The organism is Methylobacterium sp. A49B, from assembly GCF_053346215.1.
Genome location: NZ_JBKFBO010000043.1, coordinates 1 through 101875, shown reverse-complemented (window position 1 = coordinate 101875; position 101875 = coordinate 1). Strand labels below are relative to the sequence as shown.

Here is a 101875-nt window from a genome sequence, read left to right as displayed (position 1 = left end):
CTCTCCCGCTACCGGCGAGCTACACCACCTCCAGGGACACGACCCGCACTGACGTCGGCGCCGTCGGCCGGTAAGCTCCCGCGCCATGCACAAGCTCGCGCCGGCCAGCCTCTACCGGCTCCGCACGCTCGCCCAGACCGGCCCGCGCTTCTACCAAGTGAGCGCCTACATGCGCCGCATGGAAGTGCTGGGATTGATCGCGGCCACGGGTCGAACGGATCCCGCGACGGACAGCGCTGAGTACAGGATCACCGACGCAGGCACGGCCGAGCTGGCAACGCGCTACGGCTCATCCTCGACGAAGCCTCGCGACGACGTCTGACCGCTGCCATTTCGCCCCGGGCCGATTGCGGCCCGTTCGGGCAGCCGGCGACCATCTTGTAATCAGTCTTCGGAGCCCTAACCTTTCCTGTAATCAGCTTGCAGGAGCCCTTCAGATGCTAAGGCTGCTGGACAACCGGGATGGAACCTACGCCATCTATTTCGGCGAACAGGAACTGATTGCGGGCCTGAATTATCGCCAAGCCGTTCGCTTCACCCTCAGGTCGCACCTCCTGCCGCAACGGTAGTGTGCGGTCGCGGCGGCGCGCGCGAAGAGGGCCCGTCGCGGCCAGCCGGGCGGGCGCTCTGTTGATAGTTCAGCGCAAGTCTCGACCCATGTCGTGATCGCTGCGATCGGCATTCAATGATCGAAATACCCCCGCACAGCTGTGCTTGCTGGGTGAGACGGTCGATCGTTCCGGTGTCGAGGGACGTTCCACACGCAGGCAGGCGTGCCGGTACCGATCGACTGGCTCTCCGCCGGTCGGACCGGGGCGTCGCTTGGCCTCAAGGCGTCAGGTGCCACCATCGCCCGTCGTCCTTCCGCCTCAACTGCACACGCTCTCGCCTGCCAGGTTGCGGCCGACTGAGTTCAGGCCCGTCGTCTCGCTTCGAGGTGTTATCAGCATTCAGAGGAGATGAACCCAGGACGATTTAGGCGATTGAGCTTTCATGGAGGTAGCCATGACGCCATTCCGCACGCAAATCGCCGCATCGATTTTGATTTCGTTGTCGACGGGCGCCGTGTTCGCTCAGGCAGACCGCACGAAGACGGGCGTTGATCCGCTCTCGACTGAAAAGGCGCCGAACACCACGGTGGTCGGGCAGACCAAACCGCCGAGCCGGGATGCAAGCCCAACATCCACCACGTCGATCGAGCGCAAGACGCCGCGTCAAACCGTGGACGACGCTATCAGCACGAGGGTCTGCGTCGGATGCGGCGGAGAACCCGCCACGACAGGTGCCCTTCCAGTGGCACCCGCGCCCGCCGCGCCGTCACCCGTCCTGCCCCCTCAAACGCGCGATGTTCGACTTGACGAGTTGCGCACACCGTCCGAACCCAAGAAGCAACCCGATCTCGACACCTTCGCTCTGGCCTCGGCGCATCGCGAGCGGGCGGAGTCGGCGCAGGAGAAGACCAACGGCCTGTGGCAATCCTGGCTGGTGTCGGTTTGTGACGGTTGCGGCGACCAGAAGCCGGCCAAGGCCCTGAAACTGGAAGACTGGCCGAACCGCACCGCGCCCCTGACGACCGGCTCAGTGGATCAGAAGACTCCAGCCGCGAAGATAAACCACGCCGAGGCCAAGCGGATCGCGGTTCCTCATCAGCGGAGTCTGGAAGCGGATCTCTCGCCGGACATCGTCGACTCGATCCGGCGGATGCCGCAATGACGATGAGGCAGAGCGAGTCCGTCGGGAGTCCCGGCCGGCGCCCTCGTCCGCCCTCTCCGAAGCACCACGTCCGGAGCGAGCCTGTCGATGATCGAGACGCGATCCTCCGCTGCCTCGGTGCGCCGGCGGCGATGCGGCGGGTACGGTCAGATCAGATAGACCGTACCGTGCTCCTTGAACGCCTTCGGGCAGTTGCTCTCATCGACCAGGCGCTGGGCTTCCGCGAGTGTCAGGTGCCGATCTGCCGCCACTTCGGCGAGGGTCATCCATCTGGTCTGCATGTCCGTCCTGCTCCTGATTTGGCAGTCAACGGCGCTGGATGCGAATGGTTCGGGCGCACGGAAAGGCCCTGAACGGCCCTGTGCCGGGCGGCACCGTCCGCGAAGTCGGCCGCCGACGCCGCGGTCCTGATCGGCGCCCCGCCGGGGCCGCGCATCCGACGGGTGAGAGATCCACGAAGAGCACCCTATCCGGCGGCAGATGGCGGCCGGAGCGGTGGATCGAACCGGCTCCAGGGCGGACGTGAGCGCTCCCTCCGTCTTGTCGCAGCACGAAAGCTGCTTCTGTGGATCGGGGACTTCTGCACAGGCGCCTTGATCGATCGATTACAGTTCAATCGCCTAACGCGACGGTAATTCACCTCCCGCAGGATGCCTCGCCTGCGAGGAGTGAGTCATGCGGACGTGGATGGTGGCGGGGGCGGCGATCCTGGCCTTGACGGTCGGCAGCGACGCCGCGCAGGCGCGGGGTGGCCGAGGGTTCGCGCGCCTGTTCTCCGGGCATTCCCACACGTCTTACCGGTCGGCCGCCCTGAACCAGCCGAGTCGAGTCCATGCAGAGCCGAGAGCGGGCATTCTCGGCTACCGGCCCGCGCTCGTCCTCGCACCGAAACCGGTGGCTCCGGTCGTCGCCGCGAGCGCTGCGCTTCCCGCATCCTCAGCCGAGACGCTCGTGCCGGACGTCCCGGCCGCGCCGCCGACCCACGTCGAGACCTCGCCGCCCGCTCCGATTCGAGAAGCGCGTGCGCTCCGTCCGTCCTGCGCACCGGGGAGAATGGTCGGCGGATCAGGGAGCGAAGGGACCGGTTTCTGCCTGATCAACTAGAGCGCCCGCCGCCGAAATGGACGCCTGTCAGCGCCGGAAAGCGCGTCACACCACAGGCTCGGAGCCGTGCCTGATCGCGACGCGCACGGTACACAGGGCCGGGAATCCCTGGACCGGCTCTCCAACCCTCGACCTCATTCTGAGGTGCCGGCGCTCGGCGCAGGCCGCGAAGGAGCCCTCCAGCCAGCCGCGGGATCCCTGCAGGCCTCCTTCGCGGCCCGCTGACGCGGGCACCTCAGGATGAGGGATCTGAGTGGGATCACCCCACACGACGTGCTGTCGCGTACGGTGTGCACCGCGATCAGGCGCGCCTCTGTCGGCGTGCGACGGCTCGTCGGCTGATGCGGCGCGAGGCTCAGGCGCGTGAAGCGCCGGGCACGACGGCCGTTTCCGTGCGCGCCCCGGCCGCGCCTCCTGCGGCGATCCGGGGCGGCCGCGCTCACCTCCCGCGCCCGCTCTTGAGAAGGACGAGCCGGGTGAGCTCTGCCTGCCGGGACACGCCCGTCTTGCGGAAGACTGCGCGCAGCTGGGTGCGCGCCGTGTCGACCGTGATGCCGAAGCGGTCGGCGGCTTCCTTCAGGCTCACGGTACCGTCGAGGTTCGACGCGAGCCGCGCCTCGGCGGCCGTGAGCCTGTAGTCCGTCATCAGAATTTGCTGAAGGTCGGCGGATCTGCGGGGCTTCGGGCACCGGCGCAGGACGAGGAGCGCGAGCTTGGGCGGCAGCACAAGCAGACCCAAGCGTCCGGCGCTCAGGAACTTCGGATCGACGGTCATCGTGCAGGCGGCGAAGGTTCCGGCTGCCGTCGTGATAGCCGGAGCTGCCGAGAACGGCCCCAGCGCAGCGTCTGGAGCGCACGTGGTGGCCACTGCGCCGCGGATGCTCGCGAGAAGGTTGCGATCACGCACGTCCAGGATGTTGAGACTCCCGCACCTCAGGATCTTGCCATCCCGCAGCAAAGCTTCCGCCGCTTCGTTCGCGCCGTAGATCCGCATGTCCTGCGCGACCAGGAGCGCTGGCTCGACAAGAGCATCGAGGAGGGAGCTTCTCAGCCGCCTCGGTCCCGCATGGCGACTGGCGTCGAGCGTCCGCCGGATGCGTGGACCGAGGATCTTCAGGAGAGGCTCGTAGATCCCGTTGGCGGACTCAGCGCGTCGAAGGTCGTAGTGCAACGAAATGAAGCCGAGGCGGCCATCGCTTTCGGCGATCCTCATGCCGCTCGACGCGTCGGCGCCTCCGGCTCGAGACAGCCAATCCGTGTAGAACTCCGTGTGCGCAAACTCGGAAGCCGGCAGGAGTCGTTCGCTGAAGATCGGCTGCATTGCCGGAGCAGCCAGCATCACCGGCATCCAGGGATTGATGGCGTTGTAATACGCGGCATACCGGGCAACCACGCCGTCTGGCCAGCCGGAGGAGGTCAGCGGCACGGCGCTTTCGCCGAGGATATCCACCACCTGGATGCCGGTTTTGCCCCCGGGCACGGCGGTCGCGAAGGCCGCCATCACGTCCTCCCACGCGTCGGGATCGAACGCCGCGCGATCAATCAGCGCTCCAATATCTTCAGCAAGGGCGACGACCCTGGGATTGTGATCGTACAGCGGTCGCATCCCGGAATACCCCGCAGGCCGAGTGCTGAGGCCTATTCAGCCATGATGCCGTTGCCGAGATCTGTTTTCAAGACAGCCTTCAGTGTTGGATCAGAAGCACCGGCCCGACGGCGAACATCATCGTTCACCTGTGAAATTGGCCCGACCGACCGCCCGGGACACGCAGAAGTGTTCGCACCCTCGACCTGTCCGAGGGCGACCTTGCGGGGGCGGCCTGGACGCGACCGGCCAGACCCCGGCCGGCCAAACCCCGGCCGGCCATGTCCGCGGCCCCACATGTCCGCGGCTCCACATGTCCGCGGCTCCACATGTCCGCGGCCCCATGAGGAAGCCCATGTCCGTCGTATTCGACCTGGACGGAACGCTCGCGCTGACCGAGCCTCGCGCGCACGTCCGCGCCGGTCCCGGGCGCAGGGATTGACGCGGCTTCCACGCGACCTGCGACCAGGATGAGCCCTGCCATCCGATCATCCGGACGCTTCTCGCCCTCGACGCCGCCGGCAACGCGGTCGAGATCTGGTCCGGCCGCTCGGACGCGGTGAACGACACGACCACCGCGTGGCTAAGCGCGCATGGACTGGGGCACATTCCGGCCCTCCGGGTGTCGCGCGCAGTCGTCGGGCCGCGTGCCTGCGCGATGCACGGCCTATAGCCCTACCGGTCCGGTCGCGGTGCCCCGGCCACGCCGCGCATCGGAATGCGTCCGGACCGCGTCTCCGGGAAACCGCATCAACGGGTGCGCACCGCCCGCAGATGCTGGCCGTGCGCGCGAGGGCTCGGGACCGGCGAACCCGTCGGAATCCCCTGACGACGGGAGCCGGATCGGAGCCGCGGCGGTGCGGCGTTGCGCCATGGAACGTCGCACCACCGCGCCGCCTTTCCCGCCCATGCGCTCGGCCAACGCCACCGCGCCTCGACCTGGAAAGGCCTTCAATGCTGAAGTTCGCGCGTGGATCAACGGCGCTGGCGCTGCTCGTCATCGCGGGGCCGGCCTTCGCCCAGGGCAAACCCCTGGCGCCGCCCGCCAGCGATGCGATGCCGCCGGTTGAGCTGACGATCAGCCTGAAGGACGGCAAGCCGGTTTGCGACCCGGCCGAACTCCGCCTTCCGGCCGACACGAACGTCGCGCTGAACGTCGTCAGCAGCGCCGACGTGCCCGTCACGATCACAGCGCCCGGCCAATTCGAGAACGGCCTGGTCCTCCACGCGGACGGCGACCTCGTCCATGTGGCGAGCGAGAAGGGTTACACCGTCAAGCAGAACGGCAAGGGTACGCTGCGGCTGCGGACGATGAAGGCCGGGCAGGAGACGTATGCCTGCACCAGCACCCGCAACATCGATGCGCCGTTCAAAGGCAAGCTGGTCCTGAGCGCGCCCGCCCAGTGAGACCGCGACCTTCGGTGCAGCCATGAGCGACGCTACGGCCGACCAGCATCTGAGCGCCTACTACGATGGCGGTTGTCCGCTCTGCCGCGCCGAGATCGACCATTACCGGCGCTGCGCGGGGGCGGATCGGGTCGCCTTCATCGATGTGGGGCGCGTCGTCCCGGCGCCGGCCCTCGGGCCTGGCCTCACCCGCGACGCAGCCTTGCGGCGCTTCCACGTGCGCGGCGCGGATGGAGGCTTGGTCTCCGGCGCCGCCGCCTTCGCCCGCCTCTGGCAGACCCTACCCGGCTGGCGCTGGCTCGGCCGCCTGATCGAGCTGCGCCTGCTCGGCTTTCAACCCGTGCTGGCCGTCGCCGAGTGGGCCTACCGGCTGTCGCTGCCCCTGCGTCCGCGGCTGGCGCGACGGCTTGCCCGAAGGCGGTCCGGCGGACCGTAGACCTGCCGCGACCATCGCGACGCATCGCGACAGATCACGGCCCATGGCGCCACGGGGCGACGCCGGGCATCCGGTCGGTCCCACGACCGCCCGTGTGGATCACGTGCGGACGGTCGCGCGGGAGCGATCCCGAACGGGCCTGGGTCCCGTGCGCAGCCGCTGCCACGCCGGTCGGTCAACCAGCGCCGCAAGACTGGACCGAGGCCGAACGTGTCCTCGATTGATCGACATGCAGGAATAGCCGCGGGCGATGGGGTGGCGGCCTCATGCGCGCGCCGTCCGCGCTCGCCCAGCGGATCGAATGGACGCGAAGACCGATTCCACGACGGGCCGATTGGGCGTATCTGTATACGAATCACGATCCTGGCGACGACGGTTGTCTGCAACGGAGGAAGCTATGGGCCTGCTCGCATTCATCCTCATCGGGGGTCCATGGGTCGCGGCAACGGCGTGGCTTTGGCACCGCGAGGGCGGCCTCGAAGCGTCCCGGCGCGCCCTGCAGGGTGAGACTGCGCACAATCGCTGACGGCTTCGGTCGGCGCGCGCCCAGGCTGGCCCCGCCCCGGGCGGGACCTTGGCCGCCCGTCCCCATGCTGTTCAGGCAGGACGAAGGCGCGACGGAAGGCGAGGGGCCGAATTTCGCGCCGCGGGGAACAGGCCGCCCGGGCTCTGTCAGAGCGGCGCGGGCGGCCCGCAGCCGTCCGATCCGGCGGTCGCAGCGCGGCTGATCCGGCCCGTCAGGTCTCGGTGAAGACCACGCCGAACCGGGCTCCGGTGCGCCGGACGACCATGCAGCGCCGCGACGTCTGGTCGATCGCGGTCAGCAGCGTGAAGGCTTCCGGCACGGCATCGTCATCGCCGGCCTCGAGCAGCGCGCCCGTATCCGACATGTTCCAGACGAGGCACCGCAGCCGCCGACCGGACTCGTGATCGAGGATGTGCCCCGCGCTGAAGCAGTCCGTCCTGCCGGACAGGCGTTTCTCGGTCGTCATGGGCGCTCCTGCAGATTCTGCCACCATTCAAATATTGGCTCCTATTGATGCAAAGCTTCCCGCCAATGAAAGGCATCGAAATCCTTCACGTCGTGCTTACTATCGAATGAATGAAGTCGCGCGATATGTATTGATCGTCCGGAAACGGTCACGGTGCCGCAAGGCGGTGAAAGGCGCCGGTTTCGATCCAGGATGATCCGGCGCCCCGCCGAAGGGGGAGGGCGTTTGGAGAGCGATGATCCGACCGCCGAAACCGCGGGCGGCGGGTCGTCCGCGCTGCCGTCGCCCTGGTCACGCGGAACAGGATACCGGGTTCACGGCTGAGCCTCGGCTTCGTCATCCCCGCCGGTGGCTCCGGTCGCGGGCCCGGGGCGGTAAGCATCGAGCGTCGCGTAGGCGTCCGTATGGGTCAGACCCAGGCGCTCCATGTCGGTCAGCAGGGCCAGGATGTCCGCGTCGACCGGTTCACCATTCTCCTTGCGCTCGATCAGCGTGTTCACCAGTTCCAGGTCGTTGATCGCGGTCGCGTCGGGTTCGTTCGGATCGGGGAAAGCCATGGCGGGTCTCACACTGCGTGGCCCCTGGAGTTAGGTCGCGGCCCGAGCCCCGGCCACACGCCGCCCGCGCCGCTCCCGGAGGAGCCGCGCGGGCGGTCCCGGCGGGCGGGCGTGGAGGCGCGATACCGCCCCGGCGGGGAGGCGGTGTCAGGCGGCCAGGCGCAGCTTCTCCCTCTGCCGCAGCCGGATCGGGACCGCGTCCGCGGGACGCGCCATCAACTGGTCGAGTTGCGAGCAGTGCAGGGCAGTCACACCCCTGGCATGGGCCATCGCGAGCGCTGCGCCACTGAAGCGACCGTTCGTGATCACGTAGGCGGCCGCGCAACCGCTGCGCTCGGCGGCGGACGCGACCGCGTTGACCGGCAGGCATTCGAGCTCGCGGGTCGTCCACGCGAAGCGCGCGACGAAGCGGTGCCGGTCGCGGATCAGGACGAAATCGTCGTCCTCCTGATAATCCAGCCGCCAACCCAGGGACTTGAGGCAGCGCAGCATCAGCACCTCGAAGCTCTCGGGCGAGACGCTGACGCGATCAACGAAGGTCCAGGATTCGATCTCCCTCTCCAGGATCGAGGCAAATTCCGCGTACAGCGCCCGTCGAAAGCTCCCGATCCAGAAGAAGGCTCGGACCGGCCCCGGCACGTATGCCCGGTGAAGCCGCCCCAGCTCCGCATCTTGAAGAAACTCGAACTCGGCCCGGCTCTTGGCGTGGCGCTCCCTCCAACGGCTCTCGATGAGCAGTCGCTCGGCATCGCGCCTCAGGGTCTCGCGACATCGGGCGGAGGCCCGGGCGTGCAGATGCAGATAGGCGATCAGCAGCAGGGCCGCCGTCACCCAGAGGCCGAGACACGTCGCAAACATGGCGGCGAGGCTTTACGAATTGGGCAGGTTGGACACTTATCGGCCGCAGACCTTAATCAGACATTGCTGAGCAAATTTGGTTTCCCTTTGCTTTCGCAAGTCTTTGGAGATGGTGAACGCATCCTTCGCGGCGGCAGCGCGAACGGCGGATCGGCGGCGGAAAGCGATGGTCATACGCTGACCGTAGCGGGACCGGCATGGTCCGGGCGTATGCGGTCAAGTGCGCCCGCGGTCGGGACTCGGCGCTCCGGCAGCAGCCCCGATCGACATGGCCCGACGACCCTGCCCCGGAACAGCCCCGGCCTTGAGCCGCGATACGCCGTGCCGCTGCGGCGTGTGGATCACTCTGCCGAACGAGCGGCTCGAGGGCCGCATGGTGCAGCGGGCATTTCCGCCTCCCCTCGCGCGGCTGTTCGCTCCGGGTTCTGGGATTGTGGTCCGGGGCAGCCCTCATCGTCGGCGGAGGCGAAGCCGAGAAAGGCAGGATCCAGCTCGTGCATGAAGCACGGGGGCGAGCTGTACGTGCCGAACTCCGATGCTGTCGCGTCGGATGGAGCGCCCGACGTCGTCGCCCGTGCGGTCATCGAAGATTTCGTCCTCGGTATCGAGCCAGCCAAGTCACAGATCCGCCGGCTCTGATTGCTCCGCGAAGGTGAACATGACGTCCCCGGTCCGCTCGCAGGATACGCTGACCGAGGTGGCCCCGTTCTGCCCGCGCTGGATGGGAAGCTGAGCCTTAGCATGGGCGACGGCGGCCTCGAGGTCGCAGGGCCAAAGCTTGGTGGAGCTCACCCGTTTGCCTTTTCGAAACGTAATCTTGTACGCCATCGTCTCCTCCTTTTTTGCGGAGGATACACCTTTTAACCGGGTGGGCACGTCCGTTGATGACATAGCAAGGATGCGTATTGGACGGCGAGCACCGCTGAACTCACATCTCAAGACGCTTGCGATCTTCGGCAGCGAGTCTGACTGCACCGCGGTCGGCGCCCCGGTCCCGCCCAAAGCGCCACCGCGTCCCCCGGCCACCGGTGCCACCGGACGATCCGGCGGCACCGGTTCCGAACATCCACACCCCTCACTCGGCCGAGACGGCCGTGGCGACGATGCGCGGGGAAGCGGGAGCGGTCGGCACGAGACGCGGCGTCGTGGCCAGCTCGGAAGCCGGGCGGACGGTCGCCGTGGCGCGGGCCTGCTCGCGGTAGAGCGGCGGGGTCAGGTGAATGGCCTCATCCGCCCGTGCGGAACCGACCACGGATCCGGCGGCGATGGCGATGAGGGCGACGGTACGAAGGGTCATGATCCTGATACCTCTCGATGGTCCGGGCTCGTGCCCGGGGTCGAGCGATATCTACGCTGCACAGCAACATGATCCAAACAGATTGGATCGATATCTAAAATTGATGGTATCAATATCTAAGTGAGGTCGCTGCGTCTCGGCGGTATTGCGAACGCGCCCTTGGCGTCCAAGCGGCGCAGGCGATCGCGCCGCGGGCAGCGGCCTTCCCGTCCGGATGCCTGAATCCAAGAGATCCGGCCCGGTGCCCATCCGCTGATCGGCTTCCGGCGCAGAGGACGCTGTGCACGGGACCGGTTGCCGTCGTGGTCGCGCTGTGTTGACCCGTCAGCGGCACCGGCGGACCGCCGGATCATCCCGGCCGCCATCCACACCGCCATCCGCGCTGACCAGCACGGCGCGATCCGCTCACGCCGGCACCGGACGCTCAGCGGCCGAGTTCGACCGGGATGCTGAGATCGGCCACGCCCGACAGGCCCAGCAGGGCGGAGGGCGGCGCGGGAAGGGGACCGACACCCTGAACGGCACGGAGCGCGCGCTGATCGAGGTCCGGCGAGCCGGAGCTGTCCTCGATCTCCACCCGCTGCACGGATCCGTCCGCGGCGATCTGCACGCGAACCACCGCGCTGCCGGCGGCCCGGCGCGACCCTGGCTGCCGCGCGGCCTGATCCGCGGCGTCGATCCGCGTGACGAGACGGGACAGCCAGTTCCGCACAGCGCGGTCGGAACGTTCCCGCGCCGGAGCGGGGTCGGCCCCGGCGATCAGGAGCAGGCCGAGCACGACGATCCCGGGGATGAGCACGCGTGACGTCATGCGGGGACAGGGGCTCCGTGCGCGCGGGAGGAACGACCGACCCAACCGCACGGGCCTGCCTCACGCGACTCCGGATAGCCGGATGCCGTCAGGAAACGGTTACGGATTTCCGGCCCTTCGGACCCGCGGCGGCCAGCATGACATCGTCGCTGCCGACTTCGAGCCCGGTATAGCCGAGCATCTCCGCGAGCTGCGTCCGGGCGCGCCAGACGCGACTCTTCACCGTGCCGATGCGGCACTTCATGACCGCCGCGGTCTCCTCGTAGGTAAGGTTCTCGATCGCCACGAGGACCAGCGCCTGCCGCATGGACGGCGCCAGACGATCGAGGGCGGCGCGCACGTCGCTCAGGTCCAGATGTCCGCCCTGCTCAGGCAGCGAGACCATCCGTTCCGCCTGGGTGCCGTCCTCGTCCTGCACCTCGCGGCCCCGCTTGCGGTGCTCGTTGTAGAACTGGTTGCGCATGATCGTGAACAGCCACGCCTCCAGATTGGTGCCCGGCGCGAAGCTGGCGCGCGAGCGCCACGCCCGCAGCAGCGTGTTCTGCAGGAGGTCGTCGGCGCCGACATGGTTGCGCAACAGCGAGCGCGCGAAGCGCTGGAGGTTGGGCACCATCCCCAGGAGGGAGGCCTGGAACGCCGTCTCGCGGCCGTCCTGCGCCCGGCCGAACGCGGCGTCCAGCAGCGTCAGGAGTTCGGCGAAGCGGTCCGCGATGGGCGGCTCGGCCGCGTCCGGCGCATAGGTCGCTGCGAGCAGATGGCCGAGATGATACTGGACGCTGTCGGGGAGCCGAGGCGCCTGCGTGTCGATTGTATCATCGTCGAGCGTGAGTGCGAGCATGACAGCCGATCACCTGAGAGGGACGAGAGCATGGGCTCAGCTATAAGTCTCAGAATATGCAGCCCCTGCCGCAACATAGATCAGCGTAAATATCGATCTTCAGACTGATCTATGATACCATGCTTGGCAGTTTCAGCGGATCTGAAATCCGAGAAAACAGTCTAAGTTTGGAAGCATCGGACGAACATCTATTTCCCGGCCCGCCGTAGGCGGCGCACCGCACGCAACAGTCTCAGCCGCGGCGCCATCGAGACTGCGACGGCGAGGCCGGGACCAACCCGGAAGACAGGACGACGCGTATGAGCCGACTCACGGAGCTTGAAGACGACCCCGCCTTCCGGGAGGCGGTGCTTGCGGTGCGGGGCGCGGCCAGCACGTTGAGCGGCCGGGCCGTCACGGTGGAGGAGGCCCGCTTCCTGGTGGGAATCGCCCTGACGACCTTCGCCCATGCCGGCGGCCTGAACGAACCGAGCCGCAGCCGACTGGCCCGTTTCTCGGAGACGCTGGAACAGGGCACGGTCGTCGAGTCATTGACGAAGCACTGAGCCCTGCGTCACGGCCCGAAGCGTCCCGGGATGTAACGCTCGGGACGACCGTGCCGCGTCCGGCCCCGCCACCTACCCGGCTTCCGTCATGGCGGCGCGCAGCACGCTCTGGAGATCCTTCAACACGGCTTCGCGATCCTGCTCGCGCAGCGCCAGGTTCAGGCCTGCGGTCACGTGCTGGCCGATGATGAGCAGCCCGACCTCGCGCAAAGCGGCTGTCGCCGCGCGGATCTGCTGGATCTCGTCGAGACAATGCCGGTCCGTCTCGATCATGGCCCGGAGGCCGCGCACCTGCCCCTCGATCCGCCCGAGCCGCCGGATCAGCGGCATGCGCTCCTCCTCGGTCCGGGCGAGGCAGACACGACCTTCGACGACTGTGCCGCTTGTCACCGCTCGACCCCCTCTCTGTTCGGCGCCGCCGCCTCGGGCCGTCGATGGCGCCGGCAGGAAGGTCCGGAAGAGGTGGTGCTCCGGCCGAGCCGGAGCACCGGTCCGTCAGCCGATCTGCTGGGACTGGGCGCCGCTGTCGGGCCGCGCCGGGCCGAGCACCGGCTCCTCGCCCATCGGCTGGTTCTGGACGACGTTGTACTCGCCCTTCCCGTCGAGGGACGGACCCTGCGTCCAGCGCCCGGCCGGGGGCGGCGAGCCGTCCGCCGACGTCGAGAAGAAGTTGTAGTTGAACTTCTGGTTCTCTTCGCTCTGCGGGAAGGAATTCGGGATCGGCAGCGTGCCGGCGTGACCCCCGAATTCCTCGATCACCGCCAGCCATTGCTGCTGGTGCATCGTGTCGCGGGCGATGAGGAAGCTCCACATGTCGCGCATGCCGGGATCGTTCGTGGCGTTATACAGGCGCACCGCCAGGACGCGGCCGGTGCTCTCCGCGGCGACGTTGCAGTACATGTCGGCAGCGATGTTGCCGCTGGCGTAGATGTGGCTCATGTCGAAGGGCAGGCCGTCGGAATTGCCCGGGAAGGCCGCCATGCCGGTGGACAGCAACGTCTTGTGCAGCATGCCCTCGGCGATGTGGCGCGGGTTCTCGCCGCCCATCACGGCCCCGACGATCGCGTCGGCGGCCCCGGCCTCCTGCACCTTGGTCGGCGCGGTCTCGAGGTTCATCGCCACGGCGGTGGCCAGCATCTCGATATGGCCGATCTCCTCGGTGGCCGTATTGAGCAGCATGTCGCGGTACTTGGTGGTGGGCGCACGGTTGCCCCACGCCTGGAAGAAATACTGGAACGCGACCCGGATCTCGCCCTCAATACCGCCGATCGCCTGCTGGAGCATGCGGGCATAGATCGGGTCCGGACTGTCGACCTTGACGGGATACTGCAGTCGCTTGTCGTGATAGTACATGATGTCGGTCCCTCGCGAGAGGCACGGCGCGCTCAAGCCCACCGCACGATCGGCCGCTGAGCCCGTACTCCATGGGAGCATCAGGCCTTGCTCCCTGTTCAACCCCGCCTCACGATGACGGTTCGGTCGATCAGCCTATTTAGAACGATCTGGACGCGGTGGGTTGGATTTTTACCCGATAAATCAATGCTCTTGCGCGTTGAATTTTGATTTTTCCGTGTCCTCGCCGCACGCTCAAATCGATATCACAGGTTGATGCACACAGATATATGTTAGGATTTTACCGCACGGCGCCTTCTCGACCGACTTTAACTTAGATTGCCACGACACAGCGTCCCGTCGTTCATGCGCCACGGCGGAACCGACGAGCACTTGGGAGCCGATGCGCGGAACGGCCAGCGCAGCCACGATCCGGACACACGCGGTCTCGGTCAAGCTTTCAAAGTATTTTGCGAAACAATCGTGCATCAAGCCCTGCATGGAACGCATGTACGGTGGCGTACACATTGATTAATACCGGAGTTGCACGGCGCATAACACGTCCAAAGGAATTGTACCTGGAGATGCGCCGATTTTCATTGGGCTCATGCCCCGGATTGGTGGCTCGCCAACGGCTTGGAGTCCATCGATGCTCACCGTCCAGACCGCCGACTTGGCAGACTTCCTGACGGCCCGCCCGATCGAGCCGGAGAGTTTCGCAAAACTTCACGGCCTCCCGACGCGGGAACGCACGATCCCGAAGCAGCACGACGTGCTGCCGCCCGACACCGACCCGGCGAGCGCCCAGCTCCTGCTGGCCGGCTACGCGGGCCGCTACCGCATGCTGCGGGACGGCCGCCGGCAGATCACCGCCATCCTGGTACCGGGCGACCTCTGCGATCCGGGGGCGGTCCTCGCGCGTCGCTCCGATTACGCCGTCACCGCGCTGACCCGCTGCACGGTGGGAGAGATTCCCCTGTCGCGGATCGCGGTCCTTGATCGCCGCGATCTCGCCGTGGCCCTGGGACACCGCCTGCGCCGCGACGAGGCCATCGCCCGCGAATGGATCGTCTGCCTGGGCCGGCGTTCCGGGATCGAACGGATGGCGCACCTCCTGTGCGAGTTGCGCTGGCGGCTCGCGGTCATGGGGCTCGCCACGGAGAACGGCTTCGAGATGCGCATCACGCAGAACGATCTCGCCGACGCCCTCGGCCTCACCCCGGTGCACGTCAACAGGGTTCTCAAATGCCTGCGCGACGGCCAGCTCATCCAGCTGAAGGGGGGGCGCCTGACCCTGCTCGACCGCCCCCGCCTGGAACGCCTGGCGCAGTTCGATCCGGCCTATCTGGAGATCGGAGCGGAGCTCGTCTGACCAAGCCTGCCCGCCGGGCAGGGCCGCGACCACGCGGCCGCGCATCCTCCGGATCGACCGTCGATCGACCCCGCGCCGATCCGGACACCATCCTGCAGGAGCGGGTCCTGAGGGCCGCTCTCGTCGGAGCCGGAGGTTCCGCCCGGCCGTTACAGGAGTCCGGTTCGCCGGGCCAGCATCACGCCGAAGGCGAGGCAGGCGGCGAGGCTGACCGCCAGCATGGCGACGTTCGTCCAGAACCGGACCGGCCGGCTGGAGCCGTCGATCCCGCTGGCGCGCAACCGCACCCACGGCACGTAGAGGTAGAGCGCGATCACGGTCAGGATCAGGAACGCGAAGGTGGCGACCCGCCCTGTGCCGAGGGCGGCCAGAGCCAGCGCGGCCCATCCGAGGACGAGGCCCAGCATTGTGAACAGGGCTGTCGAGTTCACGGTCGTACGATTCCTTCGGCGGCAGGACGGTGTGCGACAGGTCCCGTCACGATGTCCCCGGCCTCGGCCGCGGCTACGATCAGATCGGAGACGATCCGGCTGCGGCGCGGGAGGCTGGAACGCTCGACCTTCTTCTTGCCCATCACGGATATTCGGAATCCTGCCTGTTCCCGGCCTTCCCCGACCTCGTCCATCCGATTGTTCGACCCCGCTTCTTCTATACGCGGGGTGGCGACTCGACCAGAACCGGCATGCGATGAGGCCGGCCGGGGCGACGGCACGCAGCTTCGCCTCCGTCGGCTCGCGATCGTCAGGCTTGGCCGGGAAACACGCGCGAGACAGTGAGGCCGGATCATCGTTGCATGACGCTACCAGCAGCACAAATTCTCGGAGTCACGGCGTGCGCCGCGGCCGCATCGATCATCTACCTGATGAGCCTCATGCACGCCGTCCGCTCGGAGGGCGGCTGTCGGCGCGGCGAATGAAGCCGCCGACCCGACCGTGACGAGCGTCTGACCGGATCGACGGACACGACGACGCGGGCCCAACACGCCTCATGGGGCGCGACGGGGCGCGATGGGTCGCGGGCGAGACACGGTCGCCTCGCCGCAGTCTGGTCATCCGGCGTTCGGCCTCGCCCGCGTCGGCTGTTCCGGACTCTCCGTCCCGACGCCATCGGCGGGCCAGCCGCGTTCAGGCGTGCACCGGCGCGCCGGGCCGCCTTGTTGAAGCGCGCGGGCGACGCTTCCGCGCTGCCGGCGCAGGCTCCTCATCCGGAAGCAGATCCGTGAACGGTACGGTGAAGAGCAGGCGGTGGTCGGCATCCGCCACGGCGAACCGGTAGCTTTTGAGCTGCGGGTTGCGCTCACAGTCGCCGGCCGAGGTAAAACCCGCGCCGTGGCGTGCGAGCGCCAGGGCGGCGGTGTCATCGGAGCAGTCCAGACCCTGATAATCCAGACAAACCACCCCACGCGGCGATTGCACGTCGAAGAAGTAGTGCGGCACGGGTTTCCTCCGCGCCCCCTGGTCGATCGGCGTTGCCGGCATCTGTTCTTGTTGGGGGAAGTGTCGCACCGTTCGGTGCGCGTGTCATCAGCAGCGCGCAGATCCGGGATCGTCCTGCCGCGATGGCGTGTGTGGACGACCGGGACGCCCGTCGCGATTTCAGCCGACCGGCAGCCCGGTCCCTCTGCAGGGCGGCCCTGGCCGCCGTCGGACCATCGCCGCGTCAGCTGACACCGCGCGATCAAGAGGAGCGTCAGAACACGGCGTGGTCGCCACGCTCGGCGACCGCCTCGCCGCGGATCACGCGCGCGTAGTAGTCGAACAGCGTTTCCGATCCCGTCGCCGGGGTGGCGTGCGCGTCGTACTGCCCGGTCGCCGGGTTCAGCACGAGCATGGACTCGGTCGCGTAGTAGCGGCCGATCCGCGCGAGTTCGGCCTTGGCCGCCAGGACCGGCACCCACCGTCCGATCGCCGCCAGAACGATGACGATCACATCGAGCAGCCTCACCGGGACGTGCGTGAAGCGCGGTTCGCGCCCGAGCAGGGCGAAGAGCCGCTCGCCCTGCGCCTTCGGGGTGATCGCCTCCCCCGGTCCGCCGATCGGCAGCACGCGGTTGCGCCGCTCCTCGTCGTCGAGGCACGCCGCGAGGTAGCGGCCCAAATCGTCGTCACTGATCGGCTTGCAGGCTGTCAGGGTGCCATCGCCGAAGACCAGGAACGGCTTGCCGCGCTTCAGGCGCTCGATCTGCCCCGAGAGCGATTTGAAGAAGGCCGTCGGCCGAACGATCGTGTAGTCGAGCCCGGACTCGGTCAGCACCGCCTCGAAGGCAAGCTTGGCCCGCTGGAAGGCCAGCATCGGCTTCTGGACGCAGATCGCCGAGAGGAGCACGACGTGCGTCACACCGGCTGCCCGGCCCACGTGCAGGGCGTTGACCTGCGCAGCGTAATCGATCGCCCAGGCGTCGTCGGGCAATCCGGTGCGCGACGCGAGGCACGACACCAGGACGTCGAACGCCTCGCCGCAGACGCCGTCGCGCGCCAGGGACAGCGGGTCGGTCAGATCCACGATCCGTTCGGTCGCGCCGGCCGGGAGAGCGGTGTCGGCGGAGCGTCTGACGAGGCAGACGACCGCATGACCGCGTGACACCAGCGCCCGCACGGTCGCCCGGCCGATTGTGCCGGTCGCCCCCAGAACGAGGACGCGGCGCGGTCCTGCGCCGGCCTGCCGGCCCTTGGCCATGGTCACCTCATCCCAACCCGTCGCCATCCTAGCGCGACGGCAACGCTTGCGCTGCCCGGGCGTCCGGCAGACGCTGCAGAGTCCCGAGTGCCCGAGGATTGCACGAGCGGGCGGACCGACGCTGTGCGGACGGTCTCATCAGACATGCGCATCGCAGCCGGACATGAGGCGCGCCGTGCCCGACGCGACCGACGACAGGCGTGACCGCTCCTGGACCAAGGGCCTCGAACCGTCGTCTCCTGCATCCCGGCCCCTGCATCCGGGGCCATGACGGCCGGGTCTGCGCCACCGTTGCGGCGCTGGGTTGACCGAAGATCCTCGATTGAGGGCTCAGGACAACAAGCCGTCCGCTAGATCATGGATTGAGGTGAGGAAAACTGGTGCTGCGAGAGAGGATTGAACTCTCGACCTCTTCATTACCAATGAAGTGCTCTACCACTGAGCTACCGCAGCAGGTGACCAGGGCGCCCCGAGAGGGGCGTGTCCGTCCGGCCGAGTGGGGCCATAACGGATCGTCGCCGCGTTGGCAACGCCGCGATGCGCATCCACACGCGCTTTACGTGCGGCAGGCCGCGCGGATGATGGCGGCGAGGCCCGGCTCCGAGACCGCCTCGGCGGCCTCGGCGGGCGTGAACCAGCGCAGCTCGCGCTGGTGCTCCTCCGGGAAGTGCTTGAGCTGCTTGCGCACCTTGAGCGGGAAGACCTTCACCTGGCACAGGACGGCGTCGAGGTTCTTCAGGCGCTTCTGGTAGAGGTAGTGGCCGATCGGTCGCTTGCCGACCGCGCCGCGCAGGCCCGCCTCCTCGAAGGCCTCGCGGGCGGCCGCCTGGAACGGCTTGCGGCCCTTCATCGGCCAGCCCTTGGGGATGACCCAGCGGCGGCTCTCCCGCGACGTCACCAGCAGGACCTTCAGCGTCCCGTCCCGGCCGAGCCGGAACGGCAGCGCGCCGACCTGCCGCCGCGGCTCGCCGTCGTCGTCGGGGATCATCACGGCCGCACCGCGCGGCGGCTGATCCAGGCCGGACCCGATCGGGCCCGGCGCCTTTCCGGAGCATGAGCAGGGAGGCGGATGATCAAGTCCTCGGTCGGCGTCGTCTGGCGCAAGCTACACGGTGAAGCCGAACCAACAACTATCGATAACCGAACACTGTGACACGAACAGGAGTTTTCCGGTCCCGAAGGTGCCGGAAACGCGCGCATCACCGCAGGACCGGCCGGCGTCGGGCGGCGGTCACCCGGTCCTGCGCACGGCCTGCCCGCCGCCGGAGGGCGGCAGGGCCGCCGCCGCCATCCCGGCCGAGATGGGATCGGTCCCGGCGGCAGCCTTGTCGCCCGGCTTAACCTCTGCAGCGGACGGGGCGATGACCGGAAGCGGCGCGGCCGGGCTCCCACCCTTCGGCGGCGCGGTCTCGACCGGGCCGGCCGGGACCAGAACAGCGTCGGCCGCGTCGGGCTCCGGCTCGACGGCGGTCTCGGGGGCCGCCAGGGTGCTCGGCGGCGCGCGCCACTCGAAGGCGTCGAGACGCCCGGTGACCGGCGAGACCGGGGCCCAGGTCTCGGAGGCGACGTTGTCGGCGATCCAGAGGGCATCGCGCGGCGCGCGCGCGGCGCGGGCGAGCCATTCGCGGGCCTGCCCGGACGCGGCGCCGTGCTCGGCCTCCTCGATCGCCGCCATCAGCAGGCAGGCGCGGGCGGTCGGCCGATCGGCGAGCAGAGGCTTCACGGCCTCCCGAGCCCGCTTGTAATCCCGCGCGTCGAGGGCGGCCTGCCCCAGGGCGAGGCGGGATTCCGGATGCCAGACCGACAGCTTGGCCAGCACCTCGGCCCGGGCGAGGCGGTCGCGGACCGAATCGCCGGTGCGCAGGCCGAGATAGGTCTTGGCGAGATCGGGATGCGGATTGGCCTTCCAGGCTGCCTCCACGATCCGGGCCGCCTTCTTGACGTCGCCGCGGCGGGCGAGGAGGCGGCCGGCGATGCAGGCGGCCGGCACGAGGTCCGGGGCCAGCTTGACCGCCTGCAGCGCGCGCTCCGTGGCGAGTTCGGGCTCTCCGGCCTCGCGCTCGCCGGCGATCGCCGTCAGCAGCACGGCCCTCTGACGCCGGGCGCTGGCCTTGTCGATCAGGCCGAGCGAGGAGCGCCGCTCGATGGTCTCAAGGGCTGCGCCCCAGTCGCCGTCGGCACTCTGCGCTTCCAGGAGCGCCTCGTTGGCCCAGGTGACGCTCGGGGCGAGGCGGGCGGCCTCGCTGGCGTAGGCGCGGGCGGCGGTCTCGTCCTCGCGCCGCCGGGCCTCCACGAACAGGCCGCGCAGGCCCAGCACCCGCGTCTCCGGGTCGTCGACCATGCGCTGGAAGGCGCTCTCGGCGGCATCCCGGTCACCCGAGATCTGCGCCGCCTGCGCCTTGAGCAACAGGGTCAGGGGCTCGGTGCCGAGGAGCCGCTCGGCATCGCCCGCGAAGCGGCGGGCCGCCAGGGGATCGCCCGAGCCCACCGCCACCATGCCGCGGGACAGGGCCGAGAGGCCCTTGGCGCGGCGGCGCTCGGCGGAGCCCCGGACCAGCACCTCGGGCAGACCGATGACGCCGCGCACGATCGCCCACAGCACGCCAAGGACGATCGCTGCGGCGATCACGCCGACGAGGGCGACCGCCAGACTGGTGCCGATCTGATAGCCGTTCCAGACGACGGTGACGGTGCCGGGCCTGTCGGCGATCCAGACCGCCCCGAAGGCGGCGAGTGCGAGCAGGGCCAGGAAGGCGAGGGCGCGCCACATGGGGTCAGTATCTCCTGTCGGCGGCCGGCGGGCGACCGCCGCTGGGTGCGGGAGGGGCGGAGCGCCGATGCGTCCGCCCGGAGAGATCGCGGCCGCGCAGCGCGCGGATCGGGGCCGTCACCGTCTCAGCGGCCGGCGGCCGCGGCCGGGGTCGGCAGCGCCTTGAAGGCGCCGTCGAGCAGCGTCCGCGCCGCGGTCTCGGCGTCGGCCCGCGCCTTGAGCTTGGCGCCGAAATCGCCGGCCTGCTCCCGCGCCTCGGCCGGCAGCGCCGCGAAGGCGGTTGCGGCCGCCGGGAGGTCGCCGCGGTCGAGGGCCGCCTGGACCTTGGCGGCCGGATCGTCCGACGCCTCCGGCGCCGCCGGGGCATCGACCTTGCGCACCTGAACGAGCCCGTCGGCCATGCTGAGGAGCTTGGTGCGGAAGTCACCGGTCTCGGCCGCGGTCTTGGCGCGCTGCGCCTGTCTCTGGGCGGCGATGCGCTCGGCGATCGGCCGGAAATCCTCGGCCAGCCGGGACGCCGTGGGGGCGCCGGTCTCGGCGAAGGGGGCGAGCGCCTGGGCCTGCGCGTCGGTATCCGGATCGAGCTTGCGCAGGGTCGCCAGCGGCTCCGCGAAGGGCATCCCGGATGCCAGGGCCGCCGCCACGCGGTCGGTCACGACGACCCGGAGGGCGGCCTGGACCGTACCGGCCTCGGCGCGCTGCGCCACGCTCTTGTCGAGCGCCGCGATCTTGTCGGCCTGCTCCTGGAGGCGCCGGTCGACGGCCTTCGCAGCCTCGGCGGCCTGGGTCTGACCGGCCTCGGCGGCGGTGCGGCTGGCCTGGGTCGCGGCCTGCACCGCCTCGGTGGCGGCCTTCACCCGTTCGTCGAGGGCCTGCTGCAGCGAATCGAGGCGCTGGCCCAGGGCCGCGTCGGCCTCGGCACTGGCCTTGGTCTTCTGATCCACCGTGCTCTGCAGCGCGGCGAGCTTCTGCGAGGCGTCGTCGGAGGCGTCCTTGTTGGCGCCGCTCGCCTCGACGGCCTTCAGGCGCGCCTCAAGATCGGCGAGCTGCTTGCCGCTCTCCTGGACCGCGTTGAGCTTGGAACCGGCGGCCTGGTCGCGGCCGGGTTCCTGGCCCGGCTCCTCCTGCAGGGCGGCCACGCGCTGGTCGAGGCTGTCGAGGCGCGCGATCAAGTCCGCCGGAACGGCGGGCGCCTGACCCGAGGCGGACCCGTCCGGCGCGGTCGCAGCCGGAGCGGGGGCGCCGGCGGCCTTGTCCAGCGCCTGCTTGGCGCTCGACTCGGCGGCGGCGACCCGCTTGTCGAGGGCGGTCAGCGCATCGCGCGAGGGGAGCCCGTCGAAGCGTTTGTCGAGGGCCGCGATCTGGCCCGAGAGCTTCTGGTCGAGGGCGTCGAGGCGCGGATCCGGTCCGATGCCGGCCTTCTCGGCGCCGAACAGCAGGCCCGCGCCGATCACTCCGCCGAGCAAGCCGGCGGCCGCGAGGGAGCCGAAGCCGGCCCGGGCCCGGCCGGGGGCGGCCGCCCCGCGCGTCGCGCTGTCGGCCGCGGCCGGGATTGGCCCCCTCGGCGGCTCCTTCCTGTCCGCCGCAGAGTCCTTGGCCGTGTCCTTGGCCGGGTCCTTCCCGGAGGTCGGGGAATCCGGGATGCGCTTGGCCTTCATGTCGATGATCGGCCCCGCCGTCACCGCGCCGGCCGCCACCGTGCCGGCGGCGCCCGAGGCCGGTCCGCCTGGACGGGCCCCGGTTTGGGGCCCTGGGCCAGTCTGGCCCGCCTTCGGAGGCTCGGCCTTCGGATCCGACGTGCCGGGCCCCGCCTTTGCGCCGAAAGCCGACGATGCGGCGGAGGCCGTCGGGGATGCGGTCGTCGAGGATGAGGCGGTCGTCGAGGATGAGGCCGTCGCGTCCGTCCTGGCCGTCGGCCCCGACGAGCCCGTGAGACCGGTCTTCGGCGGCTCCGTCTTCGTTTCGGTCTTGGCGGGCTCGGCTTTGATGCCGTCCGGCTTGATGGCGGCCGGCTGGGCAGCCGGCGCGGCCGACGGCCTCGGGCCGCTGGCGTTGGCACCCGGCCTTCCGGCGTCCGGCCGCGCGTCAGACGTGCCGGGCTTGGCGGCGACCACCGGATCGGTCGCCGGCCGGGGCGGCGTCCCGGATCCTTGCCCAGATCCTTGCCCGGCGCCTTGCCCGGATCCCTGCGGCGCATTCGCGGCCGGACCGGGTGTGCCAGGCTTCCCGCCGCCGGTCGCGGCCGACGACGTGGACGCCGACGACGTGGACGCCGTGGCGCCGGCCGGTCGGGCCATGGTCCCGGACGGGTTGGGTTGGCCCGGCTTCCCGGGCGCGGAATCGGGCTTCCGGCCGCCGGATCCGGGCTTGTCGACGTCGCTGGGCGGTGGCGTCACGGGCAAGTCCTCCAACTTTTCGGCGTCGCCGCGTCCCCCTAGCATCGCGGCGGCGCCGAGCGCGAGGGCGAGATACGGCGGCTCGCGCTCCCTGTCACCGCACCCTTAGAGGGGGTGCGGCCCGAGAGCGTCGAGCAGTTCCGCTTCGCGCGGGCGGGCCGCGACGAAATGGACCGGGACGCCGGCCGCTTCCAGGGCCGCGGCGACATCCACCGATAGGCAGTAATGCCTCAACCCGCGGAAAGCTCCGCCGTGACCTGCGGCTTCCGCCAACGCCAGGGCGACGGCGGCGCTGCGCCGGGAGTAGTGGAGGGCGGCCTCGAGGCGTCCGCCGGCCAGGGCGCCGTCGACGGCGGCCGGCAACCGGGACAGTGCCTCCGCCGCGTAGGCCACGAGGGTCGCGACCCGGAAGCCGGCCGCCGTCAGCGTCGCGGTCGGCTCGTCCTTGCGCTCGGCTCCGGCGGCGTGGAGCAGGCGCGCCCCGGGCGGAAGCGTATCGGCCACCAGGGCGGCAAGCCCGGAGCCCTCCCCCGGACCCTCCCGCACGGGGCCAAGCCCGGCCCGGGCCGCCAGGGCGGCCGTCCGGGCGCCGACGGCGAAGACCGGCAGGCCGCGCAGCGCCGGTTCGTCCTGCAGGACCGGCACCGCGTTGGCACTGGTGAGGAGCAACGCGTCGAAGGGGCCGGCGGGCGGGGCGGCACCGGTGGGCCGCACCACCAGGACCGGGGCGATCAGGGGCGCGTGGCCCCGCGCCGCGAGAGCGGCGCCGGAGCGCGTCGCACCGGGCTCGGGCCGCGCGACCCAGACGCGCAAGACCTCAGCCTTCCAGCGTCAGGCGCACGCCGTGGCGCGCCTCGGCACCCGGGGCGAGCAGGCGCTGCGAATCGCGCTCGGTGAGCGGGCCGGCGAAATCCGCCCAGTCGGCGTAGCCGGTCCAGCATTCGAGCGACAGGAACGGCGCCGTCGGCTTGGTCCAGACGGCGAGGTGCGGGAAATCCGCCATCTCCATGCGGATCGCCTTTCCGGGCCCGGTAAAGCGCATCCGGCGGCTGCGGGCGTTCCGGAACACGAAGGCCTCGGTGAAGAGCGCCGGATCGAGGGGCAGGGTGTCGCCGGCGAGCGGGATCGGCTGCTCGTCGCGCAGCAGCAGGCCGCCGGGGCCGACCTGCGGGGCGAACGGGCGCTCCGCGTGCTCGAACGCCACCGCGTAGCCGCCGTCCCGGGCGCGCGTGCCGCCCGCGAACGGCCAGGGGAAGGCCGGATGGAACCCGAGCGCGTAGGGCAGGGGGCCATCCCCGGTATTGGCCACGGTCACGTCGAGATCGAGGCCGGCCGGGCGGACCCGGGCGGCGACGTCGAGGCGGAAGGCGAAGGGATAATGCGCCCGGGTCTCCGGCCCGTCGGTGAGGCGCAGCGTCACCGCGTCGGCGCTCTGCGCGACCACCCGGAACGGCAGGTCGCGAGCGAAGCCGTGCTGGCCCATCGGGTAGCTGTCGGACCCGACCCGCACCTGCCCGCCCGCCGAGGCGCCGACCACCGGGAAGAGCCAGGGAGCGTGGCGGTTCCAGTGCGCCGGGTCGCCGCTCCAGAGGTACTCGGCCCCGCCGACCCGCCAGGAGACCGGCTCGGCCCCGTGCGTGGCGAGCGCGGCCGTGGTGCCGTCCGGGGCGGTCAGGTCGATGCGCGCGCTCACAGGTTCCTCCCGGTCCTCTCGATGAGCCGAGGTAACGGAGGCGGGGCGGGGGGCAAGGGGCCACGCATCAGGTCGCTCATCGCGCCGATTCACGCCGCCGTGCCGAGCCCCGGCAGAACCACCGCGGGCGGCCCGGAGGCCACGAGCCGCCCCGCCTCCAGCACGTGGACCGCGTCGGCGGCCTCCAGGGTCGAGAGGCGGTGGGCGATCAGGATCAGGGTCCGCCGGCCCGCCAGCGCCTGGAGCGCCCGCATCACGGCCCCTTGCGTCTCCTCGTCGAGGGCCGAGGTCGCCTCGTCGAACACGATCACGTCCGGATCGTGGTAGAGCGCCCGGGCGATGCCGAGGCGCTGGCGCTGTCCGCCCGAGAGGCGCGCCCCGCGCTCGCCGACCCGCGCGCCGTAGCCGTGCGGCAGCGCCGTGACGAAGTCGTGGGCGCCCGCGAGCCGCGCCGCGCGCTCGACGGCGGCGCGATCCGGCGCGTCGATCCCGAGGGCGATGTTCTCCGCCACCGTGCCGTCCACCAGGAACACGTCCTGCGGCACGTAGCCGATGCGGTTCTGCCACGCCGGCAGGGTCCCGGCCTCGAGGGCGCGCCCGTCCACGGTGATCCGCCCCGCGCCCGGGCTCAGGACCCCGAGGATCAGGCCGGCGAGCGTCGACTTGCCCGAGCCCGTCCGGCCGGCGAGCCCGACCGTGGTGTGGACGGGGATCGTCAGATCGATGCCGGAGAGGGCCGGCCGGCCGGTGCCGTAGTCGAAGCCGATCCCTTCGAGCCGGATCTCCCGCGCGAAGGGCAGGCGCTCCGCGGTGCGGGGCAGGGGGGTGCGCTCGTCGGCGAGTTCGTCGACGATCACCCGCACCGCCGGCAGGGTGAAGCGCATCAGCGCCACCGAGGTGAAGATGTTCTGGAAGGCCGGCAGCATGCGGTAGCCCGCGAAGGCGAACAGGCCGAGCAGCGGCAGGATCCCGGCGACGTCCAGCCCCTGGGCCAGCGCGAACAACACCACCACAATCACGCCGCCGAAGGCGAGGGCCTCGATCACGAAGCGCGGCATCTGGCCGGTGAGCAGGCTCGCCGCCGTGGCGACCGCGTAGGCGCGGGCCGGGGCGTCGAACCGGCCCGCGAAGGCCTCGGCCCGGCCGTAGAGCTTGAGTTCGGTGAGCGCCCCGAAGGTCTCCTGGACGATCCGGAAGCGGGCCTCGTTGTCGGCGACCGTGCGCGCCCCCAGCCGCGCGAGCCGCGCCCGCATCACGAGGTAGATCCCGACATAGAGCCCGCCGAAGCCGCCGCCGAGGATCAGCGCGAGCTGCGGCGCGTAGGCCAGCAGGAACGCGATCACCGCCAGCGCCGAGCTCGCCCGCGAGGCCAGCACGGTGGCCGGGGTGAGGGCGCCCACCACCAGCCGGTCGGTCTCGGAGAGCACGTTCTTGGCGAGCTCGGCGCTGTTGGCCCGCGTGAAGAACAGCCGCTCGCGGTCGAGGTACCGGAACAGCAGGCGCCGGCTGAAGCCGTAGCCCGCCAGATGCGTGAACCGGAGCTGCGCGTAGGTCAGCCCGGCATTGACCAGCGCGGTGACGAGGATCGCCACCAGGGCGGCGGCGCCGGTCGCCAGCAGGAAGCCGCGCTCGTCGGTCAGCCCGAGGAGCGCCCGCGCCTGGACCAGGTAGGGGATGCGGGTCGCCGCCGACGGGTCGCCCACCAGCGTCAGGAACGGGATCACCGAGGCGACGCCGACCACCTCCAGCAGCGCCGCCACCGCCAGCCCGAGGGCGATGAGCGCCAGCCGTCGCCGGTCGGGCGCCCGCATGGCGCGGACGAGGTCGATCAGCGCACGCATCGGATCGAGGGGTGAGGCGGGACGGGTCGCATGGCCGGGCCGGGCTTAAGGGTGCCGTCCCGGCCTGTCCACGCCGGGCTCAGTCGAGCTTCCTGAGGGAGGCGAGATCCACGTCGCCGGTCTGGCTTGTGAAGGTCAACGTCTTCGCGCGCCCATCCGCCTGCGCCACTCCGCCGATCCGGTGATCGCCGCTGTCGTAGGTCGAGACCTGACCGTCGCGCTCGATCAGCAGCCGGTTCTTGTCCGGGAAGACGGCGTATTTCATGCCGTTCTGGGCGCCGCTGGTGGAGGGTTCCCCAAGATTCTTCGGCCACCAGGGCTCCGCGCCCTTCATCGGTTCCATGGGCTTCATCGGTTCCATGGGCTTCATCGGCTCCATAGGCTTCATGGGTTTCATCGGCTCCACGGCACGCACTCCCGCCTCGCGAAAGACAGGAGGACGCGGCAGGGCGGGAAGGGTTGCATAGCGTCGAACCCGTCCCGGCCCGGATCACAGCATCGGCCGCTCGCGCACCTGACCGTCGAAGCCCACATGGAGCTGGCGTTCGCGCCCGTCCCGGTCCTTGGCGGCGACCTCCAGATGGCGCGGCCCGCGGCCGGTGATGCGCACATCGCTGTAGCCGGCCGCCTGGACCGAGGCTGTCAGGCCCGCCAGATCGGGCTTCGGCCCGAGGCCGATCCGATCCTTCGCCCAGTCCAGGCTGCCCATCGGCGGGCCGCCGGCCGGCCCGAGCAGGTTGGTGCGCCCGTCCCCGTGGGTCAGGACCCGGGCATGCAGGAAGCCGGTCTCGAACCGCCCCTGGACGGTCACGGTCTCGTCCTTGGCGACGAGACCGCCGCCCTCGCCTTCGCGGCCGGTCTCCACCAGGGCCCGGCCGGTCCCGTCCTGGACCACGAACTTGTTGCCGAAGATCTCGGCGACCTCGCCCTTGACGGCGGTCGCCCCGGAGGGGGCCAGGGCCTGGATCGCCACGGGCGCCACGGGCGTCGGCTGGAACGCCGTGCCCTGGGCCAGGGACAGGCCCACGGCGCCGAGCAGCAGTGGGGCCGCCACCGCGCCCACCACCCAGGTCCGGCGGGGGATCGGGGGCCGCCGCGGACCGGCCGCATCACGACCCGGCTCGGGGATCTCCCGGGCCGTGCCGTCGATGGTCTTGTCGTTCGTCGTCTTGTCGTCCGTCATGGTGTGTCGCCTCTGAAGGGTCCGGATCCGCTCGATCCGTGGCCCCTTGGTACGGCGGCGTCGCCAATCCGGTCTGAACCGCCCGGTTCAGGCCCGGTTAAACCCGGCCCCGTAGACCGCGTCCGGCGGAACCCGTGCCGCCTCAACGATTTGGCGGCAGGCGCTGAGGCAGGCCGGCAGATCGGCGCCCACGTGCCATCGGCTTAACAGGCGACGTGAAGACACGGCTATAAATTTCTTTTTAAATTGGATTTTCCACGGTTTTTGTTGGGCACGGTGCGCTCCGGCGGGGTTCGATTCCCGGCTTCGAAGGCCGGGCGGGGGAGACGGGACGGGTGAAGATCCTGCTGGTGGAGGACGATGCGGCGCTGGCCGCCGAAGTGGCCAAGGTCCTGCGCGCGGAGAACTTCGTGCTCGACCAGGCCGCCACCGGCGAGGACGCCCAGCATCTCGGCGAGACGGAGGGCTACGACGCCGTCGTGCTCGACCTCGGCCTGCCGAAGGGCGACGGCGTCTCGGTGTTGCAGGCCTGGCGGGCGGCCGGTCGGACGCACCCGGTGCTGGTTCTCACCGCCCGGGACGGCTGGAGCGACAAGGTCGCGGCCTTCAAGGCCGGCGCGGACGATTACCTCGTCAAGCCGTTCCGCGTGGAGGAGCTGGTGATCCGCCTGCGCGCCCTGGTGCGCCGGTCCCAGGGGGGCGGGGCGAGCCGGCTCGCCTGCGGTCCGCTGAGCTTCGATCCCGGGCTCGGAGCCTTCGAGCACGAGGGCCTGCCGCTCAGGCTCACCGGCCTCGAATGGCGGGTCCTGTCCTGCCTGATGCTCAACCGCGAGACGGTGGTGCCGCGCCTCCACCTGATCGAGCGGGTCTACGAGGGCGACGCCGACGTCGATTCGAACTCGGTGGAGGTGATCATCACGCGGCTGCGCCGGAAGATCGCCCCGGCCCGGATCGAGAGCGTGCGCGGCCACGGCTACCGCCTCCACGCGGACCCCGCCTGATGCCGGAGACGCCGCGCCGCTCGCTCCGCACCCGCCTGCTCGCCGCCGCCCTGGTGCTGGTGCTGGCGGCCCTGGTGGTGGCGGGCCTCGCCATCGGGGTGATCCTGCACCGGTTCGTGCGCGGGCAGCTCGACGGGCGGCTCGACGCCCAGATCGTCGCCCTGCGGGCCGGGCTGGAGGCCGGGATCCTGCCGGGAAGTCTCGACGCGCCGCCCTACGACCGGCCGGGGCCCGGCTGGGCCTGGGAGGTGCGCCGGGGGGCCGAGACGATCCGCTCCGGCTCCCTGCGCGGCGGCGACCTCCGCCTGGCCGATCCGGGGCCGGAGGACGATCCGGGCCGCCCGCATCCGGTCTCGGCCACCGGGCCGCGGGGCGAGCCCCTCGTGGCCCGGGTGCTCACGCTGCCCGGGCCTCAGCCGGCCACGATCGTGGCCGCGGCCCCCGAGGGCGAGTTGCGGGGGCCTTTGCGCGAGGCCCTGACCAGCCTCGCCCTGGCGCTCGGGATCCTCGGCCTCTGCCTCCTCGCCGGGCTGGCGTTCCAGGTGCGCCTCGGCCTCGCGCCGCTGAGACGCCTGCGCCTCGACCTCGCAGAGGTGCGGGCCGGCCGGCGCGAGCGGGTGCCGGCGGAGCAGCCGGCCGAGATCGCGCCGGTGGTGTCGGAACTCAACGCGCTGCTGGATCAGAACGCCCAGAACCTGGAGCGCGCCCGCGGCCACGTCGCCAACCTCGCCCACGCCCTGAAGACGCCGCTCGCCACCCTGTCGATGGCGCTGGCCGAGCCCGCCCGCGATCCGGACGGGGCGCTCCGCCGGCAGGTGGACGACATGGATCGGCGGGTGCGCCACCACCTGCGCCGGGCGCGGGCCGCCGCGCTGGCGGGCTCGGCGCGGAGCCGCACGCCGCTGGCGCCGCGGCTCTCCGACCTGCGCGCGGCGCTGGCGCGGCTCTACGCCGACAAGGGCGTGGCGATCGACCTCGCCGTGCCGGCGGATCTGTCCGTTTCCTGCGAGGGCCAGGATCTCGACGAGATGCTCGGCAACCTCGTGGACAATGCCTGCCGCTGGTGCCGCAGCCGCGTCCGGATCGCGGCCTCCGCCCGGGACGGCCGCGTGCAGGTGGACGTGGAGGACGACGGGCCGGGCCTCGACGCGCAGGCGGCCGCCGCCGTGATGGCGCGGGGCCGGCGCCTGGACGAGGGCGTGCCGGGCCACGGCTTCGGCCTGCCGATCACCCTGGAACTGGCCGAACTCTATGGCGGCGGGCTGAGCCTCGGGCGGTCGGATCTCGGCGGATTGCGGGCGGCGCTGGTCTTGCCGGCGTGATCCGGGACAACCGGAATTACCCGTTTCGCATCGCATCGCATCGCACCGCGCCGTGCGGCGGTCGAGGAGACGGGAGAGGTCGCGAGATGGGACCGGGCAGGCGTACCTCCCGGATCCTGCATATCCGCGGACGGTTGAGCCTCCACCCCGTCGTCCCGGGGCGCCGGAGGCGAGCCCGGGACCCAGCCCCGCCGACGGCGCACATCCCTGGCTCCACGAGGGTTCTGGATCCCGGGCTCCGCCGCGCGGCCCCGGGATGACGGACGTGTCCCCGAAGCGGCCCGGGCAACGGCCGGGTCCGAGCTTCCGCTCAGGAAGCCCCGTTTGTCAGCCCAGCGCTTCCCGCAGGATCGGGCGGATGCGCGGGTCGACGCAGTGGGCGACGTTGAAGCGCATGTAGCCGTTCCAGGCGTCGGACAGGCTGAACGAGGTCCCCGGCGCCAGCACCATGCCCCGGGCGAGCGCCCGGCGGGCGACGTCGGCCCCGTCGCGCCCGTCCGGCAGGCGCATCCACAGGAAGAACCCGCCCCGGGGCTGCGACCAGGGCTCCAGGCCGCAGGCGCGCAGCTCCGCATGGGCCTGGACCATCGCGCCGGCGAGGCGGCGGCGGGTCTCGGCAAGGTGGCGCCGGTAGGCGCCTTCGCTGATCAGCGTGTGCACCAGGGCCGCCGTGACGTGGCCGTTGCCGAGGCTGAGCGCCAGCTTGAGATCCACCAGCGGCTCGACCCAGTCGGACCTGAGCGCGATCCAGCCGCAGCGCGCGGCGGCCGACAGGGTCTTGGAGAAGCTGCCGATCTGGATCACCCGTTCCAACCCGTCGAAGCCCGCGAGCCGCGGAGCCGCCTCGGGTTCGAGGTCGCCGAAGATCTCATCCTCGACGATGAGCGTGTCGTGCGCCTCGCACAGCTTCAGGAGACGATGCGCCACGGTGGGCGCGAGGCTCGCGCCCGTCGGGTTCTGGAGCGCCGCGTTGGTCAGATAGAAGCGCGGACGGTGCTGCTCCAGAAGGGTGGCGAGCGCCCGCAGGTCCGGCCCCTCCGGCGTGATCGGCACGCCGACCACCGCCACGCGCTGGGCGCGCAGCAGCGCCAGGAAGTTGAAGTAGCAGGGATCGTCCACCAGCACGGTGTCGCCGGGCTGGAGCAGGAAGCGGCAGACGAGGTCCAGCGCCTGCGTGGCCGATTCGACCAGCACGATCTGGCCGGGTTCGGCGCCGACGCCCTTCTCGCCGACCTTGCGGGCGATCTGGTTGCGCAGGGGCTCGTAGCCGAGCGGCCGGTCGTAGTTGGTCATCTCGGCGAGGTCGGCCCGGGCCACCCGGCGCAGGCCCCGCCGGATCGCCTCGTGGGGCATCCACGAATCGGGCAGCCACCCGGCCCCGGGCTTGAGCTGGTCGGAGCCGGCCTGCTGCGCCTGCCGGGTGATCCAGAGCGGGTCGACGATCCGGTCGAGCCGCGGCCCCATCGCCTGGAGCGAGAGCGGCCGCGTCTTGCCGGCGACGTAGAAACCCGAACCCGGACGGGCCACCACCGCCCCCTCGGCGGCGAGGCGCTCGTAGGCTTCCACGACGGTGGATTTCGAGACGCCCATCGTGTCCGCGAAGGCCCGGACCGACGGGATCCGGACGCCGGGAACGAGGCGCCGCGCCGCGATCCGCTCGCGGATCTCGCCGACCACGGCCTCGACGCGGGTCCCGGGGCTCCTGATTGCGACCGCCATCCGTACTGCTCGCTAGACCGGACAATTCTTCGGAACCGTACCGAAGTGTTCCTGTCGCCGCCAGCCCCGCGGGATCAAGGTCCGCTGGCCCCGGAGAAACGGAGGAGGGGATCATGGACCAGTGCCTATCCGAGACCGCCGGAACGCGGCCGCCGTGGATCGCCCGGTTGGCCGCGCACGCCGCCGCGTTCGGCGCCGCGGTGCGGGCCTGCCTGTCGCGCGCCGCCATGAACCGGCGCGTGCTGCAGCGGCTCTCGACGCTGTCGGAGCGCGAGTTGAAGGATATCGGGCTGACGCCGCAGGACGTGGCGGATGCCTGCGCGCCCGGCACTGGCGATGCGATTGACCTGCTTGTCGGCCGCCGCGACGAGCGCCGGCATGCGCGGGCGGCATGGCGCTGGTGACGGCACGGGCGGGATCGTAGGATCCGCCCATGACGCTGCGCGACGTGCTGGCCGCCCTCCTGGTGGTCACGATCCTCGGTTTGGCCTTCGTGGCCATCAAGGCCGGCCTGGAGACGGTCCCGCCGCTGATGCTGTGCGCCCTGCGCTTCGCCTTCGCGGCGGTGCCGGCGGCGCTGGTGATCCGCCCGCCCCGCGCGCCCGGCGTGCTGGTGGCGGCGTTCGGGCTCGCCCTCGGCATCGGCCAGTTCGGGCTGCTGATGACCGGCATCCGCCTCGGGATGCCGGCCGGGCTGTCGTCGCTGCTGATCCAGATCCAGGCGCCGTTCACCGTGGCCCTCGCCTGGGCAGTGCTGGGGGAACGCCCTCGGGCGCTTCAGGTGCTGGGCGGCGCGGTCGCGCTCCTCGGCGTCGTCGCGGTCGCGCTCGGGCGCGGCGGGGCCGCACCGCTGGGGCCCCTGCTGTTGGTCGTCGGCGCAGCCCTGGGCTGGGCGAGCGCGAACATCATCGTGAAGCGGATCGGCCGGGTCGACATGCTGGCGCTGATGGTCTGGGGCAGCCTCGCCACCACGCCGCCGCTCATCCTCCTGTCGCTGATCGTGGAGGGCCCCGCCGCCCTCGCGGCGCTGACGCACCCGAGCTGGGCGGCGATCGGATCGGTCGCCTTCCAGGCCTATCCGACGACGCTCCTGGCCTTCGGTCTCTGGAACCGCCTCCTGACCCGCTATCCCGCGGCGACCGTCACGCCCTTCGCGCTGCTGGTACCGGTGGCGGGGATCCTGAGCACGCACATCGTGCTCGGCGAGCCGCTGAGCGCCGACATCCTGACCGGCGGCGGCCTGATCCTGACGGGGATTGCGCTGAGCCTCCGGGGCGGGCGGCGGTCGGGCTCCGTCGGCGCTTCGCCGGCCGAGACGGTGCCGCCGGCGACGGCAGCATGATCGCGAACCCGCGGGCTCGGCCGATCCGCACCGGTTTCCGCGGTACCCCGGAGCCAGATGCAGCGATGCCGCCTCTCACGCGAGACGGGCAGGCCTGATCGTGAAGGAAGGACGTGGCGCGGGCGACGGGGCTCGAACCCGCGACCTCCGGCGTGACAGGCCGGCACTCTAACCAACTGAGCTACGCCCGCACGGCGTGGTCGCCTCGAAGGGGCGTTTCGCCCGGCGACGGGGCGGGGTTTATGGGCGGCTTCGGGACCTGTCAAGCGCATCCGGCAGGGATTCGGCCGGAGCACGGCCGGCGGGCCTGCGCGCTTCCGTCGTGTTGCAGGCATGCCGCCCATTCCCATTTCAGGGGAGCACTGACAGCGCGCTTTGTGCGACGCGACAAGCCATTGTCACGGGCCGGCGGCTCGACTAAGCCTCCGGCCGCGCGCATCCTGGCATAAGAACAATTCCACGGGCGAGACCGGGTCGGCGTCGCACCGCGGTTTCTCACGCCCTGCGAGGCCCTGGCATGACCGGATTGTTGGCGGATTACCTGCCGCTCATCGTGTTCATCGGCGTGGCGCTGTTCATCGCCACGGCTCTGCTGGTCGTGCCCTTCATCGTGGCCTTCAAGAGCCCCGATCCGGAGAAGCTCTCGGCCTACGAATGCGGGTTCAACGCGTTCGACGACGCCCGCATGAAGTTCGACGTGCGGTTCTACCTCGTCGCCATCCTGTTCATCATCTTCGACCTCGAGGTCGCGTTCCTGTTCCCCTGGGCGATCACCTTCGGGGATCTGGGCTGGTTCGGCTTCTGGTCGATGATCGTCTTCCTGGGCGTGCTGACCGTCGGCTTCGTCTACGAGTGGCGCAAGGGCGCCCTCGAGTGGGATTGAGCCCCGTCAGCCCCCGCCCGCACCGGATTTTCTGAGTCGCCGATGGCCCTGATCACCGACACCAACCGCGCCCCCGCGATCGCGCCCCAGCCGAAGGGGATCATCGATCCCAACACCGGCCGCCCGATCGGCGCGGACGACCCGACCTTCCTGTCGATCAGCGACGAGCTGGCCGACCGGGGCTTCCTGCTCACCACCACGGACGAGCTGATCAACTGGGCCCGCACCGGCTCGCTGATGTGGATGACCTTCGGCCTCGCCTGCTGCGCGGTCGAGATGATGCAGATGTCGATGCCGCGCTACGATTGCGAGCGATTCGGCTTCGCCCCCCGCGGCTCGCCCCGCCAGTCCGACGTGATGATCGTCGCCGGCACGCTGACCAACAAGATGGCCCCGGCGCTCCGCAAGGTCTACGACCAGATGCCGGAGCCACGCTACGTCATCTCCATGGGCTCCTGCGCCAACGGCGGCGGCTACTACCACTATTCCTACTCGGTGGTGCGCGGCTGCGACCGGGTGGTGCCGGTGGACATCTACGTGCCCGGCTGCCCGCCGACCGCCGAGGCGCTGCTCTACGGCGTGCTCCTTCTCCAGAAGAAGATCCGCCGCACCGGCACGATCGAGCGCTGAGGGGCGGCCATGACGAACGGCATCTCGATCCTGCCCCACACCCAGCCGGCCTACGGCGCGGACGCCGTGGCCGCCCTGGCCGAGCGCGTGACCGGCGCGCTGGGACCGGCGGTGGTGTCCCACGCCATCGCGTTCGGCGAGCTGACGCTGGTGGTCCAGGCCTCCGACATCGTCTACGCGCTCACCTACCTGCGCGATGACCCGTCCTGCGCCTTCCGCAACTTCATCGACATTTGCGGGGTGGACTATCCGCAGCGCGAGAAGCGTTTCGACGTGGTCTATCACCTGCTGTCCCTGCGCCATAACCTGCGCATCCGCGTGAAGGTGCAGACCGACGAGGTGACCCCCGTCCCCTCGGTGATCGAGGTCTTCCCGGCGGCCAACTGGTACGAGCGCGAGACCTACGACCTCTACGGGATCCTGTTCTCGGGCCATCCCGACCTGCGCCGCCTGCTCACCGATTACGGCTTCGAGGGGCATCCCCTGCGCAAGGACTTCCCGCTCACCGGCTTCGTCGAGGTCCGCTACGATCAGGACCAGGCGCGCGTCGTGTACGAGCCGGTGAATCTCACCCAAGAATTCCGCAACTTCGACTTCCTCTCGCCTTGGGAGGGCACGGATTACGTGCTGCCGGGCGACGAGAAGAAGACGTCGGCCTGAGCCGCGGAGACCGTCGGTGACAGAACACAACATCCGCAACTTCGCGATCAACTTCGGCCCGCAGCACCCGGCGGCGCACGGCGTGCTGCGGCTCGTGCTGGAACTCGACGGCGAGGTGGTCGAGCGGGTCGATCCGCATATCGGGCTGCTCCATCGCGGCACCGAGAAGCTGATCGAGTACAAGACCTACCTGCAGGCGACGCCCTACTTCGACCGGCTCGACTACGTGTCGCCGATGAACCAGGAGCACGCCTTCTGTCTGGCGATCGAGAAGCTCGCCGGGATCGAGGTGCCGCGGCGCGCGCAGCTGATCCGCGTGCTGTTCTGCGAGATCGGCCGCCTGCTGTCGCACCTCCTCAACGTCACCACGCAGGCGATGGATGTCGGCGCCCTCACGCCCCCGCTCTGGGGCTTCGAGGAGCGCGAGAAGCTGATGATCTTCTACGAGCGGGCCTCCGGCGCCCGGCTCCACGCCAACTACTTCCGGCCCGGCGGCGTCCACCAGGACCTGCCGCCGAAGCTCATCGACGACATCGACGCGTTCTGCGACCCGTTCCTGCAGGTCGTCCAGGATCTCGACGACCTCGTCATGGCCAACCGCATCTTCAAGCAGCGCAACGTCGATATCGGCATCGTGTCGGTGGACGAGGCGATGGAGTGGGGTTTTTCGGGCGTGATGGTGCGCGGCTCCGGCATCCCGTGGGACCTGCGCAAGGCGCAGCCCTACGAGTGCTACGAGGAGATGGAGTTCGACGTTCCCGTCGGGAAGAACGGCGACACCTACGACCGCCAGGTGATCCGCATGGAAGAGATGCGCGAATCCGTGCGCATCATGAAGCAGTGCGTCGCCAAGCTGCGCGAGCCCGCCGGCCAGGGGCCGATCGCCTCGATCGACGGCAAGTTCGCGCCGCCGCCGCGCCGCGAGATGAAGCGCTCGATGGAGGCGCTCATCCACCACTTCAAGCTCTATACGGAAGGCTTCCACGTGCCCGAGGGCGAGGTCTACGCCGCCGTGGAGGCGCCGAAGGGCGAGTTCGGCGTGTATCTCGTGTCCGACGGGACCAACAAGCCGTATCGCTGCAAGATCCGCGCGCCGGGCTTCGCGCATCTGCAGGCGATGGACTGGATGTGCCGCGGGCACCTTCTCGCCGACGTGTCCTGCGTGCTCGGCACGCTCGACATCGTGTTCGGCGAAGTGGATCGGTAAGACAGACGCGATGGCCAACCGCAGACTCGCCCCCGCCTCCGAGCAGCCCGAGAGCTTCGCGTTCTCGCCCGAGAACGCCGAATGGGCGAAGACCCAGATCGCCAAGTACCCGGAAGGCCGTCAGGCCTCCGCGGTGATCTCGCTCCTGTGGAAGGCGCAGGAGCAGAACGGCGGCTGGCTGCCGCGGGCGGCGATCGAGGCCGTGGCGGCCGAACTCGGCATGCCGAACATCCGCGTGCTGGAGGTGGCCACCTTCTACACGATGTTCGCGCTGGAGCCGGTGGGGCGCTACTGGATCCAGGTCTGCGGCACGGTCCCGTGCGATTCCTGCGGCGCGCGCGGGCTGAAGGAGATGCTCCAGGAGCGGCTCGGGCCGCCCGGCCACGTCTCGGCGGACGGCACCTTCTCCTGGCTGGAGGTCGAGTGTCTGGGCGCCTGCTGCAACGCGCCGATGGTGCAAATCAACCAGGATTATTACGAGGACCTGACGCCCGAATCGCTCGGCATGCTGATGGACGACCTCGCGGCCGGCCGGCCCGTGAAGATCGGCTCTCAGACCGGGCGCGTCTCGTCGGAGCCGCAGGGCGCGGTGAACACCCTCACCGATCCGACCCTGTTCGACGGGTCCCGGGTCGGCGCGTGGCGCAAGCGCTTCGAGGAGGCGGGCAAGGCAGAGGATCCGGCCGCCAAGACCGGTGAGGCTGCCGCCGGCGCGCAACAGGCCGCAACGAACCCGAAGCCGGCGCGGCCCAATGCCGGCCGCCCGGTCGAGCGGACCGTGAGCGATGCACCGGCCCAGCGCGCCGCCAGCGGCGAGGAACCGGTCAAGCCCGAGGATCGCGCCGACGCGGCCGAGCGCGGCCGCTCCACCGCCAAGCATGGGTCGGCCCGGCAGGGCGACGCGGACGTGCTCGACTCGCCGGCCAAGCGCGTCGCCGAGGGCGAACCCGCCGCAGGCGAGCAGGGCCACCAGGACGTGCCGGACCGTGATGCCGTCCCGCAGCAGCCGGAGGCTTCCGGCGCGAGCGAGGGCGAGGTGGCGGCCGAGGCCGAGGAGGCCCGCGTCGCCGGCGCGCTCGCGGCCCTGCCGAAGGATGCAAGCCCCGAGCAAAAGGCCGACGCGGTCGGCAAGCGCCCCCCGGGGCTGGACGCGGCCCGGGCCGGGCAGCCGGACGATCTCACCCGGATCAAGGGCATCGGCCCCGGCAACAGCCAGCGCCTGAACGGGCTCGGCATCTACCATTTCGACCAGATCGCCGCGTGGTCCAGCGACGAGATCGCCTGGGTCGGCACCTACCTCGCGTTTCCAGGTCGCATCGACCGGGAGAACTGGGTCGGGCAGGCCAAGGCCCTGTCGGCGCCGGCTCAGTGAGGACCTGACATGCTGTCGGATCAGGATCGCATCTTCACCAATCTCTACGGCCTGCACTCGCCGGGCCTGGAGGCTGCCAAGAAGCGCGGCGCGTGGGACGGGACCAAGTTCCTCCTGGAGCAGGGCCGCGACTGGATCATCGAGGAGATGAAGGCCTCGGGCCTGCGCGGCCGCGGCGGCGCGGGCTTCCCCACCGGCCTCAAATGGTCGTTCATGCCCAAGAAGTCCGACGGGCGCCCGCACTACCTCGTGGTCAACGCCGACGAGTCGGAGCCGGGCACCTGCAAGGACCGGGAGATCATGCGGCACGACCCGCATCTCCTGATCGAGGGCTGCATGCTGGCCTGCTTCGCGATGAACGCGCATGCCTGCTACATCTACATCCGCGGCGAGTACGTCGCCGAGAAGCACGCCCTCCAGAAGGCCGTGGACGAGGCCTACGCGGCCCGCCTCGTCGGCCAGTCGAACGTCCACGACTACCCGTTCGACATCTACGTCCACCACGGCGCAGGCGCCTATATCTGCGGCGAGGAGACGGCGCTCATCGAGAGCCTCGAGGGCAAGAAGGGCATGCCGCGGCTGAAGCCGCCGTTCCCGGCCAATATGGGCCTCTACGGCTGCCCCACGACCGTGAACAACGTCGAGTCCATCGCGGTCGCCGGCACGATCCTGCGCCGGGGCGGCGCGTGGTTCGCGGGGCTCGGCGGCAAGAACAACACCGGCACGAAGCTCTTCTGCGTCTCGGGGCACGTCAACAAGCCGTGCAACGTCGAGGAGGAGCTGGGCATCACCTTCCGCGAGCTCATCGACCGCCATTGCGGCGGCATGCGCGGCGGCTGGGACAACCTGCTGTGCTCGATCCCGGGCGGCTCCTCGGTGCCGCTGGTGCCGGCCGAGCAGATCGTCGACGCCAAGATGGATTTCGACACCCTGCGCAACCTGGGCTCCGGCCTCGGCACCGCGGCGGTGATCGTGCTCGACAAGTCCACCGACATCGTCGCGGCGATCACCCGGATCTCGTACTTCTACAAGCACGAATCCTGCGGCCAGTGCACGCCCTGCCGCGAGGGCACCGGCTGGATGTGGCGGGTCATGCAGCGCATGACCGAGGGCCGCGCGCAGAAGCGCGAGATCGACATGCTGTTCGAGGTGACCAAGCAGATCGAGGGTCACACGATCTGCGCGCTGGGCGACGCCGCGGCCTGGCCGATCCAGGGCCTGATCCGGCACTTCCGCCCGGAGATCGAGAAGCGCATCGACCGCTACACGGCCAACCCGCACAGCGAGCCTGTGCCGATGGCCGCGGAGTAGGAGCACGATGCCGGTGTCCAACCCACAGCCTCATCCTGAGGTGCCCGCGACAGCGGGCCTCGAAGGAGGCCTCCGGGCAGCGCGAGGCGGGCTGGACATCTCCTTCGAGGCTCGGCCGCGCCGCGCACCTCGGGATGAGGGCGTGGGTGGAAGCCGGCCTCGCGCGTTTGGGCCAGTTTACGAGACGATCCGATGACAAAAATCCTCGTCGACGGCACCGAGGTCGACGTCCCCGCCGATTACACGCTGCTCCAAGCCTGCGAGGCCGCGGGGGCCGAGATCCCACGCTTCTGCTTCCACGAGCGCCTGTCGATCGCCGGCAATTGCCGCATGTGCCTCGTCGAGCTGAAGGGCGCGCCGAAGCCGGTGGCCTCCTGCGCCTACGCGGTGAAGGATTGCCGCCCCGGCCCGAACGGCGAGCCGCCGGAGGTGCTGACGCGCTCGCAGGGCACCAAGAAGGCCCGCGAGGGGGTGATGGAGTTCCTCCTCATCAACCACCCCCTGGACTGCCCGATCTGCGACCAGGGCGGCCATTGCGACCTGCAGGACCAGGCCATGGCCTACGGGGTCGATTCGACCCGCTACACCGAGAACAAGCGCGCGGTCGAGGAGAAGCATATCGGCCCGCTGGTGCGGACCGCGATGAACCGCTGCATCCACTGCACCCGCTGCGTGCGCTTCCTCGCCGAGGTGGCGGGCGTGCCCGACCTCGGCGCCATCGGCCGCGGCGAGGACATGGAGATCACCAGCTACCTCGAGCAGTCGATGGCCTCGGAGCTCCAGGGCAACGTCGCCGACCTCTGCCCGGTGGGCGCCCTCGTGCACCGGCCGCAGAGCTACAACATCCGCCCCTGGGAGCTGAACAAGACCGAGTCGGTCGACGTGATGGACGCGGTCGGCTCGTCGATCCGCATCGACACCCGCGGCCGCGAGGTCATGCAGATCGAGCCGCGGATCAGCGAGGAGATCAACGAGGAGTGGATCTCCGACAAGACCCGCTACCACATCGACGGGCTGCGGATGCAGCGCCTCGACCGGCCCTACCTGCGCGAGAACGGCCGGCTGCGGCCCGCCTCTTGGGGTGAGGCGTTCCAGGCCATCGCCGCCCGGGTGAAGGGCGCGGACCCGAAGCGCATCGGCGCCGTGGTCGGCGACCTTTCGGGCGTCGAGGAGATCTTCGCGCTGCGCGAGCTGATCAGGAGCCTCGGCTCGCCCAACCTCGATTGTCGCCAGACCGATGCCGGCCTCGACCCGGCGCTCGGCCGCGCGTCGTACATCTTCAACCCGACCATCCCGGGCATCGAGGCGGCGGACGCGATCCTGATCGTCGGCGCCAACCCGCGCACCGAGGCCTCGCTGCTGAACGTGCGCATCCGCAAGCGCTGGCGCATGGCGCCGCTGGCGGTGGGCGTGATCGGCGAGCCGGTCGACCTGACCTATCCGAGCCACTACATCGGCGCCGGCCCGGATTCGCTGGCCGCCCTGGCGCGCGGCGAGCACAGCTTCCTCGAGATCCTCAAGGAGGCGAAGGCGCCGCTCGTCATCGTCGGCGCCAACGCCGAGCCCGGCATCCTGGCCGCGGCGGCCACGCTCGCCAAGGAGATCGGCGCGGTCTCGGCCGAGGGGAACGGTTTCGGCGTGCTGCACACGGCCGCGGCCCGGGTCGGCGCCCTCGATCTCGGCTTCGTGCCGGGGGAGGGCGGCCTGACCTTCGCGCAGATGCTGGAGCCGGGCGCGCTCGACGTCCTGTTCAACCTCGGCGCCGACGAGCGCGACGTCGCCCCGGGCGCCTTCGTGGTCTACCAGGGCAGCCACGGCGACCGCGGCGCCTCCCGCGCCGACGTGATCCTGCCTGGCGCCGCCTACAGCGAGAAGTCGGCGACCTGGGTGAACACGGAAGGGCGCGTCCAGATGGGCAACCGCGCCGCCTTCCCGCCGGGCGACGCCCGCGAGGACTGGGCGATCCTGCGCGCGCTCTCGGACGTGCTGGGCAAGCGCCTGCCCTTCGATTCGCTCACCGCGCTCCGCCGGGCGCTCTACGCCGACCACCCGCATCTCGCGGCGGTCGGGGCCGTGGAGCCCGGGAACGTCGCGGAGGCGGTGGAGAAGCTCGCCGCCCTCGGCGACGCCACGGGCGGCCCCGCCTTCGCGTCGCCGGTGACCGATTTCTACCTCACCAACCCGATCGCCCGCGCCTCGCGGATCCTCGCAGAGTGCTCGCGCATCGCCCGGGAGCGCGCCGCCGAGGCGCGGCCCCTGGCGGCGGCCGAGTAGGAGCCAAGACCGATGACGCCGCTCGAAATGCTCGGGACCGTGCTCCTGATCGCGCTGAAGAGCTTCGTGCTCCTCGCCGCGCTCCTCGTGTTCATCGCCTACGCGCTGCTCGCCGACCGCAAGATCTGGGCGGCGGTGCAGCTCCGCCGCGGCCCCAACGTGGTCGGGCCGTTCGGGCTGTTCCAGTCCTTCGCCGACCTGCTGAAGTTCGTGCTGAAGGAGCCGGTGATCCCGGCGGGCGCCAACAAGGCGATCTACCTGCTGGCGCCGCTGGTCTTCGCGATGCTGGCCCTGTCGAGCTGGGCGGTGATCCCGCTGGCCGACGGCTGGGCGATCGCCGACCTCAACGTCGGCATCACCTACATCTTCGCGATCTCGTCGCTCGGCGTGTACGGCGTCATCATGGGCGGCTGGGCCTCGAACTCGAAATACGCGTTCCTCGGCGCCCTCCGCTCGGCGGCGCAGATGATCTCCTACGAGGTCTCGCTCGGCTTCGTGATCATCTGCGTGCTGCTCTGCGCCGGCTCGCTCAACCTCTCGCGCATCGTGATGGCGCAGGACACCAGCCTCGGGATCTTCGGCTGGTACTGGCTGTGGCTGTTCCCGATGTTCGTGGTGTTCTTCGTCTCGGCGCTGGCGGAGACCAACCGCCCGCCCTTCGACCTGCCGGAGGCCGAATCGGAGCTCGTGGCCGGCTACATGGTCGAGTACTCCTCGACGCCGTACCTGCTGTTCATGCTCGGCGAGTACGTCGCCATCATGAGCATGTGCGCGCTCGGCACGGTCCTGTTCATGGGCGGCTGGCTCTCGCCGATCCCGTTCGCGCCGTTCACCTGGGTGCCCGGCGTGATCTGGTTCGTTCTCAAGGCGAGCTTCCTGTTCTTCTTGTTCGCGATGGTGAAGTCCATCGTACCCCGCTACCGCTACGATCAGCTCATGCGCCTCGGCTGGAAGGTCTTCCTGCCGATCTCCCTGATCTCGGTCGTCGTCGTCGCCTTCGTGCTCAAGCTGACCGGCCTCGCGCCGGGCGCCTGAGCCCACCCTTCGCATCGGAGATCCGGGCATGAAGCTCGATCAGGTCGCCAAGAGCCTTCTCCTGAAGGAATTCGTGTCCGGGATGATCCTCGGCATGCGCTACTTCTTCAAGCCGAAGGCCACGATCAACTACCCCTTCGAGATGGGCCATCGCGGTCCGCGCTTCCGGGGCGAGCACGCGCTGCGCCGCTATCCCAACGGCGAGGAGCGCTGCATCGCCTGCAAGCTCTGCGAGGCGATCTGCCCGGCCCAGGCGATCACCATCGAGGCGGGTCCCCGCCGCAACGACGGCACCCGCCGCACCACGCGCTACGACATCGACATGGTGAAGTGCATCTACTGCGGCATGTGCCAGGAGGCCTGCCCGGTGGACGCCATCGTGGAAGGTCCGAATTTCGAATTCTCGGTCGAGACCCGGGAGGAGCTGCTCTACGACAAGCAGAAGCTCCTGCTGAACGGCGACCGCTGGGAGCGCGAGATCGCGCGCAACATCGCGATGGACGCGCCCTACCGCTAACGCATCATCCCGAAGGGTGGAATTCCGGCTTTCGGGAGAAGATGACGCAAATTCAAGGCTCTAGAGCGTCGGGCCGGTTCCGGTTTCCGGCGCGATGCTCTAGAGCCATGCCGGGGGCGCTGTTGTGCCCCCGCCGACCGGGTTCTATAGACGGCCCGCCCGCTGCGGACCGTCTTCACGCACGGCAGAAGGGGCCGCTTCGGCGGCCGATCCCGACCAGCGCATGACCGCAGCAGCCGCCTTCTTCTATCTGTTCGCGAGCATCACGGTCGCGTCGGGCTTCATGGTGATCGCCTCGCGCAATCCCGTCGCCTCGGTGCTGTTCCTGATCCTCGCCTTCGTGAACGCCGCCGGATTGTTCGTCCTGATGGGCGCCGAATTCCTCGCGATGATCCTCGTGGTCGTCTACGTGGGCGCAGTCGCGGTGCTGTTCCTGTTCGTGGTGATGATGCTCGACGTGGACTTCGCCGAACTGCGCCAGGGCTTCCAGCAGTATCTCCCGATCGGCGCCCTCATCGGCGCGATCTTCCTGGTCGAGATCCTGCTGGTGGTCGGCTCCTGGAGCATCGATCCGGGCCTCGTCCAAGCCCCGCTCGGCAATGTCGCCTCGGCGGAGAACCTCACCAACGCTCAGGCGCTGGGCCGCGTGATCTACACGGACTACGCGTACTTCTTCCAGCTCGCCGGCCTGATCCTGCTGGTCGCCATGATCGGCGCGATCGTGCTGACGCTGCGCGACCGGCCGGGCGTCAAGCGCCAGAACATCGCGGTCCAGAACGCCCGCACCCAGGCCATGGCGGTGGAGACCCGCAAGGTCCCGTCGCGCCAGGGTGTCGAGGTCTGATGCGCGGTCGGATGAAAGCCCGAGGAGTCGAACGATGATCGGCCTGAGCCACTACCTCACCGTCGCAGCGATCCTGTTCACGCTCGGCGTGCTCGGCATCTTCATCAACCGCAAGAACATCATCGTCATCCTGATGTCGGTCGAGCTGATCCTGCTCTCGGTCAACATCAACCTCGTCGCCTTCTCGACGCAGCTGAACGACATTACCGGACAGGTCTTCGCCCTGTTCGTGCTGACCGTCGCGGCCGCCGAATCGGCGATCGGCCTCGCCATCCTGGTGGTGTTCTTCCGCAACCGCGGCTCCATCGCGGTCGAGGACGTGAGCATGATGAAGGGCTAGGGCCTCCTTCCCCGCCGCCCCGATTCACATCCGGACGCCGCCGCTTCGCGGCCGGCCCGGAGGACGGACTGCAAGAGAGCGATGTATCACGCGATCGTCTTCTTCCCGCTCATCGGCTTCCTGATCGCCGGCCTGTTCGGCCGGTACATCGGGGCGCGGGCCTGCGAGTACATCACCACGGCGTTCCTCGCCTTCACGGCGCTGATCGCCTGGGGCGTGTTCATCGACGGCGGCCACGCCGAGCGGGTGCAGGTGGCGTCCTGGTTCTCGGCCGGCGACCTCCAGGTCGACTGGGCCTTCAAGGTCGACACCCTGACCCGGGTGATGCTGGTGGTGGTGACTACGGTCTCGACCCTCGTGCACCTCTACTCCGTGGGCTACATGGAGGAGGATCCGCACCGGCCGCGCTTCTTCGCCTACCTGTCGCTGTTCACCTTCGCCATGCTGATGCTGGTGACGGCCGACAACCTCGTGCAGATGTTCTTTGGCTGGGAGGGCGTGGGCCTCGCCTCCTACTTGCTGATCGGCTTCTGGTACGAGAAGCCCTCGGCCAACGCCGCCGCCATGAAGGCCTTCATCGTCAACCGCGTCGGCGATTTCGGCTTCTCGCTCGGCATCTTCCTGACCTTCGTGCTCACCGGCTCGGTGGCGTTCGACGCGATCTTCGGCAAGGTCGACGCGATCAAGACGCTGACCTTCCACTTCCTCGGCTACGACTGGAACGCCCTGACGCTCGCCTGCCTGCTGCTGTTCATGGGCGCGATGGGCAAGTCGGCGCAGTTCCTGCTGCACACGTGGCTGCCGGACGCCATGGAGGGCCCGACCCCGGTCTCGGCGCTGATCCACGCCGCCACCATGGTGACCGCCGGCGTGTTCATGGTCGCGCGCCTGTCGCCGCTGTTCGAGGAGGCGCCGAACGCGCTGGTCGTCGTAACGGTGATCGGCGGCATCACGGCGTTCTTCGCGGCCACGATCGGCCTCGTGCAGAACGACATCAAGCGGGTGATCGCCTACTCGACCTGCTCGCAGCTCGGCTACATGTTCGTGGCGCTCGGCGTCGGGGCCTACTCGGCCGGCGTGTTCCACCTGTTCACCCACGCCTTCTTCAAGGCGCTGCTGTTCCTCGGGGCCGGCTCGGTCATCCACGCGATGCACCACGAGCAGGATATGCGGAACATGGGCGGCCTGCGCCGCTACATCCCCTACACCAGCGCCATGATGGCGATCGGCTCCCTTGCGCTGATCGGCTTTCCCTACACGGCCGGCTACTACTCGAAGGACGCGATCATCGAGGCGGCCTACGCCTCGACCCGTCCTGGGCACACGCTCGCGTTCCTGTGCGTCGTGGTGGCGGCGTTCTTCACCTCGTTCTACTCCTGGCGCCTGTTCTTCATGACCTTCGAGGGTCCTGAGCGCTGGGGCGCCCATGCCGCCCACGACCATCATGCGGCCCCCGCGGTCGCGCATTCCACCATGGCGCACGAGGCCGACGGCCCGCCCGGCCACACCGAGGGCGTCGCCCACGACGACAAGGGCCACGATATCGAGCCGGCCCACATGAGCGATGTCGTCCCCGACGACCATCACGGGCACGGCCACCATGGCGACCACACGCCCCACGAGAGCCCGCTCGTGATGACGATCCCGCTGGCGATCCTCGCCTTCGGCGCCCTGTTCGCCGGAATCATCTTCCACAACCGCTTCATCGGCGAGGGGATGGACGCGTTCTGGGGCCACGCCCTGGCGCACGGTCCGAACAACCACATCATGCACGAGATCCACGAGGTCCCGGCGCTGGTGTCCTATTCGCCGCTGATCATGCTGATCCTCGGCTTCGTGCTGGCCTACTGGATGTATATCAGCCGCCCGGAGCTGCCGGGCGAGCTCGCCGCGCAGCAGCCGTCGCTGTACCGGTTCCTGCTCAACAAGTGGTACTTCGACGAGATCTACGACCGGATCTTCGTTCGCCCGGCCAAGGATTTCGGCCTGTTCCTGTGGAAGCAGGGCGACGGCCGGATCATCGACGGGCTCGGGCCGAACGGCATCGCGGCCCGCGTCGTGGACGTCACCCGCGGGGTGGTCCGCCTCCAGACCGGCTACCTCTACCACTACGCCTTCGTGATGCTCATCGGCGTCGCCGGCCTGATCAGCTGGTACCTGATGTCCGGCCTGCCCAAGGGTGCTCACTGATGTTCGGCCTCGGCATCCTCTCCGGCCTGCTGATCGTGCCGCTCTGCGGCGCGGCCTTCATCCTGACGCTGAACGGCGACGAGGAATCGGTCGCGCGCAACAGCCGCTGGACCGCGCTCGCCACCACGGTCGTCACCTTCCTGCTCTCCCTGGTGGCCTGGAACCGCTACGACGCCGCCTCGTCGAGCTTCCAGCTGGTCGAGAGCCATGCCTGGCTGACCGAGACGATCCGGTTCAAGCTCGGCGTCGACGGCTTCTCGATGCCGCTGATCCTGCTGACCACCTTCCTGATGCCGTTCTGCATCGGTGCCTCGTGGCACTCGATCCACTTCCGCGTGAAGGAGTACTTCGTCGCCTTCCTCGTCCTCGAGACGACGATGATCGGCGTGTTCGCCTCCCTCGACCTGCTGCTGTTCTACCTGTTCTTCGAGGCCGGCCTGATCCCGATGTTCCTGATCATCGGCATCTGGGGCGGACAGCGCCGGATCTACGCGAGCTTCAAGTTTTTCCTCTACACCCTGCTCGGCTCGGTGCTGATGCTGCTCGCCGTGATGGCGATGTACTGGCAGGCCGGCACGACCGACATCCCGACCCTGCTGCAGTACCGCTTCCCGGTGCAGATGCAGACCTGGCTGTGGCTCGCCTTCTTCGCCTCCTTCGCGGTGAAGATGCCGATGTGGCCGGTCCACACCTGGCTGCCCGACGCCCACGTCGAGGCCCCGACGGCCGGCTCGGTGATCCTGGCGGGCATCCTCCTGAAGATGGGCGGCTACGGCTTCATCCGGATTTCGCTGCCGATGCTGCCGGTGGCGAGCCAGGACTTCGCGCCCTTCGTGTTCGCCCTGTCGGTGATCGCCATCATCTTCACCTCGCTCACCGCGATGATGCAGACCGACATCAAGAAGCTGATCGCCTACTCGTCGGTGGCGCATATGGGCTTCGTGACGCTCGGCCTGTTCACCCTGAACGAGCAGGGCATCCAGGGCGCGCTGTTCCTGATGATCTCCCACGGCATCGTGTCGGGCGCGCTCTTCCTCTGCGTCGGCGTCGTCTACGACCGGATGCACACCCGCGAGATCTCGGCCTACGGTGGCCTCGTGAAGCGGATGCCGCTCTACGCGGTCGCCATGATGGTGTTCACCATGGCCAATGTCGGCCTGCCCGGCACCTCGGGCTTCGTCGGCGAGTTCCTGGCGATGCTCGGCGCCTTCAAGGCGAACCCGAACGTCGCGTTCTTCTCGACCTTCGGCATCATCCTGTCGGCGGGCTACGCCCTGTGGCTCTACGCAAGGGTCGTTTACGGGAAGCTGGAGAAGCCGAACCTCCAGGGCATCCTTGACCTCGACACCCGCGAGAAGATCATCCTGGCGCCGCTGGTCGCGCTGACGATCTATTACGGCGTGCATCCGGCCCCCGTGCTCGACGTGTTCGCGCCCTCGACCGACGCGCTGATGGCGAGCATCAAGACCGCCCTCTCGAACACCCAGACGGCCGCCGCGGCGCTGCCGGTCCCGCGCTGAGGCGGACACCATGACAACCGTCCACTCCGTCCTGCCCTCGCTGGCGCCGCTCCTGCCCGAGCTGATCCTCGGCATCGGCGTCATGGTGCTGATCCTCTACGGCGCGTGGCGCGGGGATCGCTCGGCCGAGTCCGTCAGCATCGGCGCCCTAGTCCTGCTCCTCGTCGCCCTGTCGGTGGTGATCTCCCAGCCGGTGAACGGACGGGTCACGACCCTGTCGGGCGCGTTCGTGTCGGACAGCTTCGCCAAGGTGATGAAGTCGCTGGTGCTGCTCGGCTCCTCGGCGACGATCCTGCTGGCGCACGATTTCTTCAAGCGCGAGCGGATCGACCGGTTCGAGTTCCCCGTGTTGATCGTGCTCTGCACCATCGGCATGATGGTGATGGTCTCGGCCAACGACCTGATCGCGCTCTATCTCGGTCTGGAGTTGCAGTCGCTCGCCGCCTACGTGATCGCGGCGTTCCACCGAGACGACGTGAAGTCCACCGAGGCCGGCCTCAAGTACTTCGTGCTCGGCGCGCTGTCGTCCGGCATGCTGCTCTACGGCGCCTCGCTGGTCTACGGCTTCACCGGCACGGTCTCGTTCCCCGGCATCGTCTCGGCGCTCAACGAGAATGCCGGCTTCGGCATCGTGCTGGGCATCGTGTTCCTGGCGGCCGGCGTCTGCTTCAAGCTCGCGGCCGTGCCGTTCCACATGTGGACGCCCGACGTCTACGAGGGCTCGCCGACCCCGGTGACGGCCTTCTTCGCCTCGGCGCCCAAGATGGCCGCGGTGGCGATGACCGTGCGGGTCTTCATCGGCGCGATGCCGGACGTGACGGCGATCTGGCAGCAGATCTTCATCTTCGTCTCGGTGGCGTCGATGGCGCTGGGCTCCTTCGCGGCCATCGGCCAGACGTCGATCAAGCGCCTGATGGCCTACTCGTCCATCGCCAATATCGGCTACGCGCTGATCGGCCTGGCGTCCGGCTCGGAGGAGGGGATCAGCGGGCTCGTCACCTACATGATCATCTACCTCGCGATGACGCTCGGCACCTTCGCGATCATTCTGTCGCTGCGGCGCCGGGACGTGATGTTCGAGAAGATCGAGGACCTGTCGGGCCTGTCGCGCACCCATCCGTGGCTCGCCTTCTGCCTTGCGGCGATGATGTTCTCGCTGGCTGGCATCCCGCCGCTCGCCGGGTTCTTCGCGAAGTTCTACGTCTTCGCCGCCGCCATCAAGGCAGGCCTCGTGACGCTGGCGGTGATCGGCGTGGTGACCAGCGTGGTCGGCGCCTACTACTATCTGCGTGTCGTGCGGATCATGTACTTCGACGAGCCGAAGGAGCCGTACGAGGCGATGGCCCCGGGCCTGCGCGTCGTGCTCGCTTTGTCGAGCGTCGTAGTGGTCCTGTTCTTCCTCCTGCCCGGGCCGCTGGTCGGCGCCGCCGGCCGGGCCGCCAAGTCGCTGTTCTAGGACGGCCTTGCCCTACCGACTCGGGCCCGAGGCGCGCAGCCAGGGCCACCGCCTGCACGTCCATGACACCCTCGGCTCCACCAACACGGAGGCGATGGCGCAGGCGCGCGCGGGCGAGACCGGACCGCTCTGGGTGGTGACGCACCGGCAGGAGGCGGGCCGCGGGCGGCGCGGCAACAGCTGGACGGCCCTTCCGGGAAACCTCGCTGCAAGCGTGCTCTGGCCGGTCGCCGGGGTGGCGTCGGATCACCTTGCCGAACTGGGCTTCGTGGCTGGGCTGGCGCTGATCGAGGCGCTGCAGGCGGCCTGCGGCACCCTGCCGGATACCGGATCCGGGGCGGACGCCCGATCTCTCCGGCTCAAATGGCCGAACGACGTGCTGCTCGGCGGCGCCAAGCTCGCGGGCTTGCTTCTGGAGGCCGAGACGCTGCCGGGCGGCCGGCGTGCCGTAGTCGTCGGCTTCGGCGTCAACGTCGCGGCGGCTCCGGACGGGCTTCCCGCCACAAGCTTGGCGGCGGCGGGTTACGCCGTCGACGCTGAGGCGCTACTGGAACACCTCTCGGATCGGATGGCCGCGCGGGCGCGCGCCTGGGACCGGGGACGGAATTTCGCTGCCCTGCGCGCCGATTGGCTGGCGCGGGCCGCCGGTCTCGGATCCGAGATCGCGGTGCGCAGCGGCGGACATACCCTCACGGGCGTGTTCGAGACGATCGACGAGGGGGGGCGGCTCGTGATCCTCGCCCCCGATGGGAACCGGCATACCGTGACGGCGGGCGAGGTGCATTTCGGATCGGCCGCGACGGCGGCCTGAGTTTGGACGACGACAGATGGCAACAGGACAGGAAGAGCTCGTCTTCCTGCCGCTCGGCGGCGTGGGCGAGATCGGGATGAATGCGGCGCTCTACGGCTTCGGGCCGGAGAAGGGCCGCAAGTGGATCATGGTCGATTGCGGCATGGGCTTCGCCAGCGAGGAGAAGATGCCGGGCATCGACCTGATGTACCCGGACCTCACCTTCATCGAGGAGAAGCGCAAGGACCTGCTCGGAATCTTCATCACCCACGCCCACGAGGACCATATCGGAGCGATCTCGGAGCTGTGGTCGCGGCTCAAGGCGCCGGTCTACGCGACCCGCTTCGCCAAGAACCTGCTTGAGACCCGCCGCCTGTCCGAGGCCGGCGCCCCGAAGGTGGACCTGCGCGAGGTGAAGCCCGGCCGGCGCGTGACCGTCGGTCCGTTCGAGCTCGAATATGTGCCGGTCTCGCACTCGATCCCAGAATCGAACGCCATCGCGATCCGCACCGCGGCCGGCCTCGTGGTTCATACCGGCGACTGGAAGATCGACCCGACGCCGGTGGCCGGCGAGGTCACCTCGCCCGAGGCCTTCACGGCGCTCGGCGACGAGGGCATCCTGGCGCTCGTCTGCGATTCCACCAACGTGGTCCGCGAGGGCTTTTCCCCCAGCGAGCGCGAAGTTGCGGCGACCCTCAAGACCCTGATCGCCGAGGCACCCCACCGGGTCGCGGTGACCACCTTCGCGTCGAACGTCGCGCGCATCCGGGCCGTCGCCGAGGCGGCGGTGGCGTGCGGCCGCGAGATCGTGGCGGTCGGCCGGGCCATGGACCGGGTGATCGACGTGGCCCGCGAGTGTGGCTACCTCGACGGCCTGCCTGAGTTCCGCCGCTCGGATTCGTGGAAGAGCCTGCCCAGGGAGCGGGTCGTGGCCCTGCTCACCGGCTCGCAGGGCGAGCCGCGGGCGGCTCTGGCCCGGGTCTCCCGCCGCGACCACCCGGACATCAGCCTGACCGCGGGCGACCGGGTGATCTTCTCCTCGCGCGCGATTCCCGGCAACGAGCGCGACGTCGGCGCGATCATCAACGACCTGATCGAGCAGGGCGTCGAGGTGATCACCGACCGCACCGCCCTGGTCCACGTCTCCGGCCACCCGCGCCGGGACGAGATGGTCGAGATGTACAAGTGGACGCGGCCCGGCACCGCGATCCCGGTCCACGGCGAGGCGCTTCACCTCGACGAGCATGCCCGCTTCGCCCGCGCGCAAGGCGTGCAGAACGTCGTGAAGGCCCGCAACGGCAGCCTGATCCGCCTGAGCCCCGGCACGCCGGAGGTGATCGACCACGTGAAGGCCGGCCGCCTGTTCAAGGACGGCGACGTCCTGATCGACGAGAAGGACCGGGCGATCCCGGAGCGGCGGAAGCTGATGCAGGCGGGCCTCGTCTCGGTGGCGATCGCCATCGACGAGGACGGCGTCGTGCTCGGCGAGCCGGCAGTGGACATCATCGGCCTGCCGAACCGGGGACGGTCCGGCGAGCCGCTGATCGAGACCGTGGTGGATGCCGTGTCGCGGACCCTGTCGGGGATGTCGCGGGGCAAGCTCAAGGACTCGGAGAGCGTCGAGAAGACGGTCGACCGGGCGGTGCGCACCGCCGTCAACGAGGTCTGGGGCAAGAAGCCCGCCTGCCACGTGCAGGTTGTGGAGGTTTAGGGTACGAAACCGACACGACGTATCCAGGCAGATCCGACCCATCCCCCCTCATCCTGAGGTGCCCGCGAACTGGGCCTCGAAGGAGCTCTCCAGAAGGCGTCGCGTTTCCTGAAGGCCTCCTTCGGGGCTTCTGCGCAGCCCCCTGGGATGAGGTCGGCGGATGGGAGAGGTAAGACCTGCCGATCGGTGCGCGAACGGGGAGGAACAACCATGATCGGCCGTCTCAACCATGTGGCCATCGCCGTGCAGGATCTCGATGCCGCCTGCGCGGTTTATCGCGACACGCTGGGCGCGACGATCACCGCACCCCTGCCGCAGCCGGAACACGGCGTCACCGTCGTGTTCGTGGAGCTGCCGAACAGCAAGATCGAGCTGATGGCGCCCCTAGGCGAGGGCTCGCCGGTCGAGGCCTTCGTGGCGCGCAACCCGGGCGGGGGCATCCACCACGTCTGCTACGAGGTCGACGACATCCTGGCCGCCCGCGACAAGCTGAAGGCGCAGGGCGCCCGGGTGCTCGGCACCGGCGAGCCGCGGATCGGCGCCCACGGCAAGCCGGTCCTGTTCCTGCACCCCAAGGACTTCCTCGGCACCCTGGTCGAGCTGGAACAGGTGTGAGCCGGTTGATGGCGACGCTCGCCCGCTCCACGCCGATGACGCTCGCCGTCATCACCGCGCTGGTGGCCGTCTTCGTGGCCGCAGGGGTGAGCCTGTTCAAGCTGACGGTGGGGGGCGCCATCGCCCTCTACTTCGTGGTCTGGTGGACGCTGCTCTTCGCGGTTCTGCCCCTGCGCAACCAGCCGGAGACGCGACCCAGCCACGTGGTGCCGGGACAGGACCCGGGCGCGCCCGCGGCGCCGCGGCTGCGCGAGAAAGCCATCTGGACGACGCTCGTGGCGGGGGCCGCCTTCCTCATCGCCCTGGCGGTGTTCCCGCTCACCGGGCTGTAGGGCGGATCAGAGCAACGTTCCCGGCAGCGTCCCGGAGGGCGTCACCGTCAGCGACTTGCCGGCCCGCGCCACCAAGTGGGCGAAGGCGAGGGCGGCCGCCGAGGCCTGCGCGGCCGACGGGAAGGTCTGGTCCGACTCGGCGATCGTCTCGTCGGCCTCGCCGAGCAGGACCCAGGACCAGCGGTCGCCGTCTTGGCGGATCTGGAAGTGCATGGTCGGGCTCGCGGCGACAGGGCCTCGTGCGCGACCATGCCCGGCCGAAAGCCCCACCGGGTAAACGGCTCGGTCCGGCACTGTCGAAACCTCGACGAAGCCGCGGCTTCTCCGCGCTTTCACCGCTCTCCCCATCACACGGAGTGTGGCAGCCTGCGAGGCGGGAGAGGGGACCGGCCTTGGCCGAGCCGGCGACGACCCCGCGTGCGGCGAAGAATAAAAAAAGCAAGGCCAGAGGCCTTGCTTTTCAAGCTTCAGTGGCTCGACCTTTGAATATCCTCCGCATTGGCTGCGGGGCGGTCGCTTTTCCTCCCGAGACTCGGACCTTGCGCCACCTCTTCCGGGCGTCGCAAACATCGCGCGACGCTTATAGGAACAACAATTCGTGTTGTCACCGGGTCTGCGAGAAAAATCTGCGCTTTCTTGCCGGCAAATGGGCAGACCGCTTCCATCCTGGGCAGAGATCCTCCGGGACGCCCCAACGCCACCGCTTCGCCGCGATTACGCCGCGCCTTGGTCCCGCAGTGCTTGTAATTTGCGTCTCCGGCGTGTTGTGTGCCGGCGCGCCGCGGCTCCTCCCGGCCGGATCCTCTCCCAAGACTCTGCCGACATGCGTCTCTCCCGCTACTTCATGCCAACCTTGCGCGAGACGCCCAAGGAAGCCGAGATCGTCTCGCACCGGCTGATGCTGCGCGCCGGTCTGGTCCGCCAGGAGGCCGCCGGCATCTACGCTTGGCTGCCGCTCGGCCTGCGGGTGCTGGAGCGCGTCTGCGCGGTGATCCGCCGGGAGCAGGACCGCTCCGGCGCCATCGAGATCCTGATGCCGACGGTGCAATCCGCCGAGCTATGGCGGGAATCCGGTCGCTACGACGCCTACGGCAAGGAGATGCTGCGCCTGAAGGACCGGCACGAGCGCGAGATGCTCTACGGTCCCACCGCCGAGGAGATGGTCACCGAGATTTTTCGCGCGAGCGTCCGATCGTACAAGGATCTCCCGAAGAACCTCTACCAGATCTCGTGGAAGTTCCGCGACGAGGTGCGGCCGCGCTTCGGCACCATGCGCTCCCGCGAGTTCCTGATGAAGGACGCCTACTCGTTCGACTTCGATCAAGCCGGCGCCCGCCACGCCTACAACCGGATGTTCGTGGCCTACCTGCGGACCTTCGCGGGCCTCGGCCTCAAGGCGATCCCGATGCGCGCCGATACCGGCCCGATCGGCGGCGACCTGTCCCACGAGTTCATCATCCTGGCCAAGACCGGCGAGAGCGAGGTCTTCTGCGACAAGGCCTATCTCGACTTCGACATCCCGCCCGAGACCGTCGATTTCGACGACGTCGCCGCTCTTCAGGGCATCGTCGATGCCTGGACCTCGCACTATGCGGCCACCGAGGAGATGCACGAGCCGGAGGCCTTCGCGGAGGTGCCGGAGGAGAGCCGCCTTGCGGCCCGCGGCATCGAGGTTGGCCACATCTTCTATTTCGGGACCAAGTACTCCGAGCCGATGGGCGCCAAGGTCGCCGGGCCGGACGGGATCGAGCGCCCGGTCCACATGGGCTCCTATGGCATCGGCCCGAGCCGGCTGGTGGCGGCGATCATCGAGGCGAGCCACGACGAGGCCGGGATCATCTGGCCGGACGCGGTAGCGCCGTTCGACGTGGCGCTGATCAACCTCAAGGTCGGCGATGCTGCCACCGACGCCGCCTGCGCGCAGATCCAGTCAGACCTCGAGACCGCCGGCCTGTCGGTGCTCTACGACGACCGCGACGAGCGCCCCGGTGCCAAGTTCGCCACCGCAGACCTGATCGGCCTGCCCTGGCAGGTGATCGTCGGGCCGAAGGGTCTGGCCCAGGGCAAGGTGGAGCTGAAGCGGCGCGCCGGCGGCGAGCGCGAGAGCCTCGCGACCGTCGACCTGCTGGCGCGCATCCGGCGCGTCTGAGACGGGCAGATGGCGGCATCGGCGGCGATGGACCGGCTGAAGGGCCTCTTTGCGGCCTCGTTCCGCGAGGGCACCGCGCCCTTCGCGCCGTTCGAGTGGATCCTCGCCGGCCGCTACCTCCGGGCGCGGCGCCGGGGTGGCGGCGTCTCGGTGGTGGCGTTCTTCTCGGTGCTGGGCATCGCGCTGGGCGTCGCCACGCTGATCATCGTGCTTTCCGTGATGAACGGCTTCCGCGCCGAGCTGCTGTCGAAGATCGTGGGCATCAACGGCCACCTCTTCGCCACGCCGATCGACCGACCGTTCGACGACTGGACCGACCTCTCGGAGCGCCTGTCGAAGGTAGCGGGTGTGCGCGCGGCGGTGCCGCTGGTGGAGGGACAGGCCTTCGCCTCGTCGCAGTACGGCGGCTCCGGCGTCATCATCCGCGGCGTGCGGGCGGCCGATCTCGACGCCCTGGCGGCCGTGTCCACCTCGATCCGCGGCGGCACCCTGGAGGGTTTCGATGACGGCACCGGCGTCCTGATCGGCCGGCGGCTCGCCGACACGCTGGGCCTGCAGGCCGGCGACACGATCACGCTGGTGACGCCGAAGGGCTCGTCAACGCCCTTTGGGACCGCGCCGCGCACCAAGAGCTACACGGTCAAGGCGGTGTTCGAGGTCGGCATGACCGAGTTCGACCAGACCTTCGTGTTCATGCCGCTCGCCGAGGCGCAGGCCTTCTTCAACAAGGACGGCGACGTCAGCATGATCGAGATCTACGTCGACGATCCCGACCATGTCGGCGACATGCGCGAGCCCCTGGAACTGGCGGCGGAGCGCCCGATCCTGCTCACCGACTGGCGCCAGCGCAACCGGACCTTCTTCGGAGCCCTGGAGGTCGAGCGGAACGTGATGTTCCTGATCCTCAGTCTGATCGTCGTGGTGGCGACGCTCAACATCGTCTCCGGGCTGATCCTCCTGGTGCGCGACAAGTCGAGCGACATCGCGATCCTGCGCACCATGGGGGCGACGCCGGGCACGATCATGCGGGTATTCCTGATCAACGGCGCCCTGATCGGCGTGGTCGGCACGCTCAGCGGGCTGGCGCTCGGCATCCTGATCACGCTCAACATCAAGCCGATCCAGCACGTGCTGTTTCCGGGCGCCTGGGATCCCACCGTGCGCTTCCTCGCCGAGATCCCGGCCCAGATGAACCCGAAGGAGATCACCGCCGTGGTGATCACCTCGCTGCTGCTGTCGCTCGCGGCGACGCTGTATCCCTCCTGGCGCGCCGCCCGGCTCGATCCGGTGCAGGCCCTCCGCTACGGCTGACGGGCCCCCTTCCCATGAGCGATTCGAGCCAGACGACCGGCGACCAGCCGGTGCCGGCCCTGTTCTTCTCCCGCGTCGAGCGGCGTTACGCCCAGGCCGAGGGCGCTCTGGAGATCCTGCGCGGGGCCGACCTTGCGATCTGGCCGGGGGAGCTGGTGGCGCTGGTGGCGCCGTCGGGCGCCGGCAAGTCGACCCTGCTGCACCTCGCCGGCCTGCTGGAGCGTCCGGACGGCGGCGAGATCTACATCGGTGGCCAGCCCACCGCCGCGATGGCGGATTCCGAGCGCACCCGCCTGCGCCGCGAGGAGATGGGCTTCGTCTACCAGTTCCACCATCTGCTGCCGGAATTCTCCGCCCTGGAGAACGTCGTGATGCCCCAGCTCATCCGCGGCCTGAAGCGCCCGGAGGCCCGAGCCCGAGCCACCGAACTCCTGAGCTTCCTCGGCCTCAAGGAGCGCCTGCCGCATCGCCCGGCGGAGCTGTCGGGGGGCGAGCAGCAGCGGGTGGCGATCGCCCGGGCGGTGGCCAACGGCCCGCGGCTCCTGCTCGCCGACGAGCCCACCGGCAATCTCGACCCGGGCACGGCCGGGCACGTCTTCTCGGTGCTGATGGCCCTGGTCCGCGCCTCGGGCCTCGCCGCCCTGGTGGCGACCCACAATCTGGACCTCGCCGCCCGTATGGACCGCCGGGTGACCATCCGCGACGGGCTGATCACGCCGCTCGACTGATCCGGTTCGCGCCAGATGCCTTCTGCACCGCCTCGCTGTGAGCGGGGCGGTGCAATTCAGGGACGCACGTCGAAGGTCGCACTGCCCTGGATCACCGCGCCGCGCGCGCGATGATGCTGCGAGCGGCCTCGAAGGCCTCAATCGGAACGGATATCGGCCAACCGCCCGGCGCGGGCCGAAGCCGCCTCTTCGTCCTCGCCCATGCGAAGCGGCGCGTCGCCCCGCTCCGGATTCATCCGCTCGACCGCCCGCGCCGGACGAAAAGCTGCAGGGCGGCGGCCCTGGGGGCTTCCCGGCTGCCGGATCTCGCGCCCTCGAACATCCCGAACGTCCGGCCGCGCATCGCGCCGGCGGCTTCTCGTTACCCTGGATGGCCGCATTCGCGGCATCGTCGGCCTGAGCCCGAGGCGCTGCCGGCATCCCTTGGAGCACGGGTCTTTTAATCCATCGCGCCACGTGCGGGGAGACACCCCGCAAAAGACATCGGCTCACTATATTGCAATTACGCAAGACTAAACAGAGCCGAACAACCGGCCTGTACTGCGTTATCTCTGGAGCCTTGCCATGAAGAACCGTATCGCCATCGCCCTAACCGCGCTTGTCCTTGGCGCCGCCCCGCTCTCGTCCGCCTTGGCCGGTGAGGCCCGCTGGACCGGCTTCGCGCCCTACACGCCCGAGACCACCGGCGCGCTGGGCCTCGGCGTCCACGACAATCCCTACTACGAGGGCTGCCCGATGAGTTCGGCCGCCGAGGGCAACGCCAACCAGCAGACCCGCCTCGTGAAACAGTACGGGCAGACCGCCGGCGGCAACCGCTGCTGATCCGGAAGGCCAGTGCAGATGAAGCTCAAGGTCGTCTCCTACGCGATGATCGGTGCTTTCGTGAGCGGCCTGCTCGCGACAGTGATCGGCACGGCAAGCCTCCTCCTGAGCCATTGACCCCGCATTGCCGCAGCCGCGCATCGGGGCTCTGAGAGCCCGGCGGTCCGGCGACGCGAGATGGCAGCTGACACGATCTGCGACCGGGGTCAGCGACGCGGCCCCGGTTTCAGGCCGTCCAGCGGCGTTCCGCCCGGGCGCGGCGCGGACTTCCCACATCGCGGCCCACATCACTGCGTGGACTCGGCGTCCCCAAGCCGTTCGCGACGGCGATTGCCTCGACCTGCGCGCAGGCCTCCGCAGTAGCGTCGCGGCCCTCCGCGATGCGCGCCTTGGCCTGCGCGCAGGCGCGGGTTACCTCCGGATCGGCCAGCAGCCGGCCGATCACCCGGGCGGCGCGAACCGGCCGGAAGGTCCGGCGGCTCAAAGTCGCCCCGAGGCGCCGGTCCTTAAGGCGCCGGCCCTCGTCGAAATGGTCGAACGCCACCGGGACGACGAGTTGCGGCACCCCCGCGGCCAGGGCCTGTGCCACGGTCCCGACGCCCCCGTGATGGACCAGGGCGGCGCTCAGGGGCAGCAGCGCGCTCAGGGGCGCGTAGGGCACATGGATGATCCCGTCGGGCAGCGGCCCCGGGATCTGGCCGCCCTGCGGCGCGAGCAGGACGCCGCGGCGGCCCATCCGCCGGCAGACCTGCACCGCGGTCTGGAAGAAGCCCGCCCCCTGGCGCATGGCCGAGCCGTAGGTGAACACGATCGGCGCATCGTCCGGGGTCCGGCCCGCGGCCAGGAACGACTCCAGTTCCGGCGGCATGGCCGGGACATCGCCGAAGCGGTCGACCAACGGGAAGCCGAGCTGCACCGCCTGGGCCGGCCAGTCGGGCTGCGGGGCGGCGTACCAGTCCGGGAACATCAGCAGCATGGCGGTGGGACTGTTCCACCAATGGCGCAGCCGGCGGACCGGGTCGAGGCCGAGGCGTCGGCGCAGCGCGTTGAGCGGCGGCAGCGTGAACGGACCCACCGCGACCCTGTCGGTGCCGCGGTTGATGAAGGCGCGCAGGCGAGCGGGCAGGAGGCGCGGCAACGGCAATCCGGGCAGCCGCGGCGGATCGAACCAGCTCTCGATCAGGAACGGCATCACGTGCAGCGTGGCGGTGGGCAGATCGTAGAGATCCTGGGCGAGCCGTGCGCCCCAGCTCAGAGGCGAGGCCACCACGATCAGGTTCGCGGTGCGCGCCCGGGTGGCGCCCAGCCACAGGCAGGTGGGCTCGGCCACCTTGAGGGCGAAGTCGAACATCGGCTTGAAGCCCCGGCGCGGATGCCACAGGTCCGGCTGCCGGATCACTGCGTCGTAGTCGGCGGTGCTGCCCAGGGGCTGGAAAGCCAGGCCCGCCCGGCGGGCCATCGCCTCGAACGGGGCCGGAGCGGCGAGGCTGACACCGTGGCCGCGGGCCAGGAGTTCATGGCCGAGCGCGATGAACGGTAGCACGTCGCCGTGTGTCCCGACGGCTACGAGCGCGATCTCGATCCGTCCGACCGTCGGTATCGCGAGAATGACCTGCTCCTTCGAACCCCCCGATCCGACGACGCGTTCAATGCGCCGCGAGGGAGATGACAGCCCGGCCGGGGCGCATCAAGGTTCTTTTCACCATCTCCGCGAGATGTGACCCCGCGTCGCCAACGCCGCCTAGCATCAGAACAAAACATGAACATAATGAGCCATGCACAGAGGAGGCACGGCGATGATGAAACGGATGATCCTGACCGGAATGGCCGAGTTCATGGCGTTCGGAATGCTGTTTGCCGCGGTGGGGGCCTGGGCGGTAGCCTTGGCACCGGTTCGTTAGCGGGTTTTGAGGAAAGCCCCTCCGGTTCCGGCCCGATGGGACTTATGCACAGGCGATCGGCCATTCGGCGCCGATTGTCCACAGGGACGGCCCGAACTGGTGCCCCCGGAGCACGGCCGGTGGATATCGTCCCGGAAGGCCCCGCCGCACGTCGACTTGAGCCGGCCGAGCGGGGATGCTGCACGACCCCTGAACAAGGTCGGCCATGCCACGCCAGCTCAAGGAGGTCGGATTCGTCCACCTCCATGTCCACTCGTCCTATTCCCTGCTCGAAGGTGCGCTGAAGGTCGGCTCCCTGATCAAGGCCGCGGTCGCCGACCGGCAGCCGGCGCTCGCGCTCACCGACACCAACAACCTGTTCGGCGCCCTGGAATTCTCCGAGAAGGCGGCGGGCGAAGGCGTGCAGCCGATCGCCGGCGTGCAACTCTCGGTGGCGTTCGAGGCCGCCGATCCGCACCAGCGGCAGGCACCGACCAGCCACGGCATCGTCCTGCTCGCCCAGGACGAGGCCGGCTACGCCAACCTGCTGCGGCTGGCGAGCCGGGCCTATTTCGACACCGCCCTCGGCGAGGCTCCGCGCCTCGACGCCGCGGCGCTCGCCGGATGCTCGGACGGGCTGATCGCGCTCACGGGCGGCCTGGCCGGCCCCCTCGATGCTGCGTTCCGGGCCGGCCGGCCCGAGCTGGCCCTCGCCCGCCTGAAGCGCCTCAAGGAGGCCTTCGGCGAGGACCGGCTCTACGTCGAGCTGCAGCGCCACGGCCTGCCCGAGGAGGGGCGGATCGAGACCGCGCTCCTCGACCTCGCCGGCCGGCACGGCCTCGGGATCGTGGCGACGAACGAGCCCTTCTTCGCCAAGCCGGACGATTACGACGCCCACGACGCGCTGCTCGCCATCGCGGAGGGCCGACTCGTCTCGGACGAGCGCCGCCGCCGGCTCACTGCGAGCCATGCCTTCAAGACCCGGGCCGAGATGGCCGAGCTGTTCCGCGACCTGCCGGACGCGCTCCAGGCCACCGTCGAGATCGCCATGCGCTGCGCCGTGCGGGCGCGGACCCGCAAGCCGATCCTGCCGAATTTCGGCGCCGTGGCGGCGGGCGAGACGCCGCCCATGGCGGACGCGCTGGCGGAGGCGTCGGAGGCCGGTGCGCAGGCGGTCTCGGCCGACGAGCCGACCGAGCTGCGTCGCCAGGCCGAGGCCGGGCTGGAGCTGCGCCTGAAGCAGCACGGCACGGCGCCGGGCTTCTCGGAAGACGACTACCGCAAGCGCCTCGCCTTCGAACTCGACGTCATCGTGTCGATGAAGTTCCCGGGCTACTTCCTGATCGTCTCGGACTTCATCAAGTGGGCCAAGGACCACGACATCCCGGTGGGTCCGGGCCGCGGCTCGGGCGCGGGCTCGCTGGTGGCGTGGTCGCTGCTGATCACCGACCTCGACCCGCTGCGCTTCGGCCTGCTGTTCGAGCGCTTCCTCAACCCCGAGCGCGTCTCGATGCCGGATTTCGACATCGACTTCTGCGTCGAGGGCCGCGAGCGGGTGATCCGCTACGTGCAGCAGCGCTACGGCGAGGGGCAGGTCGGGCAGATCATCACCTTCGGCACGCTGCTCGCCCGCGGCGTGCTGCGCGACGTCGGCCGCGTGCTGGAGATGCCCTACGGGCAGGTCGACAAGCTGACCAAGCTCGTCCCGCAGAACCCCGCCAACCCCGTGACGCTCGCCCAGGCGATCGAGGGCGAGCCGAAGCTCCAGCAGGCCATGGAGGAGGAGCCGATCGTCGGCCGGCTCATCGACATCTCCAAGAAGCTGGAGGGCCTGCACCGCCACGCCTCGACCCACGCGGCCGGCGTGGTGATCGGCGACCGGCCGCTCGAGGAACTGGTCCCGCTCTACCGGGACCCGAAGACCGGCATGCGGGTGACCCAGTTCAACATGAAGTGGGTCGAGCAGGCGGGCCTGGTGAAGTTCGACTTCCTGGGCCTCAAGACCCTGACGATGCTCCGGTGCTGCACGGATCTGCTGAAGCAGCGCGGCATCGAGATCGACCTCGCCTCCCTGCCCCTCGACGACGCGAAGACCTACGGGCCGATGGGCCGGGGCGAGACGGTCGGCGTGTTCCAGGTGGAATCGGCCGGCATGCGCAAGGCGCTCTGCGAGATGCAGGCCGACCGGCTGGAGGACATCATCGCCCTGGTGGCGCTCTACCGGCCGGGCCCGATGGCCAACATCCCGGTCTATTGCGAGCGCAAGCTCGGCCGCGACGCCGGCAACGAGGCGTCCTGGTATCCGGATCCGAAGCTGGAGCCGATGCTGAAGGAGACCTTCGGCATCATCGTCTACCAGGAACAGGTGATGGAGATCGCCAAGGTCCTGGCGGGCTACTCGCTGGGCGAGGCCGACATGCTCCGGCGCGCCATGGGCAAGAAGATCCGCGCCGAGATGGACGCGCAGCGCGACCGGTTCCTCAAGGGCTGCACCGAGCGCGGGCTGACCAAGGCCAAGGCCAACGAGATCTTCGACCTGCTCGCCAAGTTCGCCGATTACGGCTTCAACAAGAGCCACGCGGCGGCCTACGCGCTGCTCACCTACCAGACCGCCTACCTGAAGGCGAACTACCCGGTCGAGTTCCTGGCGGCCGCCATGACCCTCGACATCGACAACACCGACAAGCTCGCCGAATTCCGCCAGGACGCGCAGCGCCTGAAGATCGTGGTCGAGCCGCCCTCGATCAACACCTCGGGCGAGGTGTTCGCGGTGCGCGACGGCAAGATCTTCTACGCGCTCGCGGCCATCAAGGGCGTCGGCCGCGAGGCCGTGCGCGCGCTGGTGGAGGCCCGCGGCGACCGGCCGTTCAAGGATCTCGCCTGCCTCGCCCGCCGGCTGAACCCGCGGCTGATCAACAAGCGCACCCTGGAGAGCCTCGTCCAGGCCGGGGCGCTGGACTGCATCGAGCCGGACCGGGCGCGCGCCTTCGCGGCGGTGGAGCCCATGATGAAGCTCGCCGCCAGCGCGGCGGAGGCGGAATCGGCCGGCGTCACCGACATGTTCGGGGGCGTGGTGTCGGACGACGTCTCGCTCCGGATCCCGCCCCACGAGGTCTGGCCGATGGCCGACACGCTCAAGCGCGAATACGCGGCGATCGGCTTCTTCATCTCGGGCCATCCGCTCGACGAGTACGGCGACCTGCTCGACAAGCTGCGGGTGCAGAATTGGACGGATTTCTGCCGCGCGGTCCGGGCCGGGACCTCGAGCGTCGGCCGGGTGGCGGCCTCGGTGCTCGACCGGGCGGAGCGGCGGACCAAGACCGGCAACAAGATGGGCATCGTCACCCTCTCGGACCGGACCGCGCATTTCGAGGCGATCATCTTCTCCGAGGGTCTGGGCCAGTACCGCGACATCCTGGAGCCCGGCCGCCCGCTGGTGCTCCAGCTCCAGGCGAACCTGGAGGGCGAGGACGTGCGCGCCCGCATCCTGACGGCGGAGCCCCTCGACCAGGCGGTGGCCCGCCACCAGAAGGGCATCCGCATCCATCTGAGCGATCCGCGCGGGGTCGCGCCGGTGCAGCAGCGGCTGTCGATGCGGGGCGAGAGCGAGGTCTCGCTGATCCTCAAGCTCGACGGCGGCGAGCGCGAGGTGGAGATCCGGCTGCCCGGGAAATTCCAGGCGAGCCCGGCGCTCGCCGGACAGCTCCGGACCGTGCCGGGGGTGGTGCAGGTGGAGGTGAGCTAGCGGACCGCTGCTGAGGCCGCGCCCTCCTCGCGTGCGGAGCGAAGCCGCACGGAGCAGGGTTCGCTCAGAACGGCGCCGCGAGACATCCGCCGAGCGCGCCCTTCAGCGCCGCGGAATCGCCCTCGGACGGGGTGAAGGTCGCCGTCAGGGCCGGGTCGCCGGCGCGCGGGCTCGCCTGCGTCCAGGTCAGCTTGGTCCCGGGCTCGGTGAGCGCCAGCGCGACCCCGCGCAGGGGATCCTCGCCGCGGCGGGCCCCCGTCAGGGTCAGGGTGAAGCCCGCATCGGGTCCGGTCGCCGCGCCCCGGACGGGCATGCGCACGGAGCGCACGCTTCCGGCGCTCGAGACCAGGATCCCGGTGAGCGGCGTCTCGCCGCCGGAGCCTTCGAGCCCGGTGACGTCGAAGCGCGGCGCCAGCTCGGCGAAGCGCGGCACGACCAGGGCCGCCGACAGGCCGGTCCCGGCCGGGTCGCAGGCGACGCGCAGGGTCGCCGGGCGCCGGTCCGTGCCGAGCGCCGCCGTTCCGGAGAGGTCGGCGGTGCCGCCGGGAGCCCGGGCGGCGCCGGCCAGCAGCGGCGTTTGTCCGGTGAGGATGTCGGACAGCCTTTCGCCGCGGCTGAGCGGCCCCGCCAGGAGGGCCGCGGCGGCGATGATCACGACCGCCAGGGCCACGCCGATCCGAAGCCGCATTCCATCCTCCACCTGGGGAAATCCCGGGCCGGCGGCATAGACGATCGCGGCCGGGCCGCAACCCTCCGTTCACCATGAACGCGGGAACTGCGCCGCGATAGCGCCTGCGTGCATTGCAGCAACTCCGTAAAAACCGATCGGTCCTATGCACGCTCGCTCAAGCCTGAGCGTCGCCATGCGCACGAAGATTCTGCTCGCCCTTACCCTGATGGTCTATCTCATGACCGGCCGCGCACCCGGCATCCGGGAGCCGCGCAACCCGGATGCGGAGCATGCGGGCGGGCGCGTCGCCGTCGTGATGAAGCGCGCCTGGGCCTGAGGCTCACGCCGCCGGCGCGCCGGTCCTGAGCCGCTCGGCCACCAGGGCCTGGAGGTTCCAGAGGTGCCGGTCGCGGATGCCGAGGCGCTCGCAGGCCTCCACGGTCCGGAACAGGTACTCGGCGCTCGGTCCCTTGTGCCCGCAGGCGGCGGCGATCTTGTCGGCGATCTCGCCATCGGAGAGGCGCCCGGCGTAGCGGTCGCTGGCGCGGTTGGCCAGGAAGGTCAGGGCCGGGACGGTCCCGGCCTCGGTGGTGACCGGCAGCCAGCGGGCGACGTAGCCGCGGCCGCGCATCTCCCGCCGCCAGACGGGCATCAGGGCCTCGCGGATCTCCATGCCGGGCAACCGGAACGCCACGCCCCGGCACAGACCGCCCCGGTCCAGCGCCAGGACGAAGCCCGGGCGGTCCGGCGTTCCGCGGAAGCGCCGCTGGAGCAGGCAGAAGCGGCGGTGGAAGCCGCGGACCGTCCCGATCCGCCGCTCCGCCACCGGGAATTCCGGGTTCCACATCAGCGACCCGTAGGCGAAGACCCAGAGGTCGCTGCCTTCACGGCCGGCGACGATGGCGTCGAGCCCCGGGCGCAGCTCCGCGTCGGTCAGCACGTCGAGGGCGCTCGGATCGTCGGGCACCGGGACGGCATGGGCACGGGCGATGAGGTCGAGGCTGAGGTCGAGGGCGCGGGCGGTCGCGGGCATGGCCGTCAACGCGGAGGCGTCACGGCTTGTTGCCCAGGATCTCCAGTTCGGGGAACGGCTGGCTGCGGTGCCCGCTGCAAGCCTCGTCGTCGTCGATCACCGCGAGCCGGTCAGCCTCGTGGCGCAGCACCACCCTCGGCCGCTCGGGCTGACCGAAGGTCCGGCCGCTCATGCGGCTCGACACGCAGTAGATCACCCGGCCTCCGTCCTCGATCGGGCCCGCGAGTCGGCTGCCCTCGAACCGCACCGGCAGCAGCGACACCGAGCCGAAGGCGACCTGCTTCAGGGCCAGCGCCGCGATCCGCGCCCGCAGGGCGGGGGAGGGGGCATCCTCGGCCGCGGGCTTCGCCTTCGAGGCCGCCGCTGCCGGGGTCGCGGCCAGCGCCAACGCGATGAGGCCGCATCGAGCCGGCCTCCGATCGCGCCGGCGTCGCGCGGAAGGCCGTCCGTCACGACCCCTCTCCCGGACCGAAAACCCCGGCATTGCCCGACATCCCCTGAGCGTTTCGCCGATCGGGACGGCACGAGGGCCCCGAATCGATCCGGCACGCCGCATCCTAGGCGTTTTCGCCGCGTGTCAGGAATTTTTTCAGTCGCGATCGCGGCTGCCAAGATGGCCTCGGAATGCCTATCTCTGCGTGATGCAGTGGACCGATGAGGGGATCGTTCTGGGCCTGCGCCGGCACGGGGAGACCGGCGTCATCCTGGAGGCGATGACCGAGAGCCACGGGCGCCATCTCGGCCTCGTGCACGGCGGTCGCTCGCGCCGGATGCAGCCGGTGCTGCAGCCCGGCAACCGGGTGCGGCTGAGCTGGCGGGCGCGCCTCGACGAGGGCCTCGGTTCGTACGCCGTGGAGCCCCTGGACTCGCAGGTCTCGCGCCTGATCGCGTCGAGCCTCGCGCTCTACGGGATGGGCCACATGGCGGCGCTGCTGCGGCTGCTGCCCGAGCGCGACCCGCATTCCGCCCTCTACGAGGCCGCCGGGATCCTGGTGGAGCACCTCGACGACCCGGCCATCGCCCCGCCCCTGATGGTGCGCTTCGAGCTGGCGATCCTGTCGGAACTCGGCTTCGGGCTCGACCTGACCGCCTGCGCGGCCACCGGCGGCAACGACGCCCTGGCCTACGTCTCGCCGAAGAGCGGGCGAGCGGTGAGCGCCTCGGCGGGGGAGCCGTTCCGCGATCGCCTGCTGGCGCTTCCCACCTTCCTGCACGCCGGCGGTTCCCCGGGTCCGGACGGCGTTGCACAAGGGTTTACCTTGACGGGGTATTTCCTCGACCGTCACGTCTGGGGCCCCCGCGGCCTCGGGCCGCCGGAGGAGCGGGCGCGATTCGTTGCGCTCGGCCGCGAGGCCGGGTAATGTTCGTGTTCTGTTCCAAACCCGTCCGGGCTTGAGCGCCGCTCGACCCGGAACGAACAAACCCGTCCTTCCGGGGCCGCGGAGCGGAGCCCGGAATCCAGAATCGCGCTGCCGGCAGGACGGGTCCGTCTCCCCCGGCCTGTCGGGCGGATCTGGATTCCGGGCTCGCCTTCGGCGCCCCGGAAGGACGGATTGCTGCACGCGGCGGCGCTGCCTTCCGGCGGCCCCGCCCTGAGACAGGAGCCGTCATGGGCCAGCCCTTCGAGCCGCCGTCCGGCGACGGGATCGAGAGCGTCGAGCTGAAATCCGCGCTGGAGGAGCGCTACCTCGCCTACGCGCTCTCCACGATCATGCACCGGGCCCTGCCGGATGCCCGCGACGGGCTGAAGCCCGTGCACCGGCGCATCCTGTACGGGATGCGGCTGCTCCGGCTCGACCCGACCACCGCGCACAAGAAGTGCGCCAAGATCGTCGGCGACGTGATGGGCGACTTCCACCCCCACGGCGACCAGGCGATCTACGACGCGCTGGTGCGGCTCTCGCAGGACTTCGCCCAGCGCTACCCGCTGGTCGACGGCCAGGGCAATTTCGGCAACATCGACGGCGACGGGCCTGCCGCCTACCGCTACACCGAGGCGCGGCTCACCGAGGTCGCGCGCCTGCTCCTCGACGGGATCGACGAGGACACGGTCGACTTCCGCCCGTCCTACAACGGCGAGAAGGAGGAGCCGGTCGTGCTGCCGGCGGCCTTCCCGAACCTGCTCGCCAACGGCAGCCAGGGCATCGCGGTCGGCATGGCGACCTCGATCCCGCCGCACAACGCCGCCGAGCTGTGCGACGCCGCGCTCTACCTGATCAACCACCCCGAGGCGACTTCGGGGCAGCTCGCCAGGTTCGTCCAGGGGCCGGATTTCCCCACCGGCGGCATCCTGGTCGATTCGGCCGAAGCGATCGCCGAGGCCTACCGGACCGGCCGCGGCGCGTTCCGGGTCCGCGCCCGCTGGGCCAAGGAGGATCTCGGCCGCGGCACCTGGAACATCGTCGTCACCGAGATCCCCTACGGCATCCCGAAGGGCCGGCTGATCGAGAAGATGGCCGAGCTGCTTCAGGAGAAGAAGCTGCCGCTCCTCGCCGACGTGCGCGACGAATCGGCCGAGGACGTGCGCGTCGTGCTGGAGCCGCGCTCGCGCACGGTGGATCCGGTGATCCTGATGGAATCGCTGTTCCGGCTGACCGAGCTGGAGGCGCGGATCCCGCTCAACCTCAACGTCCTGGTCGGCGGCCTCGTGCCGAAGGTGATCGGGCTCGCCGAGTGCCTGCGCGAGTGGGTCGACCACCGCCGCGTGGTGCTGCAGCGCCGCTCGCGCTACCGCCTCGGCCAGATCGACCGCCGCCTGGAGATCCTGGGCGGCCTGCTCATCGTCTATCTCGACCTCGACGAGGTGATCCGCATCATCCGCGAGGAGGACGAGCCGAAGGCCGCCCTCATGGCCCGGTTCGAACTCACCGAGCTCCAGGCCAACGCGATCCTCGACACCCGGCTGCGCTCCCTGCGCAAGCTGGAGGAGATGGAGCTGAAGCGCGAGTTCGAGGCGCTCACCGCCGAGAAGGCCGAGATCGACGCGCTGCTCGCCTCCGAGCCGGCGCAGTGGAAGGCGATCCAGGCGCAGATCCGCGCCGTGAAGAAGACCTTCGGGCCCGAGACGAAGCTGGGCCGGCGCCGCACGACGCTGGCGAGCCCGCCGGATGTCGGCGGCATCGACTTCACGGCGGCCCTGGTCGAGCGCGAGCCGATCACCGTGATCGTCTCCACCAAGGGCTGGATCCGGGCGCTGAAAGGTCACGTCGCGGACCTCTCGGGCGTGGCGTTCAAGGGCGACGACACCCTGAAGATCGCCTTCCCGACCGAGACCACGCAGAAGATCCTGCTGCTCGCCACCAACGGCAAGGTCTTCACGCTGGAGGCCTCGAAGCTGCCGGGCGGCCGCGGCTTCGGCGACCCGGTGCGCCTGATGGCCGACCTCGACGACGGCACCGAGATCGTGGCGGCTCTGCCCTACCGGCCGGAGACCAAGCTGCTGATCGCGGGCTCGGACGGGCGCGGCTTCGTGGCGCCCGCCGACGCGCTGGTGGCCAACACCCGCAAGGGCAAGAGCGTGCTCGGCCTCGACGGCGACGCCACCGCGGCCGTGCTGGTGCCGGCCGACGGCGACCACGTCGCGGTGGTGAACACCGAGAAGCTGCTCTTGATCTTCCCGATCTCCGAGGTGGCCGAACTCGCCCGCGGCAAGGGCGTGCGCCTGCAGCGCTGCCGCAGCGGCAGGCTCCTCGACGCGCACGTGTTCAAGCTGGCCGACGGCCTGCCCTGGCAGGACGGCTCGACTGAGGGCCGGCTCGCCAACGTGTCGGTGCTGGAGAAGTGGCTCGGCCACCGCGCCGAGGTCGGGCTGATGATGGCGCGCAGCTTCCCGAAGTTCGAGCGGTTCGGGCGGTGAGAGCAGAACGGCCCCCAACCCGCCCCCTTCATCCTGAGGTGCCGGAGCGCAGCGGAGGCCTCGAAGGAGGGCTCCACAGAAGGCGCGCGATTCCTGGAGCCCTGCTTCGCTGCGCCCGCAAGGACGATCCGCTGACGTCATGGACGGCGATCACCGCCCCTTCACGGCCGCCTCATCCGCAGCCCAGAGGTGCTGCGCCGCGTAAGATCGATACGGCCGCCACGCCTCGGCCCGCGCCAGGAGCGCCGCCGGACTCGGACGCCCGGTGCCGGTCTCCAGCGCCCGCAATAGCCCGACATCGCCCACCGGCAGGGCGTCCGGCAGCTTGAGCGCCCGCATGGCGATGTACTGCGCCGTCCATGGCCCGATTCCGCGGATCGCCGTGAAGCGCAGAACCGCTGCCTCCAGCGATTCGGCCGGGGAGAACAGATCCGGGTCGGCGAGCGCGGCCGTCGCCAGCGCCCGGATCGCCGCGCCGCGGGCGCGGGGCATGTTCAGCGCCAGGGCGACATCCGCCTCGACCAGGTCGGCCGGTGCGGGGAAGACATGGGTCAGGCCGCAGACCGGCTCGGCGAGCGGCGGTCCGAAGGCCGCAACCAGTTTACCCGCGAGCCCGATCGCGGCCGCGACCGAGACCTGCTGGCCGAGGATCGCCCGACAGCCGGTCTCGAACGGATCCCAGGCGCCGGGCAGGCGCAAGCCCGGCCGTGCCGCCACGAGGGGTGCCAGGACCGAGTCCCCGGCGAGGCAAGCCGCGATGGCGGCCGGGTCGGCGTCGCAGTCGAACAGGCGGCGCAGGCGCGCGGCAACGGCCGGACCCTCACCCGAGTCGATGCCGTGGAGCCCGACATGCAGGCTTTCGTCCCCGGGCTGCACCGTCAGGATGCCGTGGCACCCTGCCAAGCTCACTGTCCGCGCATAGGCCAAGCCGCCGGTCTCGATCGCCTCGACGCCGGGGATCGCCCGCTTGGCCAGGAAGGCGCGGATCGCAGCCCAATCGTAGGGCGGGTGGTAGGGCAGGCGGAGCGCGACCGCCTCCGCAAACGCGAAGGGCGGCCTCTCGGCCGCCCCGCTGAACTTAGTCCGGGACAGGGGCCGCCTCAGCCGCGCGCGTCCACCGGCACGTAGTCGCGCTGGGCCGGGCCGACGTAGAGCTGGCGCGGGCGGCCGATCTTCTGCGACGGGTCCTCGATCATCTCGGCCCACTGGGCGATCCAGCCCACCGTGCGCGCCACCGCGAACAGCACCGTGAACATGTCGGTGGGGAAGCCCATCGCCTTGAGGGTGATGCCCGAATAAAAGTCGATGTTCGGGTAGAGCTTCTTCTCGATGAAGTACTCGTCCTTGAGGGCGATCTGCTCCAGCTCCATGGCGACGTGGAGCAGCGGATCGTCGGTCTTGCCGAGCTCCTTGAGCACCTGGTGGGTGGTGCTCTGCATGATCCGGGCGCGGGGGTCGTAGTTCTTGTAGACCCGGTGGCCGAACCCCATCAGGCGGAACGGATCGTTCTTGTCCTTGGCCTTGGCGACGAACTTGCCGACGTTCTCCGGCGTGCCGATCTCCATCAGCATCTTCAGCGCCGCCTCGTTGGCCCCGCCATGGGCCGGGCCCCACAGGCAGGCGATGCCGGCCGCGATGCAGGCGAAGGGGTTGGCGCCGGACGAGCCCGCGAGCCGCACCGTCGAGGTCGAGGCGTTCTGCTCGTGGTCGGCGTGCAGGATGAAGATCTTGTCCAGCGCCCGGGCGAAGACCGGGTTCACCTCGTATTCCTCGCACGGCACCGCGTAGCACATGCGCAGGAAGTTCGAGGTGTAGTCGAGGTCGTTCTTCGGATACACGAAGGGCTGGCCGATCGAGTACTTGTAGGCCATCGCCGCCAGCGTCGGCATCTTGGCGATCATGCGGATCGAGGCGATCATCCGCTGGCTCTCGTCCGTGATATCGGTCGAGTCGTGGTAGAAGGCCGAGAGCGCGCCCACCGAGGCGACCATCACGGCCATCGGGTGCGCGTCGCGGCGGAAGCCGGTGAAGAACCGGTTCATCTGGTCGTGCACCATGGTGTGGCGCGTGACCCGGTAGTCGAAATCGGCCTTCTGGGCGGCGGTCGGCAGGGTGCCGAACAGCATCAGGTAGCAGGTCTCGAGGAAGTCGCCCTGCTCGGCGAGTTGCTCGATCGGGTAGCCGCGGTAGAGCAGCACGCCCTCGTCGCCGTCGATGTAGGTGATCTTCGATTCGCAGGACGCCGTCGAGGTGAAGCCCGGATCGAAGGTGAAGGCGCCGGTCTGGGCGTAGAGCTTGCCGATATCGATCACGTCCGGCCCGATCGTGCCGGATTTCACCGGCAGCTCGATCGTCTTGCCGTCCACGGTGATGGTGCTGGGTGCGCTCATGGATCGTGGACCCTTCTGTGGCGACGTGGCGGATGCCGGCCTCGGGCGCCCCTGAACCGGTCCCGGGGGCCTTGAGCGCCCGCGCTATGCTGCGGGTGCTCACTGGCATGCGTTACCCAAACGGCACTGCAGCAGCAACGGGGTCGGTGACATCCGAACCCCGACGCCAAGCGGATTCGTCAAGCGAAGTCCACCAAGCGAAATCCGGGCCGCAGCCCGCAGTTCCCAGCCCGGGTGGCGGCGCTGCTCCAGGGCGGCCGTGGCACCGCACCTCTTCTCCGCGCGCGGAGCGACGGTATTCACACCTCTCTGGCCGGAGCGCACTCTCCTCCCCCTTGCGGGGAGGAGTTGGAGGTGGGGGTGGTGCAGAAGGCACCTCACGGCTCGATCCTGAACCACCCCCACCCCTGACCCCTCCCCGCAAGGGGGAGGGGAAAGCGCGCTTCTTTCAGAGTGTTGGCGCCAAGCCGAGGTGTTTGAATCCGGTCGGCGCGTGCGGGGGAGAGGGCGCTCCGTGCGCGAGCGGTCACCCTCAGCCCTGCGGCACCTGATCGCCGAGGCGCGCGAGGGTCTCGTCCCGGCCGAGCACCGCCATCACGTCGAACAGCGGCGGGGAGGTGGTGCGGCCGGTGAGCGCCGCCCGCAGGGGCTGGGCGACCTGCCCGAGCTTACAGCCCGCCGCCTCCGCGTATTGGCGCACGGCGCCTTCGGTGGAGGCCGCGCTCCAGTCGGTCAGCGCCTCCAGCGCCGGGCGCACGCCGGCGAGGCGGGCGCGGCCCTCGTCGGAGAGCAGGGCGCGGGCCTTGTCGTCCAGCGCCAGGGGACGCTGGGCGTAGAGGTAATAGGCGCTGTCGATGAGCTCGATCAGGGTCTTGGCCCGCTCCTTCAGGCCCGGCATGGCCTGGATGAGCTTGGCCTTGAGATCGGCCGGGAGCGGCGCCGACAGGCCGCGCTCGGGCCCGACCTGGGACAGGATCGTCTCGATCGCCGCCACGAGGTCGGCATCGGCGCTGCCGCGGATGTACAGGCCGTTGAGGTTGGCGAGCTTGGCGAAGTCGAACCGCGCGGCCGAGCGCCCCACCGCACCGAGATCGAAGGCCGCGATCATCTCGTCGGTGGAGAACACCTCCTGGTCGCCGTGGCTCCAGCCGAGCCGCACGAGGTAGTTCCGGAGCGCCGCCGGCAGGTAGCCGAGGTCGCGATAGGCCTCGACGCCGAGCGCCCCGTGCCGCTTCGAGAGCTTCGCCCCGTCGGCCCCGTGGATCAGCGGGATATGGGCCATCTTCGGCACGTCCCAGCCCAGCGACGAGAAGATCTGGGTCTGGCGGGCGGCATTGGTGAGGTGGTCGTCGCCGCGGATGATCTGCGTGACGCCCATGTCGTGGTCGTCCACCACGACGGCGAGCATGTAGGTCGGCGTGCCGTCCGAGCGCAGCAGCACGAGGTCGTCGAGGTCCTTGTTGGCCCAGGTCACCCGGCCCTGGACGGCGTCCTCGACCACGGTCTCGCCCTCGGTCGGCGCGCGCAGGCGGATGACCGGCTTGGCGCCGGCGGGGGCCTCGGACGGGTCGCGGTCGCGCCAGCGGCCGTCGTAGCGGGGCGGGCGGCCCTCGGCACGGGCGGTCTCGCGCATCTGCGCGAGTTCCTCGGCGGTGGCGTAACAATGATAGGCGCGGCCGGCAGCCAGCAGCGCCTCGGCCACCGCCCGGTGGCGCTCGGCGCGGGCGAACTGGAACACCACGTCGCCGTCCCAGTCGAGGCCGAGCCAGGTGAGCCCGTCGAGGATCGCGTCGATCGCGCCCTTCGTGGAGCGCTCCCGGTCGGTGTCCTCGATGCGCAGCAGCATCCGGCCGCCCGTGTGGCGGGCGTAGAGCCAGTTGAACAGGGCCGTGCGGGCCCCGCCGATGTGGAGGTAGCCGGTGGGCGAGGGGGCGAAGCGCGTGACGACGGCTGAGGACATCGGTCCGGTATGTTCGGGGGCGGGGCGCGGGGATGGAGCGGCGAGGGGCTCGACAGGGCGCCCGTAGCACGAAGTGCCGCCTGTAGCACGGGTCGGCGGATGGGTTAAGAATCGGCCGGAGAATCGCCGGCCGACGACGACAGGTCGCGCGGATCGGGGCGGCGGCAATGCGGCGGATCGGCGCGAGGCAGGCGGGGGGTGCCCTTGCGCTCGCCGGCCCGCGCGCGCTCGCCCCTCCGGCGGTCCGCCGCTGGGTGGCGGAGGGGCTCGGCCGGGAAGCCGAGCAGCGGCGCCTGTTCCCCTGGCTGGCGGTGGCCTTCGGCGCGGGGATCCTGGTCTACTTCGCGGCGGCCGACGGGACGCCGATCTTGGCCGCGCCGCTGGTGGGGGCGGCTCTGGCCCTGGTGCCGGTGCCGTTCCTGGGCGCGCGGCCCGTGGCCCTGGCGCTGGCCCTCGCGGCGGCGGCCGGGTTCCTCGGCTTCGCGGCGGCCACGTGGCGGGTCACCCAGGTGGCCGCCCCGATCCTCACCCGGACCACCATCGGCCCCCTCGTCGGGATGGTCGAGGCGCTGGACGAGCGCGAGGTCGGCGCCCGGCTGGTGATCCGCGTGGAGAGCTTCGCCGGGCTCGCGCCGGAGGCGCGGCCGGTCCATGTCCGGGTGTCGTTCCGCAGGACGCCGATCCCGCGACCCGGGGACGTCATCGCCGCAACCGCCCGGCTGCTGCCGCCGCCGGAGGCCGCCCGGCCCGGCGGCTACGACTTTGCCCGGGACGCGTATTTCCAGGGTCTCGGCGCCGTGGGCTCGCTGGTCGGAGCGGTCACGGTCCGCGCGCCCGCGGAGCCGCCGCCCCTGCGCCTGCGGCTCGCCGCGACGCTGGACGCGGCCCGCAACGCGTTGACCCGCCGGATCGCGGAGGCCGAGGGCGGGCAGGCGGGGGCGGTCGCGGCGGCCCTGGTGACGGGCAAGCGCGGGCTGATCGGGCCGGCGACCAACGACGCGCTGCGCGCCGCCGGCATCTACCACGTGGTGTCGATCTCCGGGCTCCACATGGTGCTGGCCGCCGGCGTGGTGTTTTGGCTGGTCCGGGCGGCCCTCGCCCTGGTGCCGTACTGCGCCCTGGTCTGGCCGATCAAGAAGATCGCGGCCGGCTTCGCCATGGTGGGCGTGACCGCCTACTGCGCCTTCTCGGGGTGGGACATCGCCGCCGAGCGCTCGCTGATCATGACCCTGATCATGCTGGGCGCGATCCTGGCGGACCGGCCGGCCCTGTCGATGCGCAACCTCGCGCTGGCCGCGCTGATCGCGCTCGCCCGCGAGCCGGAGGGCCTGCTCGGCCCGAGCTTCCAGATGTCATTCGGCGCGGTGGCCGGGCTGATCGCCTGCGCGCGCCTGATCGACGGCCGGCTGTTCGTGCGCCCCGGGGTGGGTCGGGTGGGGCGCCTCGTGGGCAGCGGCCTCTCGGCGGTCACCGGGACCCTGGCCACGACCCTGGTGGCGCAGGTCGCCACCGCGCCCTTCGCCACCTACCACTTCCAGACCGTGCAGCCCTTCGGGCTCGTCGGCAACGCCCTGACGCTGCCCCTCGTCTCCCTGGTGGTGATGCCCGCCGCGGTCCTCGGGATCCTGGCCTATCCCTTCGCCCTCGACCGGCCGGTCTGGTGGCTGATGGGTCAGGCGGTGGGGGGCATGCTGGCGATTTCCGAGTGGATCGCCGGGTTCGAGCGCGCCACCCTCGTGCTGCCGGCCTTCGGAACCGCAGCGCTGACCCTGCTGACCGCAAGCCTGCTGCTGGCGACGCTCCCGGTCTCGCGCCTGCGCTGGCTCGCCGGGCCGCCCCTCCTGCTGGGGCTCTGGCTCACCGCGCTGCCGGACCGCTACGACGTCTACGTCGACCGGCAGGGCGGCGGCGCGGCGGTGCGGGGGCCGGACGGCCGCCTCGCCGCCCTGGGCAGCCCCTCCGGCTTCGTGCTGGAACAGTGGCTGAAGGCGGACGGCGACGGGCGGCGCCCCGGCGCGCTGGTCACGCCGTCCGGAAGCGGGCGCTGCGACCGGCTCGGATGCACCGCGCGCCTGCCGGATGGGCGGGCGGTCGCGCTGGTCCGGGATCGCCGCGCCTTCCCGGAGGATTGCGCCCGGGCCGCGGTGCTGATCACCGGCCTCGCGGCGCCCCCGACCTGCACGGGGCCCCTCGTGATCGACCGGCATGTCCTGGCGGATCACGGAGCCGTGGCGCTCCGGGCCGAACCCGGCGGGTTCACCGCGCGCTACGCCCGGACCGGTGATCGCGGCCTGCCGTGGCGACCGCACCGGGACACGAAGCCGGCACCGCCGATGACCGCCGCAGTCGACAGCAGTCGCGCCATGGAGGAGCCTGCGGCCCCGGCTGAGGCCGACGGATCAAGCGGCGGGGACGCGCCCGGCGACGCGCCCGCCGAACCGCTTCAGTAGCGGCGGACGAGACTCACGAGGCGGCCCTGGATCTGGACCCGGTCGGGCCCGAGGACGCGGGTCTCGTAGGCCGGGTTGGCGGCCTCCAGGGCGATCGAGGAGCCGCGGCGGCGCAGGCGCTTGAGCGTCGCCTCCTCGTCGTCGATCAGGGCCACGATGATGTCGCCCGTGTTGGCGGTGTCCTGCTTGCGGATCACCACGAGGTCGCCGTCGAGGATGCCGGCCTCGACCATCGAATCACCGCGCACCTCCAGGGCGTAGTGCTCGCCGCCGGCCAGGAAGTCCGGCGACAGGGTGATGGCATGGCTCTGGTTCTGGATCGCCGAGACCGGCGTGCCGGCCGCGATCCGGCCCATGACGGGGATCGACACCGCCCGTCCGGCCTCGTCGATCATGCGGGCATTGGCGGGCAGCGGCGGCTGCTTGGACTTGCCACCCTCCACCACGCTCGGGGTGAACCGGCGGGGCTCGGCGGGCGCCTGGGCCGCGGCCGCCTGCGTCAGGCTCTCGGGGATGCGGATCACCTCGATGGCGCGCGCCCGATTCGGCAGGCGCCGGAGGAAGCCGCGCTCCTCGAGGGCCGTGATCAGCCGGTGGATGCCCGACTTCGACTTCAGGTCGAGGGCGTCCTTCATCTCGTCGAAGGACGGCGGGACGCCGCATTCCTGCATGCGGTTCTGGATGAAGCGCAGGAGGTCCAGCTGCTTGCGCGTGAGCATCGACGGGGGCCTCGCGGCTTGAGGGACCGCCTCGTGGCGGCCACAGAAACAAATCACGAACACGTTAAACGTTCCGCAAGTGTTCCGCAAGAGAGATATGGCCACGCTTGCGTGCGCGGCGGTTCCTGCCGGGGAGAAACGCATTGACGGCGCAAGCGGAGCCGTTTCAATGCGTCCAGCCGGCCGTCCGGGGATAAGCCCGGGGCGCGGCGTGGATCGGGCTGGGATGACGAGGATGCGACGACCCGCAGCTCTGCTGCCCCTCGGCGTGGTGACCCTCGGCGTGGTGACCCTCGGCCTGGCGCTCGCCGGCTGCACGACCGGGTTCTCCTACATCTCCCGGAACTACGTCGCGCTGACGCCGCAGGTGGTGACGATCGGCTGCAAGGAGCCCTACGAGGTCTACGACAACCGGCAAGTGCGCCGGATGCTGATCGTCTCGAACGCCCTGCGGGAATATGCCGGCTGCAACCTAAGCGAGGTCCGGATCGATCCCGAGCCCGAGGCGACGCGGGTGAAGCGCTTCCGGACCGCGGCCCGGGCCTATCTCGACGAGACCGTGCGCGAGGATTGCCGGATCACCGGCGAGACCGTGTTCGATCCGCTGAAGACAGAGTTCGCCTACGCGTGCGACGCGCCGATCGAGAAGCGCGGCACGGTGGTTCCGCGGCTTCCGGGCCGCAATCCGGGCCTGATCCTGCGCTGAACCGCGGGCCCGGCGCCCGCACCCGTCAGGTCCCCGGCTCAGGTCCCCGGCTTGGGGAAGGTGCGCTCGGTCGCGTCCCCAGCCGCCGCCAGCAGCGCGCGGGCGAAGGCGCGGGCCTCCGCCCGGTCCAGGGTGATGGCGGCGGTGACCGGCGCGCCGCCGAGATCGGACAGGGCGAGTTCCAGGCGCACCCCGTCGGGCACGGCGCTCGCCTGAAGGCTCCAGCCGGAACCCCGATCCGTGCTCTCCGCCATCTCAATTCCTCCCGCGGGCTCCCGGGAAAACGCCGCAGGCGTCCGCCGGAACTGCCGCCGCCCGGGACTGTTCCCGAGCCGTGCCCAGCGCTTCCCTGCCCCGCCTGTCCGCGTTCCTCAAGGCCGCGGGCCCGGGACTGGTCGTGATGCTCGCCGATACGGATGTCGGCAGCCTGATCACGGCGGCCCAGAGCGGCGCGCGCTGGGGCTACTCGCTGCTGCTCCTGCAGATCCTGCTGGTGCCGATCCTCTACGTCGTCCAGGAGCTGACGGTCCGGCTCGGGACCGCCACGGGCCGCGGCCATGGCGAGCTGATCCGGACGCATTACGGACCGGTCTGGGCCTGGATCTCCTACGGCGGCCTCGTGGTCGCGGGAATCGGCGCCATCGTGACTGAGTTCTCCGGGATCGCCGGGATCGGCGACCTGTTCGGGGTTCCGCGGCTCGTGAGTCTCGGGCTGCCGGCGACCCTGCTCCTCGGGCTGGTCTTCACCGGCAGCTACCGGCGCGTCGAGGTGGTGGCGATCGCGGTCGGCCTGTTCGAGCTGGTCTTCGTCGGGCTGGCGATCGCGGCGCGGCCGGACGTGCCGGAGATCGTCGCCTCCTTCGGGCACATCCCGCTGGGTGACGGGCAATACCGGGTGCTGATCGCCGCCAATATCGGCGCGGTGATCATGCCGTGGATGATCTTCTACCAGCAGTCGGCCATCGTCGACAAAGGCCTCGGCTGGGACCATGCGCGCCGCTCGCGGCTCGACACCCTGGTGGGCGCGGTGATCTCGCAATGCGTGATGGGCGCGATCCTGATCGCGGCCGCCGCCACGATCGGCAAGTCCGGTCAGGGCAGCGCGAAGGGACTGGAGACCGTGGGCGACCTCGCGGGCGCCTTCACCCCGGCCCTCGGGCCCTGGCTCGGGCAGGTGGTGTTCGGGGTCGGCATCATCGCGGCGGCCTTCGTGGCTTTGAACGTCGTGGCCCTGGCGCTGGCCTGGGGCTTCGGCGACGTGACCGGCCGGCCGCACTCCCTCGGGCAGTCGCCCCGGGAGGCGCCGGCCTTCTACGGCGCCTTCGCGCTGGCGGTCGCCGCGGGGGCGGTGGCCGTGCAGCTCGTGCCGAACCTCGTGGCGCTCAACATCGCGGTCGAGGTCATGAACGCCCTGCTCCTGCCCCTGGCGCTCGGCCTGCTGATCCTGCTGGCCACGCGCGTCCTGCCGGAGGGGCAGCGCGTGGCCGGGGCCTACAGGTGGGTCGTCTACGCCGTGTCGGGGATCACGATCGCCTTCGCGATGATCGGCGTGCTCGACGGGGTCGGCCTGCTCTGACGCGATTGACGCGAGCCCTCCGATGATGTCTCCCGCGGGCTCCGATCAGGTGGAGTTCGAACATGCAAGAGATCTGGTTCCGCACGGGCGAGGCCACGGTGCTGGCGGCCGAGGGCCAGTACACAGACGCCATGCCGGAGGTGCTGATCGGCTCGGTGCGCGGTCCGGTCGGTCAGGCCTTCGCGTCGATGATGGGGCAGGTCCAGGGCCACACGCGGATGTTCGTGGTCCGCGACCTCAACCAGCTCGTGCGCCCCGCCACGATGATGACCACCAAGGTCACGATCCACACGGCCGAGTATGCCGAGCTCCTCGGCGGCGTGGTCCAGGCCGCCACCGGCGACGCGATCGTCGACTGCATCATCGAGGGCATCCTGCCGAAGGACGGGCTCGACGAGCTGTGCATGATCATCATGATCTGGCTCGACCAGCGCTGCGCCGAGGACGACAACCTGGACCAGAAGGACCTCTACCGGACCAACTACGAGGCGACGAAGCTCGCCATCGCCCGCGCCCTCAAGGGCGAGCCGACGGTGGACGAGCTGATCGCCAACCGGAAGACCGTGAAGCACTACGCGCTCGACGGCGTGATCGAGTACTGATCAGCCCTGTGCGACGGGCGTGCGGGCATAGAGATCCGCCACGGCGCAATCGAGGCCGAAACCGGGGAGGACCAGACGGTCATCCCCGGTCAGGCGGGCGCAGGTCCAGGTCTCCCCGCTGCGCACCGACAGGGTCAGCGCGCGTCTCCTCTGCTCGATCAGGAGCACGGCCTGACAGAGCGGCAAGGCCTCGTAGCCCGCGCGCTTGACGTCGATCTTCGTCTGGCGCGTGCCGGGCAGCTTCCGGTGATCGCTCGGCGAGAGGATCTCAGCGGCCAGATAACAACCGTCGACGACGTTCCGGTCAGGCTCGATGGTGGCCGCGTCGATGACCGCGACGTCCGGGACGTAGGTATGGCCCGTGATGAACGGCCTGAGGTCGATGGCGGGATCGTGGATGGCGATCCACGAGGAGCCCGACCGTTCCAGAGCCTCGTTCAGCAGGCGCTGGAGAGTCACGACGATGACCTGATGGATGAGGCTCGGCCGGGCCTGCATCACGATCTGGCCCTCGATAAGCTCCCACTTCTCCTCATCGGGGCGCGTCTCGATGAAGTCCCAGAATCCCCGATGGGGATCGGTCCTCTGGACGGGCGGGGTTTCGAGAGTCGTCATGGGCAGCCCGGGCCGAGTCGACAGAGATCGAGGATCCCGCCGGCCACGCCCTCGGTCAAGAGCCCCTATCCCGGCGGGATGCGCCCCACCGAGCACAGGGTGCGCATCGTGGTGCTGCCCGGGTCGGTGTAGCAGGAGGCCGACCAGCCGTTCTGCTGGATGAACGACTTGCGCCGTTCCGACAGCGCGGTCCGGTAGGCGTTGGCGATGATCGGCTCGACGGTGGCGGCCGGCTCGCCGACGAGGATCTCGGAGGCCACCGACAGGTCCCGGAAGAAGGCCGCCGAGGGGGTCGGCTCGGCCGAGGTCGCCTGCACGATCGGCTCGACCCGGCAGGTCACGTCGAACTTGATCGGGCCGGCCATGCGGATGTCGATGCTCGGGCCCGCGCGCTTGCCGACCCGGCCGCCGATGGCGCCGGCGATTTGGCGGGTGAGGTCGTCGCAGCTGTCGGCCCGGGCGGCCCCCGCCAGGAGGGGCAGGGCGAGCGGCAGAGCCGCGCAGGCGACGAGGAGGAGGCGCGGAACGGCGAAGCTCGACATGGCCGCACTCTACGCGCGGCGCGGGGCCTGTCGAGGGGTTGGCGTCAGTGGAAATCCCGGCTGCGATACACGCGCCGATCCGGGGGCGCACTGAAATCCGTGGTCTCGGGTGGCAGCCTCATCCCAGCCTCGCGCAGGTCGCGCAGGGAGGCGGTGAGGTCGCGGAACCCCTCCGCCACGAGGTGGACCACCCCGCCCGCCCGCTGGATCCGGCCGCGCACGGCCAGGAACCGGGCCTGCATGGCGGCCCTTCGGTTCGCCTCGAACACGGTTTTCCAGACGATCACGTTGGCGATACCGGTCTCGTCCTCCAGCGTCAGGAAGACCACGCCCTTGGCGGTGCCCGGCCGCTGGCGGATCAGCACCAGCCCCGCCACCGTGACCCGCGCGCCCTGGGGCAGGGCCGGATCCAGATGGGCCCGGGCCGGGATCGCGCCGATCCGGGCGAGCCGTCCCCGGAAGAACGCGACCGGGTGCCCCTGCAGCGACAGGCCGGTGGCGGCGTAATCCTCGGCCACCGCCTCGGACGGGGCGAGGGCCGGAAGCTCCACCGCCGGCTCGTGCCGGAACAGGCCGTCATCGGCGTGCCACGCGAAGAGCGGCAGGGGCGCCTCGAGGAGATGGGCCCGGCGCTCGGAGCCGTCGGCCCTGGCGGCCTTGCGGGATGACGTCCCCTCCAGGGTGCGGACCATCCACAGGGCGGCGCGCCGGTCGAGGCCGAGCGAGCGGAACGCGTCCGCCTCGGCCAGGCGCTCCAGGGTGTTGCGGGGCAGGGCGAGGGAGGCCTGCAGGCCCTCGATGCTGGCGTAGCCGTTGGCGCGCAACCGCACGAGCCGGCGCATCGCCGCCTCCGGCAGGCCGCGCACCGCGCGCAGGCCGATCCGCACGGCGTGCCGCTTCGGATTCCCGGCCGGCTCCAGAGTGCAGTCCCAGTCGCTGGCGTTGACGCAGACGCCCCGCACCTCGACCCCGTGGGCCCGGGCGTCGCGCACCAGCTGGGCCGGCTGGTAGAAGCCCATGGGCTGGGCGTTGAGGATCGCGGCCAGGAAGACGTCGGGGTGCCGGTACTTCATCCAGGCCGAGGCGTAGACGAGGAGCGCGAAGCTCGCCGCGTGGCTCTCCGGGAAGCCGTAGGTGGAGAAGCCGCGGATCTGCGCGAAGCAGCGCTCGGCGAAGTCCTGCGGGTAACCCCGGCGGGTCATGCCGCCGACGAACTTCTCCGCGAACCCGCCGATCGAGCCGACATGGCGGAAGGTCGCCATCGCCCGGCGCAGCCCGTCGGCCTCGGCCGGGCTGAAGCCCGCCGCCGTGATGGCGATCTGCATGGCGTGCTCCTGGAACAGCGGCACCCCGTAGGTCTTCTGCAGGACCTCCTTCAGCTCGTCCGCCGGGCCGTGATCCGGGTGCGGGGCCGGGTATTCCACCGGGTCGATCCCGGAGCGCCGCCGCAGGTAGGGATGGACCATGTCGCCCTGGATCGGGCCGGGGCGCACGATCGCGACCTGCACCACGAGGTCGTAGAACTCCTTGGGCTTCAGGCGCGGCAGCATCGACATCTGCGCCCGGCTCTCGACCTGGAACACGCCGACGGAATCGGCCTTGGCGAGCATCGCGTAGGTCTCGGGGTCGTCCTGCGGCAGGTCGGCCAGCGTCTCGTAGAAGGTGCTGTGATCCCTCTCCAGAAAATCGAGGCCGCGCTTGAGGCAGGTCAGCATGCCGAGCGCCAGCACGTCGACTTTCATCAGGCCGATCGCGTCGATGTCGTCCTTGTCCCACTCGATGAAGGTGCGGTCCGCCATGGCGCCGTTGCCCACCGGGACGGTCTCGTCGAGGCGGCCGCGGGTCAGCACGAAGCCGCCGACATGCTGCGAGAGGTGGCGGGGAAAGCCGATCAGCTGGTGGGCGAGGTCGAGCGCCTGCCGGATCGCCGGGTTCTCCGGGTCGAGGCCGGCCTCGCGCACGTGCTGGTCCGGCATGCCGGTGCCCCAGGAGCCCCAGACCGTGTCGGCGATCGCCGCGGTCACGTCCTCGGTCAGCCCCAAAACCTTGCCGACCTCGCGGATCGCCATGCGCGGGCGGTAGTGGATCACCGTGGCGCAGAGGGCGGCCCGCTCCCGGCCGTAGCGGGCGTAGAGGTGCTGGATCACCTCCTCCCGGCGCTCGTGCTCGAAATCGACGTCGATGTCGGGGGGCTCGCCCCGGTTCTCCGAGATGAAGCGCGCGAAGAGCAGCCGGTGCTTCGACGGGTCGACCGCGGTGATGCCGAGGCAGAAGCACACGGCGGAATTGGCCGCCGAGCCCCGGCCCTGGCAGAGGATGCCCCGGCCGCAGGCGAACTCGACCACGTCGAACAGGGTCAGGAAGTAGCGGGCGTAGTCCATCTGGGCGATGAGCCGCAGCTCCTCGCGGAGCGTCGCCGCGACGCCGGGCGGGACGTCGCCGCCGTATCGCCAGCGCGCCCGCTCCCAGGTCTTCTCCTCCAGGTATTCCTGCGGCGTGCGCCCGGGGGGCACCGGCTCGTCGGGATACTCGTAATGGAGCTGCGCCAAGTCGAAGTCGCAGGCCTCGGCGATCTCGACGGAGCGGGCCAGCGCCTCCGGGTGGTCGGCGAACAGCCGGGCCATCTCGGCGGCGGGCTTCAGGTGGCGCTCGGCATTCGCCTCCAGCCGGTAGCCGGCCTCGCCGATCCGGCAGCCGGCGCGGATGCAGGTGACCACATCCTGCAGTTGGCGCCTTTCGGGATGGTGGTAGAGCGCGTCCGAGACCGCGACCATCGGGGCGCCGGAGGCCGCGCCCAGCTCGGCGAGCAGCCCGAGGCGCCGCCGCTCGTCGCCGCGGCGCGTGTGGCTTGCCCCCAGGAAGGTCCGGCCCGGGGCGGCGGCGGCCAGCGCCTCCAGCCGCGCCCTGAACCCCTCCGGCACGCGCCGGGCCGGCGGCATCGCGATGAACATCTGCCCCTCGGCGGCCTCCACCATCTCGGCGAAGGAGAAGCGGCACGCGCCCTTGCGGACGCGCCGGTTGCCCAGGGTGAGCAGCCGGCAGAGGCGCCCCCAGGCGCCCCGGTCCATCGGGTAGGTGACGGCCTCGAACCCCTCCTCGGTGACGAGGCGCACCCCCGGCAGGATCCGGAGCGCGGTCCCCTGCGGTTCGAGGGAGCGTGCCGCCGCGTGCGCACGCACGACGCCGGCCACGGTGTTGCGGTCGGCGATGCCGATGGCCCTGAGGCCGTAGGCCGCCGCCTGCACGACGAATTCCTGCGGGTGCGAGGCGCCGTGCAGGAAGGAGAAGTTCGTGGTGACGGCGAGTTCGGCGTAGGCGGTCCCGGAACGGCTCACGCGAACAGCCCGTGGACGTACCACGCGGCCGGACGGTCGGGGGCGTGCGCCCCGTCGCGGTAGAGCCAGAGGCGGTGCCCGGCTTCGCACTCGATGCGGTAGTAGTCCCGCGTCTCCGCGGGCGCGCGCCACCATTCGGCGGCGATCCGCTCCGGTCCCTCGGCGTGGACGACGCGATGGATCCGGGCCCGCCAGCGGAAGCGCCGGGGCGGCCCCTCGGGCACGGTCGAGAGCACGTCGCAGGCGGCCTCGCCGCGGGGGAAGATCACCAGGGGACGGGGCGGGAGGTGGTCGGGCCAGGGGGCGTCGAAGAAGGCAGTCATGGCTCGGGGGCCACCCTCCCCCGCAGGGGGGGGAGGGGGTGGCGCCTGTATCCGGCCCCGGACCGAACTCGGCACCGATCCGGCCCTCCACGGAACACCCCGGTCGGCCCGCTCCGGCAGATGGCTCGCCCGCGGCTCGAGCCGCAGGAGCGCCCGTCCGAGGCGCTGCGCCAGGGCGTCGGCCAGGAAGCCGATCCCGTCGCCCTCGGTCGCGGCGCCGAGATCCGCTTGGCGGGCCGGCATGGGGCCGGTCACCGTGACGGCCAGCACCACCGTCTCGAAGCCGAAGCCGGCCTCGAGGGCGGATCCCAGCCGGTCGAGGCGCAGGGCGACGAGGGCCGCGACCCGCTCCGGGCAGCGCTCGGGGCGCGACAGGCCGAGATCGAGGGCCCGCACCGCCCCGTCGACCCGATGGAGGGCGAGTCGCACGGTGCAGGCGCCGAGCCCGGCGCACTCCAGCTGAGGGGCGATCTCCGCCATCAGGTCCCGGGTCGTCCGGACGATGTCCGTCTGCCGCCCGATCGGGTCGAGGAAGCCGCGGCCCGCGGTGTAGGCGGCCGCGTCCGACAGGGGCGCCAGCGGCTCGGGCCGCCGCGCCAGGGCCTGGTCGAGGCGCAGGAGCAGGGCCTCGCCGAAGCGGCGGGCGAGGGGCCCCCGGGGCAGGGCGTCGATTTCCCCGATCCGCTTCAGGCCGAGCCGCTTCAGGCCCGAGACCGTGCCGGGATCGAGCCGCAGCGCCGCCACGGGCAGCCCCCGCAGGGCCGGGACGGCCCCGCCCGGCGGCACGACGATCCGGTCGGCTCCGCCGTGGCCGGCCAGCGCGAAGGCGGCCCCGGGTGTGTCGGCCAGCGCGATCCGCGCGGGGATTCCCGCCCGCGCGAGGCGTCCGGCGAGGTCGTCGACGAGGCGCGTCTCGCCGCCGCGCAGGTGGCTCGCCCCGGCGACGTCGATGTAGAGGCCGTCCGCCGCCTCGGCCGCCCCGAAGGACGAGACCAGCGGCGCGTAGCGCATCGCCCAGCGGCAGAGCCGCAGCAGGGCCTCCCGGTCGGCGGCCGGGTCGGCGGGGTAGACCTGGAGCGGCACGCCGATCCGCGCCCGGACGCGGCCCAGGGGCTCGCCGGGCCGCAGGCCGAGGGCCTGGGCCTGCGGATCGAGGGCCACCAGCCGCAGGCCGCCGGAGCCCTCGGCCGCCACGGCCAACGGCCCGGCGTCAGGCGCGAGACCGGCCCGCCGCAGCCGCGTCACCGGCCAGTGGCTCAGGCAGATGCAGACGATGCGCGGCATGGTCCCACTCCAGAAGCCAGTCGCCGCCCCGCCCGTTGCGGCAGCGTTCGAGCCGCGCCCGCCAGCGCAGCCTGTCGAGGGTGCCGAACCGGTCCCGCGCCGCCGGTGCCGCGGCGATCCGCCAGCGGGTGGCGGCCCCGTTGGGCATCCCGGCCTCCGCCGGCCGCAGGATCAGCAGGAGCGGCGGGGCGGGGCCCGAAGGGGATTCCTCGGCGGCGAGCTGGAGGCGCCGGCTCGGCTTCAGCGGCAGCCCGTCCTGCAGGAGGCCGACGAGGACCGTGAGAGCCCGCGCGTGCAGGGCCGCCTCCAGCGCGCGGAACACCTCCGCGTCGCTGCCGGCCTCCAGCAGCAGCAGCCGGTCGGGGTCGAGGCCGAGACCGGCCACGCCGTGGCCGTAGGGCAGGGGCTGGCCGGGCGCCGCGGCGATCAACGCCGCCCCGGGCCTGTGAGCGAGGTGGCGGGCGCAGAGCGCCAGGGCGAAGCCGAGGGCTGCGATCCCGTCCGCGGGCTCGGCCGGCGCGATCTCGTGGGGCGGACCGAGGACGAGGCCGCCGGGGAGATGGGCGTCGAGGGCGGGCAGGTCCAGCGGCAGGACCGGGCGGGAGCCCCGTCCGTCGACCGGCGGCGCGAGACGCGTCCGCAGGGCCGCCAGCCGCGCCCGGGACTCGCCGCGGTCGGACGCGCGCCCGGTCTCGTCCGCAGGGTCCAGCCCCATTTCCATCGGCTCCGATCATGCCGAACGATAGGAACATAACAGGAACGCGCACAAACGGTTTCCGCCGGGTTCCGGAATCCCGCAGCGGCGCAGCGGCTTGGCCTGTGGATGGCTGTGGACGCCTGTGGAATCAGCCGCCCGTGCCGGCTTCGACGGCCACGGTTGACCTCGCTCGCAGGGCGAGACCAATGTCCCGGTGCCGCGTGCCTGACGCGGTCGATACGGACCGCGCATGCGCTCGACCCTCGCCCTGACGATCCTGCTCGCCCTGTCGGGCGCGGCCTTCGCCCAGCAGCCCGCGGACCCGGGGGGCGCGGCCCCGGATGCGGCCCCGGCAACGCGGACACGCCCGGCCCGCCCGCGGGTCCGGCACGCCCAGGTCCCGAGCCAGCCGATCATGGTCTACGACGCCCGGATCGAGGCCGGCGACCTGCGCATCTCGGGCTCGGTGCGCAAGCCGGGCGCGATCGTGGTGCTGGACGACGACATCTCGATCCAGGCCGACCGGCGCGGGCGCTTCACCTTCCGGCTTCCCTACCGGCCTTCGACCTGCGTGGCGACGCTCAAGTCCGAGCCGGACGAGCGCGAGGTCGTGGTGGCGAACTGCGCGCCCGAAGGACCTCCGGGCCCCGCCGGCCCTCAGGGCGTCGCGGGGCCTCCCGGCGAGGCAGGTCCCAAGGGGGAGCAGGGCCTCAAAGGCGATCAGGGCCCCAAGGGCGAGGCCGGTCTCAAGGGCGAGACCGGCCCAAAGGGGGATGCCGGCGCCAAGGGGGATGCCGGGCCACAGGGTCCGGCCGGCCCGCAGGGCGCGCCGGGTCCGAAGGGCGAGGCGGGAACCCCGGGTCCCAGGGGGCAGGCCGGAGCGCAGGGCGCGCCGGGACCGAGGGGCGAGGCCGCGGCCTCCACCCTGCGGCCGGTGCGTAAGTCCGAATGCGCGGGCGGCTGCGCCGTGACCTGCGAGACCGGGGAGACGCTCGTCACCGCCCATTGCCTCAAGGGCGGTGCGCCGGTCTATGACGGGGAGGGGGCCAGCTGCCCGGCGGAGGCCTCCGGCATCGTCGGGTTCTGCGCGCGGCCGTGAGGGCGGTGCCTCAGCCGCCGGTCTCGCCCAGCCAGTCGAGGATTCCGGCGGCCGCCGCCCGGCCGCCCGCGAAGGCGCCCTGGAGCAGGTAGCCGCCGGTGGGGGCCTCCCAGTCGAGCATCTCCCCGGCCAGGAACAGGCCGGGACGGGCCCGCAGCATCGACCGCCCGTCGAGGGCGTCGAGCCGGACGCCGCCCGCCGTCGAGATCGCCCGCTCGATCGGCGCCGAGGCGGTGAGGGTCAGCGGCGCGGCCTTGATCAGCCCGGCGAGGATTTCGGGATCCGTCGGGAGGGCGGCCCCCGCCGCCTCGCGCAGCAGGCCCGCGGCCACCGGCGGGAGACCCGCCGCCTTGCGCAGCCGGGTGGCGGCCGAATCGCCGGGCCGGGCGCCGGACAGGCGGCTTGCGAGGGCATCCCGGGTCAGGTCCGGGCGCAGATCCACGACGAGCCGGGCGCCGCCGCGCGCCGCGATCGCCGCGCGCAAGGGACGCGAGAGGGCGTAGACCGCCCCGCCCTCGAGGCCGGTCTCGGTGATCACGGCCTCGCCCCGCACGGCGCTGCCGTCGCAGGCGAGCGCCACGCGCTTCAGCGGCGTGCCGGCGAACCGCTCCCGGAACAGGTCGGACCACGCCACCGCGAAGCCGGCATTGGCCGGGCGCAGGGGCGTGACCGCCACGCCGAGCCCTTCGAGGACCGGCACCCAGCGCCCGTCCGATCCGAGCCGCGGCCAGCTTGCCCCGCCCAGCGCCAGGAGGACCGCCCGGGGCGCGATGGCCAGCGGCCCGTCCGGAGCCTCGAAGCGCAGCCCCCCGTCGATCGCCGTGAGCCGGTGTCGGGTCCGGATCCGGACGCCGAGGCGGTCGAGCCGCCCGAGCCAGGCCCGCAGCAACGGCGAGGCCTTGAAACTCCGCGGGAAGACGCGCCCGCTCGACCCGACGAAGGTCGGCTCGCCGAGATCCGCGCACCACGCCCGCAGCGCGTCGGGGGGGAAGGCCGCGACGGCGGCGTCGAGGTAGCCCTGCGGATGGTAGCGGGCGAGGAAGTCGGCCCGCCCCTCGCTGTGGGTGATGTTGAGGCCGCCGCGGCCGGCGATCAGCAGCTTGCGGGCGACCGACGGCATGCGCTCGTAGACCGTGACCGCGCGCCCGGCCTGCGCCAGCACCTCGGCCGCCGCGAGCCCTGCGGGGCCGCCGCCCACGATGGTGATCTCGTCCGTGTCGTCCGGCATCCGCCCGGGAAGCGGCAGGCCGCGGGTCCCTGTCAAGGGCGAAGGCTGTGCGGCGGGGCCTCGCTGCCAACCGGGCTCAGTGCTCTTCGGCAGCTCCGTCCCTCGCCCGGCCGCCCCGCAAGACGTAGACCACCGCCCCCGCCAGCATCAGCGCCATCCCGTACCACGTGATCGCGTAGACGAGGTGGTTGTTGGGGAAGGCGATCACCGTGAGGCCGCCCACCGGCAGGCCGCCGGGATTGGGCGTCGCGTCGGCGTCGACGAAGTAGGGGGCGACATCGGTGAGGCTGCGCGCCGCCGCGATGGCCGCGACGTCGCGGGAGTACCAGCGGTCGTCCTTCGGGTCGTTGGCGCGCAGGAACGCGCCCTTCGGCTCGGTCAACCGCAGGAGACCGGTGACCCTGGTCTCGCCCGCCACCTGCCCGGCCGCGCGCGGCGCCGGATCCCGGCGGTCGCCCGGCACGAACCCGCGGTTGATCAGCACGAGGCTGCCGTCCGGGCGGCGCAGCGGCGTCAGCACCCAGAAGCCGCCACCGCGCTCTGTCACCGCCTGCACCAGCGTCTCGCGGTCGTGCAGGAAGGTGCCCGACAGCGTCACGTGCCGGTAGGCGTCGTCGGGGCCGATCCGGGGCCAGTCGGCGGGGCCGGGCGCCGGCACGGCGGGCGCGTGAACCCGGGCGTCGACCTGCGCGATCAGGTCGAGCTTCCAGGCCCGCCGCTCCACCTGCCACGTGCCGAGCCCGACCAGGACCACGAACACGAGGGCGGCGGCAACGCCGAATACGACGCGCCGCAGCAACGAAATCGGGGCCGGGGAGGGACCTGGGTCCCCTCCCGACCCCGCGGGCCTCATCTCCGGACGCGCGCTCAGCGGGCGTTGTTCATGACGTCGTGGGCGTCCATCGGCATCATGTTGTGGTTGAGGTGATACATCACCCACACCGAGCCCGCGAGCATGATCACCACGAGCGTGATCGTGAAGATCAGCGCCATAAAGGTCCAGCCGCCCTCCGACTTCGTGTTCATGTGCAGGAAGTAGACGACGTGCACGACCATCTGGACGCCGCCCAGCGCCAGGATGACGAGGGTGGTGACGAGGCTGTTGTCGAGGACGTTGCCCATCACCAGCCAGAACGGGATCACCGTCAGGATCACCGACAGGACGAAGCCGGTCATATAGCCCCGGAAGGAGCCGTGCCCGCCCTCGCTGTGGGCGTCGTGGTGGCCGTGCCCGGCGTGGGCAGCCGCGGGGTGCGCGTCGGCGCTCATTCGAGCACTCCCATCAGGTAGACGACGGTGAAGACGCCGATCCAGATCAGGTCGAGGAAGTGCCAGAACATCGACAGGCACATCAGCCGGCGCTTGTTCTCGACGATCAGCCCGTGCCTGCCCACCTGCACCATCAGCACGACCAGCCACAGGATGCCCATCGAGACGTGCAGGCCGTGGGTCGAGACCAGGGTGTAGAACGAGGACAGGAAGGCGCTGCGCCAGGGCGGCGCGCCCTCGTGGAACAGGTGGATGAATTCCCGGATCTCGAGCGCCACGAAGGCGGCGCCGAACAGGCCGGTCACCGCCAGCCAGATCTGCGTCTGCCGGATCCGGTCCCGGTCCATCTCCAGCATGGCGAAGCCGTAGGTGATGGACGAGAACAGCAGCATGGCGGTGTTCACCGCGATGCCCTGCAGGTCGAACAGGTCCTTCGGGGTAGGGCCGGCCGCGTAGCTCCGCCCGAGCACCCCGTAGGTCGCGAACAGGGTCGCGAAGATGAGGCAGTCGCTCATCAGGTAGAGCCAGAACCCGAGCATGGTCGAGCCCTCGGAATGATGGCCCTCCTCGTCGATCTGGTAGAAGACCGGCGCCGCGGCGCCGGGAGGTGCGGTCTCTGCGTGCATCATCGGATCACGCCATCTCCAGTTCGCGCGTCCGCTGACGTTCCGTCCGACTGACCGTGTCGGCTGGGATGTAGTAGTCGCGCTTGTAGTTGAAGGTGTGGGCGATCGCCACGACGAAGATCGCCACGAAGCTGAGCGCCGCGAGCCACCAGACGTACCAGACCATGGCGATGCCGAAGGTGAAGTTCAGGCCCGCCAGGATCGCGCCGGCCGCGGTGTTCTTGGGCATGTGGATCGGCCGGTAGCCCTTGAGGGGGCGGGAGAAGCCGCGGTTCTTCATGTCCCACCACGCGTCGGAATCGTGGACCACCGGCGTGAAGGCGAAGTTGTAGTCCGGCGGCGGCGAGGAGGTGGACCATTCCAGCGTCCGGCCGCCCCACGGGTCGCCGGTGAGGTCGCGCAGCTTGTCGCGGTTGCGGATCGAGACCACGAACATCACGATCTGCGAGGCGATGCCGCAGGCGATCAGCGCCGCGCCGAGCGCCGCGATGACGAACCAGATCTGCAGCGACGGGTCGTCGAAGTGCTGCATGCGCCGGGTCACGCCCATCAGGCCGAGCACGTAGAGCGGCATGAAGGCCACGTAGAACCCGGTCACCCAGAACCCCAGCGCCATCTTCCCCCAGAACTCGTCGAGCTTGAAGCCGAAGGCCTTGGGAAACCAGAAGGTCACGCCGGCGAACATGCCGAACAGCACGCCGCCGATGATCACGTTGTGGAAGTGCGCGATCAGGAACAGCGAGTTGTGCAGGACGAAGTCGGCCGGGGGCACCGCCAGGAGGACGCCGGTCATGCCGCCGATCACGAAGGTGACGATGAACGCCACCACCCACAGCATCGGCACCTCGAACCGGATCCGGCCGCGGTACATGGTGAACATCCAGTTGAAGATCTTCGCGCCCGTGGGGATCGAAATGATCATCGTCGTGATCCCGAAGAACGAGTTCACGTCCGCGCCGGAGCCCATCGTGAAGAAGTGGTGCAGCCACACGAGGTAGGCCAGGATGGTGATCACCACCAGCGCGTAGACCATCGAGGTGTAGCCGAACAGGCGCTTGCCGCAGAAGGTCGAGGTGATCTCCGAGAATACCCCGAAGGCCGGCAGGATCAGAATGTAGACCTCCGGGTGGCCCCAGATCCAGATCAGGTTGAAGTACAGCATGGCGTTGCCGCCGAGGTCGTTCGTGAAGAAGTGCGTGCCGACGTAACGGTCGAGCGACAGCATCGCGAGAACGGCCGTGAGGATCGGGAAGGCGGCCACGATCAGGATGTTGGTGCACAGCGACGACCAGACGAAGATCGGCAGCTTCATCATGGTCATGCCGGGCGCCCGCATCTTCACGATGGTGGCGACCAGGTTGATGCCCGAGAGCAGCGTCCCGATGCCGGCGATCTGCAGCGCCCAGATGTAGTAGTCGACCCCGACGCCCGGGCTCATCGCCGCCCCGGAGAGCGGCGGGTAGGCGAGCCAGGTGGCGCGGGAGAACTCGCCGACGAACAGCGAGACCATCACCAGCATGCCGCCGGCCACCGTCATCCAGAAGCTGAAGTTGTTCAGGAACGGGAAGGCGACGTCGCGGGCGCCGATCTGCAGCGGCACGGCGAAGTTCATGAGTCCCGTGACGAACGGCATCGCCACGAAGAAGATCATGATCATGCCGTGGGCGGTGAAGATCTGGTCGTAGTGGTGGGGCGGCAGGAAGCCCTGCTCCGAGCCGAAGGCGATCGCCTGCTGCGAGCGCATCAGGATCGCGTCGGCGAAGCCGCGCAGCAGCATCACGCCCGCGAAGATGCAGTACATGATGCCGATCTTCTTGTGGTCGATCGACGTGATCCAGTCACGCCACATCGGTCCCCAGAAGCGGTAGTAGGTGATGACGCCGAGCACGGCGAGGCCGACCACGGCCACGCCCGCGAACGTCCCCTGCAGGATCGGCTCGTGGTAGGGGATCTGCTCGATCGTAAATCGTCCGAAGAGCAGCTGCTGTAGGTCTAGGTTTGCGAACATGGGATCGGCCCGTTCAGTGGGTTCGACGGCGACCGCCGGTCTTGTGTGTGGAGTCCGCTGCCATCGCGCGCGGCCTCATTGGTTCAGTTGCTTGGGGGCGATCTGGAAGCCCTCGCTCTGGCCTTCGCCGGAGCCCTTGCCCTGGCTGTCGGGCGACTTCTGCCCCCGGACGTCCGGGTTGCCCATGTCGGGCCGCGGCTGCATGCCCTGGGGCTGCGTCTGGCCGTGCGGCAGGGTCTCCGAGGCCGGCGCCGTGGCGCCCGGCCCCTCGACGCCGCGCTCGGCGAGACGGTTGTCGTACCGAAGCCGCTTGTAGTTCGCCTGCGCCTCCTCGCCCGAGGCGCCGCCCTGGGCGTCGATCTTGGCCATCTCGCCGACGCACATCTGGTCGGGACGGGGGCACATGCCGATGATCCGGTCGTAGAGACCCTGCATGTAGGACTTGTAGTAGCGCGCCGGCTCGGCCTCGCTCGGCTCCTCGAGCTTCAGGTAGGCCTCCTGGGTCAGCTCGCCGCCCTCGGCCTTGGCCTTGGCGACCCACTGGTCGAACTTGTCGTTGGTCAGCCCGCGGAACTTGAAGAACATGTTGGAGAAGCCGGCGCCGCTGTAATGGGCCGAGCGTCCCTCGGAATCGCCCTCGCGGTTGATCACCGCGTGGAGCTGCGTCTGCATGCCGGGCATCGCGTAGACCATGCCGGCGAGCGTCGGCACGTAGAACGTGTTCATCACGTCGGTGGCGGTGATCTTGAAGCGGATCGGCCGGTCCACCGGCGCGGCGAGGTCGTTGACCGTGGCGATCCCGTATTGCGGGTAGAGGAACAGCCACTTCCAATCCATGGCGATGGCCTCGACCTCCAGCGGCACGGTGCCGGCGGGCACGTCGCGCTTCGTGTCGATCTTGCTGAGCGGCCGGAACGGGTCGAGGGTGTGGGTGCCGATCCAGGTCAGCGCGCCGAGCGCGATGATGATCATCAGGGGCGCCGTCCAGATCAGCACCTCGAGCTGCGTCGAGTGGTGCCACTCGGGGTCGTAGACCGCGTCCTCGTTGGAAGCGCGGTAGCGCCACGCGAAGATCAGCGTGAAGGCGATGACCGGCACGATGATCAGGAGCATCAGCCCGGTGGCGGCCAGCACGAGGTTGCGCTGCTGCTCGGCCACGTAGCCGGCCGGCTGCAGGACCACGAAGTTGCAGCCTCCGAGCAGCGTCAGGAGGGGCAGGGTCAGGAGCGGCAGGAGGCGGCGCCCGCGGAAGCCCCGGGGTCGCAAGGCGTCGGTCCTGTCCGGTCGATGGGTCGAAGAGGTCACAGCACGCGTCTCGTTATCCCATGCCGCTGACGCGGCGCTTCTGCCGTGCCGCGCGAAGCGGCTTTCCTGTCCGTCACGGGAGGGCGGCGCGGCCTTCGCCGCGCGCCGCGTCCGTCACATCTGACGCAGTTCCGAGCGGTCGGTGAACAGGGCCACGAGGCTGCAGACCGCGCCGGACAGGAGGTAGACCCCGATCATCGCCAGGCCGTAGCGCTGGGACAGGAACAGCGCGACCAGCGGCGCGAAGCCGGCGCCGATCAGCCACGCGAAGTCCGAGGTCAGCGCCGCGCCGGTGTAGCGGTAGCGGTTGCCGAGGCGGGCGCTCACCGCACCCGCGGTCTGGCCGTAGGCGAGGCCGAGCAGCATGAAGCCGATCGTGACGTAGATGGTCTGGCCGATGGCGCTCTCGCCGAACAGGAGCGGCGCGATGATGCTGCCCACGGCGAAGAAGGCGATCAGCGACGCGCTCATGATCAGGCAGTTGCGGCGGCCGATCTGGTCGGCGATCAGCCCGGAGGCCGCCACCGCGCCGGCGCACACGATGGCGCCCGAGAACTGCACGATCAGGAACTCCCCCGGCGAGCGGGTCGTGCTGTTCAGCGCGAGCCACGCGATCGGGAAGATCGTCACGAGGTGGAACAGCGCGAAGGCGGCGAGCGGCACGAAGGCGCCGCGGACCACGTCGCCCGCGTGGTGGCGGAACAGCTCCAGGGCCGGCACCGGGCGCAGACGGTCGAGGTCCATCATCCGGGCGAACTCGTCGGTGGCGACGAGGCGCAGCCGGGCGAACAGCGCGACCACGTTGATGGTGAAGGCGCAGTAGAACGGGAAGCGCCAGCCCCAGTCGATGAAGTCCGCCTCGTCGAGGTTGACGATGAAGAAGGCGAACAGGGCGCTCGCCACCATGAAGCCCAGCGGCGCGCCGAGCTGCGGGATCATCGCGTACCAGCCGCGCCGCTCCCGGGGCGCGTTCATGGCGAGCAGCGAGGCGAGCCCGTCCCAGGCGCCGCCCAGGGCGAAGCCCTGCAGCACCCGGAAGCCCGCGAGGATGTAGACGGCCGAGATGCCGATGCTGTCGTAGCGCGGCAGGAAGCTGACGGCGGCCGTGGAGGCGCCGAGCAGGAACAGGGCGGTGGTGAGCTTGACGCTGCGTCCGTGACGGCGGTCGATCGCCATGAAGATCACGGTGCCGATCGGCCGGGCGATGAACGCGAGGGCGAAGATCGCGAAGGCGTAGAGCGTGCCCTTCAGCGGGTCGACGAAGGGGAAGAACACCTTCGGGAAGACCAGCACGCAGGCGATGCCGAACACGAAGAAGTCGAAATATTCCGAGGCGCGCCCGATGACCACGCCGATGGCGATCTCGTTCGGGTGGACCTTGTGGTCCCCCATCGCCTGCTGGGCGTCGCGTTCCAGCCCTGTGACCGTCGGGGTGTTCGCACTCATCTCTGCTTGTCGCCCTCGCCGCGCGCCCGCAGGGACGCCTCACTGGGCGCCCCGGCCGGAACCGCCTCTTGCGGCATGTCCAGAGGTATCGCAACCGGCTCCGGACGCAAGTTCACCCACTGACGCATGCATAGCACCACGCGGTCGCAGCCATCCGGCAGCATCCACGCAAACCGCGCCGCTCACACCCGGTAATGGGCAGAATTCCGTGACAGGTTGATGTTGTAGTAGGGGTCGGCGCGCAGTTCCGGGCCCCAGCGGTCCAGCATGGTGAGGACCTCGCCCTCGAAGCGCTTCTTCTTCTCGGGGGTGTCCTCGGCCCCCCGGCTCTTCGACTCGTGATGGATCAGCGTGGCGAAGGGCGTCCAGACGATCCTGTAGCCGGCCCGGCGGATCCTCAGGCAGAGGTCGACATCGTTGAAGGCGACCTTGAGGTCGACCGCGTCGAAGCCGCCGACCTCGGCGAACACGTCCGCCCGCATGGCGAGGCACGCGCCGGTGACCGCCGAGGCCTCGTGGGCGATGACCATGCGGCAGAAATAGCCCGGATCCGCCTCCGCCACGCCGAGATGGCTGTGGCCGGCGACGCCCCCGATCCCCAGCACGATGCCGCCGTGCTGGATGGTCCGGTCCGGGTAGAGGAGCTTGGCCCCCACGGCGCCGATCTCCGGCCGCACAGCGTGGCGGACCATCTCGGTGAGCCAGTCCGGCTCCAGCACCTCGATGTCGTTGTTGAGGAACAGGAGCACCGGCCCGGTGGCCGCCGCGGCGCCCCGGTTCGAGAGATCGGAGAAATTGAAGGCCCCGGGCACCGCCACCACGCGCACCCGCGGATCGTCCCGGTAGCGGGCGAACAGGGCGGCGGTCTCAGGCTCGCGGCTGTCGTTGTCGACGATCACAACTTCGATGTCGGGATAGTCGGTGGCCCCGAGCAGCCCGTCGAGGGTGATCGACAGGATCTCGGCACGGTCCCGGGTCGGGATGATCGCCGAGACCCGGGGCGGCGGCTCCGGCAGCGGCCGGATCAGCCGGTTGAAGCCGCCGGGACCGCGCTCGGCCCGGCCGCCGAAGGGCGCGACCACCTCCTCCAGCGCCCGCAGGCGCGCGGCCTCGGCCCGGGCGAGCGCCCGGTCCGAGAAGGTGCCGGAGCCTTGAGCGGCCCGCCAGTGATACAGAACCCGCGGGATGTGGTGGATGCGCGCCGGGTCGAGCCCGTCGGTCAGGCGCAGCAGCAGGTCGTGGTCCTGGCTGCCCTCGAAGCCCGGGCGCAGGCCGCCGACGGCGCGCAGCGCCTCGGTGCGCACCACCGTGAGGTGGTTGATGTAGTTCTGCGCGTAGAGCAGCTCCCGGTCGAAGCCCGCCTTGAAGTGCGGGTCGAACCGGCGCCCGCGCCCGTCGATCTTGTCCTCGTCGCTGTAGACCAGCACCAGCGCCGGGTCGCGGCGCAGCGCCCGGGCGACCTCGTAGAGCGCGTCGTCGGTCAGCGCGTCGTCGTGGTCCATGAACGCGCAGGCGACGCCCCGGGCGATCCCCAGCGCGTCGTTGGTCGCCCGGGCGATGTGGCCGTTCTCGGGCCGGGTGACGACGCGGATGCGCGGGTCGTCCGCGGCCGCCTTGGCGAGGATGCGCGGGATCGCGGGCCGCGTCGAGGCATCGTCGACGACGCAGAGTTCCCAGTGCGGGTAGAGCTGCGCGCGCAGGGAGGCGAGGGCGGCCCGGAGCACCTTCGGGTCGGGGTCGTGGACCGGCATCAGCACGGAGACTAGGGGCGGGTCGGCCCAGGCGGCGATCTCGGCGGCGATCCCGTCCCGCTCCGTGCGGCGGAGCGCGTGCGTGCCGATCCAGGCCTCGTAGCCGGTGACGCGCCGGTGGCGCAGCGCCCGCCCGAGGAAGCCCCGGGCCCGCACCTTCTTGCCCACGACCCGCCAGCCTAGCGCCCGCGCGGTCAGGCCGGGATCGCGCAGGAGCCCGCGCAGGGCGAGGCCCGGCCGGGCGAGGCGGCGCACCGCGATCCGGCGCAGACGGGCCGGGACCCGCCCGGCCGGGTCGAACACGCGCAGCTCCGCGGCATCCTCGGGCAGGCGGCCGATCCACGCGAAAGCCCCCGCGCCCCGGGCCTCCTGCGGCAGCAGCGGGCCGGGACGTCCGTCGGCCCCGACGAAGCTGATATCGGGCACCGCGTCGCGGCCGTCGGCCGGATCGTTGAACAGGACGATCTCGGCCCAGCGGCCGGCGAGGCCGGGGAGCGCGACGCGCAGCCCGTCGGCCCCGGACCGGACCGGCAGGCCGCCGCGGCCGCGCCGGGTCCCGGCCAGCTGCGCCGGGGGCAGGCGGTGCCCCGCCGCGTCGGCGACGCGCACGTTCAGCTCCATCCCTTGTCGACCGAGGCCTTCACCACATCCGACATGGCGACGTCGAACACCAGCATCTCCTCGACCGCCTTGACGCTCTTCAACCGCTGGGCGAGCGCTTCCGTCTCCGGCGGAACCGCGGGCAGGACCGGGATCGGCGCGGCGATACCGAGCCGGTCGAACAGGGTCGACGCGAAGGCGGGAAACCGGGCCTTGTGGCCGACGATCTCGATCCGCGCGAGCACCTCGATCGCCGCGATGGAATTGCCGGGATGCAGCCGGTCCTCGGGCATGCGGGTGCCGAGCTGGCGGGTCAGCGGGTTGTAGAGCAGCCGGTAGGCCGGCTCCGGCAGCATCCGGAAGAAGCGCTTGAGGCTCTTCACGTCGGCGAAGTCGTACTCGTCCGCGAAGGTCGCGGCCTCGGCCAGCGGGCCCAGGCGCCAGCTGCGCGCCGGATCGGCAGCGTCGCCGGCCCGGGCTTTGAGCCAGCGCATGCGGGTCGCCATCTCGATATGCGGATCCTGCAGCAGGATCGCGGTGAGCATCAGGTCCGGCGTCAGATAATTTTCATACCGCGGCACCGTGAGCGAGCCCGACATCAGGAGCGAGCGCGTGGTGCTCATGAAGATGCTGGATATGATCTCGTCGCTCAATTTGTGAGCGCCGAAGTAGCACTTCTCATAATGCGGGAACAGAGCATTCTGAATGAGGACTTCAGGCTCGATCCCGGTATTTATGAGATAGGTGCGAACCTGCGTGAGATTCTTCTGGACATTGCGCCGATGGATGAGCGTGTTCGTATCGGCGTCGTAAAGCTCCAGCCGCTCGATGTCATGGAGCCCCGGCACCTCGACGCCGGTTATCAGGAAGATGCACTGCCCCGTCGCGTGCCAGCCGTTGGTCTTGAACACCGGGTCGGTGAGGCTTGCCTCGATCTCGGCGACCCGACGTCCATTGACGGACACGGCGACCCGGCCGATGGCCTGCTGATTATCCGGTACAACCCAGCCGCGGATCGAGTGAATATCATCGTGATCTATATAAAAGCGCACGGCGGATTTCTAAATTTCTCTGTTTCTCGAGGATCGGGTCTGCAAGTCTGCGTCAGGAGCCGGGCCGGTTCATAGCACGCGCAGCCGGCGAACGCCGTTCTCTCGGCAGGCCAACCTATCAGCGCGCGAAGGCGCGTGCAAAGCGCGACGCGGGATCCGGCGCACCGTGTTCGGGATCCGGGCGCACAGCCTTGCCGCCGCCCTGGAACGCGGCGCGTCATCCCTCACGACCGAACGGCGTCCGGCGCGGCCACAGCCGCCAGCTCCGCACCGTAACGGTGCCGCGCGTAACGATCCAGGCTCCACCCGTCGTCCGCGGACCGGAACACAAACCGTTCCGACATCTCCGTCAGAACCAGATCGGGACGGACCTGCTCGATGTAGCCGTAGTCGAGCTGCGTGCTCCAGATGAAGTGCAGCTCCCGGAACGTCTCAGCCAGCATGATCGTGAGGCCGTTCGGCAGGCAGTTCGCGTAGCTGTCGCCGAACAGGACGACCCGCCGGGCGTCGGCCGCGCCGTCATTGCGGTAGATGACGTGAGCGCCGGTGTGGAGCGTTCCCTCCAGTCCGAGACGCTCCCGGAGTTCGACGATCGGGCTTGCATGCACCCGAACCGCGTCCCGCTGGATGTGGTGCAGCGTCGTTCCCTCGTATCTCGGCGGCGTGAAGGCGATCCCGAGGTCGCCCGCCCAACCCGGATGGTATGTGGTCGGACGTTCCCAGAAATCGCGCACGGGACTGGCTTCGACCGCGCGGCAGATCGCGCGATACGCCACCATTCGGCCGGCGAAGGACAGGTGGCTGTCGGTCCGATAGTAGAGATCCTGCTCGCCTCTCTGGCGCCGCAACGGCCCGATCAGGTCGATCAGGGTTGATCGCCAGCGTGCCCGACGCCGCAAGACGAGATCGACGCGCAGGCGGAGAAGCGGAGCGTGCTTAAGATATTGATCCTCGTGGTATAACCTGAATGCTGGCGACAACTTCCAATCGAGATCGATCTGATCCAGAAGATTGTCATAGATCGTGATCTTTTCCGGAACGAGAATGTGCCTGTAGGCGACCCCCATCTCACGGAGCTTTCGCCTGCGATACAGGATCATGGTCTGCCAGTGCAGGAGAAAATTCTGAACGTCTGCGGATCTGACAAACTGCTCGCTGACGTTGTTGCTTCCCTGCAGAAGGAACAGGAAGCCTTCCTTCCCGATATGGATCTGGTCGGCGGCGGCCATAAATCGTTTCCAAGGTGAGCGCCCGAAGCGTGTCTCCGGGCGGTCAAGCGGTGGCGGCTGGCGGAAGCCAGGATGGCATTCTGATCGGCCCCTTGTCTCGATGATCGGTGTTGCAGGCAAGCAGATCGCTCAAGCCTCTCGAACGCGTCCGCGCCGGGATCCAACGCGCGGGGCGCGCAGGTTCCGCTTGCACCCACGCCGGGCAGCCGCTATAGGCCCGGCCCAACGGAGCCCGCACGGCTCCGGCCCGGGCGCGTAGCTCAGCGGGAGAGCACTACCTTGACATGGTAGGGGTCACAGGTTCGATCCCTGTCGCGCCCACCACTACTTCAGTGACTTAGCTGGCATTGAAGTAGTGATCCCAGGTTCAGCGAACCTGAAACCGGTTCGGCGAACCTCACAGGCAGGTTCGCATGACGACCGAACCCGAAGCCCTGATGGACCCATACGAAGCGCTTCGGATCATCGAGGTGTTCGTCCGGGTCGCCGAGGAAGCCGATAATCCGGACGCTGCGCCGATGATCCTGCGCCAGATCCAGAACGTGCTGGATAAGGCGCTGCCGAGGAAGGCGAGGCGGCGGCGGCGACCATGACCGACGAGCCCGACCCGATCCTTGAGGCCGCGGAAGCGCTCCGGCTCCTCAGGAAGAAGGTCGAGCCCTGGAGCGACGACTTCGCGCTCTGGCTGGTTGACGGCGAGACGCTGACCGACAGCGACCTTTTGGCTCTGGCTATCAGACTGGGCCTGATGGACTCGCCAGGGATGCTGCAATAGCCCGCCGACATGCCTACCGAACCGCACGCTCCGGTCCGAGGCCTCGCGCTGAAGGCCCTGCGCGCCGTGGCGGCCAACCCGGGTGGTCTCCGGATGCAGGCTCACCCGTCCGTCATGCCGATGCTGGTCGAGTTGGGACTGGTCGAGTCGCGCGTGACCCGCGGCCCAGGGCGCACGCGATCGGCGTGGTACTCGACACACGCCGGCCGATACCTGCTGTCCCAACTCGGGCGGCATGAGGTGCGGGCGGACTGAGCGGCAGGCGGCAGGCTACGCGCCGGCGGTCTGCGACGGCTGCTCCCGCTTCCGCACGATCCGGGCCCGATCCCGCAGCGTGACCATGTGCGTCGGCCATTCCTGGCATGCGGCCTCGAACGCGGCGAGCGCGAGGGCCAGCGGGTAGATGGTGGCCAGGTGTAGCTCGATGTTGCCCCCGACCTCCTTCCAGACCTCGATTGTGTAGGGCACGCCCGGCGGCACCGGCGGGATCTGCTTCACCGGCGGCGGCAGCGTGATCGCGGCGAGGCACAGGTGCTCGTATTTGCGCGCGGGCGGCGCCCCGGGCGGGCGCTGGTGGCGGCATGAGGCCGTGAGGTGGCGCAGCAGGTCGGTCGACGAGATGTCGGGCCCGTACCGCTCGATCAGGCCGCTTACCTGATACCGCCCCGAGCGCTTGCAGGCGGCGCAGTCCACGTAGGCCCGGCCGGGCTGCGCGTCGCCCAGACGCCCCATTCTGGTGCCCTTCCATCCGCGAACGGATATGGAACAGACCCCATGCCGGCGCAGGCTTCAACGGCGACGAGGTGGGCCCGCGAAAGGCGCGGTGGAGCTATGTGGATGGTGCTGAAAATCGCGAGCGGCGGCAGGCGCTTCCGCGGTCCGTCCCCTTCATATCCCGGACCCGCTGGAATACGAGGCCGAAGCCCCGGAACCTGAACTAGAGGCGGACGCCGCAACGGTCGCCGCGATCCAGTCGCCGTCGCTTGAGCCACTCGGTCGGCAATCCCGCTCCATCGCCTTGACCTGTCGGCGCCAAAGCCAGAGGCGGAGTGCATGGATAAGGTCGTGCATGGCCGCCCTCCGCGTGATCGCCGAGTGCAATGTGGCCTAGGACCGGCAGCCACTCAATGGGCAGGTTCGACCCAGAATGAAGCGATCGAGATACTGGCAGCCGCGTGGGGCTACGCCAGAGGCTGACGGAAGCGGCCTGGGCTGCCGATCGCGAAAGAGCTATCCATGACCGACGCGCAGCAAGCCTAAATCCAGGCGCTCTCGGACGTGCGCTCCTGGCACCGGTGGCAGCTCTGGCAGGCGATCAGCGATGTGCGCGCCATCCAACTAGATCGCTTTCGTCGACTTTTGACCAGTCATCGGCGAAGAGCGGAATAGGATCGACCGCGCTGAAGCGGACCAACTCGTTGGCAATTGTTAACCGTGAACGATTGCGAGCAACTGATCTTTCGCGTTCTTAACCTGGATTGAGTTCGGGAGGGTTTCTAACGGGGAACCCAAAAGCGGGTCGCCAAGTCAGAAAGATCGAACGATGTCCTCCATCACCCTGTCGGCCGCCACGCGTCAGAACCTGCTCTCGCTGCAGGACACGGCGCAGCTGATGGC

97 protein-coding genes and 3 tRNA genes are annotated in these 101875 nt (G+C 70.2%); 49 read left to right on the top strand and 51 right to left on the bottom strand.

Annotated features, from left to right (window positions below; translation table 11 throughout):
• Positions 1-85: 85 nt before the first annotated feature.
• The 3 genes from ACLBX9_RS03730 (at position 86) to ACLBX9_RS03720 (ending at position 1713) form a co-directional block, all read left to right on the top strand.
• The gene (locus tag ACLBX9_RS03730) at positions 86-322 is read left to right on the top strand and encodes a hypothetical protein (protein ID WP_010686056.1); all 237 of its coding nucleotides are present in this window, start codon (positions 86-88) and stop codon (positions 320-322) included.
• Between the two features lie 115 nt (positions 323-437).
• Complete coding sequence (locus ACLBX9_RS03725; RefSeq protein ID WP_010686055.1) at positions 438-569, top strand: hypothetical protein; 132 nt, start codon at positions 438-440, stop codon at positions 567-569.
• Positions 570-1005: 436 nt separating this feature from the next.
• The gene (locus ACLBX9_RS03720; RefSeq protein WP_447717949.1) at positions 1006-1713 is read left to right on the top strand and encodes a hypothetical protein; all 708 of its coding nucleotides are present in this window, start codon (positions 1006-1008) and stop codon (positions 1711-1713) included.
• Positions 1714-1859: 146 nt separating this feature from the next.
• Here the strand turns inward: ACLBX9_RS03720 and ACLBX9_RS03715 are convergent, their stop codons facing one another.
• Both ACLBX9_RS03715 and ACLBX9_RS03710 read right to left on the bottom strand, forming a co-directional pair.
• Positions 1860-1994, bottom strand: a complete 135-nt coding sequence (locus ACLBX9_RS03715; protein WP_010686053.1) for a hypothetical protein — start codon at positions 1992-1994, stop codon at positions 1860-1862.
• 1262 nt (positions 1995-3256) lie between these two features.
• Complete coding sequence (locus tag ACLBX9_RS03710; RefSeq protein ID WP_010686051.1) at positions 3257-4423, bottom strand: helix-turn-helix transcriptional regulator; 1167 nt, start codon at positions 4421-4423, stop codon at positions 3257-3259.
• Between the two features lie 933 nt (positions 4424-5356).
• Between ACLBX9_RS03710 and ACLBX9_RS03705 the strand changes: the two genes are divergently transcribed.
• Both ACLBX9_RS03705 and ACLBX9_RS03700 read left to right on the top strand, forming a co-directional pair.
• On the top strand, positions 5357-5809 hold the full coding sequence (locus tag ACLBX9_RS03705; RefSeq protein WP_447717948.1) for an anaerobic typically selenocysteine-containing protein: 453 nt from the start codon (positions 5357-5359) through the stop codon (positions 5807-5809).
• Between the two features lie 22 nt (positions 5810-5831).
• The gene (locus ACLBX9_RS03700; protein WP_447717947.1) at positions 5832-6245 is read left to right on the top strand and encodes a thiol-disulfide oxidoreductase DCC family protein; all 414 of its coding nucleotides are present in this window, start codon (positions 5832-5834) and stop codon (positions 6243-6245) included.
• A 737-nt stretch (positions 6246-6982) separates the two neighbouring features.
• On the opposite strand, the gene ACLBX9_RS03695 is transcribed toward ACLBX9_RS03700, so the two are convergent.
• The 3 genes from ACLBX9_RS03695 to ACLBX9_RS03685 form a co-directional block, all read right to left on the bottom strand.
• The gene (locus tag ACLBX9_RS03695; RefSeq protein WP_039894279.1) at positions 6983-7237 is read right to left on the bottom strand and encodes a hypothetical protein; all 255 of its coding nucleotides are present in this window, start codon (positions 7235-7237) and stop codon (positions 6983-6985) included.
• A 314-nt stretch (positions 7238-7551) separates the two neighbouring features.
• Positions 7552-7794: a hypothetical protein gene (locus ACLBX9_RS03690; RefSeq protein WP_447717946.1), complete on the bottom strand. Its 243-nt coding sequence runs from the start codon at positions 7792-7794 to the stop codon at positions 7552-7554.
• A gap of 147 nt (positions 7795-7941) precedes the next feature.
• Positions 7942-8652: a restriction endonuclease gene (locus ACLBX9_RS03685; RefSeq protein ID WP_447717945.1), complete on the bottom strand. Its 711-nt coding sequence runs from the start codon at positions 8650-8652 to the stop codon at positions 7942-7944.
• A gap of 498 nt (positions 8653-9150) precedes the next feature.
• On the opposite strand from ACLBX9_RS03685, the gene ACLBX9_RS03680 reads away from it, so the two are divergent.
• On the top strand, positions 9151-9291 hold the full coding sequence (locus ACLBX9_RS03680) for a hypothetical protein (RefSeq protein WP_158169111.1): 141 nt from the start codon (positions 9151-9153) through the stop codon (positions 9289-9291).
• A gap of 436 nt (positions 9292-9727) precedes the next feature.
• Here the strand turns inward: ACLBX9_RS03680 and ACLBX9_RS03675 are convergent, their stop codons facing one another.
• From ACLBX9_RS03675 to ACLBX9_RS03665, 3 genes are all read right to left on the bottom strand, one after another.
• A complete protein-coding gene (locus ACLBX9_RS03675; protein WP_010686043.1) occupies positions 9728-9949 on the bottom strand; it encodes a hypothetical protein in 222 nt (73 codons plus the stop codon).
• 424 nt (positions 9950-10373) lie between these two features.
• A complete protein-coding gene (locus ACLBX9_RS03670) occupies positions 10374-10760 on the bottom strand; it encodes an energy transducer TonB family protein (RefSeq protein WP_010686042.1) in 387 nt (128 codons plus the stop codon).
• 88 nt (positions 10761-10848) lie between these two features.
• Positions 10849-11598 (bottom strand): sigma-70 family RNA polymerase sigma factor, encoded by a 750-nt coding sequence (locus ACLBX9_RS03665; RefSeq protein WP_447717944.1) that lies wholly within the window; start codon positions 11596-11598, stop codon positions 10849-10851.
• Positions 11599-11897: 299 nt separating this feature from the next.
• On the opposite strand from ACLBX9_RS03665, the gene ACLBX9_RS03660 reads away from it, so the two are divergent.
• A complete protein-coding gene (locus tag ACLBX9_RS03660) occupies positions 11898-12143 on the top strand; it encodes a hypothetical protein (RefSeq protein WP_010686040.1) in 246 nt (81 codons plus the stop codon).
• Positions 12144-12215: 72 nt separating this feature from the next.
• Here the strand turns inward: ACLBX9_RS03660 and ACLBX9_RS03655 are convergent, their stop codons facing one another.
• Both ACLBX9_RS03655 and ACLBX9_RS03650 read right to left on the bottom strand, forming a co-directional pair.
• A complete protein-coding gene (locus ACLBX9_RS03655) occupies positions 12216-12473 on the bottom strand; it encodes a metal-sensitive transcriptional regulator (protein ID WP_010686039.1) in 258 nt (85 codons plus the stop codon).
• 165 nt (positions 12474-12638) lie between these two features.
• Positions 12639-13496 carry a manganese catalase family protein gene (locus ACLBX9_RS03650; protein ID WP_447717943.1) on the bottom strand — a complete coding sequence of 286 codons (858 nt, stop codon included), beginning with the start codon at positions 13494-13496 and terminating at the stop codon, positions 12639-12641.
• A gap of 628 nt (positions 13497-14124) precedes the next feature.
• Between ACLBX9_RS03650 and ACLBX9_RS03645 the strand changes: the two genes are divergently transcribed.
• Complete coding sequence (locus ACLBX9_RS03645) at positions 14125-14847, top strand: Crp/Fnr family transcriptional regulator (RefSeq protein ID WP_447717942.1); 723 nt, start codon at positions 14125-14127, stop codon at positions 14845-14847.
• Positions 14848-14996: 149 nt separating this feature from the next.
• On the opposite strand, the gene ACLBX9_RS03640 is transcribed toward ACLBX9_RS03645, so the two are convergent.
• From ACLBX9_RS03640 to ACLBX9_RS03605, 8 genes are all read right to left on the bottom strand, one after another.
• A complete protein-coding gene (locus tag ACLBX9_RS03640) occupies positions 14997-15278 on the bottom strand; it encodes a hypothetical protein (RefSeq protein ID WP_039894272.1) in 282 nt (93 codons plus the stop codon).
• Entirely contained in the window at positions 15275-15421 is a 147-nt protein-coding gene (locus tag ACLBX9_RS03635) for a hypothetical protein (RefSeq protein ID WP_447717941.1), read from the bottom strand. The genes ACLBX9_RS03640 and ACLBX9_RS03635 overlap by 4 nt, the downstream gene beginning before the upstream one ends.
• 550 nt (positions 15422-15971) lie before the next feature.
• Positions 15972-16283 carry a DUF6894 family protein gene (locus ACLBX9_RS03630; protein WP_010686033.1) on the bottom strand — a complete coding sequence of 104 codons (312 nt, stop codon included), beginning with the start codon at positions 16281-16283 and terminating at the stop codon, positions 15972-15974.
• A 253-nt stretch (positions 16284-16536) separates the two neighbouring features.
• Positions 16537-17523: an NAD(P)H-binding protein gene (locus ACLBX9_RS03625; RefSeq protein ID WP_447717940.1), complete on the bottom strand. Its 987-nt coding sequence runs from the start codon at positions 17521-17523 to the stop codon at positions 16537-16539.
• A gap of 378 nt (positions 17524-17901) precedes the next feature.
• A tRNA-Thr gene (locus tag ACLBX9_RS03620) sits at positions 17902-17976 on the bottom strand.
• A 103-nt stretch (positions 17977-18079) separates the two neighbouring features.
• Positions 18080-18511 (bottom strand): NUDIX hydrolase, encoded by a 432-nt coding sequence (locus ACLBX9_RS03615; RefSeq protein ID WP_010686031.1) that lies wholly within the window; start codon positions 18509-18511, stop codon positions 18080-18082.
• 243 nt (positions 18512-18754) lie between these two features.
• Positions 18755-20293 (bottom strand): heme biosynthesis protein HemY, encoded by a 1539-nt coding sequence (locus ACLBX9_RS03610; protein WP_010686030.1) that lies wholly within the window; start codon positions 20291-20293, stop codon positions 18755-18757.
• A gap of 125 nt (positions 20294-20418) precedes the next feature.
• A complete protein-coding gene (locus ACLBX9_RS03605) occupies positions 20419-21951 on the bottom strand; it encodes a translation initiation factor 2 (RefSeq protein ID WP_447717939.1) in 1533 nt (510 codons plus the stop codon).
• Here ACLBX9_RS03605 and ACLBX9_RS03600 point away from each other — a divergent pair.
• On the top strand, positions 21935-22798 hold the full coding sequence (locus ACLBX9_RS03600; RefSeq protein WP_447717938.1) for a hypothetical protein: 864 nt from the start codon (positions 21935-21937) through the stop codon (positions 22796-22798). The genes ACLBX9_RS03605 and ACLBX9_RS03600 overlap by 17 nt on opposite strands.
• Here ACLBX9_RS03600 and ACLBX9_RS03595 read toward each other — a convergent pair.
• From ACLBX9_RS03595 to ACLBX9_RS03575, 5 genes are all read right to left on the bottom strand, one after another.
• Positions 22795-23502, bottom strand: coding sequence for a uroporphyrinogen-III synthase (locus tag ACLBX9_RS03595; protein ID WP_447717937.1), 708 nt, complete (start codon positions 23500-23502; stop codon positions 22795-22797). The two genes, ACLBX9_RS03600 and ACLBX9_RS03595, sit on opposite strands and share 4 nt — an antisense overlap.
• A 4-nt stretch (positions 23503-23506) precedes the next feature.
• Entirely contained in the window at positions 23507-24382 is an 876-nt protein-coding gene (locus ACLBX9_RS03590) for an aldose 1-epimerase family protein (RefSeq protein ID WP_447717936.1), read from the bottom strand.
• A gap of 89 nt (positions 24383-24471) precedes the next feature.
• Positions 24472-26223, bottom strand: coding sequence for an ABC transporter ATP-binding protein (locus ACLBX9_RS03585; protein ID WP_447717935.1), 1752 nt, complete (start codon positions 26221-26223; stop codon positions 24472-24474).
• Between the two features lie 79 nt (positions 26224-26302).
• On the bottom strand, positions 26303-26584 hold the full coding sequence (locus ACLBX9_RS03580; RefSeq protein ID WP_447717934.1) for a hypothetical protein: 282 nt from the start codon (positions 26582-26584) through the stop codon (positions 26303-26305).
• Positions 26585-26713: 129 nt separating this feature from the next.
• Positions 26714-27406: a DNA-binding protein gene (locus ACLBX9_RS03575; RefSeq protein ID WP_447717933.1), complete on the bottom strand. Its 693-nt coding sequence runs from the start codon at positions 27404-27406 to the stop codon at positions 26714-26716.
• A 335-nt stretch (positions 27407-27741) separates the two neighbouring features.
• Between ACLBX9_RS03575 and ACLBX9_RS03570 the strand changes: the two genes are divergently transcribed.
• Positions 27742-28407: a response regulator transcription factor gene (locus ACLBX9_RS03570; RefSeq protein WP_447717932.1), complete on the top strand. Its 666-nt coding sequence runs from the start codon at positions 27742-27744 to the stop codon at positions 28405-28407.
• On the top strand, positions 28407-29729 hold the full coding sequence (locus ACLBX9_RS03565) for a sensor histidine kinase (RefSeq protein ID WP_447717931.1): 1323 nt from the start codon (positions 28407-28409) through the stop codon (positions 29727-29729). Before ACLBX9_RS03570 ends, ACLBX9_RS03565 begins: the two co-directional genes overlap by 1 nt.
• A 327-nt stretch (positions 29730-30056) precedes the next feature.
• Here the strand turns inward: ACLBX9_RS03565 and ACLBX9_RS03560 are convergent, their stop codons facing one another.
• Positions 30057-31448 carry an aminotransferase-like domain-containing protein gene (locus ACLBX9_RS03560; protein ID WP_447717930.1) on the bottom strand — a complete coding sequence of 464 codons (1392 nt, stop codon included), beginning with the start codon at positions 31446-31448 and terminating at the stop codon, positions 30057-30059.
• 167 nt (positions 31449-31615) lie between these two features.
• Here ACLBX9_RS03560 and ACLBX9_RS03555 point away from each other — a divergent pair, with 167 nt between their 5' ends.
• Together ACLBX9_RS03555 and ACLBX9_RS03550 are read left to right on the top strand one after the other, a co-directional pair.
• Entirely contained in the window at positions 31616-31852 is a 237-nt protein-coding gene (locus ACLBX9_RS03555; protein ID WP_447717929.1) for a DUF1127 domain-containing protein, read from the top strand.
• 29 nt (positions 31853-31881) lie between these two features.
• On the top strand, positions 31882-32790 hold the full coding sequence (locus ACLBX9_RS03550; RefSeq protein WP_010686019.1) for an EamA family transporter: 909 nt from the start codon (positions 31882-31884) through the stop codon (positions 32788-32790).
• A gap of 114 nt (positions 32791-32904) precedes the next feature.
• Here ACLBX9_RS03550 and ACLBX9_RS03545 read toward each other — a convergent pair.
• Positions 32905-32981, bottom strand: a tRNA-Asp gene (locus tag ACLBX9_RS03545).
• Between the two features lie 326 nt (positions 32982-33307).
• Here ACLBX9_RS03545 and ACLBX9_RS03540 point away from each other — a divergent pair.
• The 18 genes from ACLBX9_RS03540 (at position 33308) to ACLBX9_RS03455 (ending at position 52477) form a co-directional block, all read left to right on the top strand.
• Positions 33308-33673 carry an NADH-quinone oxidoreductase subunit A gene (locus ACLBX9_RS03540; RefSeq protein ID WP_010686018.1) on the top strand — a complete coding sequence of 122 codons (366 nt, stop codon included), beginning with the start codon at positions 33308-33310 and terminating at the stop codon, positions 33671-33673.
• 42 nt (positions 33674-33715) lie between these two features.
• Entirely contained in the window at positions 33716-34303 is a 588-nt protein-coding gene (locus tag ACLBX9_RS03535; protein ID WP_010686017.1) for a NuoB/complex I 20 kDa subunit family protein, read from the top strand.
• A 9-nt stretch (positions 34304-34312) separates the two neighbouring features.
• Positions 34313-34963 (top strand): NADH-quinone oxidoreductase subunit C, encoded by a 651-nt coding sequence (locus tag ACLBX9_RS03530; RefSeq protein WP_447717928.1) that lies wholly within the window; start codon positions 34313-34315, stop codon positions 34961-34963.
• A 16-nt stretch (positions 34964-34979) separates the two neighbouring features.
• On the top strand, positions 34980-36170 hold the full coding sequence (locus ACLBX9_RS03525) for an NADH-quinone oxidoreductase subunit D (RefSeq protein WP_447717927.1): 1191 nt from the start codon (positions 34980-34982) through the stop codon (positions 36168-36170).
• Between the two features lie 10 nt (positions 36171-36180).
• Complete coding sequence (nuoE, locus tag ACLBX9_RS03520; RefSeq protein WP_447717926.1) at positions 36181-37542, top strand: NADH-quinone oxidoreductase subunit NuoE; 1362 nt, start codon at positions 36181-36183, stop codon at positions 37540-37542.
• 9 nt (positions 37543-37551) lie between these two features.
• On the top strand, positions 37552-38853 hold the full coding sequence (nuoF, locus tag ACLBX9_RS03515; protein WP_012319032.1) for an NADH-quinone oxidoreductase subunit NuoF: 1302 nt from the start codon (positions 37552-37554) through the stop codon (positions 38851-38853).
• A gap of 192 nt (positions 38854-39045) precedes the next feature.
• A complete protein-coding gene (gene nuoG, locus ACLBX9_RS03510; RefSeq protein WP_447717925.1) occupies positions 39046-41127 on the top strand; it encodes an NADH-quinone oxidoreductase subunit NuoG in 2082 nt (693 codons plus the stop codon).
• Between the two features lie 12 nt (positions 41128-41139).
• Entirely contained in the window at positions 41140-42162 is a 1023-nt protein-coding gene (gene nuoH, locus ACLBX9_RS03505; protein ID WP_010686011.1) for an NADH-quinone oxidoreductase subunit NuoH, read from the top strand.
• A gap of 28 nt (positions 42163-42190) precedes the next feature.
• Positions 42191-42679: an NADH-quinone oxidoreductase subunit NuoI gene (gene nuoI / locus ACLBX9_RS03500; RefSeq protein WP_007560744.1), complete on the top strand. Its 489-nt coding sequence runs from the start codon at positions 42191-42193 to the stop codon at positions 42677-42679.
• Positions 42680-42902: 223 nt separating this feature from the next.
• Entirely contained in the window at positions 42903-43523 is a 621-nt protein-coding gene (locus tag ACLBX9_RS03495) for an NADH-quinone oxidoreductase subunit J (protein WP_020092241.1), read from the top strand.
• A 34-nt stretch (positions 43524-43557) separates the two neighbouring features.
• A complete protein-coding gene (nuoK, locus tag ACLBX9_RS03490) occupies positions 43558-43863 on the top strand; it encodes an NADH-quinone oxidoreductase subunit NuoK (RefSeq protein WP_010686008.1) in 306 nt (101 codons plus the stop codon).
• 81 nt (positions 43864-43944) lie between these two features.
• Positions 43945-46053 (top strand): NADH-quinone oxidoreductase subunit L, encoded by a 2109-nt coding sequence (gene nuoL, locus ACLBX9_RS03485; RefSeq protein WP_447717924.1) that lies wholly within the window; start codon positions 43945-43947, stop codon positions 46051-46053.
• A complete protein-coding gene (locus ACLBX9_RS03480) occupies positions 46053-47573 on the top strand; it encodes an NADH-quinone oxidoreductase subunit M (RefSeq protein WP_447717923.1) in 1521 nt (506 codons plus the stop codon). Before nuoL ends, ACLBX9_RS03480 begins: the two co-directional genes overlap by 1 nt.
• A gap of 10 nt (positions 47574-47583) precedes the next feature.
• Positions 47584-49029, top strand: a complete 1446-nt coding sequence (nuoN, locus tag ACLBX9_RS03475) for an NADH-quinone oxidoreductase subunit NuoN (protein WP_010686005.1) — start codon at positions 47584-47586, stop codon at positions 49027-49029.
• 7 nt (positions 49030-49036) lie between these two features.
• Complete coding sequence (locus ACLBX9_RS03470; protein ID WP_010686004.1) at positions 49037-49840, top strand: biotin--[acetyl-CoA-carboxylase] ligase; 804 nt, start codon at positions 49037-49039, stop codon at positions 49838-49840.
• Between the two features lie 16 nt (positions 49841-49856).
• Positions 49857-51530, top strand: coding sequence for a ribonuclease J (locus ACLBX9_RS03465; protein WP_010686003.1), 1674 nt, complete (start codon positions 49857-49859; stop codon positions 51528-51530).
• A 210-nt stretch (positions 51531-51740) separates the two neighbouring features.
• Positions 51741-52145: a methylmalonyl-CoA epimerase gene (gene mce / locus ACLBX9_RS03460; RefSeq protein ID WP_010686002.1), complete on the top strand. Its 405-nt coding sequence runs from the start codon at positions 51741-51743 to the stop codon at positions 52143-52145.
• Positions 52146-52153: 8 nt separating this feature from the next.
• Positions 52154-52477 (top strand): DUF1467 family protein, encoded by a 324-nt coding sequence (locus ACLBX9_RS03455; protein ID WP_010686001.1) that lies wholly within the window; start codon positions 52154-52156, stop codon positions 52475-52477.
• Positions 52478-52483: 6 nt separating this feature from the next.
• Here the strand turns inward: ACLBX9_RS03455 and ACLBX9_RS03450 are convergent, their stop codons facing one another.
• On the bottom strand, positions 52484-52690 hold the full coding sequence (locus tag ACLBX9_RS03450; protein WP_010686000.1) for a hypothetical protein: 207 nt from the start codon (positions 52688-52690) through the stop codon (positions 52484-52486).
• A gap of 610 nt (positions 52691-53300) precedes the next feature.
• Here ACLBX9_RS03450 and proS point away from each other — a divergent pair.
• From proS to ACLBX9_RS03430, 4 genes are all read left to right on the top strand, one after another.
• On the top strand, positions 53301-54626 hold the full coding sequence (proS, locus tag ACLBX9_RS03445) for a proline--tRNA ligase (protein WP_447717922.1): 1326 nt from the start codon (positions 53301-53303) through the stop codon (positions 54624-54626).
• A 27-nt stretch (positions 54627-54653) separates the two neighbouring features.
• On the top strand, positions 54654-55937 hold the full coding sequence (locus ACLBX9_RS03440; protein ID WP_051072279.1) for a lipoprotein-releasing ABC transporter permease subunit: 1284 nt from the start codon (positions 54654-54656) through the stop codon (positions 55935-55937).
• 14 nt (positions 55938-55951) lie between these two features.
• A complete protein-coding gene (locus tag ACLBX9_RS03435) occupies positions 55952-56665 on the top strand; it encodes an ABC transporter ATP-binding protein (RefSeq protein ID WP_010685997.1) in 714 nt (237 codons plus the stop codon).
• A 564-nt stretch (positions 56666-57229) separates the two neighbouring features.
• Positions 57230-57487 (top strand): hypothetical protein, encoded by a 258-nt coding sequence (locus tag ACLBX9_RS03430; RefSeq protein ID WP_447717921.1) that lies wholly within the window; start codon positions 57230-57232, stop codon positions 57485-57487.
• A 226-nt stretch (positions 57488-57713) separates the two neighbouring features.
• On the opposite strand, the gene ACLBX9_RS03425 is transcribed toward ACLBX9_RS03430, so the two are convergent.
• Positions 57714-59069: a glycosyltransferase gene (locus ACLBX9_RS03425; RefSeq protein WP_447717952.1), complete on the bottom strand. Its 1356-nt coding sequence runs from the start codon at positions 59067-59069 to the stop codon at positions 57714-57716.
• Between the two features lie 524 nt (positions 59070-59593).
• Here ACLBX9_RS03425 and dnaE point away from each other — a divergent pair.
• Positions 59594-63112 carry a DNA polymerase III subunit alpha gene (dnaE, locus tag ACLBX9_RS03420; protein ID WP_447717920.1) on the top strand — a complete coding sequence of 1173 codons (3519 nt, stop codon included), beginning with the start codon at positions 59594-59596 and terminating at the stop codon, positions 63110-63112.
• Between the two features lie 64 nt (positions 63113-63176).
• On the opposite strand, the gene ACLBX9_RS03415 is transcribed toward dnaE, so the two are convergent.
• Positions 63177-63800: a hypothetical protein gene (locus ACLBX9_RS03415; protein ID WP_447717919.1), complete on the bottom strand. Its 624-nt coding sequence runs from the start codon at positions 63798-63800 to the stop codon at positions 63177-63179.
• A 175-nt stretch (positions 63801-63975) separates the two neighbouring features.
• Here ACLBX9_RS03415 and ACLBX9_RS03410 point away from each other — a divergent pair, with 175 nt between their 5' ends.
• On the top strand, positions 63976-64119 hold the full coding sequence (locus ACLBX9_RS03410; protein ID WP_191991834.1) for a hypothetical protein: 144 nt from the start codon (positions 63976-63978) through the stop codon (positions 64117-64119).
• Positions 64120-64122: 3 nt separating this feature from the next.
• Here ACLBX9_RS03410 and ACLBX9_RS03405 read toward each other — a convergent pair whose 3' ends face one another.
• A complete protein-coding gene (locus tag ACLBX9_RS03405) occupies positions 64123-64815 on the bottom strand; it encodes a gamma-glutamylcyclotransferase (protein WP_447717918.1) in 693 nt (230 codons plus the stop codon).
• Between the two features lie 19 nt (positions 64816-64834).
• Positions 64835-65203 (bottom strand): hypothetical protein, encoded by a 369-nt coding sequence (locus ACLBX9_RS03400; RefSeq protein WP_447717917.1) that lies wholly within the window; start codon positions 65201-65203, stop codon positions 64835-64837.
• Between the two features lie 253 nt (positions 65204-65456).
• Here ACLBX9_RS03400 and recO point away from each other — a divergent pair, with 253 nt between their 5' ends.
• The gene (gene recO / locus ACLBX9_RS03395; protein ID WP_447717916.1) at positions 65457-66176 is read left to right on the top strand and encodes a DNA repair protein RecO; all 720 of its coding nucleotides are present in this window, start codon (positions 65457-65459) and stop codon (positions 66174-66176) included.
• Positions 66177-66424: 248 nt separating this feature from the next.
• Entirely contained in the window at positions 66425-68671 is a 2247-nt protein-coding gene (gene parC, locus ACLBX9_RS03390) for a DNA topoisomerase IV subunit A (RefSeq protein ID WP_447717915.1), read from the top strand.
• Between the two features lie 150 nt (positions 68672-68821).
• On the opposite strand, the gene ACLBX9_RS03385 is transcribed toward parC, so the two are convergent.
• The 3 genes from ACLBX9_RS03385 to gltX form a co-directional block, all read right to left on the bottom strand.
• The gene (locus ACLBX9_RS03385; RefSeq protein ID WP_447717951.1) at positions 68822-69691 is read right to left on the bottom strand and encodes a DNA-3-methyladenine glycosylase family protein; all 870 of its coding nucleotides are present in this window, start codon (positions 69689-69691) and stop codon (positions 68822-68824) included.
• An 80-nt stretch (positions 69692-69771) separates the two neighbouring features.
• Positions 69772-71061: a citrate synthase gene (gltA, locus tag ACLBX9_RS03380; protein WP_010685984.1), complete on the bottom strand. Its 1290-nt coding sequence runs from the start codon at positions 71059-71061 to the stop codon at positions 69772-69774.
• 532 nt (positions 71062-71593) lie between these two features.
• Positions 71594-73021, bottom strand: a complete 1428-nt coding sequence (gltX, locus tag ACLBX9_RS03375; protein WP_447717914.1) for a glutamate--tRNA ligase — start codon at positions 73019-73021, stop codon at positions 71594-71596.
• Between the two features lie 167 nt (positions 73022-73188).
• On the opposite strand from gltX, the gene ACLBX9_RS03370 reads away from it, so the two are divergent.
• Positions 73189-75471, top strand: a complete 2283-nt coding sequence (locus ACLBX9_RS03370) for a ComEC/Rec2 family competence protein (protein WP_447717913.1) — start codon at positions 73189-73191, stop codon at positions 75469-75471.
• Here the strand turns inward: ACLBX9_RS03370 and lexA are convergent.
• Positions 75465-76190, bottom strand: coding sequence for a transcriptional repressor LexA (gene lexA / locus ACLBX9_RS03365; RefSeq protein ID WP_010685981.1), 726 nt, complete (start codon positions 76188-76190; stop codon positions 75465-75467). The two genes, ACLBX9_RS03370 and lexA, sit on opposite strands and share 7 nt — an antisense overlap.
• Before the next feature lie 235 nt (positions 76191-76425).
• Here lexA and ACLBX9_RS03360 point away from each other — a divergent pair, with 235 nt between their 5' ends.
• Positions 76426-76896 (top strand): hypothetical protein, encoded by a 471-nt coding sequence (locus tag ACLBX9_RS03360; protein ID WP_447717912.1) that lies wholly within the window; start codon positions 76426-76428, stop codon positions 76894-76896.
• Between the two features lie 38 nt (positions 76897-76934).
• On the opposite strand, the gene ACLBX9_RS03355 is transcribed toward ACLBX9_RS03360, so the two are convergent.
• On the bottom strand, positions 76935-77150 hold the full coding sequence (locus ACLBX9_RS03355) for a hypothetical protein (RefSeq protein WP_010685979.1): 216 nt from the start codon (positions 77148-77150) through the stop codon (positions 76935-76937).
• A gap of 80 nt (positions 77151-77230) precedes the next feature.
• Here ACLBX9_RS03355 and ACLBX9_RS03350 point away from each other — a divergent pair, with 80 nt between their 5' ends.
• Together ACLBX9_RS03350 and fae are read left to right on the top strand one after the other, a co-directional pair.
• Positions 77231-78472: an NRAMP family divalent metal transporter gene (locus ACLBX9_RS03350; protein WP_447717911.1), complete on the top strand. Its 1242-nt coding sequence runs from the start codon at positions 77231-77233 to the stop codon at positions 78470-78472.
• Positions 78473-78534: 62 nt separating this feature from the next.
• Positions 78535-79074 carry a formaldehyde-activating enzyme gene (fae, locus tag ACLBX9_RS03345; RefSeq protein WP_020092273.1) on the top strand — a complete coding sequence of 180 codons (540 nt, stop codon included), beginning with the start codon at positions 78535-78537 and terminating at the stop codon, positions 79072-79074.
• Here fae and ACLBX9_RS03340 read toward each other — a convergent pair whose 3' ends face one another.
• The 5 genes from ACLBX9_RS03340 to ACLBX9_RS03320 all read right to left on the bottom strand — a co-directional run bounded on the left by ACLBX9_RS03340 (position 79075) and on the right by ACLBX9_RS03320 (position 85894).
• A complete protein-coding gene (locus ACLBX9_RS03340; protein ID WP_447717910.1) occupies positions 79075-79689 on the bottom strand; it encodes a Uma2 family endonuclease in 615 nt (204 codons plus the stop codon). It lies immediately after the preceding gene.
• Between the two features lie 65 nt (positions 79690-79754).
• Positions 79755-80231 (bottom strand): hypothetical protein, encoded by a 477-nt coding sequence (locus tag ACLBX9_RS03335; RefSeq protein ID WP_447717909.1) that lies wholly within the window; start codon positions 80229-80231, stop codon positions 79755-79757.
• A 44-nt stretch (positions 80232-80275) separates the two neighbouring features.
• Positions 80276-83566: an error-prone DNA polymerase gene (locus tag ACLBX9_RS03330; RefSeq protein WP_447717908.1), complete on the bottom strand. Its 3291-nt coding sequence runs from the start codon at positions 83564-83566 to the stop codon at positions 80276-80278.
• Positions 83563-85173: a Y-family DNA polymerase gene (locus ACLBX9_RS03325; protein WP_447717907.1), complete on the bottom strand. Its 1611-nt coding sequence runs from the start codon at positions 85171-85173 to the stop codon at positions 83563-83565. Before ACLBX9_RS03325 ends, ACLBX9_RS03330 begins: the two co-directional genes overlap by 4 nt.
• The gene (locus tag ACLBX9_RS03320; RefSeq protein ID WP_447717906.1) at positions 85100-85894 is read right to left on the bottom strand and encodes an ImuA family protein; all 795 of its coding nucleotides are present in this window, start codon (positions 85892-85894) and stop codon (positions 85100-85102) included. The genes ACLBX9_RS03325 and ACLBX9_RS03320 overlap by 74 nt, the downstream gene beginning before the upstream one ends.
• Positions 85895-86120: 226 nt before the next feature.
• Between ACLBX9_RS03320 and ACLBX9_RS03315 the strand changes: the two genes are divergently transcribed.
• A complete protein-coding gene (locus tag ACLBX9_RS03315; RefSeq protein ID WP_447717905.1) occupies positions 86121-86969 on the top strand; it encodes a collagen-like protein in 849 nt (282 codons plus the stop codon).
• 10 nt (positions 86970-86979) lie between these two features.
• Here ACLBX9_RS03315 and ACLBX9_RS03310 read toward each other — a convergent pair whose 3' ends face one another.
• The 9 genes from ACLBX9_RS03310 to ACLBX9_RS03270 all read right to left on the bottom strand — a co-directional run bounded on the left by ACLBX9_RS03310 (position 86980) and on the right by ACLBX9_RS03270 (position 97825).
• A complete protein-coding gene (locus tag ACLBX9_RS03310) occupies positions 86980-88197 on the bottom strand; it encodes a TIGR03862 family flavoprotein (protein WP_447717950.1) in 1218 nt (405 codons plus the stop codon).
• A 76-nt stretch (positions 88198-88273) separates the two neighbouring features.
• Positions 88274-89050: an SURF1 family protein gene (locus tag ACLBX9_RS03305; protein ID WP_447717904.1), complete on the bottom strand. Its 777-nt coding sequence runs from the start codon at positions 89048-89050 to the stop codon at positions 88274-88276.
• 14 nt (positions 89051-89064) lie between these two features.
• Positions 89065-89466 carry a cytochrome o ubiquinol oxidase subunit IV gene (gene cyoD, locus ACLBX9_RS03300; protein WP_010685968.1) on the bottom strand — a complete coding sequence of 134 codons (402 nt, stop codon included), beginning with the start codon at positions 89464-89466 and terminating at the stop codon, positions 89065-89067.
• Positions 89463-90095, bottom strand: coding sequence for a cytochrome o ubiquinol oxidase subunit III (cyoC, locus tag ACLBX9_RS03295; RefSeq protein ID WP_447717903.1), 633 nt, complete (start codon positions 90093-90095; stop codon positions 89463-89465). The genes cyoD and cyoC overlap by 4 nt, the downstream gene beginning before the upstream one ends.
• Before the next feature lie 4 nt (positions 90096-90099).
• On the bottom strand, positions 90100-92100 hold the full coding sequence (cyoB, locus tag ACLBX9_RS03290; protein ID WP_447717902.1) for a cytochrome o ubiquinol oxidase subunit I: 2001 nt from the start codon (positions 92098-92100) through the stop codon (positions 90100-90102).
• A gap of 75 nt (positions 92101-92175) precedes the next feature.
• Positions 92176-93405 (bottom strand): ubiquinol oxidase subunit II, encoded by a 1230-nt coding sequence (cyoA, locus tag ACLBX9_RS03285; RefSeq protein WP_085988056.1) that lies wholly within the window; start codon positions 93403-93405, stop codon positions 92176-92178.
• 114 nt (positions 93406-93519) lie between these two features.
• A complete protein-coding gene (locus ACLBX9_RS03280) occupies positions 93520-94851 on the bottom strand; it encodes an MFS transporter (protein ID WP_010685964.1) in 1332 nt (443 codons plus the stop codon).
• Positions 94852-95033: 182 nt separating this feature from the next.
• Positions 95034-97223, bottom strand: a complete 2190-nt coding sequence (locus ACLBX9_RS03275; protein WP_039894252.1) for a glycosyltransferase family 2 protein — start codon at positions 97221-97223, stop codon at positions 95034-95036.
• Positions 97214-97825 carry a hypothetical protein gene (locus ACLBX9_RS03270; protein WP_447717901.1) on the bottom strand — a complete coding sequence of 204 codons (612 nt, stop codon included), beginning with the start codon at positions 97823-97825 and terminating at the stop codon, positions 97214-97216. Before ACLBX9_RS03270 ends, ACLBX9_RS03275 begins: the two co-directional genes overlap by 10 nt.
• 33 nt (positions 97826-97858) lie before the next feature.
• Between ACLBX9_RS03270 and ACLBX9_RS03265 the strand changes: the two genes are divergently transcribed.
• On the top strand, positions 97859-98329 hold the full coding sequence (locus tag ACLBX9_RS03265; protein ID WP_447717900.1) for a hypothetical protein: 471 nt from the start codon (positions 97859-97861) through the stop codon (positions 98327-98329).
• A 149-nt stretch (positions 98330-98478) separates the two neighbouring features.
• Here ACLBX9_RS03265 and ACLBX9_RS03260 read toward each other — a convergent pair whose 3' ends face one another.
• Complete coding sequence (locus tag ACLBX9_RS03260; RefSeq protein ID WP_447717899.1) at positions 98479-99483, bottom strand: alginate O-acetyltransferase AlgX-related protein; 1005 nt, start codon at positions 99481-99483, stop codon at positions 98479-98481.
• Positions 99484-99732: 249 nt separating this feature from the next.
• Between ACLBX9_RS03260 and ACLBX9_RS03255 the strand changes: the two genes are divergently transcribed.
• From ACLBX9_RS03255 to ACLBX9_RS03240, 4 genes are all read left to right on the top strand, one after another.
• A tRNA-Val gene (locus tag ACLBX9_RS03255) sits at positions 99733-99807 on the top strand.
• An 89-nt stretch (positions 99808-99896) separates the two neighbouring features.
• Positions 99897-100076 carry a hypothetical protein gene (locus ACLBX9_RS03250; RefSeq protein WP_447717898.1) on the top strand — a complete coding sequence of 60 codons (180 nt, stop codon included), beginning with the start codon at positions 99897-99899 and terminating at the stop codon, positions 100074-100076.
• Positions 100073-100258 carry a hypothetical protein gene (locus ACLBX9_RS03245; RefSeq protein ID WP_447717897.1) on the top strand — a complete coding sequence of 62 codons (186 nt, stop codon included), beginning with the start codon at positions 100073-100075 and terminating at the stop codon, positions 100256-100258. Before ACLBX9_RS03250 ends, ACLBX9_RS03245 begins: the two co-directional genes overlap by 4 nt.
• Before the next feature lie 9 nt (positions 100259-100267).
• A complete protein-coding gene (locus ACLBX9_RS03240) occupies positions 100268-100513 on the top strand; it encodes a hypothetical protein (protein WP_447717896.1) in 246 nt (81 codons plus the stop codon).
• A 15-nt stretch (positions 100514-100528) separates the two neighbouring features.
• Here ACLBX9_RS03240 and ACLBX9_RS03235 read toward each other — a convergent pair whose 3' ends face one another.
• Positions 100529-100990 (bottom strand): hypothetical protein, encoded by a 462-nt coding sequence (locus ACLBX9_RS03235; protein WP_447717895.1) that lies wholly within the window; start codon positions 100988-100990, stop codon positions 100529-100531.
• Positions 100991-101875 lie beyond the last annotated feature (885 nt).

What these genes read in the sequence shown, in the direction of transcription:
- ACLBX9_RS03730 (WP_010686056.1), top strand. Translation starts at nt 86, where the DNA reads ATGCACAAGCTCGCGCCGGCCAGCCTCTACCGGCTCCGCACGCTCGCC.
- ACLBX9_RS03725 (WP_010686055.1), top strand. Translation starts at nt 438, where the DNA reads ATGCTAAGGCTGCTGGACAACCGGGATGGAACCTACGCCATCTATTTC.
- ACLBX9_RS03720 (WP_447717949.1), top strand. Translation starts at nt 1,006, where the DNA reads ATGACGCCATTCCGCACGCAAATCGCCGCATCGATTTTGATTTCGTTG.
- ACLBX9_RS03715 (WP_010686053.1), bottom strand. Translation starts at nt 1,994, where the DNA reads ATGCAGACCAGATGGATGACCCTCGCCGAAGTGGCGGCAGATCGGCAC.
- ACLBX9_RS03710 (WP_010686051.1), bottom strand. Translation starts at nt 4,423, where the DNA reads ATGCGACCGCTGTACGATCACAATCCCAGGGTCGTCGCCCTTGCTGAA.
- ACLBX9_RS03705 (WP_447717948.1), top strand. Translation starts at nt 5,357, where the DNA reads ATGCTGAAGTTCGCGCGTGGATCAACGGCGCTGGCGCTGCTCGTCATC.
- ACLBX9_RS03700 (WP_447717947.1), top strand. Translation starts at nt 5,832, where the DNA reads ATGAGCGACGCTACGGCCGACCAGCATCTGAGCGCCTACTACGATGGC.
- ACLBX9_RS03695 (WP_039894279.1), bottom strand. Translation starts at nt 7,237, where the DNA reads ATGACGACCGAGAAACGCCTGTCCGGCAGGACGGACTGCTTCAGCGCG.
- ACLBX9_RS03690 (WP_447717946.1), bottom strand. Translation starts at nt 7,794, where the DNA reads ATGGCTTTCCCCGATCCGAACGAACCCGACGCGACCGCGATCAACGAC.
- ACLBX9_RS03685 (WP_447717945.1), bottom strand. Translation starts at nt 8,652, where the DNA reads ATGTTTGCGACGTGTCTCGGCCTCTGGGTGACGGCGGCCCTGCTGCTG.
- ACLBX9_RS03680 (WP_158169111.1), top strand. Translation starts at nt 9,151, where the DNA reads ATGAAGCACGGGGGCGAGCTGTACGTGCCGAACTCCGATGCTGTCGCG.
- ACLBX9_RS03675 (WP_010686043.1), bottom strand. Translation starts at nt 9,949, where the DNA reads ATGACCCTTCGTACCGTCGCCCTCATCGCCATCGCCGCCGGATCCGTG.
- ACLBX9_RS03670 (WP_010686042.1), bottom strand. Translation starts at nt 10,760, where the DNA reads ATGACGTCACGCGTGCTCATCCCCGGGATCGTCGTGCTCGGCCTGCTC.
- ACLBX9_RS03665 (WP_447717944.1), bottom strand. Translation starts at nt 11,598, where the DNA reads ATGCTCGCACTCACGCTCGACGATGATACAATCGACACGCAGGCGCCT.
- ACLBX9_RS03660 (WP_010686040.1), top strand. Translation starts at nt 11,898, where the DNA reads ATGAGCCGACTCACGGAGCTTGAAGACGACCCCGCCTTCCGGGAGGCG.
- ACLBX9_RS03655 (WP_010686039.1), bottom strand. Translation starts at nt 12,473, where the DNA reads ATGCCGCTGATCCGGCGGCTCGGGCGGATCGAGGGGCAGGTGCGCGGC.
- ACLBX9_RS03650 (WP_447717943.1), bottom strand. Translation starts at nt 13,496, where the DNA reads ATGTACTATCACGACAAGCGACTGCAGTATCCCGTCAAGGTCGACAGT.
- ACLBX9_RS03645 (WP_447717942.1), top strand. Translation starts at nt 14,125, where the DNA reads ATGCTCACCGTCCAGACCGCCGACTTGGCAGACTTCCTGACGGCCCGC.
- ACLBX9_RS03635 (WP_447717941.1), bottom strand. Translation starts at nt 15,421, where the DNA reads ATGGGCAAGAAGAAGGTCGAGCGTTCCAGCCTCCCGCGCCGCAGCCGG.
- ACLBX9_RS03625 (WP_447717940.1), bottom strand. Translation starts at nt 17,523, where the DNA reads ATGGCCAAGGGCCGGCAGGCCGGCGCAGGACCGCGCCGCGTCCTCGTT.
- ACLBX9_RS03615 (WP_010686031.1), bottom strand. Translation starts at nt 18,511, where the DNA reads ATGATCCCCGACGACGACGGCGAGCCGCGGCGGCAGGTCGGCGCGCTG.
- ACLBX9_RS03610 (WP_010686030.1), bottom strand. Translation starts at nt 20,293, where the DNA reads ATGTGGCGCGCCCTCGCCTTCCTGGCCCTGCTCGCACTCGCCGCCTTC.
- ACLBX9_RS03600 (WP_447717938.1), top strand. Translation starts at nt 21,935, where the DNA reads ATGCGCTTGGCCTTCATGTCGATGATCGGCCCCGCCGTCACCGCGCCG.
- ACLBX9_RS03605 (WP_447717939.1), bottom strand. Translation starts at nt 21,951, where the DNA reads ATGAAGGCCAAGCGCATCCCGGATTCCCCGACCTCCGGGAAGGACCCG.
- ACLBX9_RS03585 (WP_447717935.1), bottom strand. Translation starts at nt 26,223, where the DNA reads ATGCGTGCGCTGATCGACCTCGTCCGCGCCATGCGGGCGCCCGACCGG.
- ACLBX9_RS03580 (WP_447717934.1), bottom strand. Translation starts at nt 26,584, where the DNA reads ATGGAACCGATGAAGCCCATGGAACCGATGAAGGGCGCGGAGCCCTGG.
- ACLBX9_RS03575 (WP_447717933.1), bottom strand. Translation starts at nt 27,406, where the DNA reads ATGACGGACGACAAGACGACGAACGACAAGACCATCGACGGCACGGCC.
- ACLBX9_RS03565 (WP_447717931.1), top strand. Translation starts at nt 28,407, where the DNA reads ATGCCGGAGACGCCGCGCCGCTCGCTCCGCACCCGCCTGCTCGCCGCC.
- ACLBX9_RS03560 (WP_447717930.1), bottom strand. Translation starts at nt 31,448, where the DNA reads ATGGCGGTCGCAATCAGGAGCCCCGGGACCCGCGTCGAGGCCGTGGTC.
- ACLBX9_RS03550 (WP_010686019.1), top strand. Translation starts at nt 31,882, where the DNA reads ATGACGCTGCGCGACGTGCTGGCCGCCCTCCTGGTGGTCACGATCCTC.
- ACLBX9_RS03540 (WP_010686018.1), top strand. Translation starts at nt 33,308, where the DNA reads ATGACCGGATTGTTGGCGGATTACCTGCCGCTCATCGTGTTCATCGGC.
- ACLBX9_RS03535 (WP_010686017.1), top strand. Translation starts at nt 33,716, where the DNA reads ATGGCCCTGATCACCGACACCAACCGCGCCCCCGCGATCGCGCCCCAG.
- ACLBX9_RS03530 (WP_447717928.1), top strand. Translation starts at nt 34,313, where the DNA reads ATGACGAACGGCATCTCGATCCTGCCCCACACCCAGCCGGCCTACGGC.
- nuoE (WP_447717926.1), top strand. Translation starts at nt 36,181, where the DNA reads ATGGCCAACCGCAGACTCGCCCCCGCCTCCGAGCAGCCCGAGAGCTTC.
- nuoF (WP_012319032.1), top strand. Translation starts at nt 37,552, where the DNA reads ATGCTGTCGGATCAGGATCGCATCTTCACCAATCTCTACGGCCTGCAC.
- nuoG (WP_447717925.1), top strand. Translation starts at nt 39,046, where the DNA reads ATGACAAAAATCCTCGTCGACGGCACCGAGGTCGACGTCCCCGCCGAT.
- nuoH (WP_010686011.1), top strand. Translation starts at nt 41,140, where the DNA reads ATGACGCCGCTCGAAATGCTCGGGACCGTGCTCCTGATCGCGCTGAAG.
- nuoI (WP_007560744.1), top strand. Translation starts at nt 42,191, where the DNA reads ATGAAGCTCGATCAGGTCGCCAAGAGCCTTCTCCTGAAGGAATTCGTG.
- ACLBX9_RS03495 (WP_020092241.1), top strand. Translation starts at nt 42,903, where the DNA reads ATGACCGCAGCAGCCGCCTTCTTCTATCTGTTCGCGAGCATCACGGTC.
- nuoK (WP_010686008.1), top strand. Translation starts at nt 43,558, where the DNA reads ATGATCGGCCTGAGCCACTACCTCACCGTCGCAGCGATCCTGTTCACG.
- nuoL (WP_447717924.1), top strand. Translation starts at nt 43,945, where the DNA reads ATGTATCACGCGATCGTCTTCTTCCCGCTCATCGGCTTCCTGATCGCC.
- ACLBX9_RS03480 (WP_447717923.1), top strand. Translation starts at nt 46,053, where the DNA reads ATGTTCGGCCTCGGCATCCTCTCCGGCCTGCTGATCGTGCCGCTCTGC.
- nuoN (WP_010686005.1), top strand. Translation starts at nt 47,584, where the DNA reads ATGACAACCGTCCACTCCGTCCTGCCCTCGCTGGCGCCGCTCCTGCCC.
- ACLBX9_RS03465 (WP_010686003.1), top strand. Translation starts at nt 49,857, where the DNA reads ATGGCAACAGGACAGGAAGAGCTCGTCTTCCTGCCGCTCGGCGGCGTG.
- mce (WP_010686002.1), top strand. Translation starts at nt 51,741, where the DNA reads ATGATCGGCCGTCTCAACCATGTGGCCATCGCCGTGCAGGATCTCGAT.
- ACLBX9_RS03455 (WP_010686001.1), top strand. Translation starts at nt 52,154, where the DNA reads ATGGCGACGCTCGCCCGCTCCACGCCGATGACGCTCGCCGTCATCACC.
- ACLBX9_RS03450 (WP_010686000.1), bottom strand. Translation starts at nt 52,690, where the DNA reads ATGCACTTCCAGATCCGCCAAGACGGCGACCGCTGGTCCTGGGTCCTG.
- proS (WP_447717922.1), top strand. Translation starts at nt 53,301, where the DNA reads ATGCGTCTCTCCCGCTACTTCATGCCAACCTTGCGCGAGACGCCCAAG.
- ACLBX9_RS03440 (WP_051072279.1), top strand. Translation starts at nt 54,654, where the DNA reads ATGGACCGGCTGAAGGGCCTCTTTGCGGCCTCGTTCCGCGAGGGCACC.
- ACLBX9_RS03435 (WP_010685997.1), top strand. Translation starts at nt 55,952, where the DNA reads ATGAGCGATTCGAGCCAGACGACCGGCGACCAGCCGGTGCCGGCCCTG.
- ACLBX9_RS03430 (WP_447717921.1), top strand. Translation starts at nt 57,230, where the DNA reads ATGAAGAACCGTATCGCCATCGCCCTAACCGCGCTTGTCCTTGGCGCC.
- dnaE (WP_447717920.1), top strand. Translation starts at nt 59,594, where the DNA reads ATGCCACGCCAGCTCAAGGAGGTCGGATTCGTCCACCTCCATGTCCAC.
- ACLBX9_RS03415 (WP_447717919.1), bottom strand. Translation starts at nt 63,800, where the DNA reads ATGCGGCTTCGGATCGGCGTGGCCCTGGCGGTCGTGATCATCGCCGCC.
- ACLBX9_RS03410 (WP_191991834.1), top strand. Translation starts at nt 63,976, where the DNA reads ATGCGCACGAAGATTCTGCTCGCCCTTACCCTGATGGTCTATCTCATG.
- ACLBX9_RS03405 (WP_447717918.1), bottom strand. Translation starts at nt 64,815, where the DNA reads ATGCCCGCGACCGCCCGCGCCCTCGACCTCAGCCTCGACCTCATCGCC.
- recO (WP_447717916.1), top strand. Translation starts at nt 65,457, where the DNA reads ATGCAGTGGACCGATGAGGGGATCGTTCTGGGCCTGCGCCGGCACGGG.
- parC (WP_447717915.1), top strand. Translation starts at nt 66,425, where the DNA reads ATGGGCCAGCCCTTCGAGCCGCCGTCCGGCGACGGGATCGAGAGCGTC.
- gltA (WP_010685984.1), bottom strand. Translation starts at nt 71,061, where the DNA reads ATGAGCGCACCCAGCACCATCACCGTGGACGGCAAGACGATCGAGCTG.
- gltX (WP_447717914.1), bottom strand. Translation starts at nt 73,021, where the DNA reads ATGTCCTCAGCCGTCGTCACGCGCTTCGCCCCCTCGCCCACCGGCTAC.
- ACLBX9_RS03370 (WP_447717913.1), top strand. Translation starts at nt 73,189, where the DNA reads ATGCGGCGGATCGGCGCGAGGCAGGCGGGGGGTGCCCTTGCGCTCGCC.
- lexA (WP_010685981.1), bottom strand. Translation starts at nt 76,190, where the DNA reads ATGCTCACGCGCAAGCAGCTGGACCTCCTGCGCTTCATCCAGAACCGC.
- ACLBX9_RS03360 (WP_447717912.1), top strand. Translation starts at nt 76,426, where the DNA reads ATGCGACGACCCGCAGCTCTGCTGCCCCTCGGCGTGGTGACCCTCGGC.
- ACLBX9_RS03355 (WP_010685979.1), bottom strand. Translation starts at nt 77,150, where the DNA reads ATGGCGGAGAGCACGGATCGGGGTTCCGGCTGGAGCCTTCAGGCGAGC.
- fae (WP_020092273.1), top strand. Translation starts at nt 78,535, where the DNA reads ATGCAAGAGATCTGGTTCCGCACGGGCGAGGCCACGGTGCTGGCGGCC.
- ACLBX9_RS03340 (WP_447717910.1), bottom strand. Translation starts at nt 79,689, where the DNA reads ATGACGACTCTCGAAACCCCGCCCGTCCAGAGGACCGATCCCCATCGG.
- ACLBX9_RS03335 (WP_447717909.1), bottom strand. Translation starts at nt 80,231, where the DNA reads ATGTCGAGCTTCGCCGTTCCGCGCCTCCTCCTCGTCGCCTGCGCGGCT.
- ACLBX9_RS03325 (WP_447717907.1), bottom strand. Translation starts at nt 85,173, where the DNA reads ATGCCGCGCATCGTCTGCATCTGCCTGAGCCACTGGCCGGTGACGCGG.
- ACLBX9_RS03320 (WP_447717906.1), bottom strand. Translation starts at nt 85,894, where the DNA reads ATGGAAATGGGGCTGGACCCTGCGGACGAGACCGGGCGCGCGTCCGAC.
- ACLBX9_RS03315 (WP_447717905.1), top strand. Translation starts at nt 86,121, where the DNA reads ATGCGCTCGACCCTCGCCCTGACGATCCTGCTCGCCCTGTCGGGCGCG.
- ACLBX9_RS03310 (WP_447717950.1), bottom strand. Translation starts at nt 88,197, where the DNA reads ATGCCGGACGACACGGACGAGATCACCATCGTGGGCGGCGGCCCCGCA.
- ACLBX9_RS03305 (WP_447717904.1), bottom strand. Translation starts at nt 89,050, where the DNA reads ATGAGGCCCGCGGGGTCGGGAGGGGACCCAGGTCCCTCCCCGGCCCCG.
- cyoD (WP_010685968.1), bottom strand. Translation starts at nt 89,466, where the DNA reads ATGAGCGCCGACGCGCACCCCGCGGCTGCCCACGCCGGGCACGGCCAC.
- cyoC (WP_447717903.1), bottom strand. Translation starts at nt 90,095, where the DNA reads ATGATGCACGCAGAGACCGCACCTCCCGGCGCCGCGGCGCCGGTCTTC.
- cyoB (WP_447717902.1), bottom strand. Translation starts at nt 92,100, where the DNA reads ATGTTCGCAAACCTAGACCTACAGCAGCTGCTCTTCGGACGATTTACG.
- ACLBX9_RS03280 (WP_010685964.1), bottom strand. Translation starts at nt 94,851, where the DNA reads ATGAGTGCGAACACCCCGACGGTCACAGGGCTGGAACGCGACGCCCAG.
- ACLBX9_RS03275 (WP_039894252.1), bottom strand. Translation starts at nt 97,223, where the DNA reads ATGGAGCTGAACGTGCGCGTCGCCGACGCGGCGGGGCACCGCCTGCCC.
- ACLBX9_RS03270 (WP_447717901.1), bottom strand. Translation starts at nt 97,825, where the DNA reads ATGAGCACCACGCGCTCGCTCCTGATGTCGGGCTCGCTCACGGTGCCG.
- ACLBX9_RS03260 (WP_447717899.1), bottom strand. Translation starts at nt 99,483, where the DNA reads ATGGCCGCCGCCGACCAGATCCATATCGGGAAGGAAGGCTTCCTGTTC.
- ACLBX9_RS03250 (WP_447717898.1), top strand. Translation starts at nt 99,897, where the DNA reads ATGACGACCGAACCCGAAGCCCTGATGGACCCATACGAAGCGCTTCGG.
- ACLBX9_RS03245 (WP_447717897.1), top strand. Translation starts at nt 100,073, where the DNA reads ATGACCGACGAGCCCGACCCGATCCTTGAGGCCGCGGAAGCGCTCCGG.
- ACLBX9_RS03240 (WP_447717896.1), top strand. Translation starts at nt 100,268, where the DNA reads ATGCCTACCGAACCGCACGCTCCGGTCCGAGGCCTCGCGCTGAAGGCC.
- ACLBX9_RS03235 (WP_447717895.1), bottom strand. Translation starts at nt 100,990, where the DNA reads ATGGGGCGTCTGGGCGACGCGCAGCCCGGCCGGGCCTACGTGGACTGC.